General features: G+C 36.7%; 138 protein-coding genes and 1 tRNA gene (1 of these 139 only partly in view). 119 read left to right on the top strand and 20 right to left on the bottom strand.

Going from position 1 to position 115,343, the window contains the following annotated elements; genetic code table 11:
* From A5816_RS08300 to ileS, 3 genes are all read left to right on the top strand, one after another.
* Positions 1–604, top strand: partial view of an RNA-binding protein gene (locus A5816_RS08300; protein ID WP_002375265.1) — the 3' portion only. 179 nt of this gene lie to the left of the window's left edge; the window shows 604 of its 783 coding nt (coding positions 180–783); the start codon falls outside the window, past its left edge; the stop codon is at positions 602–604.
* Positions 605–624: 20 nt separating this feature from the next.
* Positions 625–1,332: a DivIVA domain-containing protein gene (locus A5816_RS08295; RefSeq protein ID WP_002286622.1), complete on the top strand. Its 708-nt coding sequence runs from the start codon at positions 625–627 to the stop codon at positions 1,330–1,332.
* Between the two features lie 260 nt (positions 1,333–1,592).
* Complete coding sequence (gene ileS / locus A5816_RS08290) at positions 1,593–4,391, top strand: isoleucine--tRNA ligase (protein WP_086311111.1); 2,799 nt, start codon at positions 1,593–1,595, stop codon at positions 4,389–4,391.
* Between the two features lie 48 nt (positions 4,392–4,439).
* Here ileS and zwf read toward each other — a convergent pair whose 3' ends face one another.
* From zwf to A5816_RS08275, 3 genes are all read right to left on the bottom strand, one after another.
* Complete coding sequence (zwf, locus tag A5816_RS08285; protein ID WP_002291842.1) at positions 4,440–5,966, bottom strand: glucose-6-phosphate dehydrogenase; 1,527 nt, start codon at positions 5,964–5,966, stop codon at positions 4,440–4,442.
* Positions 5,967–5,980: 14 nt separating this feature from the next.
* Entirely contained in the window at positions 5,981–6,628 is a 648-nt protein-coding gene (locus tag A5816_RS08280; RefSeq protein WP_002286616.1) for a metal-dependent transcriptional regulator, read from the bottom strand.
* A gap of 173 nt (positions 6,629–6,801) precedes the next feature.
* The gene (locus A5816_RS08275; protein ID WP_002375263.1) at positions 6,802–7,131 is read right to left on the bottom strand and encodes a DUF4828 domain-containing protein; all 330 of its coding nucleotides are present in this window, start codon (positions 7,129–7,131) and stop codon (positions 6,802–6,804) included.
* Between the two features lie 176 nt (positions 7,132–7,307).
* Here A5816_RS08275 and sfsA point away from each other — a divergent pair, with 176 nt between their 5' ends.
* The 11 genes from sfsA (at position 7,308) to eis (ending at position 17,714) form a co-directional block, all read left to right on the top strand.
* Positions 7,308–8,036 carry a DNA/RNA nuclease SfsA gene (gene sfsA, locus A5816_RS08270; protein WP_025478575.1) on the top strand — a complete coding sequence of 243 codons (729 nt, stop codon included), beginning with the start codon at positions 7,308–7,310 and terminating at the stop codon, positions 8,034–8,036.
* Positions 8,037–8,051: 15 nt separating this feature from the next.
* A complete protein-coding gene (locus tag A5816_RS08265; protein ID WP_002375260.1) occupies positions 8,052–9,065 on the top strand; it encodes a Gfo/Idh/MocA family protein in 1,014 nt (337 codons plus the stop codon).
* The gene (locus A5816_RS08260) at positions 9,065–10,342 is read left to right on the top strand and encodes a DEAD/DEAH box helicase (RefSeq protein WP_002375258.1); all 1,278 of its coding nucleotides are present in this window, start codon (positions 9,065–9,067) and stop codon (positions 10,340–10,342) included. Before A5816_RS08265 ends, A5816_RS08260 begins: the two co-directional genes overlap by 1 nt.
* A gap of 62 nt (positions 10,343–10,404) precedes the next feature.
* On the top strand, positions 10,405–13,107 hold the full coding sequence (locus A5816_RS08255) for a sigma 54-interacting transcriptional regulator (RefSeq protein WP_010733382.1): 2,703 nt from the start codon (positions 10,405–10,407) through the stop codon (positions 13,105–13,107).
* Between the two features lie 151 nt (positions 13,108–13,258).
* Positions 13,259–13,576, top strand: coding sequence for a PTS sugar transporter subunit IIB (locus A5816_RS08250; protein WP_002286606.1), 318 nt, complete (start codon positions 13,259–13,261; stop codon positions 13,574–13,576).
* A gap of 28 nt (positions 13,577–13,604) precedes the next feature.
* A complete protein-coding gene (locus A5816_RS08245) occupies positions 13,605–13,925 on the top strand; it encodes a PTS lactose/cellobiose transporter subunit IIA (protein WP_002286604.1) in 321 nt (106 codons plus the stop codon).
* Positions 13,926–14,032: 107 nt separating this feature from the next.
* A complete protein-coding gene (locus tag A5816_RS08240; RefSeq protein WP_002375253.1) occupies positions 14,033–15,493 on the top strand; it encodes a PTS sugar transporter subunit IIC in 1,461 nt (486 codons plus the stop codon).
* Between the two features lie 67 nt (positions 15,494–15,560).
* Positions 15,561–15,782, top strand: a complete 222-nt coding sequence (locus A5816_RS08235; RefSeq protein WP_002292901.1) for a hypothetical protein — start codon at positions 15,561–15,563, stop codon at positions 15,780–15,782.
* A gap of 31 nt (positions 15,783–15,813) precedes the next feature.
* The gene (locus A5816_RS08230) at positions 15,814–15,996 is read left to right on the top strand and encodes a DUF3188 domain-containing protein (RefSeq protein WP_002286596.1); all 183 of its coding nucleotides are present in this window, start codon (positions 15,814–15,816) and stop codon (positions 15,994–15,996) included.
* Positions 15,996–16,409, top strand: a complete 414-nt coding sequence (locus tag A5816_RS08225; RefSeq protein ID WP_002315398.1) for a DUF3284 domain-containing protein — start codon at positions 15,996–15,998, stop codon at positions 16,407–16,409. Before A5816_RS08230 ends, A5816_RS08225 begins: the two co-directional genes overlap by 1 nt.
* Positions 16,410–16,532: 123 nt before the next feature.
* Positions 16,533–17,714 carry an enhanced intracellular survival protein Eis gene (eis, locus tag A5816_RS08220; protein ID WP_086311110.1) on the top strand — a complete coding sequence of 394 codons (1,182 nt, stop codon included), beginning with the start codon at positions 16,533–16,535 and terminating at the stop codon, positions 17,712–17,714.
* Positions 17,715–17,785: 71 nt separating this feature from the next.
* On the opposite strand, the gene A5816_RS16285 is transcribed toward eis, so the two are convergent.
* Complete coding sequence (locus A5816_RS16285) at positions 17,786–17,950, bottom strand: hypothetical protein (RefSeq protein ID WP_002286676.1); 165 nt, start codon at positions 17,948–17,950, stop codon at positions 17,786–17,788.
* A gap of 153 nt (positions 17,951–18,103) precedes the next feature.
* On the opposite strand from A5816_RS16285, the gene A5816_RS08215 reads away from it, so the two are divergent.
* Positions 18,104–18,177, top strand: a tRNA-Arg gene (locus A5816_RS08215).
* A 68-nt stretch (positions 18,178–18,245) separates the two neighbouring features.
* Here A5816_RS08215 and A5816_RS08210 read toward each other — a convergent pair.
* The 4 genes from A5816_RS08210 to A5816_RS08195 form a co-directional block, all read right to left on the bottom strand.
* On the bottom strand, positions 18,246–19,385 hold the full coding sequence (locus tag A5816_RS08210) for a tyrosine-type recombinase/integrase (RefSeq protein WP_086311109.1): 1,140 nt from the start codon (positions 19,383–19,385) through the stop codon (positions 18,246–18,248).
* A gap of 108 nt (positions 19,386–19,493) precedes the next feature.
* On the bottom strand, positions 19,494–19,802 hold the full coding sequence (locus A5816_RS08205) for a hypothetical protein (protein WP_002337454.1): 309 nt from the start codon (positions 19,800–19,802) through the stop codon (positions 19,494–19,496).
* 90 nt (positions 19,803–19,892) lie between these two features.
* A complete protein-coding gene (locus A5816_RS08200) occupies positions 19,893–20,321 on the bottom strand; it encodes an ImmA/IrrE family metallo-endopeptidase (protein WP_070676686.1) in 429 nt (142 codons plus the stop codon).
* Between the two features lie 4 nt (positions 20,322–20,325).
* A complete protein-coding gene (locus tag A5816_RS08195; protein WP_002315392.1) occupies positions 20,326–20,700 on the bottom strand; it encodes a helix-turn-helix domain-containing protein in 375 nt (124 codons plus the stop codon).
* Between the two features lie 303 nt (positions 20,701–21,003).
* On the opposite strand from A5816_RS08195, the gene A5816_RS08190 reads away from it, so the two are divergent.
* From A5816_RS08190 to A5816_RS16280, 3 genes are read left to right on the top strand one after another with little or no spacing between them, the layout of a single operon-like run.
* Positions 21,004–21,189, top strand: a complete 186-nt coding sequence (locus A5816_RS08190) for a helix-turn-helix transcriptional regulator (protein WP_002317758.1) — start codon at positions 21,004–21,006, stop codon at positions 21,187–21,189.
* Between the two features lie 12 nt (positions 21,190–21,201).
* On the top strand, positions 21,202–21,522 hold the full coding sequence (locus tag A5816_RS08185; RefSeq protein WP_086311108.1) for a DUF771 domain-containing protein: 321 nt from the start codon (positions 21,202–21,204) through the stop codon (positions 21,520–21,522).
* Between the two features lie 4 nt (positions 21,523–21,526).
* Positions 21,527–21,697 carry a hypothetical protein gene (locus A5816_RS16280; RefSeq protein ID WP_002315386.1) on the top strand — a complete coding sequence of 57 codons (171 nt, stop codon included), beginning with the start codon at positions 21,527–21,529 and terminating at the stop codon, positions 21,695–21,697.
* A 101-nt stretch (positions 21,698–21,798) separates the two neighbouring features.
* On the opposite strand, the gene A5816_RS08180 is transcribed toward A5816_RS16280, so the two are convergent.
* Entirely contained in the window at positions 21,799–22,266 is a 468-nt protein-coding gene (locus tag A5816_RS08180; RefSeq protein ID WP_229205984.1) for a hypothetical protein, read from the bottom strand.
* Between the two features lie 42 nt (positions 22,267–22,308).
* Here A5816_RS08180 and A5816_RS08175 point away from each other — a divergent pair, with 42 nt between their 5' ends.
* Positions 22,309–23,007: a phage regulatory protein gene (locus A5816_RS08175; RefSeq protein WP_002335866.1), complete on the top strand. Its 699-nt coding sequence runs from the start codon at positions 22,309–22,311 to the stop codon at positions 23,005–23,007.
* A 114-nt stretch (positions 23,008–23,121) separates the two neighbouring features.
* Entirely contained in the window at positions 23,122–23,298 is a 177-nt protein-coding gene (locus A5816_RS16275) for a hypothetical protein (RefSeq protein WP_179189704.1), read from the top strand.
* On the opposite strand, the gene A5816_RS08170 is transcribed toward A5816_RS16275, so the two are convergent.
* On the bottom strand, positions 23,295–23,621 hold the full coding sequence (locus A5816_RS08170) for a hypothetical protein (protein ID WP_086311107.1): 327 nt from the start codon (positions 23,619–23,621) through the stop codon (positions 23,295–23,297). The genes A5816_RS16275 and A5816_RS08170 overlap by 4 nt on opposite strands.
* A 165-nt stretch (positions 23,622–23,786) precedes the next feature.
* On the opposite strand from A5816_RS08170, the gene A5816_RS08165 reads away from it, so the two are divergent.
* From A5816_RS08165 to A5816_RS08035, 32 genes are all read left to right on the top strand, one after another.
* Positions 23,787–24,128 (top strand): hypothetical protein, encoded by a 342-nt coding sequence (locus A5816_RS08165; protein WP_081115350.1) that lies wholly within the window; start codon positions 23,787–23,789, stop codon positions 24,126–24,128.
* Positions 24,121–24,792, top strand: a complete 672-nt coding sequence (locus tag A5816_RS08160; RefSeq protein WP_010726205.1) for a DUF1071 domain-containing protein — start codon at positions 24,121–24,123, stop codon at positions 24,790–24,792. Before A5816_RS08165 ends, A5816_RS08160 begins: the two co-directional genes overlap by 8 nt.
* Before the next feature lie 5 nt (positions 24,793–24,797).
* Positions 24,798–25,484: a putative HNHc nuclease gene (locus tag A5816_RS08155; protein ID WP_086311106.1), complete on the top strand. Its 687-nt coding sequence runs from the start codon at positions 24,798–24,800 to the stop codon at positions 25,482–25,484.
* 1 nt (position 25,485) lies between these two features.
* Positions 25,486–25,779: a hypothetical protein gene (locus A5816_RS08150; protein WP_086311105.1), complete on the top strand. Its 294-nt coding sequence runs from the start codon at positions 25,486–25,488 to the stop codon at positions 25,777–25,779.
* The gene (locus A5816_RS08145) at positions 25,772–25,999 is read left to right on the top strand and encodes a hypothetical protein (RefSeq protein WP_086311104.1); all 228 of its coding nucleotides are present in this window, start codon (positions 25,772–25,774) and stop codon (positions 25,997–25,999) included. Before A5816_RS08150 ends, A5816_RS08145 begins: the two co-directional genes overlap by 8 nt.
* Before the next feature lie 2 nt (positions 26,000–26,001).
* Positions 26,002–26,751 (top strand): helix-turn-helix domain-containing protein, encoded by a 750-nt coding sequence (locus tag A5816_RS08140; protein WP_086311103.1) that lies wholly within the window; start codon positions 26,002–26,004, stop codon positions 26,749–26,751.
* Positions 26,752–26,762: 11 nt separating this feature from the next.
* Positions 26,763–27,032, top strand: a complete 270-nt coding sequence (locus A5816_RS08135; RefSeq protein WP_002372698.1) for a hypothetical protein — start codon at positions 26,763–26,765, stop codon at positions 27,030–27,032.
* Between the two features lie 4 nt (positions 27,033–27,036).
* A complete protein-coding gene (locus A5816_RS16270; RefSeq protein ID WP_179189703.1) occupies positions 27,037–27,201 on the top strand; it encodes a hypothetical protein in 165 nt (54 codons plus the stop codon).
* Positions 27,194–27,502, top strand: a complete 309-nt coding sequence (locus A5816_RS08130) for a hypothetical protein (protein ID WP_086311102.1) — start codon at positions 27,194–27,196, stop codon at positions 27,500–27,502. The genes A5816_RS16270 and A5816_RS08130 overlap by 8 nt, the downstream gene beginning before the upstream one ends.
* Positions 27,496–27,786, top strand: a complete 291-nt coding sequence (locus A5816_RS08125) for a hypothetical protein (RefSeq protein ID WP_002311437.1) — start codon at positions 27,496–27,498, stop codon at positions 27,784–27,786. The genes A5816_RS08130 and A5816_RS08125 overlap by 7 nt, the downstream gene beginning before the upstream one ends.
* Positions 27,786–28,103: a DUF1140 family protein gene (locus A5816_RS08120; RefSeq protein WP_086311101.1), complete on the top strand. Its 318-nt coding sequence runs from the start codon at positions 27,786–27,788 to the stop codon at positions 28,101–28,103. The genes A5816_RS08125 and A5816_RS08120 overlap by 1 nt, the downstream gene beginning before the upstream one ends.
* Positions 28,100–28,273 (top strand): hypothetical protein, encoded by a 174-nt coding sequence (locus A5816_RS16265; RefSeq protein WP_179189702.1) that lies wholly within the window; start codon positions 28,100–28,102, stop codon positions 28,271–28,273. The genes A5816_RS08120 and A5816_RS16265 overlap by 4 nt, the downstream gene beginning before the upstream one ends.
* On the top strand, positions 28,270–28,602 hold the full coding sequence (locus tag A5816_RS08115; protein WP_086311100.1) for a DUF5406 family protein: 333 nt from the start codon (positions 28,270–28,272) through the stop codon (positions 28,600–28,602). The genes A5816_RS16265 and A5816_RS08115 overlap by 4 nt, the downstream gene beginning before the upstream one ends.
* Positions 28,599–28,976 (top strand): YopX family protein, encoded by a 378-nt coding sequence (locus A5816_RS08110; RefSeq protein ID WP_086311099.1) that lies wholly within the window; start codon positions 28,599–28,601, stop codon positions 28,974–28,976. The genes A5816_RS08115 and A5816_RS08110 overlap by 4 nt, the downstream gene beginning before the upstream one ends.
* The gene (locus A5816_RS08105; protein WP_086311098.1) at positions 28,973–29,509 is read left to right on the top strand and encodes a DUF1642 domain-containing protein; all 537 of its coding nucleotides are present in this window, start codon (positions 28,973–28,975) and stop codon (positions 29,507–29,509) included. The genes A5816_RS08110 and A5816_RS08105 overlap by 4 nt, the downstream gene beginning before the upstream one ends.
* On the top strand, positions 29,506–29,679 hold the full coding sequence (locus tag A5816_RS16260) for a hypothetical protein (RefSeq protein ID WP_179189701.1): 174 nt from the start codon (positions 29,506–29,508) through the stop codon (positions 29,677–29,679). Before A5816_RS08105 ends, A5816_RS16260 begins: the two co-directional genes overlap by 4 nt.
* Positions 29,676–30,101 carry a hypothetical protein gene (locus A5816_RS08100; protein WP_143354101.1) on the top strand — a complete coding sequence of 142 codons (426 nt, stop codon included), beginning with the start codon at positions 29,676–29,678 and terminating at the stop codon, positions 30,099–30,101. Before A5816_RS16260 ends, A5816_RS08100 begins: the two co-directional genes overlap by 4 nt.
* Positions 30,088–30,321, top strand: a complete 234-nt coding sequence (locus tag A5816_RS08095; protein WP_086311097.1) for a hypothetical protein — start codon at positions 30,088–30,090, stop codon at positions 30,319–30,321. Before A5816_RS08100 ends, A5816_RS08095 begins: the two co-directional genes overlap by 14 nt.
* Complete coding sequence (locus A5816_RS08090; protein WP_086311096.1) at positions 30,318–30,512, top strand: hypothetical protein; 195 nt, start codon at positions 30,318–30,320, stop codon at positions 30,510–30,512. Before A5816_RS08095 ends, A5816_RS08090 begins: the two co-directional genes overlap by 4 nt.
* Positions 30,509–30,697, top strand: coding sequence for a hypothetical protein (locus tag A5816_RS08085; protein WP_086311095.1), 189 nt, complete (start codon positions 30,509–30,511; stop codon positions 30,695–30,697). The genes A5816_RS08090 and A5816_RS08085 overlap by 4 nt, the downstream gene beginning before the upstream one ends.
* A complete protein-coding gene (locus tag A5816_RS08080; protein ID WP_086311094.1) occupies positions 30,694–30,924 on the top strand; it encodes a hypothetical protein in 231 nt (76 codons plus the stop codon). Before A5816_RS08085 ends, A5816_RS08080 begins: the two co-directional genes overlap by 4 nt.
* Before the next feature lie 6 nt (positions 30,925–30,930).
* Entirely contained in the window at positions 30,931–31,134 is a 204-nt protein-coding gene (locus A5816_RS08075; RefSeq protein WP_086311093.1) for a toxin PIN, read from the top strand.
* On the top strand, positions 31,131–31,304 hold the full coding sequence (locus A5816_RS16255; RefSeq protein WP_179189700.1) for a hypothetical protein: 174 nt from the start codon (positions 31,131–31,133) through the stop codon (positions 31,302–31,304). Before A5816_RS08075 ends, A5816_RS16255 begins: the two co-directional genes overlap by 4 nt.
* Positions 31,305–31,471: 167 nt before the next feature.
* Positions 31,472–31,885 (top strand): ArpU family phage packaging/lysis transcriptional regulator, encoded by a 414-nt coding sequence (locus A5816_RS08070; protein ID WP_086311092.1) that lies wholly within the window; start codon positions 31,472–31,474, stop codon positions 31,883–31,885.
* Between the two features lie 12 nt (positions 31,886–31,897).
* Positions 31,898–32,296 carry a hypothetical protein gene (locus tag A5816_RS08065; RefSeq protein ID WP_086311091.1) on the top strand — a complete coding sequence of 133 codons (399 nt, stop codon included), beginning with the start codon at positions 31,898–31,900 and terminating at the stop codon, positions 32,294–32,296.
* A 619-nt stretch (positions 32,297–32,915) separates the two neighbouring features.
* Complete coding sequence (locus A5816_RS16250; protein WP_179189699.1) at positions 32,916–33,080, top strand: hypothetical protein; 165 nt, start codon at positions 32,916–32,918, stop codon at positions 33,078–33,080.
* Between the two features lie 3 nt (positions 33,081–33,083).
* Entirely contained in the window at positions 33,084–33,296 is a 213-nt protein-coding gene (locus A5816_RS08060; RefSeq protein ID WP_024636510.1) for a hypothetical protein, read from the top strand.
* Between the two features lie 6 nt (positions 33,297–33,302).
* Complete coding sequence (locus tag A5816_RS08055; RefSeq protein WP_086311090.1) at positions 33,303–33,530, top strand: hypothetical protein; 228 nt, start codon at positions 33,303–33,305, stop codon at positions 33,528–33,530.
* Positions 33,527–33,811, top strand: coding sequence for a hypothetical protein (locus tag A5816_RS08050; RefSeq protein WP_086311089.1), 285 nt, complete (start codon positions 33,527–33,529; stop codon positions 33,809–33,811). The genes A5816_RS08055 and A5816_RS08050 overlap by 4 nt, the downstream gene beginning before the upstream one ends.
* A gap of 40 nt (positions 33,812–33,851) precedes the next feature.
* Positions 33,852–34,436, top strand: a complete 585-nt coding sequence (locus tag A5816_RS08045; RefSeq protein ID WP_086311088.1) for a hypothetical protein — start codon at positions 33,852–33,854, stop codon at positions 34,434–34,436.
* Positions 34,437–34,751 carry an HNH endonuclease signature motif containing protein gene (locus tag A5816_RS08040; RefSeq protein WP_086311087.1) on the top strand — a complete coding sequence of 105 codons (315 nt, stop codon included), beginning with the start codon at positions 34,437–34,439 and terminating at the stop codon, positions 34,749–34,751.
* Positions 34,735–34,974, top strand: coding sequence for a hypothetical protein (locus A5816_RS08035; protein WP_086311086.1), 240 nt, complete (start codon positions 34,735–34,737; stop codon positions 34,972–34,974). Before A5816_RS08040 ends, A5816_RS08035 begins: the two co-directional genes overlap by 17 nt.
* An 87-nt stretch (positions 34,975–35,061) precedes the next feature.
* Here A5816_RS08035 and A5816_RS08030 read toward each other — a convergent pair whose 3' ends face one another.
* Positions 35,062–35,283: a hypothetical protein gene (locus A5816_RS08030; protein ID WP_086311085.1), complete on the bottom strand. Its 222-nt coding sequence runs from the start codon at positions 35,281–35,283 to the stop codon at positions 35,062–35,064.
* Between the two features lie 50 nt (positions 35,284–35,333).
* On the opposite strand from A5816_RS08030, the gene A5816_RS08025 reads away from it, so the two are divergent.
* The 24 genes from A5816_RS08025 to A5816_RS07910 all read left to right on the top strand — a co-directional run bounded on the left by A5816_RS08025 (position 35,334) and on the right by A5816_RS07910 (position 60,091).
* Positions 35,334–35,789, top strand: coding sequence for a phage terminase small subunit P27 family (locus A5816_RS08025; RefSeq protein WP_086311084.1), 456 nt, complete (start codon positions 35,334–35,336; stop codon positions 35,787–35,789).
* Positions 35,780–37,570 carry a terminase large subunit gene (locus A5816_RS08020; protein ID WP_086311083.1) on the top strand — a complete coding sequence of 597 codons (1,791 nt, stop codon included), beginning with the start codon at positions 35,780–35,782 and terminating at the stop codon, positions 37,568–37,570. Before A5816_RS08025 ends, A5816_RS08020 begins: the two co-directional genes overlap by 10 nt.
* A complete protein-coding gene (locus A5816_RS08015) occupies positions 37,570–38,805 on the top strand; it encodes a phage portal protein (protein ID WP_086311082.1) in 1,236 nt (411 codons plus the stop codon). The genes A5816_RS08020 and A5816_RS08015 overlap by 1 nt, the downstream gene beginning before the upstream one ends.
* Before the next feature lie 34 nt (positions 38,806–38,839).
* A complete protein-coding gene (locus A5816_RS08010; protein WP_002318059.1) occupies positions 38,840–39,565 on the top strand; it encodes a head maturation protease, ClpP-related in 726 nt (241 codons plus the stop codon).
* Positions 39,566–40,702, top strand: a complete 1,137-nt coding sequence (locus A5816_RS08005; protein WP_086311081.1) for a phage major capsid protein — start codon at positions 39,566–39,568, stop codon at positions 40,700–40,702.
* Positions 40,703–40,775: 73 nt separating this feature from the next.
* Positions 40,776–41,138 carry a head-tail connector protein gene (locus A5816_RS08000; RefSeq protein WP_002318060.1) on the top strand — a complete coding sequence of 121 codons (363 nt, stop codon included), beginning with the start codon at positions 40,776–40,778 and terminating at the stop codon, positions 41,136–41,138.
* An 85-nt stretch (positions 41,139–41,223) separates the two neighbouring features.
* Positions 41,224–41,478, top strand: a complete 255-nt coding sequence (locus tag A5816_RS07995; protein WP_256926063.1) for a phage head-tail adapter protein — start codon at positions 41,224–41,226, stop codon at positions 41,476–41,478.
* Positions 41,471–41,875: a hypothetical protein gene (locus tag A5816_RS07990; protein WP_016631243.1), complete on the top strand. Its 405-nt coding sequence runs from the start codon at positions 41,471–41,473 to the stop codon at positions 41,873–41,875. Before A5816_RS07995 ends, A5816_RS07990 begins: the two co-directional genes overlap by 8 nt.
* Complete coding sequence (locus A5816_RS07985; protein WP_086311079.1) at positions 41,872–42,282, top strand: hypothetical protein; 411 nt, start codon at positions 41,872–41,874, stop codon at positions 42,280–42,282. The genes A5816_RS07990 and A5816_RS07985 overlap by 4 nt, the downstream gene beginning before the upstream one ends.
* Before the next feature lie 59 nt (positions 42,283–42,341).
* Positions 42,342–42,929 (top strand): major tail protein, encoded by a 588-nt coding sequence (locus A5816_RS07980; protein ID WP_002315355.1) that lies wholly within the window; start codon positions 42,342–42,344, stop codon positions 42,927–42,929.
* A 72-nt stretch (positions 42,930–43,001) separates the two neighbouring features.
* On the top strand, positions 43,002–43,463 hold the full coding sequence (locus tag A5816_RS07975) for an Ig-like domain-containing protein (protein WP_086311078.1): 462 nt from the start codon (positions 43,002–43,004) through the stop codon (positions 43,461–43,463).
* A 7-nt stretch (positions 43,464–43,470) separates the two neighbouring features.
* Complete coding sequence (locus tag A5816_RS07970) at positions 43,471–43,713, top strand: immunoglobulin-like domain-containing protein (RefSeq protein ID WP_373404612.1); 243 nt, start codon at positions 43,471–43,473, stop codon at positions 43,711–43,713.
* A gap of 62 nt (positions 43,714–43,775) precedes the next feature.
* Entirely contained in the window at positions 43,776–44,084 is a 309-nt protein-coding gene (gpG, locus tag A5816_RS07965; protein ID WP_086311076.1) for a phage tail assembly chaperone G, read from the top strand.
* A gap of 194 nt (positions 44,085–44,278) precedes the next feature.
* Positions 44,279–51,043, top strand: a complete 6,765-nt coding sequence (locus A5816_RS07960; RefSeq protein WP_086311075.1) for a phage tail tape measure protein — start codon at positions 44,279–44,281, stop codon at positions 51,041–51,043.
* A 3-nt stretch (positions 51,044–51,046) separates the two neighbouring features.
* Positions 51,047–51,868, top strand: a complete 822-nt coding sequence (locus tag A5816_RS07955) for a phage tail domain-containing protein (RefSeq protein ID WP_002318069.1) — start codon at positions 51,047–51,049, stop codon at positions 51,866–51,868.
* 8 nt (positions 51,869–51,876) lie between these two features.
* Positions 51,877–52,920 carry a phage tail protein gene (locus tag A5816_RS07950; protein ID WP_086311074.1) on the top strand — a complete coding sequence of 348 codons (1,044 nt, stop codon included), beginning with the start codon at positions 51,877–51,879 and terminating at the stop codon, positions 52,918–52,920.
* Positions 52,920–53,960: a hypothetical protein gene (locus A5816_RS07945; protein WP_086311073.1), complete on the top strand. Its 1,041-nt coding sequence runs from the start codon at positions 52,920–52,922 to the stop codon at positions 53,958–53,960. Before A5816_RS07950 ends, A5816_RS07945 begins: the two co-directional genes overlap by 1 nt.
* Positions 53,960–56,128: a BppU family phage baseplate upper protein gene (locus A5816_RS07940; RefSeq protein WP_086311072.1), complete on the top strand. Its 2,169-nt coding sequence runs from the start codon at positions 53,960–53,962 to the stop codon at positions 56,126–56,128. The genes A5816_RS07945 and A5816_RS07940 overlap by 1 nt, the downstream gene beginning before the upstream one ends.
* Positions 56,129–56,139: 11 nt before the next feature.
* Positions 56,140–56,586 (top strand): hypothetical protein, encoded by a 447-nt coding sequence (locus A5816_RS07935; RefSeq protein ID WP_086311071.1) that lies wholly within the window; start codon positions 56,140–56,142, stop codon positions 56,584–56,586.
* Between the two features lies 1 nt (position 56,587).
* The gene (locus tag A5816_RS07930) at positions 56,588–56,716 is read left to right on the top strand and encodes an XkdX family protein (RefSeq protein ID WP_083314616.1); all 129 of its coding nucleotides are present in this window, start codon (positions 56,588–56,590) and stop codon (positions 56,714–56,716) included.
* Between the two features lie 61 nt (positions 56,717–56,777).
* Positions 56,778–57,191 (top strand): phage holin family protein, encoded by a 414-nt coding sequence (locus tag A5816_RS07925; RefSeq protein ID WP_002333628.1) that lies wholly within the window; start codon positions 56,778–56,780, stop codon positions 57,189–57,191.
* Positions 57,191–58,165, top strand: coding sequence for an N-acetylmuramoyl-L-alanine amidase (locus A5816_RS07920; protein WP_086311070.1), 975 nt, complete (start codon positions 57,191–57,193; stop codon positions 58,163–58,165). Before A5816_RS07925 ends, A5816_RS07920 begins: the two co-directional genes overlap by 1 nt.
* Positions 58,166–58,283: 118 nt before the next feature.
* On the top strand, positions 58,284–58,955 hold the full coding sequence (locus tag A5816_RS07915; RefSeq protein WP_086311069.1) for a hypothetical protein: 672 nt from the start codon (positions 58,284–58,286) through the stop codon (positions 58,953–58,955).
* Positions 58,952–60,091 carry an XRE family transcriptional regulator gene (locus A5816_RS07910; RefSeq protein WP_086311068.1) on the top strand — a complete coding sequence of 380 codons (1,140 nt, stop codon included), beginning with the start codon at positions 58,952–58,954 and terminating at the stop codon, positions 60,089–60,091. Before A5816_RS07915 ends, A5816_RS07910 begins: the two co-directional genes overlap by 4 nt.
* Before the next feature lie 33 nt (positions 60,092–60,124).
* Here A5816_RS07910 and A5816_RS07905 read toward each other — a convergent pair whose 3' ends face one another.
* The 3 genes from A5816_RS07905 to A5816_RS07895 all read right to left on the bottom strand — a co-directional run bounded on the left by A5816_RS07905 (position 60,125) and on the right by A5816_RS07895 (position 61,332).
* Positions 60,125–60,337 (bottom strand): hypothetical protein, encoded by a 213-nt coding sequence (locus A5816_RS07905; protein WP_086311067.1) that lies wholly within the window; start codon positions 60,335–60,337, stop codon positions 60,125–60,127.
* 459 nt (positions 60,338–60,796) lie between these two features.
* The gene (locus A5816_RS07900; protein WP_002318491.1) at positions 60,797–61,096 is read right to left on the bottom strand and encodes a DUF5960 family protein; all 300 of its coding nucleotides are present in this window, start codon (positions 61,094–61,096) and stop codon (positions 60,797–60,799) included.
* A gap of 14 nt (positions 61,097–61,110) precedes the next feature.
* A complete protein-coding gene (locus tag A5816_RS07895) occupies positions 61,111–61,332 on the bottom strand; it encodes a hypothetical protein (RefSeq protein WP_086311066.1) in 222 nt (73 codons plus the stop codon).
* Positions 61,333–61,744: 412 nt separating this feature from the next.
* On the opposite strand from A5816_RS07895, the gene A5816_RS07890 reads away from it, so the two are divergent.
* Both A5816_RS07890 and A5816_RS07885 read left to right on the top strand, forming a co-directional pair.
* Positions 61,745–62,323, top strand: a complete 579-nt coding sequence (locus A5816_RS07890) for a hypothetical protein (RefSeq protein ID WP_086311065.1) — start codon at positions 61,745–61,747, stop codon at positions 62,321–62,323.
* 65 nt (positions 62,324–62,388) lie between these two features.
* Positions 62,389–62,859 carry a hypothetical protein gene (locus tag A5816_RS07885; RefSeq protein WP_256926058.1) on the top strand — a complete coding sequence of 157 codons (471 nt, stop codon included), beginning with the start codon at positions 62,389–62,391 and terminating at the stop codon, positions 62,857–62,859.
* A 679-nt stretch (positions 62,860–63,538) separates the two neighbouring features.
* Here the strand turns inward: A5816_RS07885 and A5816_RS07880 are convergent.
* Complete coding sequence (locus tag A5816_RS07880) at positions 63,539–64,771, bottom strand: aminopeptidase (RefSeq protein ID WP_086311063.1); 1,233 nt, start codon at positions 64,769–64,771, stop codon at positions 63,539–63,541.
* Between the two features lie 255 nt (positions 64,772–65,026).
* On the opposite strand from A5816_RS07880, the gene A5816_RS07875 reads away from it, so the two are divergent.
* Positions 65,027–65,596: a TetR/AcrR family transcriptional regulator gene (locus A5816_RS07875; protein ID WP_002292894.1), complete on the top strand. Its 570-nt coding sequence runs from the start codon at positions 65,027–65,029 to the stop codon at positions 65,594–65,596.
* A 175-nt stretch (positions 65,597–65,771) separates the two neighbouring features.
* Here A5816_RS07875 and A5816_RS07870 read toward each other — a convergent pair whose 3' ends face one another.
* Complete coding sequence (locus tag A5816_RS07870; RefSeq protein ID WP_002292892.1) at positions 65,772–66,212, bottom strand: flavodoxin; 441 nt, start codon at positions 66,210–66,212, stop codon at positions 65,772–65,774.
* Between the two features lie 157 nt (positions 66,213–66,369).
* On the opposite strand from A5816_RS07870, the gene map reads away from it, so the two are divergent.
* The 27 genes from map (at position 66,370) to A5816_RS07735 (ending at position 96,760) form a co-directional block, all read left to right on the top strand.
* Positions 66,370–67,134 (top strand): type I methionyl aminopeptidase, encoded by a 765-nt coding sequence (gene map / locus A5816_RS07865; RefSeq protein ID WP_002292891.1) that lies wholly within the window; start codon positions 66,370–66,372, stop codon positions 67,132–67,134.
* A 31-nt stretch (positions 67,135–67,165) separates the two neighbouring features.
* Positions 67,166–68,089 (top strand): YihY/virulence factor BrkB family protein, encoded by a 924-nt coding sequence (locus A5816_RS07860; protein ID WP_002292890.1) that lies wholly within the window; start codon positions 67,166–67,168, stop codon positions 68,087–68,089.
* Positions 68,090–68,164: 75 nt separating this feature from the next.
* Positions 68,165–69,304: an MraY family glycosyltransferase gene (locus tag A5816_RS07855; RefSeq protein WP_002329034.1), complete on the top strand. Its 1,140-nt coding sequence runs from the start codon at positions 68,165–68,167 to the stop codon at positions 69,302–69,304.
* Entirely contained in the window at positions 69,297–70,097 is an 801-nt protein-coding gene (locus tag A5816_RS07850; protein WP_002375235.1) for a glycosyltransferase, read from the top strand. The genes A5816_RS07855 and A5816_RS07850 overlap by 8 nt, the downstream gene beginning before the upstream one ends.
* Complete coding sequence (locus A5816_RS07845; protein ID WP_086311062.1) at positions 70,097–70,924, top strand: glycosyltransferase; 828 nt, start codon at positions 70,097–70,099, stop codon at positions 70,922–70,924. The genes A5816_RS07850 and A5816_RS07845 overlap by 1 nt, the downstream gene beginning before the upstream one ends.
* A complete protein-coding gene (locus A5816_RS07840) occupies positions 70,902–71,636 on the top strand; it encodes a glycosyltransferase family 2 protein (protein ID WP_086311061.1) in 735 nt (244 codons plus the stop codon). Before A5816_RS07845 ends, A5816_RS07840 begins: the two co-directional genes overlap by 23 nt.
* A 99-nt stretch (positions 71,637–71,735) precedes the next feature.
* The gene (gene rfbA, locus A5816_RS07835; RefSeq protein WP_002292884.1) at positions 71,736–72,602 is read left to right on the top strand and encodes a glucose-1-phosphate thymidylyltransferase RfbA; all 867 of its coding nucleotides are present in this window, start codon (positions 71,736–71,738) and stop codon (positions 72,600–72,602) included.
* Positions 72,603–72,615: 13 nt separating this feature from the next.
* Positions 72,616–73,188: a dTDP-4-dehydrorhamnose 3,5-epimerase gene (rfbC, locus tag A5816_RS07830; protein ID WP_002292883.1), complete on the top strand. Its 573-nt coding sequence runs from the start codon at positions 72,616–72,618 to the stop codon at positions 73,186–73,188.
* Between the two features lie 21 nt (positions 73,189–73,209).
* Entirely contained in the window at positions 73,210–74,238 is a 1,029-nt protein-coding gene (rfbB, locus tag A5816_RS07825) for a dTDP-glucose 4,6-dehydratase (protein ID WP_086311060.1), read from the top strand.
* 97 nt (positions 74,239–74,335) lie between these two features.
* Positions 74,336–75,187, top strand: a complete 852-nt coding sequence (rfbD, locus tag A5816_RS07820; RefSeq protein ID WP_002375230.1) for a dTDP-4-dehydrorhamnose reductase — start codon at positions 74,336–74,338, stop codon at positions 75,185–75,187.
* A gap of 34 nt (positions 75,188–75,221) precedes the next feature.
* Positions 75,222–77,255, top strand: coding sequence for a hypothetical protein (locus A5816_RS07815; RefSeq protein ID WP_038398977.1), 2,034 nt, complete (start codon positions 75,222–75,224; stop codon positions 77,253–77,255).
* Between the two features lie 43 nt (positions 77,256–77,298).
* Positions 77,299–78,579 carry an EpaQ family protein gene (locus tag A5816_RS07810; protein ID WP_002375226.1) on the top strand — a complete coding sequence of 427 codons (1,281 nt, stop codon included), beginning with the start codon at positions 77,299–77,301 and terminating at the stop codon, positions 78,577–78,579.
* Positions 78,580–78,787: 208 nt separating this feature from the next.
* Complete coding sequence (locus tag A5816_RS07805) at positions 78,788–79,594, top strand: ABC transporter permease (RefSeq protein ID WP_002289081.1); 807 nt, start codon at positions 78,788–78,790, stop codon at positions 79,592–79,594.
* Between the two features lie 11 nt (positions 79,595–79,605).
* Complete coding sequence (locus A5816_RS07800) at positions 79,606–80,826, top strand: ABC transporter ATP-binding protein (RefSeq protein WP_002289079.1); 1,221 nt, start codon at positions 79,606–79,608, stop codon at positions 80,824–80,826.
* Entirely contained in the window at positions 80,816–82,402 is a 1,587-nt protein-coding gene (locus A5816_RS07795; RefSeq protein ID WP_086311059.1) for a bifunctional 2-polyprenyl-6-hydroxyphenol methylase/3-demethylubiquinol 3-O-methyltransferase UbiG, read from the top strand. The genes A5816_RS07800 and A5816_RS07795 overlap by 11 nt, the downstream gene beginning before the upstream one ends.
* A gap of 38 nt (positions 82,403–82,440) precedes the next feature.
* Positions 82,441–84,579: a glycosyltransferase family 2 protein gene (locus A5816_RS07790; RefSeq protein ID WP_038398976.1), complete on the top strand. Its 2,139-nt coding sequence runs from the start codon at positions 82,441–82,443 to the stop codon at positions 84,577–84,579.
* 292 nt (positions 84,580–84,871) lie between these two features.
* A complete protein-coding gene (locus A5816_RS07785) occupies positions 84,872–86,263 on the top strand; it encodes a sugar transferase (protein ID WP_086311058.1) in 1,392 nt (463 codons plus the stop codon).
* Between the two features lie 19 nt (positions 86,264–86,282).
* Positions 86,283–87,323 (top strand): glycosyltransferase family A protein, encoded by a 1,041-nt coding sequence (locus tag A5816_RS07780; protein ID WP_086311057.1) that lies wholly within the window; start codon positions 86,283–86,285, stop codon positions 87,321–87,323.
* Between the two features lie 179 nt (positions 87,324–87,502).
* Positions 87,503–88,375, top strand: a complete 873-nt coding sequence (locus tag A5816_RS07775) for a phosphorylcholine transferase LicD (protein WP_086311056.1) — start codon at positions 87,503–87,505, stop codon at positions 88,373–88,375.
* Entirely contained in the window at positions 88,372–89,073 is a 702-nt protein-coding gene (locus A5816_RS07770; protein ID WP_002310302.1) for a 2-C-methyl-D-erythritol 4-phosphate cytidylyltransferase, read from the top strand. Before A5816_RS07775 ends, A5816_RS07770 begins: the two co-directional genes overlap by 4 nt.
* 7 nt (positions 89,074–89,080) lie before the next feature.
* Positions 89,081–90,148 carry an NAD-dependent epimerase/dehydratase family protein gene (locus tag A5816_RS07765; RefSeq protein WP_086311055.1) on the top strand — a complete coding sequence of 356 codons (1,068 nt, stop codon included), beginning with the start codon at positions 89,081–89,083 and terminating at the stop codon, positions 90,146–90,148.
* The gene (locus tag A5816_RS07760) at positions 90,141–91,118 is read left to right on the top strand and encodes a glycosyltransferase family 2 protein (RefSeq protein ID WP_038398972.1); all 978 of its coding nucleotides are present in this window, start codon (positions 90,141–90,143) and stop codon (positions 91,116–91,118) included. Before A5816_RS07765 ends, A5816_RS07760 begins: the two co-directional genes overlap by 8 nt.
* A 15-nt stretch (positions 91,119–91,133) precedes the next feature.
* Entirely contained in the window at positions 91,134–92,516 is a 1,383-nt protein-coding gene (locus A5816_RS07755; RefSeq protein ID WP_038398971.1) for an O-antigen ligase, read from the top strand.
* A gap of 8 nt (positions 92,517–92,524) precedes the next feature.
* Positions 92,525–93,349: a phosphorylcholine transferase LicD gene (locus tag A5816_RS07750; protein ID WP_038398969.1), complete on the top strand. Its 825-nt coding sequence runs from the start codon at positions 92,525–92,527 to the stop codon at positions 93,347–93,349.
* A 12-nt stretch (positions 93,350–93,361) separates the two neighbouring features.
* Complete coding sequence (locus tag A5816_RS07745) at positions 93,362–94,297, top strand: lipopolysaccharide biosynthesis protein (RefSeq protein ID WP_086311054.1); 936 nt, start codon at positions 93,362–93,364, stop codon at positions 94,295–94,297.
* Between the two features lie 33 nt (positions 94,298–94,330).
* Positions 94,331–95,761, top strand: a complete 1,431-nt coding sequence (locus tag A5816_RS07740; protein WP_038398966.1) for a lipopolysaccharide biosynthesis protein — start codon at positions 94,331–94,333, stop codon at positions 95,759–95,761.
* 51 nt (positions 95,762–95,812) lie between these two features.
* Entirely contained in the window at positions 95,813–96,760 is a 948-nt protein-coding gene (locus tag A5816_RS07735; protein ID WP_086311052.1) for an NAD-dependent epimerase/dehydratase family protein, read from the top strand.
* A gap of 38 nt (positions 96,761–96,798) precedes the next feature.
* Here A5816_RS07735 and A5816_RS07730 read toward each other — a convergent pair whose 3' ends face one another.
* Entirely contained in the window at positions 96,799–97,959 is a 1,161-nt protein-coding gene (locus A5816_RS07730) for a serine hydrolase (protein ID WP_038398962.1), read from the bottom strand.
* A 164-nt stretch (positions 97,960–98,123) separates the two neighbouring features.
* On the opposite strand from A5816_RS07730, the gene mltG reads away from it, so the two are divergent.
* The 8 genes from mltG (at position 98,124) to A5816_RS07690 (ending at position 107,026) form a co-directional block, all read left to right on the top strand.
* Entirely contained in the window at positions 98,124–99,299 is a 1,176-nt protein-coding gene (mltG, locus tag A5816_RS07725; RefSeq protein WP_002289159.1) for an endolytic transglycosylase MltG, read from the top strand.
* A gap of 135 nt (positions 99,300–99,434) precedes the next feature.
* Positions 99,435–99,914, top strand: a complete 480-nt coding sequence (gene greA / locus A5816_RS07720; RefSeq protein ID WP_002289156.1) for a transcription elongation factor GreA — start codon at positions 99,435–99,437, stop codon at positions 99,912–99,914.
* A 168-nt stretch (positions 99,915–100,082) separates the two neighbouring features.
* Complete coding sequence (liaF, locus tag A5816_RS07715) at positions 100,083–100,814, top strand: cell wall-active antibiotics response protein LiaF (RefSeq protein ID WP_002327152.1); 732 nt, start codon at positions 100,083–100,085, stop codon at positions 100,812–100,814.
* Complete coding sequence (liaS, locus tag A5816_RS07710) at positions 100,811–101,878, top strand: two-component system sensor histidine kinase LiaS (protein ID WP_010733409.1); 1,068 nt, start codon at positions 100,811–100,813, stop codon at positions 101,876–101,878. Before liaF ends, liaS begins: the two co-directional genes overlap by 4 nt.
* A 6-nt stretch (positions 101,879–101,884) precedes the next feature.
* Complete coding sequence (locus tag A5816_RS07705; RefSeq protein WP_002289153.1) at positions 101,885–102,517, top strand: response regulator transcription factor; 633 nt, start codon at positions 101,885–101,887, stop codon at positions 102,515–102,517.
* Between the two features lie 176 nt (positions 102,518–102,693).
* Positions 102,694–105,807 (top strand): N-acetylmuramoyl-L-alanine amidase, encoded by a 3,114-nt coding sequence (locus A5816_RS07700; protein WP_086311051.1) that lies wholly within the window; start codon positions 102,694–102,696, stop codon positions 105,805–105,807.
* A 243-nt stretch (positions 105,808–106,050) separates the two neighbouring features.
* Entirely contained in the window at positions 106,051–106,716 is a 666-nt protein-coding gene (locus tag A5816_RS07695; RefSeq protein ID WP_002292869.1) for a TrkA family potassium uptake protein, read from the top strand.
* A 16-nt stretch (positions 106,717–106,732) separates the two neighbouring features.
* Positions 106,733–107,026, top strand: a complete 294-nt coding sequence (locus tag A5816_RS07690; RefSeq protein ID WP_002292868.1) for a HesB/YadR/YfhF family protein — start codon at positions 106,733–106,735, stop codon at positions 107,024–107,026.
* 59 nt (positions 107,027–107,085) lie between these two features.
* Here the strand turns inward: A5816_RS07690 and A5816_RS07685 are convergent, their stop codons facing one another.
* Both A5816_RS07685 and A5816_RS07680 read right to left on the bottom strand, forming a co-directional pair.
* Positions 107,086–108,033: a phosphoglycerate dehydrogenase gene (locus tag A5816_RS07685; protein WP_086311050.1), complete on the bottom strand. Its 948-nt coding sequence runs from the start codon at positions 108,031–108,033 to the stop codon at positions 107,086–107,088.
* Positions 108,034–108,251: 218 nt separating this feature from the next.
* Positions 108,252–109,055: a DUF1189 domain-containing protein gene (locus tag A5816_RS07680; RefSeq protein ID WP_086311049.1), complete on the bottom strand. Its 804-nt coding sequence runs from the start codon at positions 109,053–109,055 to the stop codon at positions 108,252–108,254.
* A gap of 145 nt (positions 109,056–109,200) precedes the next feature.
* Here A5816_RS07680 and A5816_RS07675 point away from each other — a divergent pair, with 145 nt between their 5' ends.
* The 4 genes from A5816_RS07675 to A5816_RS07660 all read left to right on the top strand — a co-directional run bounded on the left by A5816_RS07675 (position 109,201) and on the right by A5816_RS07660 (position 111,660).
* Positions 109,201–110,115: a cation diffusion facilitator family transporter gene (locus A5816_RS07675; protein WP_086311177.1), complete on the top strand. Its 915-nt coding sequence runs from the start codon at positions 109,201–109,203 to the stop codon at positions 110,113–110,115.
* A gap of 47 nt (positions 110,116–110,162) precedes the next feature.
* The gene (locus A5816_RS07670) at positions 110,163–110,633 is read left to right on the top strand and encodes a GtrA family protein (protein WP_002310319.1); all 471 of its coding nucleotides are present in this window, start codon (positions 110,163–110,165) and stop codon (positions 110,631–110,633) included.
* An 84-nt stretch (positions 110,634–110,717) separates the two neighbouring features.
* Complete coding sequence (locus tag A5816_RS07665; protein WP_010733414.1) at positions 110,718–111,326, top strand: superoxide dismutase; 609 nt, start codon at positions 110,718–110,720, stop codon at positions 111,324–111,326.
* Positions 111,327–111,459: 133 nt separating this feature from the next.
* Entirely contained in the window at positions 111,460–111,660 is a 201-nt protein-coding gene (locus tag A5816_RS07660; RefSeq protein ID WP_002292860.1) for a cold-shock protein, read from the top strand.
* Positions 111,661–111,709: 49 nt separating this feature from the next.
* On the opposite strand, the gene A5816_RS07655 is transcribed toward A5816_RS07660, so the two are convergent.
* On the bottom strand, positions 111,710–113,158 hold the full coding sequence (locus A5816_RS07655; RefSeq protein ID WP_086311048.1) for a helix-turn-helix domain-containing protein: 1,449 nt from the start codon (positions 113,156–113,158) through the stop codon (positions 111,710–111,712).
* A gap of 536 nt (positions 113,159–113,694) precedes the next feature.
* Here A5816_RS07655 and A5816_RS07650 point away from each other — a divergent pair.
* The coding region (locus tag A5816_RS07650) for an adhesive domain-containing protein (RefSeq protein ID WP_086311047.1) at positions 113,695–115,343 on the top strand (1,649 nt) is incomplete at its 3' end.

Here is a 115,343-nt window from a genome sequence, read left to right as displayed (position 1 = left end):
GTTTTATGGTGGATATGAACAGGCAGAAAGAAAAAGATGTTTGATTTTCCCCGATTATTACGAACCTGTAGAGGAAGATTTTGAAACAGCATTGTATGAAATCCATTATCCTAGCAAATTTGCCAGTCTAAGTCATGGGAAAATCCTTGGGACTTTAGTGGGAACGGGTATCAAACGCTCTTACTTTGGCGATATCATCTCAGATGGCGATCGCTGGCAAGTATTTATTGCAAATGAGGTGGATCATTTTGTTGCTACACAAGTAACAAAGATTGGAAAAGTTGCTGTACGCTTGGAACCAATCAAATACACAGAAATGATTTTGCCGAAAGACAGCTGGACACAAGAAAGAGGAACAGTTAGTTCCATGCGACTGGACAGTGTGATCTCTGAGATTTATAATATTTCCAGACAGCGGTCCAAGCAGCTAATTGAAGCTGGTAAAGTAAAAGTGAATTGGACAGAAAATACAAGACCTGATTTTGTACTTGAACTATTAGATATTATTTCAGTCAGGGGTTACGGCAGAGTCCAGATCCAAGAACTTGAGGGGAAGACGAAAAAAGAAAAGTACAGGGTGTTGTTCGGTGTATTACGTAAATAAAATAAAAAGGTGGTTTACTCATGGCTTTAACTCCATTAGATATCCAAAATAAGACATTCCCAACAAAAATGCGGGGATATAATCAAGACGAAGTAGATGATTTCTTAGATTTAGTTGTTCGTGACTACGAAGAATTGACTCAAAGAAACCGTGAATTAGAAAAAGCAGTCAAACATTCAGAAGAAAAACTTGAGTATTTCAATGAATTGAAAGATGCATTGAACCAATCGATCATCGTAGCTCAAGACACAGCGGATAAAGTAAAAACAAGTGCAAGTAAAGAATCTGAAGTGATCGTTACTTCTGCACAAAACAAAGCAGATGAGTTAGTTGCGAATGCTGAAAAACGTGCACACCAATTAACAACTGATGCAGAAGAAAAAGCAAGAAAAATCTTGACAGATGCAACAGAAAAAGCAAGACAGCTTGCGACAGAAACAGAAGATCTTAAGAAAAAGACACGAGTATTCCATCAACGTATCAGCTTGATGCTTGAATCTCAATTGGAACAAGTGAAAAGCCCAGAATGGGACGAAATTTTACAACCATTCTCTAGCTATGTGACTGACAGCCACGAAGTGATCAAAGAAGTTTTAGCAAAACAGCTTGACAACGAAAATGATACTGATGTAAACTCAGACACAGGAGTCATAGAAGCACCTATGACGGCATTTGATACACAGGCTATCGATATCTCAATCGTACCTGGTGAAAATGAAAACGAGTAGAACAGAAAAGCACTTTGTTATTCTTAAAGCGAGCCGATGAGAGTGGAAGATCGGTAAGACACTGCATCGTGAAAGATCCTCTACTTGAGACTGCTTTTCTGAAACTAGAGTAAGAAGCAGCGGCTGACCTCGTTATTGGTCACAGAGAGTTTGCATTAGATAGATGCAACTAAATTTGGGTGGTACCACGGCATGTTCGTCCCTTGCGGCTGAACATGCCTTTTTGTGTCCGGAAAATAAACGAAGGAGTGAATGGTTGAATGAAAATGAAAGAAACCTTGCAATTAGGAAAAACAAAATTCCCTATGCGTGGTAATTTGCCAAACCGAGAAGGCGAATGGCAAAAAGAATGGGAAAAAAATCAAATCTACCAAAAAAGACAAGAATTGAACGAAGGAAAACCTAGCTTTGTTCTTCATGATGGACCTCCTTATGCCAATGGTAATATCCATTTAGGGCACTCATTGAATAAAATCAGTAAAGACATTATCATTCGTTCAAAATCAATGTCTGGCTATCGCGCACCATATGTTCCAGGCTGGGATACACATGGATTGCCAATCGAACAAGTGTTGGCTAATAAAGGCGTGAAACGTAAAGAAATGTCCATGGCAGAATATTTGGAAAAATGTCGTGAATATGCACTTTCCCAAGTAGATAAGCAACGAGAAGATTTCAAACGCCTAGGGGTTGCAGGAGATTGGGAACATCCCTATGTCACATTAGACCCTTCGTATGAAGCTGCACAAGTACGCGTATTTGGTAAAATGGCTGAAAAAGGCTATATTTACAAAGGATTGAAACCCATTTACTGGTCTCCGTCAAGTGAGTCTTCTTTAGCGGAAGCTGAAATTGAATATAAAGATGTAAAATCCCCATCTATTTTTGTAGCTTTCAATGTCAAAGACGGCAAAGGCATCCTTGATGAAGATACAGCTTTCGTCATTTGGACGACAACGCCATGGACATTGCCAGCAAACCAAGGTATTGCTGTAAATCCCAAATTTACGTATGTACTGGTCGAAGCTGATGGCCGTAAGTTTGTTGTAGCAAAAGATTTGCTAGAAACAGTTCAAACAGAAATCGGTTGGGAAAATGTAACGGTTCTAAAAGAATTTGCTGGCCAAGAAATGGAATATATGACTGCAAGTCATCCATTCTATGACCGTGAATCGCTCGTAATTTTAGGTGACCATGTTACTTTAGACGCTGGTACTGGATTAGTCCATACTGCTCCAGGACACGGGGAAGATGACTATATCGCCGGTAGCAAATATAAACTATCTGTAGTGTCACCTGTAGACTCAAAAGGGTTGTTTACAGAAGAAGCTCCTGGATTTGAAGGAATCTTTTATGATAAAGCAAATCCTATGATTACTGATTTATTAAAGGAAAAAGGAGCTTTGCTGAAACTAGATTTCTTTACCCATAGTTATCCTCATGATTGGCGGACGAAAAAACCTGTGATTTATCGTGCAACTCCACAATGGTTTGCATCTATCGATAAATTCCGTCAGAATATTTTGGATGAAGTAGAAAAAGTAGATTGGGTTATTCCATGGGGAAAAACACGTTTATATAATATGATCCGTGATCGCGGCGACTGGGTCATTTCTCGTCAACGTGCATGGGGAGTGCCGCTTCCGATTTTCTATGCTGAAAATGGTGAAGCAATCATCACGCCAGAAACAATCGAACATGTAGCAAAATTATTCGCTGAACATGGATCAATCATCTGGTTTGAAAAAGAAGCAAAAGAACTTCTTCCTGAAGGATTTACTCACCCAGGTTCTCCTAATGGCGAATTTACAAAAGAAAAAGATATCATGGATGTCTGGTTTGATTCTGGTTCTTCTCATGAAGCTGTTTTACGTCAACGACCAGAATTATCATTCCCAGCAGATATGTACTTAGAAGGATCAGACCAATATCGTGGCTGGTTCAACTCAAGTATCACGACAAGTGTGGCTATCAATGGCGTAGCACCATATAAATCAGTTATTTCGCAAGGATTTGCTTTAGATGGCGAAGGCCGTAAGATGAGTAAATCTTTAGGAAATATCATTGCACCAGAAAAAGTGATCAAACAATTTGGTGCAGATATCCTTCGCTTGTGGGTATCTAGTGTCGATTATGAAGCAGATGTTCGTGTATCTATGGATATCTTAAGTCAAGTGGCAGAGGTATATCGTAAGATCAGAAATACGATGCGTTTCTTATTAGCGAATACAGAAGATTTCGATCCTAAAAAAGATACTGTTTCGTACAATGATTTACGCTCTGTAGACAAATACATGACCGTACGATTGAACCAAGTAATCAAAGAAATCAGAGAAGAAGGATATGACAAATATAATTTCATGCATATTTACCGTACAGTTATGAACTTCTTGACTGTTGATCTATCGTCCTTCTACCTGGATTTTGCTAAAGATGTGGTTTATATTGAAGCAGAAGATGATTATCAACGTCGTTGCATGCAAACTGTTTTCTATCAAACAGCTGTAGCTTTGACGAAACTATTGACGCCTATCATTCCACATACGGCGGAAGAAATCTGGTCATTCCTGAAAGAAGAAGAAGCATATGTTCAGTTAAGCGAGCTTCCTGGCTATGAAGAGTTTGCAAACCAAGAGGAATTGATGGACACTTGGGCTGCTTTCATGGATTTCCGTGACAAGGTCTTAAAATCATTGGAAGAAGCAAGAAATAGCAAATTGATTGGTAAATCATTGGAAGCAAAACTAACTGTTTATCCAAAACAACAAGTTCGTGAAATGTTAAAAGCTTTGGATGCAGATATTGCACAATTGCTGATTGTTTCCCCAGACTACTTTGAAGTAATGGAAGCAGATGTACAAGTGCCAGATAATACTGTGGTATTTGATGATGTTGCTATTACAGTGGAAAAAGCAGACGGAGAAACGTGCGATCGCTGTCGTCAAGTTCGTAAAGATGTAGGAGTAGATGAAAAACTTCCTCATCTATGCGGTCGTTGTGCAAAAATCGTTGAAGACTTCTATCCCGAAGCTGTAGCTGAAGGATTCGAAGAAAAGTAAAATGGAAAAGGGGTTGTGACATGTTTTTTGTCACAACCCCTTTTGTTATCAATCGATTAATTTTCCACGTTCGCGATACCAGTTATCTGGTTGCCAGATCCATTCGAATCCGTCTTTTTCAAGTAGTTCGAAAGCTGCTTTAGGCCCCATTGATCCGGCTTTGTAGTTTGGAAAGTCCGGTTGTGTTTGGTCCCAAGCTTTGCGAATGACATCCACGATATGCCAAGATTGAGCGACTTCTTCCCAATGAGAGAAATTGGTTCCATCACCATTCAACGCATCTAGCAGTAATTTTTCGTAAGCTTCTGGGCTATTTTCAACCATTTCTGCACTATTTCGAAATTCTAATTTGATTGGTTCCGTTTCAAACCCCTGACCTACTTCTTTTCCATTCAGGGATAAAGAAAATCCTTCAGTTGGCTGGATATAGATCGTTAGAACATTCGGTGGGAGTGTCGTATCGTCACATGGTTCATCGACAGATGTTTTGAATACATTAACAGGAACCTGTTTGAACACGATATTGATCCGAGTACCTTTTTCAGTCAAACGTTTGCCTGTACGCACATAGAAGGGAACACCAGACCAACGGAAGTTGTCGATAGTGAATTTTCCTGCGACGAAGGTTTCGGTCTCTGATTGAGCATCCACTTTGTCTTCTTCTCGATAACCTTTGAATTGTACGCCATCTAATTCACCTTGAGCATATTGTCCACGAACGAAGTTTTCTAACACTTCTTCTTCGTTGTAGATGCGGATTGCTTTCAATGCTTTGATTTTTTCTGTACGGATTTCTTTTTCGGAAAATGCTACTGGTGGTTCCATTGCAAGTAATGCTACAACTTGCAGAATATGATTTTGCACCATGTCTTTCAGTGCGCCACTATGATCGTAGTAGCCCCCGCGATCTTCTACACCAAGGTTTTCACCAAAAGTGATTTGGATATTATCGATATAACGATTATTCCATTGAGCCTCAAAAATATTATTGGCAAAACGGATAGCTGAGATATTTTGGATCATTTCTTTCCCTAAATAATGATCGATCCTGAAAATATCTTGCTCTGGGAATACTTCTCTGATTTGCTGATTCAATTCGAAAGCAGATTGGTAATCCGATCCAAATGGTTTTTCTATAATCAAACGATTGAAGCCATTTTTTGTCATAATGTTTTGTGATTTTAAATGAGAAACGATCGTTCCAAAAAATTGAGGTGCCATGGCCAAATAATAGACGCGATTGCCGTTTAACTGATAGTGTCCATCTAATCGGTCAGACAATTCTTTTAATGTTTGATAATGTGTTGAATCATTTACATCATGGGATTGGTAGTAAAAATGACTAGCAAAAGTAGTTGCTTCTTCATCAGAAGGATTCAATGCACGGATCGTTTCTTTGACAACTTCACGGTAGTGTTCATCGCTCCAAGGACGGCGAGCGGTCCCGATCACGGCAAAATGCTCGCCTAAATTTCCTTTTCTGTAAAGGCGGAACAAAGACGGGTACAATTTACGTTGGGCTAGGTCACCTGTGCCGCCGAATATCGTAAACAATACATTTTTTTCATTAGACATGTAGATACACTCCTTTATATTTTATCGACAAAAATCGTGCTGGCCGCCTTGAAGCTGACGGGTATTTTCTTTCTATCATTTTGGATAGTGATTGGTCCTTCATAAGCTGCGATATCAACGATCTCATACTCTTCGTTGATATTCAGGTCAATTGTGACTAAGTAATCCAACAATTCTTTTTCATCAAGCACTCGTGCAATACGCACTTTTGTACCGACAGGATAGGATTCTAGTGTTTGCCGGCGTTCTTCATGGACGACTTCCTCTTTTTTAGGAATCGATCCTCCATGAGGACAATGTTCAGGATGATTCAAATAGTTTTCTAAATGATCTGCAAGATGTTCCGAAGTCACATGTTCCAATACTTCAGCATCATCGTGGACTTCATTCCAGCTATAGTCTAAATGTTCAACTAAAAAAACTTCCCATAAACGATGTTTGCGAATCAAACTGCTAGCTTTTTGCAGTCCGCTTGCAGTCAATTGTACACCTTGATAAGGGGAATGTTCTACAAGCTCTTCTTTCACAAGTTTAGAAATCATTTCACTGACAGATGCAGCTGAGACATCTAGGCTAGATACGATTTGTTTATTGTTGACTTTCGTTGTATCTCCGCCTAGTTCTAAAATGATTTTCAAATAATCTTCTCGATTTGGTGTCATATTCGATCATCCTTTCATGGTAAAAACCATCATTAGTAAGTGTAACAAAAAAAACGTTAATTGACTATTTTTCTAAATAAAAAACAAAGGATTTTTGGACGTTTTTACAACAAAAAACGAAAGATGAGAAAGAAGACTCATACTTTCGTTTATAGATATATATTGGGAGGTGTCTATTTTTCAGATGTCAACTTATACGAGACATCTGCAGATTCATCATAAAGAGTTTGTTCGGGATAAGAAAAGACAAGATAAAAACCGTATTGATCACGTACGACTAAACGCTGTTCATCTATTTCTACCACAGATGTGCCAAGTGACTGACCGTTGATCAAAAACGTGTAATCAGATGTAATCTGTAATTGTTGTTTTTGCTGGCTATCACTGAAGAACCATGTACCTTGATACCTCGAGAGTCTTTCAGATTTTTCTGCTTGTTTTTTCTTTTTCAAGTAAATCCAACTTGAGAGAACGGCAACGAGTGAACCAAGAAAATAGATCATTTTTTTTATCACCAAATCACTCCTTTATGAGAAAATCATCGTATAGAAACATTCTTCCTTCTTTATTCCATTGTACCGAATAAAAACTAAAATTTCTCTAAGACTTTCGACTGGTTTTTTTACTGTTTTTCCACAAATTATGATAGGATACATAGTAGGAAGACAGGTGACAGAATTTGAAGTATCAGCAAGTTGAAACAGCTTTTTTTATTGACCGCCCGAATCGGTTTATTGCACATTGTATGAAAAAAGACGGAGAAATGATTATCGCGCATGTCAAAAATACAGGCAGAGGAAAAGAGGTCCTGATACCGGGCGCTGAAGTGGCTATTGTATTTGCTCCTGGACCTAAAAGGAAAACCGACTATGATTTGATTGCTGTAAAAAAGAAGGGTGATTGGTTCAATATCGATAGTCAATTGCCTAATCAGTTGGCAACTGATGGTATTTTAGACGGCACGATCCTTTTACCAGGATTAACTGGTCCATTTACAGCATACAAGCGTGAAGTAACTTATCTTCACTCCAAATTTGATATTTATTTGGAGACGGCGGCCGGACAAAAAGCATTTGTTGAAGTCAAAGGTATGACGCTTGAAAATAAAGCAATTGGTGCTTTTCCTGATGCGCCTACACTCAGAGGATTGAAACATGTTGGAGAATTAGCGTATGCCGCACAAGATGGTTATGCCGCTTATGTCTTGTTTATTGCTCAATTCGAACATCTTCATTTCGCAACGATCCATGAAGAAATGCAACCAGCGCTAGCTGATATGGTTCGACATGCGCAGCAAAGTGGAGTTCAAATCCTCGCCTATAATTGTCAAGTAACGGCAGATGAGGTAACTGTCAAGCAAGCTATCCCGTTTGATGTAGCTATCCCGTTTGAAGATCCTATACAATAGAAAGAAGGTAAAAAAATGATCAACTTAGGTATTATTGGAACAAATTGGATCACTCATCAATTTGTCCAAGCAGCTTTGAGCACAAAAAAATATGAATTGACAGCGGTATATTCTAGACATTTGGAAAAAGCACAGGAATTTGGTTCTCATTATGAAGGGGATATCGAATTTGCAACAGATTTGAAGACTTTTTTCAATATTGCTCATATGGACACTATTTATATTGCTTCTCCAAATAGTCTTCATTTTAGTCAGACTAAGCAAGCAATTTTGGCAGGTAAAAATGTGATAGTGGAAAAGCCAGCTTTTTCGACGCCAAAAGAAATGGATGAAATCATCCATTTAGCAAATGAACACAATGTGTATTTTTTTGAAGCAGCAAGAAATATCCATGAATCAGGTTTTAAAAAGATTGCCGATTACTTACCATTAAAAGACGAGATAATCGGTGCAAATTTCAGCTATATGAAATATTCTTCGCGTTATGACCAAGTATTAGATGGAGAAGAACCAAATATCTTCTCGACTCATTTCTCAGGTGGTGCATTGATGGATTTAGGTGTTTACCTTGTATATGCAACTGTCGCTTGGTTTGGAATGCCAAAAGAAGTCCATTATTTTCCAAGAAAGATTTCTACTGGTGTGGATGGTCTTGGATGGGGAATCTTGCGTTATGATACTTTTGATGTATCGATCCAACCAGGTAAAATCGGTGATTCTTATCTGCCATCAGAGATCTATTTTGACTCAGGAACACTAGTGATGAATGGCGTCAATGCAATCGAACAAGCAGAGTTTCATGATCGGGTACACGAAGAAATCATTGACTTAGCAGTAACAGCTGCAGAAAATCCAATGGCAGATGAAGCAGAGGATTTTGCCAATGTCATGACTCATCCGAAAGATCCAGCGTGGGGATTATTGTATGAAGAGTGGATCGAGCTGGCTAGAAATGTGAACCAAGTGATTTATGATTTAAGAAAAAATGGTGGCATCAAATTCGATGCAGATAATGAGGAAGATTTTTAATGAACGAATTTGTACAAGTATTTCCCGAAAATTGGCAGAAAAATTATGAGAATAAAGGATTTATTACACCTTCTCTTATTCAACAGGCAGTTTTTCAGCCATTAAGCAATAAACAAAGCATAGTAGCTATCTCTCCAACAGGTTCAGGTAAAACACTGGCTTATCTTTGGCCGTTACTACTAAACGTGAAACCAGGTGAAGCAAGTGCGTTGGTTATCTTTGCATCTTCTCAAGAACTAGCTATTCAAGTAGCAGATGTTGCACGTGAATGGGGAAAAGACAAAGAATTGAAAGTCCAATCTTTGGTGGGCGGAGCAAACGTTAAACGACAAATTGAAGGTTTGAAGAAAAAACCAGAAATCTTGATTGGTACACCAGGAAGAATATTGGAATTGATGAAAGCTAAAAAAATAAAAGCACATCAAGTGAAAACAATGGTATTTGATGAAGCAGACCAGCTATTTGATGCGGGTAACAGCCAAATCATTGATCAGATTCTTCATCAAGCTCCGACAGAATATCAGCTAGCCTTTTTTTCAGCAACAGCAGATCGTTCCCTTGAAAGCATTGAAAAAATCACTGGGAAAACGTTTGAGACGATCGACGTGACAGCAGAAGATGATTCTCGAAAAGGCTTGAGACATTACTTTTTACGAGTGCCAATACGAAAGAAAGATGAATATTTAAGACGTCTCACTCACATAGAAGATTTTCAAGGTCTGATTTTCTTTAATCAACTGACTGAATTAGGTGTGATGGAAGAAAAATTGCTGTATAGAGGGGTACCGGTAGGAAGCCTGGCCTCTGATCAAAACAAGCTGCTCCGAAAAGCGGCGTTGGAACAATTCAAAAAGAAAAAGATCAGCGCACTTTTGACCACAGATGTGGCGGCTAGAGGTTTAGATATTACAGGACTTCCTTATGTCGTGAATGCAGAAGTGCCGTTAAGTGAAGAAGCTTACTTGCATCGTTCTGGAAGAACTGGTCGAATGGGCAATGAAGGAACAGTGATCACACTCGTACAAGATAACAATTTAAGAGATTTGAAACGACTTTTACGTCCGACAAACATAACACTTGAAGAGATTTTTCTGCACGGAGGAAAGTTACAGACGGATCAACCAATCAAAGAAGATGTAGCTACTGCAGCGAATAACAAGTATACGAAATCTTTTCCTGGGAAAGAACAAAATCCAGAGCATAACAAAAACAAATCAAGAAAAAAAGTTAAAAATAAATCAAAAAAAGAGAGAAATAAAGGAGCAAGGCGCAAATAAGCGCCTTTTTATGCTATGATTATGAAAACGGGAACAAAATTGGTTGCCAGAGGAGGGATTATGTGAAAGAACGTCAAGAAGAGATCTTGCATCTATTGACAGAAAACCAACAAGGATTGACAGCAAGCGATGTAGCTGAGCGTTTGAATATTGATCGAAGCAATGCAAGCCGATATTTAAGCGAACTGTATAAGGCTCATCATATTGTAAAAACCGCTGGCCGACCAGTCGTTTACTCCTTGCCAACGGAAAAATCAAAATCTGATGAAGTACATGTCGACTCTTCTACGCAAGTGACTTTTGAAACGCTCGTTGGAGAAAATGATTCTTTAAAAGTCAGCATACAGCAGGCAAAAGCAGCGATTCTTTATCCGCCGCGGGGGCTGCATACCATTATTTTTGGAGAAACTGGTACAGGGAAGTCGATGTTTGCGGAATGTATGTATCATTTTGCAATCGAATCTGAAATGCTTTCAGCCGATGCGCCATTTGTTTCTTTCAATTGTGCGGATTATGCTCAAAATCCGCAACTGCTCTTTGGACACATCTTTGGGATCAAAAAAGGGGCTTACACAGGAGCAGCGCAAGATAGTCCTGGTCTAATCGCCAAAGCAGACGGCGGTATATTGTTTTTAGATGAGATCCACCGTTTACCACCGGAAGGGCAGGAAATGCTGTTTACTTTCATCGATAAAGGTATCTATCGTCCACTTGGAGAAAGTGCACAAGTACATGAAGCATCAGTTCAGATCATTGGGGCAACGACTGAATCTTCAGAAAGCTTCTTGACTACCTTCAACCGACGGATCCCTATGGCTATCACCTTGCCAAACCTTGCTTCTCGATCATTGGATGAGCGTTATGAGATCATCTCTCTTTTCATCAAACAAGAAGCGAACCGTTTGAATCAACGTATCGATATCGAAAAAGAAGCGATTCTTGCCTTCATGCTTTATGATGCGGAAGGGAATATCGGTCAAGTGAAACGAGACCTGAAATTAGTCTGTGCAAAATCTTTTTTACATTACCGAACGCATCATGAGAAAAAGCTGATCATTCGAAAAGAAGAACTTTCCCTTCAAGTACAAAAAGGACTACTGAAAATCAAAGAAATACCAGAACGCCTCGACCGATTCATGGACAGCAAGAGCCAGTATTTGACATTTGAACCAGGATTTGCTGATGTTGTCTGGTCACAAGATCCAGAAAGAAACATGCAAGTCTACAACGATATTGAGGAAAAAGTTACTTCTCTTTCTGAAACCGGTGTGGAGAACATCGATTTGGAGACGCTCATTTCAAAAGATGTGGATGCTTATTTTCAGACATATGTCAAAGAATTGACTAAAAGTTCAATCCCAAAAGATCTTTTGCCAGATGAAATCTGGCGGTTAACCAATCAATTGTATGATGTGGCTGAAAAACGGTTAGACCGTATTTATAATGAAAAAGCGCGTTTTGCTTTTGCTTTGCATCTGCAAAGTACATTGGATCGTGTGAGAGAAGGACATATGATTGTCCATCCAGATTTGAATAACGTACGAAAAAATTTTAAGAGGGAATTCCAGGTAGCAATCGATCTTTCGACAATCATTGAAGAAGAAGAACAAGTCGAGATTCCTTTTGATGAAATTGGCTTTATCAGTATGTTTCTTTCTATCAACTTAGGAGAAAGTGAGCCTGTTAAAGAAAACAAAGTAGATGTTCTCGTACTGATGCACGGCAGACAGACCGCTTCAAGTATGTTGGAGATGGCGCAAGAACTATTAGGAACAAAAGTAGGGAAAGCTTTTAATATGCCACTGGTTATGGAAGTTCAAACAATGTATGAAGAGGTCCTACAATATGTTAAAAATTATCAGGGGCATTTGACGAATGGGCTGCTTTTGTTAACAGATATGGGATCTTTAAACACCTTCAGTGATTTGATTTATGAAGAGACTGGCATTCGGACGAAAGCTATCACAATGACAAGTACGATGATTGTGATAGAAGCGATACGGATGGCAAGTGTTGGAAGAAGCTTAGAAGACATCTATCAAAATATTCAGCTCTCCTTTGAATCAATCGTACGTGATCAGTTCAAAGCGGAAAAATCTGAAACTTTACAGCGTAAAAAAGCCGTCATCGTGACATGTTTTACTGGTGAGGGAGTAGCTGCCAAATTGTATCAACGGATTATGCCGGTGATTAATCAAAACAAAGTAGAACTGATCCAGATGCAGTTTTTAGAACGCGAATCATTCAAAAAACACATTGATGCCTTATTGGAAGAATATGAGATCAAAGCAATTGCAGGAACGGTTGACGTTGATTATCAAAATATCCCATTTTTTTCCGCCTATGACGTTTTTGATGATGAAAAATTGAATGTTTTAAAGCGTATAGCTGATGATGAGGTTCCAACAGCTAAAATTGTTGATTCGCTTTCAGGATCATTAAGTGATGTCTTTTCTATTGATGAATTGATCCGCTCATTGCAAAAAACAGTTCAGCAGATCCAGACAGATTTGTCGATTATCGTAGAACCAGGAGTAGATACCGGGATCGTCATCCATTTAGCCTTCATGCTAGACGGATTGATCAAAAAAGAAACGCATCGGCAATTTGAGAAACTATCTATTTTCTCAAAAATTTACCGTTTGGAAATGGATATCGTTCGAGCAAACTTGATGGCACTGGAACGAAAATATCAGGTAAAAATTTCAGAAGATGATATCGCGTTTCTTACACAAATGTTTCTTGAAAACAAAATAAAAAAATAAACACACTAATCATACTGTTTACACACTGAATACCAGTGTGCGCACTATATAAAAGAGCTAAAAAGCATGAAAACGCTATTTTAGCTCTTTTTTTCTTGGCATGCTTCTTGCATTATATAAAAGTGTAAAAAAAATAAAAGGAGTGTTAAAAATGGCAAAAAAAACAATTATGTTAGTTTGTTCAGCAGGGATGAGTACGAGTTTATTGGTCACAAAAATGCAAAAAGCAGCAGAAGAAAAAGGAATGGAAGCCGATATTTTTGCTGTCTCTGCCTCAGATGCAGATAATAATTTAGAATCTAAGAATGTCGATGTTTTATTATTAGGTCCTCAAGTACGTTTCATGAAAGCTCAATTCGAACAAAAACTTGCGCCTAAAGGTATTCCGTTAGATGTCATCAATATGCAAGACTATGGCATGATGAATGGAGAAAAAGTACTTGCACAAGCAGAAAATCTAATGAAATAAATCAAGTATGCAGTTGGGGGATAACAACGTGGAAGATCAACAAAATCTAGAAGCCATCATGGGACTAATCATGTTTGGCGGTAATGCAAAGAGCGACGCGATGGAAGCGATTGCGGCTGCTAAAATCGGTGATTTCGAGTTAGCGGATAGAAAAATCGCTGATGCAGAAGAATCACTTATACAAGCACATCATGCACAAACAGACATGTTGACACAAGAAGCACAAGGAAATCATATGCAAGTGACGTTATTGACTGTTCATAGTCAAGATCATTTAATGACGTCTATTGCGTTTACTGATTTAGCAAAAGAAATCATCGAACTTTATCGTCGCGTATACAGCGAATAAATACAACTTCTTTTTTGAACGGAAGAAGAAAAATTTTTGAACGGATTTTTTATTTTGTTATAAAGAGAACTCTCTTTATATAAAAAACTTATAGGAGGAAGTAAAAAATGAACGGACTAACAAGTTGGATGGAGAAATACATCCTGCCGGTTGCCGCAAAAATCGGAGCGCAAAAACATCTAGTTGCTTTGCGCGATGCTTTTATCGGCACACTGCCCGCAACAATGGCGGGATCAGTCGCTGTAATGATCAATGCAATTATTCGAGATTTACCGCAACAGTTTAACAGTACCTACGCTGACAGTTTAGCAGCAGACAAAGGAATCTTTGCCGTATTGAATGTCATCATCGGAATCAATGGTTTTGTCTGGAATGGTACACTAGCAATCGCCGGATTGATCTTTGCCTTTTCTTGGGGGTATAATCTTGCCCGAGCTTATGGAGTAAATGATCTAGCTGGGGGGATCGTTGGTCTAGCTACCTTGATCCAAGGTATTTCCTTTGGTCCAGCATTATCAGCAGCATTAGATGTGAATGTCCCTTCAAATGTCGCAGATGCAATCAATAGTTCTGAGATTGGTGCAACGATTGCAGATGGCACACTGTCAGTTGGATTATGGGGGTGGCTAAAACTAGATCATTTGAATGGAAACGCTTATTTTACAGTTATGATCATGGGAGCAATTTCAGTCATTATTTTTTGTAAATTGATGCTTGCTAACATTACGATCAAAATGCCTGATTCAGTACCACCAGCAGTATCTAAAGCATTTGCAGCCATTTTGCCAGCGACGATCGCTTTATACGTCATTGCTATTATCAATTATATCGTAGGTCGTGTAGCTGATGGGCAACTAATCATTGATTTGGTGCAAAAATATATTGCAGAACCATTCCTAGGATTATCCCAAGGGTTGGGAGCAGTATTGATCGTCACAGTGTTTGTTCAAGTATTCTGGTTCTTTGGTATTCATGGACCAAATGTATTGGCACCAGTGCTAGAGGGAATCTGGGGACAAGCACAACTAATCAATATTGATATTTTCCAAAAAGGTTATAACGGAAAAACTGGTACACCAGCCGTGTTAGATGCAATCGAAGATGGAAAAGCTTATATGTGGGTCCGTGGATCGTTCGATGCTTTTGCATGGTTTGGCGGATCAGGTGGAACGATCGTCTTACTGATAGCTATCTTGATTTTCTCTAAACGAGCGGATTATTTAACAGTAGCTAAATTATCCATTGGACCTGGTATTTTCAATATCAACGAGCCAGTGATGTTTGGTCTGCCGATCGTATTGAATGCAATCATGTTTATCCCATTCTTGGTTGCTCCAGTAGTAGCAACAGCAATTGGCTGGGTAGCCACTTATCTTGGTCTAGTCGCTCCAGTATCGCAACAAGTTACATGGGTAGTACCGCCGTTCTTATTGTCATTCTTAGCAACAGGAGCGGACTGGCGAGCACCAATCGTAACGTTGGTATGTATGGTCGTGACTTTCTTGATTTGGGCACCGTTTGTCATTTCTGCAAACAAAATGGACCCTGCTGCAGGCGAACAACAATAAGATGAATCTGAGGAGCGGGACGCTTTAAGTTTCGTTCCTCATAATGAATTTTCGAGGAGGAACTGAAATGATTTCAATTGCCAGTGCAATGCAACAAGATGCAATCAAAGAATTGTTAGAAGGATACAATGAAGAAGGAATGACATTTACGTTTAAAGAAAAACAAGGAATCAAAATGTTCTTTGAAACAAGTGCTGAAGATCCGGAAGCTGCGGCTAAAAAAGCAAAGGAGCTAATCAAAGCACAGCCTTGGGGAACAGTCCTTTATTTTCAGTCAACAGCTGTTTAAGAAAATGGTTCAAAAAGATAGGATGGTTGATATGATAAAAAACGGTTTATTTTTATGTAGTATTGGTTCTTTGATCGTGTTGTATAGTTTGAATCCGCATTCGCAAAGGTATGATTTGTATAGTATGGTCACGGGTCTTTTCCTAACAGGATTAGGGATCTACTTCTTCATGAAGGGGAAAAAAAGAGAAGAAGCAAAGGAGAAAAATAACTAATGGAAATCACAAAAAAATTAAATATTCCAGCGTCGTTTTTTTACGATAAAGTTATGGATTCTGTTCTTTTCGATGTACGTAAAGCGACCGGCAAATCAGTGACCAGAAAACAGCTGAAAAATTTGGAGTACGTCAAACAATTCTCGCAAAATAACCGGGCTCGTATAAAAATCGAAGAAGTCATTGAAAACCAGTCTTATAAGTTTCGTACATCGACAACGAAGAATGAATTCGTTGTTCATTATCAAATCAAACCAGTAGACGATTCGACCTGTGAGGTTCATTACACAGAAAAAATGGAGTCTTATGGCATGCTTCAAAAGTTGAATGATATGCTTTTAGGAACGATCTTGATGTACTTTAAGCGGAGACGTTTCAAAAAAATGTTAGAGATGATCGAAGCAACGTATTAAACCAGTGAAAAAATGGTACTATTTAGTTATTGAAAAATGAAGTAAGCTAGAAGAGATTTTTCAGAGGAAGCGAAGTCTTTCCTGAGATTCCTCACTAGCTTTTTTGTAGGAAGGGGCAGCAAAATGACAAAACAAGTAAGAGAGCTAGGGGGATCTTCGATTGAGGAAATGTTTGCTTTAGCCACATATGCATTTAATGGGGCAGATACACCTGAAAGGAGAGAACGTTTTCGTACACTTGCGGAGAATTCTTGGAATTACGGATTTTTTGATGAGGAAGATCGGCTAACAAGTCAAGTCATGGCGACTCCTTTTCCAGTGAATTTTTACGGACAAGAGTATTTAATGGCCGGTATTGGCTATGTTGCTTCTTATCCTGAAGCAAGGGGACAAGGTGGAATCAATCAGATCATGGAAAAGATTCTTGAAGATTGCCGTGATCGTAAAGTAAGCTTATCTTATCTGGCGCCATTCTCCTATCCCTTCTATCGGCGCTATGGCTATGAACAATCGTTTGATAAAATCAGGTATCAACTAAACAGTCGTGACGTGCCGTTTACCAAAAAAAAATCTGGCAAAATGAAGCGTATGAATTTCGAAGATGCAAAAGCTGCAATCAAACGAATTTATGAACAGATGCCTGAAAACCAACGAGCTGGTCTGAAGCGCGAAGACTGGTGGTATACGTATAAATTCAAGCAAAAAGGTAATTACCAGTTTGCTTTGTATTTTGATGATACTGGGGAAGCAACGGGCTATGTCGTTTACCAGCTTGCAGCGTCTTCCTTTATTATTGTGGAATGGGGATTTTTGAATCATGATGCCTTTTGCAGCCTTGTCCGCTTTGTAAGTTCCCATAACGGTGCTTTTGAAACATTTGAATATTCATGTGGCTACGGTGGCAATGATCAAAATTATCTATTAGCAAATCCATTTGCTTCTGTAACGATCACACCTTATATGATGGCGAGGATCGTAGATATTTCTTTGTTTTTGGAAAAATATCCATTTAGAAAGAAACAAGCTGCCTTTGCCCTTCAGATAGAAGAAGATCAGTATGCAAAATGGAATGAAGGAATCGTGGAAGTAACGATCGAAAATGGAAAAAACCATCTCTCAAAAGTAGAACAAACAGCATTACCGATCGTTCGCGGAAGTATCCAACATATCACACAGCTATTATTAGGATATCGTAAAGTTGAAGAGCTGGTATTCCAAGAGAGGATACAGGTAGCAAAAGAATATGAAGAAACGTTAAGCTCGATCTTGCCACAGCAACAGCCAATCCTTAATGACTATTTTTGATAAAAAATGGGTGATGACAATATTTTTGTCACCACCCTTTTGTTTTTTCGTTTGGCATTTGAAGGAAAATGTTAAAGTAAATCCTCTTTTTTCGTAAATTTGAATTTTTTGTTTTCTTTTGTTTTAGGGTTTTCTTTTTTGTGGTCTTGGATTGCTTCTTTCGTAATCTTTTCCCGATTTTTTTTAGATGAATCTAAGCGTTCGGCATATACTTTTTCTTTTGGCTTATCATTCATTGGAAAGAACCTCCCTGTATTATTTCATTCTACTCCTAGTTTATCATCTGTTAAGAGCTAGTGGAAACGTTTTGCCTAACTTACAAGTTGATTTTTTTAGCAGATAAGCTTGCAAGTAAAAAACAAACAAGCTACAATTGATTTATTGAAATTGTTCCTGTAGCTCAGTAGGATAGAGCAATCGCCTCCTAAGCGATAGGTCGCTGGTTCAATTCCAGTCAGGAACGTACAAATAACCCCTGTATCCTTTGTGGTACAGGGGTTTGTTTTGTGTTTGTGCCAAAAATGTGCCAAACTAGTTATCATTTTTATATAAACTATCGAACACAGCATTGATTTTTTCTTTATCCTGATCTTCAAGCTCTCGAACAATATGAAGATAAGTAGACATTGTAGTTTCTAAACTGCTATGCCCTAAACGTTTCGATACGCTAAGTATATTTACTCCTTGATAAAGTAAAATAGATGCATGTGTATGCCTTAGTCCATGCAAAGTAAATTGCTTTTCAATCCCTAATTCTTTTAATTTTTTGCGCAAATATTTGCTGACGGCGTTTGATGAAACTAATCCATTTTTTAAGTTGAAAAAAACAAAATTATGAGGGTTTTTAATTTCAAAATTCTCGAATAATTCTTTTTGATTGATTTTAAACTTTTTTAAGAGATCAATCGTATGTTTATCAATTGAAATTTTCCGATTTGAAGTCTCGTTTTTTGTTTTTCCCCATTCATTTAATTTATAATTCCATGTTTTATTAATAGTGATGATTTGATCTTCGAAATCGATATCTTTCCATGTTAATCCTAGAAGTTCAGCAAATCGCATTCCAGTAGCACCAGCAACTAACACGAGCATAGGAGAAGAGTACTGTGCAGAAAGGTTTTCTTCTACGAGTTTCATTAAAGATTTAAATTGATCATAATCTAAATATTTATCTTCTTTTGGCTTCAATGAATCTTTTCCTTTGATTACTGCTTTTCTAGTTGGATCAAACGGAATTAATCCTTCTTCTACGGCATCTTTCAACGACGCTCTAATATGGTTATTAAACTTAATAACGGTAGATTTTACATGGTCTTTAGCATACTTATTTAAAAAGCGTTGATATCCAACTCTATCTAAATCAGAAATCAACACTGCTGGCATATATTTCTTTATGTTCATTAACGTATCTTCGTATTTTCTATAAGTGATAGGAGAAACTGTTCCTTCTTTATAAAGTTGCATCCAATCCTCAAAGTAATCTGATAATAATAGATTTTTGCGATCTCCTTTAAGGCCTTTGTTCAAGTTATATTCTAATTCGTTGGCGGCATCTTTTGCTTCGCCTTTTGTCTTAAATCCTGATTTTCTTATCTTCGTGTATTTTCCGTCATCTTTTTTGTATGAAATTTCGTATTGCCAACTATTTCCACGTTTGACTAATCTTGCCATAATTGAATCTACTCTCTTTCTCTGATACAATAGGCACTGTAAAGAAGCCTATTGTGTAGGTTTGTTTTTAACACGTCCACAAACTTTGGCGAGGGAGGGGCGTGTTTTTTATTTAAACATATTCATTATGAACCAAATGCAAAATAAACCCAATGGCAACATAAATATAAAACAACCAATTTGTGAGATGAAACTTCCAGTTTTTTCTATACGTTCACCAGATTTCTGCATCTTTTCTCCGGCTCTGTATAGTTTAGAATTTGCTAATCTTGATTCATAGTTGTAAAAAACTTGATGTACTTCTTCAGGAGAAAATTTTCCTCCACAATTAGGGCATTGGGTTGTGTTGAAAGTTAAAATAAAGTCTTTCTTACAAAAATTACAATTTATTTTTATCCGCTCTTTCTCCAAATCCATTTTTAACTCCTCATTTCTATGGTATGATTTTACTGGAGAATCTTAGAAATAAGGTTTTTAGTCCCGTGTTGCAGCACGGGCTTTTTTACATTATATAAGAAAGCGATAAGCGCTTTCTGGAAGTCCGTAAAGATTCTTTAATTCCTCAATTCGTTTAGGATATTGATCATTGTCTTCTTTGTATAGAGAAACAATGAGATTAGCAGCAAAGCAATTAGCTTCGCTTTCAGATTTGCTTCTAGACGTTCTTGTTGATACATAGTAACTGGATAAGCCACGATGAAAAATAGCGTGACCTAATTCGTGAGCACAAATGTAGAATCTTTCCTCAGAGTCTCTCAGTTCATCATTTAAGAAGATTATTGCACGACCTCTAATTTCTTGAAACTGTCCTTTGGGATTCTCGATAAAAGGAACGTATTGAATTTTAATGCCCATCTTTTCACAAATATAAAAAGGATTAGCGGACTGGTATTTCCGCTTCAACTCCTCGACTAAATTAATCGTATCCATCTCCATAAGCTCACATCTTTTTGCCTTTTTCTTTGTCTTCTTTCACAATATCCCAGAAAGTCGCTATAAGGATATCTTTTACGCGCTGTATTTGTTCGGGTGTCAATGTTTCCCCACCATAAGACATATTAACATTTGAGTCTAGTAGTTTATCAAGTTCAACCACTTCCTCTTTTGTAGCCCATTTGGGAACATTATTATTACCCAATAAATAATCAGTTGTGACACCAAAATAATCAGCAACTTTCTTTAAGTTCTCAGATTTTGGCGAGGCTTTATCCCATCTTCTTATTTGTCCATTAGAGATGCCCACCTGCCTTTCTACTTCTGCTATAGTCACATGCTTTTCGTCTGCTAATTCTTTAATCTTAGTAACTAAACTCATTATTATCAACCTTTCAAAGCTGAAAAGAAAATAAATAGCTTAAAAGTTATATTTTTAGTTGACAATTAGCTTTTAAGCTAGTATATTTAATTCGTAAGCTAAATTGTTAGCTAAATAAGAGCAACAAAAATCTCTACTAATTTAAAACATTCTCTCGGTCGCCAAACTTAGAAATGTTATTTTAGAGGCTTTTTATAAGTCTTATTTAACTATGTATTCATAATAGCTTAAAAGCTAATAGGTGTCAACGATTTAGCTAATTTTTTAGCTTACAAATTATTTGTTTAGAAAGGAGCTATTTTTATGTCTGAGAATTTAGACTTAAAAATTCGAGCGGAGATGAGAAAAAGAAGAATGACTTTCAAAGAACTAGCTGCGCTTGTTGGTATTTCAGGAGCTTATTTATCAGATATTCTAAACGGCAATCGTGATGGTAAAAAAGCTCAAGAGCACATAGAAACTGTAAAAAAAATATTAGGTATTCAATAGGAGGAACAGCTAATGCAATATCTAGAAGCAAAAATCCCAATTCCAGAAGGCTATGTAATTATATCCCAAGTGGATTATGAGAAGTTAAAAAAAGCTGATGATACTGGTAGATGGATGACGTTGCCAGAAGTACTAGAACGGATTAACAGAAAATATGATTGGTTTACTTCTAGAGTTTTAAAGAACCCAAGATATAGAAATATTATCGATATCGAAAAAAATAAAAATGGATTTGTCTATTATCCAGTTGAAGGAAGAGACACATATCTATTTTTAAGAAGTAAAACACTTGAATTTTTAGAAACAAATTTTTCGGAAATCTTAAGGAGGTAAGCGGATGGGTAAATTTAACAGAGCATTAGTATTCAGCGCACCGCTAATCATCTACGCTTTAGGTCTTTGGGGAAGCAGACAAGCGTTGATAGGGACAATCGTTTACATGGTCTGGATTTTTATGGGGCTTGATGAAGCTGAGTACAAAACAAAAAAGCCAGTCGGGAGGGACTGACTAATGAGTAAGGACGATATTGTATTTCTGTTAATTATGTTTTGTGGGATTGGATCAATAATAATTAATTTGTATTTGATTATTAAAGAAAAATTTTTCAATTAAAATGAGTCTTTTAGCTTTAACTTGAATTTTTTTTGATAATTAGCTGTTCTTATGACCATTACAAGTTTTTCGCCAGGTAATATATCTTTCATCTTTAAAACTTCTGAAAAAGCGACTGAGCAGCCAGGAGAGATTTCTTGTGCCAACGGTATAGGAGATAAAAGGCTACTTTTATGAAAGCTTCCCATATCAAAACCATTATCGTGATAATGTGAACAATCAATTTTATTACCGTTGTAAAGATACGTACATTCGATAATTGAGTTTGGCATTTTTGATGGGTTTGCAATTACGCCAGTAAGAATCATTCGATTACTTTTATCATGCTTAACTAAAAAATAGGAGAGCGTAATTTTTCTTTTATCTTTAAATAAGTTATAGAGGGATAAAAAAAATCCTGAAATAGAAATGATTAAAGTAATAGCGACTTGGTAATCGCTCAAAATTTTTATCAAATAATTCACCACCTTTTTACTCAAATTATATCAAAAAGGAGAGAAGAAATAATGCAAGAATTAGTAATTTTGAAAAATAAAGAAGCTGTGACTACGAGTTTGCAAGTTGCAGATAGTTTTGAAAAAGAACACAAAAATGTTTTGAGAGATATTGAAAAGTTAAAAGAAGATGTGCTCAATTTTGAGCAGATGTTTGTGGAAGGTAATGAACCAGATTCATACGGTAGAAATCGGCGAGTTTTCTTCATTAGCAGAGATGGATTTTTCTTGTTGGCTATGGGATTTACAGGAAAGAAAGCTATTTACTTCAAACAGAAGTACATTGAAGCATTCAATGAAATGGAAGATGTTATTCGGAAGAATACTGTTCCTCAAACAATTGAAGATATGATGATCTACCAACTAGAAGAAATGAAAGATGTTAAAAAAGATGTCTCCATGCTTAAAGATACTATGCGAATTAGCGGACAACAAGAGTTTGAAATTAAGCAAAAAGGAAATATGAAAGTTATGGAAGTTCTAGGGGGAAAAGAAAGCCGAGCTTATGAAGAAATCAGCAAAAAAGTATTCTCAAAATTTTGGTCTGAATTTAAACGTACCTTTTCAATCCCAAGATATGGCGAGTTACCTCGTAAGAGATTCGATGATGCTGTTTCATTTATTGAAATGTGGTTACCAGAAACTGCGATCCGCATGGAAATCGATCAACTGAACAGACAACAAAGACTTTTCGGTGATGAAAATGAATAGAGCTGAAGCGCTAAGAATAGGGACGATAATTGCTAATCGCTGGTGGAGACACAATAAACCAATCATTCTAAGTCAGCAACACATCGAAAAGCAAAAAGCATGGAGGCTAAAAAAATGAACAAAAAACTGTTAGAACAAATTTTATTTGAACAAAAGAAAACAAATGAATTGCTCCAAGTTATCGCAAGTAACTCAGAGCAAAACCAATCCAATATTTCGTCGTACAGACCTGTCACTGTAGAAGAAAAATTTGATAATTGGGAATTATATGAAGACGAGTACAAAAATTAAAACGGCAAAGAGTCATCTTCTATATAAATGAGAGTATTTTCAGAATTATTATTGACTGGTGACATGTCTTCCCATCTAGTTTGCTTACGTCTTTTTCGTTCTGCTTCTTGCTCTAGTTTTTTCTGTTTCATAATAGCTAAGTTGTTTTTTTGAAAGGCTGACTCAGAAGCACCAAGAATAACTTGTCCGTATGAATAGTTATCGTGTTCACTATTTTGAACGATAGACAGGATTCGCCAGCCATCTTTTAATAACTCATTTATTACTTTCTTATCTTTGTCATGGGTACTAAAAGTTTCGATATGAAATACATCATCATACATGTAACTTTCCCTCTTTCTCTAAAATTATCAGTTTGTTTACTTCTAAAGTATATCAAAAAAGGGGAAATATATTAATGCGAGAATTGACCATATTAAAAAAAGACACGATCGCCAGCAAGCAAAATCGTGTCCAAAAACAAATCATAACTAAGGAGATTTTAACATATGGAAAATGAACTTTCCACTCTAGATCAATATTTGACTGATCCTAGTTGGGGCAAATCGAATATCAAGGAAACAAATAATCGAAAAATAAGACGAAATCTTTTGACGAACGAAGAACTAGCATGTGATCAAGATGATTTGGGGAATTTTGTGAGTATTTGGGATCATGTCTATCTTATTCATCTATCGAAGCGGTCCAGAAAACCTGAATACATCTATGTCATCGAAGATGGCTTGATTGATGCACTAGAAGAGTACGACAGAGATAACTTGATTGATATCTCTTATTACGGACCAGGTAAGAAATACATTGCTGAAATGGAGGCAGAATTTGATGAGTGAAATCAAAGGGGCAACGAACTTTGAAAAACTTTTTAGTCGCAAGTTAAATAAAATACTCAAGAAAAAAGGAAATTTTGATTATTTATCTTGGGCTCACGCATGGGAGATTATGAAAAAGAATGATCCACAGGCAACGGTAACTATTAATGAGTATAAACACTACAGAGTTGTTTCTGGAACTCATCAAGACTTTCTTGTTGAGGAATACAAACCTTTTCTTATGGACGAAACAGGGACTTATGTATCTGTCTCAGTAACGGTAAAAGGACACACGGAAACCGAGTTATTTCCTGTTTTAGATTATCGAAACCAACCAGTTGTTAAACCAAATGCTATGCAAATCAATAACTCATTGAAGCGATGCTTTGTGAAAGCATTGGCTCTACACGGACTGGGATTATATGTATTTCAAGGGGAAGATATTCCAACACCACCTAGAATCGATACAAAGAAATTAAACATGCTAGAGACGATTCTAGAAGCTTTCAATGAGCAGATGGGTAAAGATATGACCAAAACCTTAATCGAATATGTTAATGAGCAGACAGATAAATTAGGGCTCTTAGCTGATAACGTTGAAACTATTGAACAGTTAAGCTATGAGCAATGTGCCTTGATGGAGCGAGCAATAGCAGCTAAGAGAAAAGAATTAGATAAGAAGTGATATGAGTGTTTAAACCATTAATCGATTCATATTCAGCGGTTCTGAAAAAGTTCAAAGGAAAAGACATAGGGGCAACCATCAATGAAGAAGTGAACATCGAACGTTTGAAGACGATGTACGACGGATATGATGGCGATCGAGTCATTGAAATTCGTTTTATTGATCCTAGACGTTTCACAGTACAGCAACGAAACTTCATCTATGCACTCATAGGCGATATTTTCATCGATACAGGCATGCCAACGGACTTCTGGAAGGAATTCTTCTACTTCCGTTTTGAAGGCGTCACAGGGCGCAAAATAAGCCTGAAAGATGAATCGAATACAACTGTGAGTGATGCTAATGTCTTAGCAAATATTATCCTAGATTTCATCTTTGAACATCATATTCCTTTCAAAGAAGGCTATGAGATTTTACCAGCGAATCAAGAATATTACTTCTACAAATGCATTACAAAAAGAGTTTGTTGCATCTGTGGCAAAACAGGAGCTGATATCGATCACTTTGACAAAGCTTTAGGAAGACGAAAGCGCAAAGAAGTTGATCATTCAGAGTACACATTTGCAGCACTCTGCAGAATCCATCACACGGAGAAGCACAAAATAGGTGTGATCAATTTTAAAAATAAATATCAAATCAAAGGGATTAAGTTAAACCGAGAGACAATCAAAAAACTTAATATAGGTGGCTAAAGTGAGCAGACGTTACGATATTGAATCTCATTTGGAAGAATTAAACAAAACCGAAAGACGATTGCACGAAGAAATCAACGCCCTAGAGAGCGAAATAGATTCTCTGCAAGGCGAGTTAGAAGATTTAGAGTCAAGCTATTGGGATATTCAACAAGAGATAGATGATTTTGAATTTGAATTAAATAGCTTATCAGATGGTGACGATGATGAAGAATATATAGCTGAAAAGTGGTTAAACCAGAAAGAAAGTTTGTTTGATAATTTTGATTTAATCGAGGGAAATAATGATGATTAGTTTAAAAACAGCAGCATTTGAACGAGCATGGCGCACTAAGTATAACAAAATGAGTCCAAGAGACAAATTGTTCTTAGAAATCATGACATTTGCTTTCATCGGTACACAAGCTGAACAAAGCGATATTAGTGTCGAAAAAATTAAGACCAATAGATTAGTTAATGGAATTACAGAGACTTGTTACCAGTACACGATTACTGTCGCGGATGAGGAGGGATAATTTTGACAGAACATCGAAGTTATTACGCCATCATACCTGCAAATGTTAGATATGACGATTCTTTGATACCTAGTGCAAAACTTCTTTATGGGGAAATCACAGCTCTATGTAATGAGAAAGGTTATTGCTGGGCTAGCAATGAGTACTTTGCCAATCAATATAAAGTAAGCAAACCAACCATTCAGAATTGGCTAAAGTCACTTGAAGAAAAGGGCTATATCTATAGAGAAGTTAAGTACAAAGAGGGTAGTAAAGAAATCGAGGCTAGGTATATAAGAATTCTTGGTGGGGGTCACCAAGAAAATTTGGTGGGGGGTCACCAAGAAATCTATCAAGATAATAATACATCTATTAATAATACATTTAATAATACAAAAGAATATATAAGAGAGTTACCGCCTTCGAAAAAATCGAAGGCTAAGCCCATCCGTCATAAATACGGAGAGTATAAAAATGTGCTTTTGTCAGATGAGCAGATGGAGAAACTCAAAACAGAATTCCCTAATGACTACCAAGAGCGAATCGAACGACTGTCAGAGTATTGTGAATCATCTGGTAAGACTTATAAAAACTATTTGGCAACTATTCGAAGTTGGGCAAGGAAAGAAAAAAGTGAACCTAAGAACGCAAGCAGTGGATACAAGCGCACAGGAAGACGAGAGAAGCTTCCTGAATGGGCAATCGACCAAGAAGCCTATCTCAAGAAAAAAGCGCTAGAACGAGCTAATAGACAATCAAAAGCACCATTTTAAGAGGTGGAAAATTGAAAATCGATTATCTAGAACTAATTAATGAAATATCGAACTATAAAAAGGGCGAGGAAATAGACATCCTGAGAGACGTGTATGAACAGCTTGAAGAAGCTGGAATTGAAGGGATTAAGAATGATCGTTCGAGTTGGAGTAAACTCAGATACTATTTCGCACTCTATATCGATACAACACAATTAAGAAATTTAGCATATACCAAATTACTATTTGTTGATTGTGTTAAAGGCTTGCAAAAACATCTTAATGAACTCGAGCAGGTGTAATCAGATGGACCTAAAGACATTTACAGCACAGATCGAATTAATGCATCAAGAAGCTTTAAGACAAAGTGTGTCGTACGAAGACAAGTGGCTCAACACGTTTCATGGCGGACGTGAGAGCGCACTTGATCAAGTACTCAAATTATTGAAAGGAGAATGTCAGGATGGATAAGAAAGCAGCAATGAAACGAATCATCGAACTGACACATTCTGAGAATTGGCAAGAAGACAAAGAAACTGCTTCGGAAGTAAAGAGGCTCGGAAGAGCGATGTGGGCTGACAAAACTAGAGGCGGGAAAAAGCCTCGTCAAATTGCAATTTGGCACGGTGACAAACTTCTAGTGACAGGAACAGCTGAACAGTTAGCAAGTTTAACAGGCTTGCACGAGAAAATCGTGAGGAAAAGAGCTAGGTGTGGATACACAGACGTTAAGAAGAGAACGTTTAGATACGTGGAGGAAGAAATATGCTAGACATGAAAATCGAAGATTATCGAATTACCAGTGATTCTAGAAATATTGTCTTATCGAAGGTAAGACGAGACGAAGAGGGAAACATCCGCTACACAGAAGCAAAAGAAGAATCACGAGCAGATATCGGATACTTCCAAACTGTCTCATCGTGTTTGAAGGCGATACAACGCGATTACGTGTTAAGTGAAGAAAGAACGATAAAAAGTATTATCGAGTACAAAAAAGCGTTAGAAAACATCACTAGACAGTTTGAACAGGCATGTGAGATTGAGGAGGAGAAATAATGGATCTCATTACACAATACAGTGATATCATCCTCAAGAAAATCATGATGAAGATTCAGAAAGACAAAAAATCAAAAGAACGAGCGGAATTAGTTAAGTTGGAAATGGCTGAAACAGGAGCAGGAGTGCGAAGTAGCAGACATTGGAAAGCAGCAGCAAACATTGAATTCTATTACAACGAAATTCAAAAAGGGTTCGATCAGATACGTGAGCTGGATCAGCAAACAGGTTGGAGTCAGAAACTTCATCAAGATCGTTTCAAGTTTGTAGAGAAATATAAAGAGATATTAGACGAATACATGGAGGACAGCGAATGATGATGCCAAAAGAAATCTATTCAGATGCATTAAGAGGTGCTAGAAATCAATTGAAAATGGCAAAAAGAGCTTATAAAATTCGGCCCACAATCGAAAATGAACGCAGAGTAAAAGCAATTCGCCGTAGATGTTCAATTTACGGTGAGTTACAGAAGGAGGACAGCAAATGAAAAATTATGATCCGAATATACGATGGGGCACACATACTATTAAGGTTTCTTTCCAACATTGGGATTACAAAGGCTTTGTTACGTTTAAGAGAGGCGGAAATTGTAAAGGACTAGATGTTTTATCATTAGACGAGGATGATTTATACGATCAAACATTGACTGATAATCCAATTGGATTCAGGGTGATAGATGAAGGTGATGAATGGTTCAAGATGACGCTTAAAAATGACAAAGATGATGTATTAGAAGTTGAAGATGAATGGAGTTACCTTGCCAGCTATATCGTCGGCATTGAGATTATTGATTTTATCGAGGAGGACAGCAAATGATACCGAAGTTTCGAGTGTGGGATAAACAAACAGGAACTATACAAGAGATAGAATCGATATCTTTCAAAGAAAAAAAGCTTGTGATTGAGCAACAATCCATCGCTTGGTTTAACGCTGATTATATTAGAAATTTTGATGATATCGAACTCATGCAATCAAGAGAACGTGTTGATAAAAATAATATTGAAATATTTGAGAGTGATATCGTGAAAAATATTTCTGGTGGCTATCTTGGCATTATCGTTATTGAAGATGGTGCATTTAAAGTTAAAGCGAAACATTCAACATTTGAACTAACTGACAATCGTTGTTCTGGCATGGTTGTTGTCGGAAATATATACGAGAATAGCGAGTTATTGGAGGAACAGCGATGAATAAACAGGAATTGATTGATAAATGGGAAAGTAAAACAGGAGCGCCTTCATATGAAATAAGTGACTTTTCAATTAATCCATCTAAAAATGACATGTACATTGCAGGGTATGGCGTAGCACGTACTGAAATTATAAAGGACTTAAAGCAGTTAGACGAACCGCAGAAGCCAATTGTGCCAAAGTTTGTGGCGGAGTGGTTTGAGGATAATAAGGATAATTTAGAATTTGCCATTTGGGAATTGTGTGTAGATTCTTATAATGCTGAAGCTGAACCGGGAATTATTGATTGGATTCAGTGTCCCGAAAATAAACCAATCGAAACATTTATCCGCATGAAAGACGGCTACGAGTTCGAGAAAGAACCTATGTACAGAGTTAAACTAGGCGAAGGCTATTTCGTTGAATATCAAGGAAGAGGTGCGTTGATTATCCCTGATGGCAATAAAGAGATCAAGATATTCGATTCGAAATCAGATGCCGAGCGTACTGCTTCTACAATTGGCGGAACAGTGGAAGAGGTGGTAGAAGGATGAGCAGACATCTAATGCTCCATATACCAGACGGAACAAAGGCAATTGCAATTAGCATTGTTGCTGAACGAAAAGATGGCGGTTTGGCGTTGACCACAAAAGGTATTGATACCAAACAGATTTTAGAAGGCAGAGATGTCGAGATAGAGATCGACGAGGAGGAAGCGGAATGAGGAAAGCCGTGAAACAACTCATATCTGAGAAAGAAAAGGAACTGCAAAATTTAGAAGATAGCTTAGGTCTAGGATTTCCAATTATTGAACAAGCGAAAACGACTCGTATTTGTCATCTCGAAGCTGAATTAGAAGATTTGAGAGGGTTAGAGGGACAGATTAAACTCAACGACAACCAGAAAATCGTGTTGGAGCAACTGAAAATCAACGCAGGCTCAAATGGATCATTAATAAAAGCAATTCATTCTCTCTATAATTTGCTAACTATTTCATCTAATCGGTTAGAAAAAGATGGAGCGAGGGGGTTATTGAAAGCTAAAAATGCACTTGCAAGATTGACTAGAAAACAAGCGACAGAAGTCCTAGCAGCATTCGCTCAATGGGCTTTAGAACAGGAGGAGAATCCTAATGGAATCAATTGAATTTTTAAAAGGATTACAGCAGAAGTATAAGCGAGGATGGTATAGAAAAGGAAATACTCATAGATTTTTGTTTGCAATAGATCCTAGGGGAATGTTGCTTTATCAAACGAAAACAGCAGTGAAAAAGAACTCTAATCAAATTACAGGAGTTCATCCAGATTTTGATAAGTGGTTTGAAAAAGCTGAGTATGTTGGTTTGGAATTGGAGGAAGCGGAATGATTATAACAGTGAAAGAGTTGCTAGATGTAGTTGGTGTTGGAACGGCTTTTTGGGTTCGTACAGCTAATCAAGGTGAGTGTGTTAATTATTCTCGTGAAGAGGTTTTTGGACGTTTTTCACATAGAAATATTTTTGAAATACGTTGCGAAGATACTGATGAACTAGTTATCGTGCTGGAGGAAGAAGAATGAAAGTAAACGAAGCGTTGGAAATATTAGAAAGTATGCCAGCAGAAGCTATGTTGTATTTTTGGGTAATTTCAAATGGTAAAAAGTGTTTAATGACTCCTAAGGAATTTAAATTGAACCCTGATGGAGATGGGGTAGGGATTGAAAGTGAAATCGTCATTGCGACGGATGCGGAGGAAGAGGAATGAAATATGAAATACCACTAAGCGAAGCAGACATCCAGTCAATTATTAATGGTCGAAAAGTTAATAAAAAACTTTCTGATGATACTGAATTAGTCATCAGACAGAGTTATTCGAGAGATATGGTAGCTCCAGTATTAATTGACCGTTTTAACGTGACTGATTCAGTGATAGAGAACCGCTTAAAAGAATTTCGGTCAAGTATAGGCGATACTTTCAGATTAGGGAGTTGATTGATTATGAACGATAGACATCGTAGAGTAGCGAAACTCAAGAAACAAGAATTGAATGTATTGAAGGCAAAGTTTGAAAAAGAATACGGAGTTTCAGTAGAAGAAGCATATAAAGTGGCAAGTCAATGTGTTGCTGGTGCAAGTGAGGCTATTCGTAAGTTTGGAATTTCGATATTAAATGATAATCGGAAATGGGAGGAAATGAGATGAAGGAATTAATTTTAAATAAAGAAAACATTCTTGACTTATTAGATTGCGTGAATGCTTGGATTATGTTGTATGGCTATGAAAATATGCGTCCTGAAATGAAAGAATTAACTTCTAAATTATTGGAGATGACTGAAGATTTAGATTTAATAGAGGAGGAAACGAAATGTTAGTAAAAATTATTGTAGGAGTTATCTTTTGGATCATGACATTAATGCTAGGTTACTTTATCGGGAAAGAAGAAGGTCGTAAAGAAGGCAAATAAAAAAGCCGGATCGCTCCGACTGTTCTAATAAATTCGACAAGTTTATTATATCACATAAAGGAGCGGTTTGACTTGATGCAATTGTTACGAGAGGTAGATTTCAAACAGACAAGATGTAATGCGAGAGATGTGCTGAAAAACTTTCGGCGTTTGGAGCGGATGGCAGGTCGCTCTTTGATAGATATTAAGTCGCCGATCATTACGGATATGCCGAAGGCACCGAAGCACGGTAATAAGGCAGAAGACGCGATTATTCAGATGATGGATATAGAAGCGGAGAGAGACGCGATTTTAGCGGCTTTGATGGCTCTTAGTCTGATTAGTCGTCAGATACTCTACTACAGCTTCTGTGTGCCAGACAGCTTCTCAAACTACAGAATTAGCCGTGAAATGGGTTATTCAGAAAGAAGCATACAACGGATGAAGTCGGAAGCTCTAATAGAGTTTGCAGAAGCGTATAAACATGGGAAAATAATTGCTTATAAATAAGAGGTGGAATTGATGAAAGTTTATACTAAAAAAGATTATGATTATAGACAAACAGTACTTGAAAATATTAAAAATGTAGAACCTCTATTTCAAACAGATAAAGTAATAGAGTTTAACCAGCCTTTTTCCTACAGAGGCAGAAACTATATGAGTTGTATGCATGATCCTGAAAATGACATTCTTATTGTTGAATCTTTTGAATTAAAGGAAATTCCAGAATATGATTATCAGTATTCGGATGAAATTATGTGTCCGTATTGCGGAGATTTGCAATGTGATTCATGGGAATCAGATGAAACAGGCAAGGAACAATGCGATATATGTGGAGGTACATTTGAGTACTCACGTGAAGTGACGGTTAGCTATTGTTCAACCAAGCTAGAATATCCTCAAATAACTTTAATCGAATAATTTGGCGGTTTTTTGGCGGAATGATGGCGGTTTTTAGCCATTTATCAGTGATATTATGATAGTGTCGAAAGATTAGGAAACAGGATCGACAAAATAAAATGTAAGGGAGGAAATCTCCCTCATCGTTTAATTAAGCTTCGATAGACAGTAGCGGAAATATTAAGAATAAGGATGTGAATTTCAACTCCTTCTAAATTGTTCTTATTATCTATCATCCGTTGCTGTCTATTGTTATTATGTCACTGTGGCGGAAAGGGTAGACGCTACCACGTAGAATAATCGACTTTAGGTTTAGTGTTTATATAGGTCGAAGTAGCAAGAACCTGTAAACATCTAAATATTGCGGTTTAGGATGATCGCAGTACAGTCCCAACGTAAGATAATCTTGCGAACCAGTTGGGCGACACCTTAAACAATATTTGGACATGAACTATGTAATTCTAAAGAGGGATTAAACGGTAAGATTATTCATGCAAGGTTCGATTCCTTGCCAGTGACTTTTAGCAACCGAGGCTGTGGTAGGGAGGAGAAGCAGACGTCGGGCTTGTGTAGGTTGCTATTACATATTAGATCACTCATTGAGTGGTCTTTTTATTTTATTTAAAAGGAGAATAACTATATGAAACAATATACTACTAAAGATTTCGAGGAAATGAAGCAACTAAAGAAGGACTATGAAGAAGTTGGTATGGAGCTAACTGTTGGAGTTATTCAACGAAGACTGCGGGTCGGATTAGAGACAGCAAAGGCTATTTACAATGACTTGTTTTTGGAAGGAGAGTAAAAAATGAATGAAAAACAATTAAGAGAGTTATTTAAAACGAATGAAGCAAACCAAACCATGGAGGCGACATTCTACGAAACTCAAAAAAGCTTAGCGTTAATCGCAAAACAAGCTAAGTATTTCTACGATCAGCTTATTCTACAAGGGTTTAATGAAGGACAGGCTATGGAATTTATGATGCGAACCTTTTCTGCCAATAACCAACAGAAAGAGTGATACATAATGAGAAACTACTGGTATGTATCACTAACGAATAGGTATCCACAACCAAACGCAGATGATCCAGTTAGAGTGGTTCAGTCAGTCCAAATCAAAAAGAAGTACTCCATCATTGAAATGAGGAGAGAAGCTACACCGAAAGAGGTTGATAAGTACAATCTTCGTTACTGTGGCCATGGATATTGGAAAGACGAATATATTCAACAAAACATTGAGAGGTACATCAAATGAATGATAACTATGATTACATCAAGTTGATTGAGAAGATAAGAGCAGAGAAAGATATGGATGAACTAGCTACCTTATTCATGAACATCATTAGTTTGGTGGGGTTAAAGATGGATGAAGTAGCGGCACTAAATTATTTCATCGCTGAGCAAACAATTAGAGCAGAGCACAATGCTAAGTTCTTGAAAGATAGACTAGATCTAGATGTAAAAGAATTAGGCGTTGAAGGGATATTCAAAGTGCAAGAAGCCTTAGTGAATGTTTATGTCGAAAAGATGCAATAGCATTAACAAGTAATTATTGGATGTTTTCAGGAGGGAAACTATGAAATTAAAAGATTATATCAGGGAAGGGTATAACATTGTAACTACACCAAATCTAGCTTATAAAATCCAAGAAGATTATCCCGATGCTTTAGTGTTTACTGATAGAGCTTTAGATGCCATTCCTATAGGGAAGTTATTAGTTGATCGTTATTATAGCAATAATCCAGATGTTCTTAGTGCTAAGCCACTTCAAAACGCTTATGCTATTGAACGCTTTACTTGCGAGTTTACTGGTTATGAGATGGTATTGCCAATGACAGGCGAGACAGGAAAAAAAGTAATGCAACAAATCAAAAAGAGTATTGATGAATTGACGTTAGATGATGGAAGTAACACGAACCTTCTAGAGATCAAACTAAAAGATACTGACTCAGTACCAGAAGTTTATTATAAAGGTCAACGAGTGGATGGACCTGTAATTGATGGTATTGGTCTAGTAGATATACGATATCATTATCATACAACTGGCGATGGTAGTGAAACACCTGATGGGTCTAACGATATTTCTATTGAATATTATGATACCTCTGATGGCAGTAATCATTTAGATAGAAAAATTATTGGACACAAGAGAGATGCTTAAATGAAAGAAGCTAGGCCTAGAGACGAGATAGACAAACTCTATAAGACGAACAAGTGGAGGAAGCTTAGAGAAATAGTTATAGCAAGAGACTTTGGTGTATGCCAAGAGTGTCAACGTCGAGGGATAGTCACAAGAGGGATAGTTGTCCATCACATAATTGAAGCAAGAGAAGATATAACTAAGTTCTGGGACATTAATAACCTAGAGCTTGTTTGTCTTGCATGCCATAACAAAGAACATCCTGAGCGATCAGGAGGAGAAAAGAAAATTAAGACGAGGAGAAAGGTAGTGAAGTTCTATGCCACAAGAGAATAAACAAGTGGATGTTAGCAGCACAACAATTAAAGACGCCGAAATACAACAAGTGGAATGGTTAAAAAAGGTAATAGAGCAGCTGGAAGAGTTTAAAAATAGAGTAAGTAAAGGAACTATCATTTTAGAGGAAGGATATTTTGATAAATCCTTGAATCTACCTGAAATAGATGTATTAAGAACAAACGGATTGAGGTTGAGTATTGATTACACCGAAGTAAAGTAGCCCCCCTACTGAGAAAAGTAGAAATAGGAGGGGGCCAAGACCGGTGAGCTCCCTCCTTCACACAAATACCGCTTTTCAAGTTTTTTATTAGACCAATTGAAAAACATATTCACCAGCTAAGACCTTAGTTTCGTCGCCGATGTAGTCAAAACTGATTTCTTTACTAGCCAGATAAGATAATCCAGAAATATTAGTCTTCAAAACTTGTAAGATGTTATGTTCAATAAGTTTGAAAGAAATAAAACTGCCATTAGAAAAATTCACAGTTTGTATATTCATATCGTGACTATTGACTTTGATAACTTTCATAATTAGCACCTCCAATCTCTATATATTTTACCATGAAAGAAGGTGATGGAATGCCACAACCAGCAAAAAGTGCAAAACTGCAGCTTTTACAAAAAAATCCTAATAAAAAAAATACTAAAGAATTAAAGAAACGTGCAGATGCTGAAGAACGCTTGCAAATGAAAAGTGACAACATCAGAGCTCCTGAATGGCTGAATGAATCTGCAACAAAAGCATTTGATTTCTTGAAAGAAGAGTTGCTTGAGATAGAATTAATTACAAACGGTGATATTTATCCACTGGCTATGTATTGCTACTGGTACTCAGAACATTTAAATCTGCAAAATCAAGCAGCAAGAGTACAAAGGGATGATCTAGAAGGAATTGGCAATCCGCTGATCAAACAATTGGATACTTGTTCAAAAAACATGCGGTCTTTTGGAAGTGATTTGGGGTTATCGCCTTCAGCTAGAGCTAAATTAGCTATAAAAATGGCTAAAAGCGAGGATGATGATGAATGGACTTGATGTCATTATCATATTCAGAACTTGAAAGATGGTGGGCTGAATACAAAGAAGAACAAGCTTCATGGGGAGGAATCTTATTAGAACCATATCCTGAACTGTTGACTACTTGGTACGCTGAACGATTGATTGATGGATCTATACCAGCGAGTAAAGAAAACATCCTTGCTGCTAAACGTCATGTATTAGATTTAGAACGACAAGGAACCGAAGAATTTCCGTGGATTTTTGATGAAGAAGTAGGGCATCGTCCTATTCGTTTTATTGAAGATAATTGCCGTCCGACTGAAGGTGACTTTGGCCGATTTATTTTGCAACCATGGCAACATTTTATCATCGGTTCGATGTTCGGATGGATTCATAAAGACACAGGAATTCGGCGTTTTCGTGAAGCTTTGACATTTGTTGGTCGTAAAAACGGAAAGACATCTCTTATCAGTGGGTTATCTGCTTACATGCTTGGATATGACCATGAACAAGGTGCTAATGTCTATGTTTTGGCCAATGCAAAAGATCAAGCGTCTATTTTGTTCGATAAAACCAAAGAAATGGTGAAACAATCGCCACGTTTGGATAAAAAATATAAGCCACAAAGATCCTTAATTAAAGATGAGGTTACTTTCTCTAAAATGGAAGCTCGAGCGTCTGATAGTAAAAAGCTGGATGGCTTAAACACTCATTTTGCGATTTTTGATGAAATTCATGAATTCATTAATTTCAAATTGATCAATGTAATAAAAAAATCTCGTGGTACACGAAGACAACCGCTGATCGTTTATATAACTACAGCTGGTTATGTTCTTGATGGGCCGCTTATGCAATATTATGACAATGCACTCGATTGTTTAGAACATCTTGAAGATGGGCTAGATGAACGAGTTTTTTATTTTGTAGCAAAGCTAGATGATGTTTCTGAAGCGGATGACCCAAGGAACTGGATCAAAGCTAATCCAAACATCGGGTTGATGTCATTTGTTGATTTGGTAACCGATTGGAAAACAGAACGTAATAGTCCCCAGGAACGAGCGGACTGGATTACTAAGCAGTTCAATCTATTTTCTGACATAGACGAACTATCGTTTCTAGATATGCAGACAATCAATAAGAATAACAAAATAATTGATTGGGAAATCATGGAAGGTGAAGAATGTGTTGGGGGGTATGATTTATCAGAAACACAAGATTTCACGTCGGCTGATTTAGAGTTTCCTATTTACGAAACTGGAGAAATAGCAGTTCTAGAACATAGTTGGATTTCGCAAGAGAGATATAACAACGACAATAATAAACAACGGTTGGATGCTTGGATAAAATCAGGTGATCTAACTTTGACACCAGGCAGTTATGTCGATTACCAGTTTGTTTTTGACTGGTTTGTTGAACAATCAAAAAAATATAAAATACTGAAAATCAGATATGACAGAAGAAACAGTTTGATTTTGAATCGGCAAATGATTGACTACGGGTTTGTGATGGAAGAAGCTATTCAGGGCTTCACTACTCTTGGCGGTCCGATGAAAGATTTGAAAGAACGCTTTTTAGACGGAAAAGTAATTTATAACCAACAGAAAATTTTTAGATGGTATCTTTCTAACGTGAAGCTAGTTCAAGATCGTAACAATAATTGGATGCCGACGAAACAATCGAAGAATAGGAAAATAGATGGTTTTGCCGCTGTATTGAATAGTCATGTCAGCGTAGTTGAAATGTTTGCTACAAAATCTAAACAGAGCGGAACCATTGGTTTTATAAGCGTCAGAGAAATGATGAGGGGAGGTAAATAATGAATAAGTTTCAAAAAGTGGTTAATAGAGTAACTCCAAAATTTATCAAACAGGCAATTATAAAAGATTACTCAACTAGTAGTAATTTCAAGGTTTGGTTTGGTAAAACTTTTTTTGGAATAGAAAATTCAACTCTTGAAACCAATGAAAATATTTTTTCGGTCGTATCTCGTTTAAGTAATACATTGTCTAGTCTACCATTCAAAAAATATCTAAATTACGATCAACAATTTGATGAGTCTATGGACCGATTAATATATTTTCCTAACAAAAATCAAACTTTGGACCAAATAATTAATGTACTTGAAGTTAGCAGGAATACAAATGGAAACGGCTATGCTTTGATTATTAGAGATTTTAGAGGGCAATTTGATACATTGGTCCCTTTCAATCCAAATTATGTTGAACCGGTAATTGAACAGGATAGTAAAGAATTATGGTATCAAGTGAATAACGATGGCAAAACATTCTATTTTCATAATACTGATGTTATTCATGTACGACATATTGCGGGAAATGGTAATTGGAAGGGAATAAGTCCAATCCAAGTATTAAAAAATTCAAATGATTTTGATAAAGCGGTTCGTGAATTTTCTTTAAAAGAAATGCAATCCTTACGAGATTCATTCATTTTAACTTATGCCACTAGCGTTGATGAAGAAAAAAGAAAAGCCGTTGTGGAAGATTTTAGACGTTTCTATGAAGAAAACGGTGGCGTGCTTTTCCAAGAACCGGGTGTAACTATTGAAGAAATGAAACGGAACTTTGTAGCAACTGATATGAAGATCACTGAGGAAATTACTCGAGATCGTATTGCTAATGTTTATAACGTTCCTAGCATTTTCTTGAACTCTGACAGTAGCAGCTTTTCTTCAAATGAACAATTGATGCAACTATTCGTTAATATGACACTTACTCCGATTGTAAAGCAATATGAAAGAGAGTTTAATAAGAAAATACTTCGAACAAACGAAAGAATAAAAGGATATTATTTCAAATTTAATATGATGGGATTGCTTCGCGGAGACAGCGATGCACGTCAAAAGTTTTACCATGGCGGAATACGCGATGGTTGGATGTCTCCTGACGAGGCAAGAATGTTAGAAGAAATGCCTCCACGAGGTGGAAAAGCTGCTGATCTATGGATTTCAGGTGATATGTATCCGCAAGAAATGGATCCAACATTAAGAAAATCGAATAAATCTAGTGAAACAGACGTAACTAAAAATAGTTAGGTCTTTTTTATTTTGCCTTGAAAGGAGGGTTGAAATGAAAAAGTTTTGGGAATGCAAACAGTCTGCTAATCAAAATGAAGCAGATGTTTTTATATTTGGAGAAATTGTCTCATTCAAATGGGACGACACAGACACTACTGCAGCAAGTTTTCAAAAAGATTTGAAGGAGCTTGGAGAAGTTAGCCAGATTAATCTTCACATAAATTCACCAGGTGGTTCTGTCTTTGAAGGAATTGCAATTGGAAATATGTTGCGACAGCACAAAGCACGTGTTGTAGCTCATGTGGATGCTTTAGCGGCATCAATTGCCAGTGTGATTGTAGCAAGCTGTGATGAAGTCATTATGCCTGAGAACAGCATGTTAATGATCCACAATCCTTGGACAATTTCAATGGGAAATGCCAAAGAGCTACGTAAACAAGCAGATGATTTGGACAAAATAGCTGAATCTTCTGTAGTTACGTATTTAGCAAAAGCTGGTGAAAAGTTAACAGAAGAAAAAATAAAACAAATTATGGACGAAGAAACTTGGATGTCTGCTCAAGAAGCATACAATTACGGTCTTTGCGATGTGGTTGAGTCAGCTAATCAAGTTGCAGCTTCAATCAGTCAAAAACTGTTTGAAACGTATCAAAAAGTTCCAGAAAAACTTTTGGACTCTAGACAAGAAGACTCGAGAGACCAAGAAAAAATAGAAAAAATCGTTGAACATGCAAAACAAAACAAAGCCTTGATAGGCACAATTCTAGGAGGATTATAAATGAAAACACTGTATGAATTAAAACAAGATTTAGCTACATTAGGACAGCAAATTCAAAAACAAAACGATACGATTATGCAAAAAGCAACAGATCCAGGGACGAGCGCTGAAGAGTTAGTTCAAATGCAAAAATCAAAAGATGATTTACAGCAACGTTTCGATATTATCAAAACTCAACACGACCAAATGGAAGCAGAACAAAAGGCTAATTTGTCAAAAGGACAATTTACTACTTCTGAAAATCCTAAACAAAAAGTAATTGATGCAAAAGCAGAATTGATTCGCAAAACCATTGCAAAAGAAGCTGTTCCATCAGATGTTTTACAAGTATTAGGCGATGATGATGCATCAAAAGGTGGGAAATTCTTACCTAAAACAGTAGCCACCGACATTATCTCTGAACCGATTGTAAAAAATCCATTAAGAGATGTTTCGGCTATCACAAATATTCCTAATCTGGAAATTCCAAAAGTTTCTTTCACATTGGATGATGATGATTTTATTGCAGATATGGAAACAGCAAAAGAACTGAAAGCAAAAGGGGATATAGTAGCTTTTGGACGTCATAAGTTTAAAGTTTTTACTGGTATTTCTGAAACTATCTTAGCTGGAACAAATACGAATTTAGTTTCAACTGTAGAGCGTAACTTACAGTCTGGTGTAGCTGCAAAAGAGCGTAAAGTTGCGTTTGCTACAACTCCTAAAACTGGCGAAGAACATATGAGTTTTTATGACGAAACGGAAGTAAACATTAAAAAAGTCGAAGGTGAAGATTTATACAAAGCAATTAAAGCTGCTATTGCTGATCTACACGAAGACTATCGTGAAAATGCAAAAATCATGATGAAATATGCCGATTATTTAAATATCATCGAAACCCTAGCTAACGGAAGTACCACTCTTTATACAGCACAACCTGAACAAATTTTAGGTAAACCAGTAATCTTTACTGATGCTGCTGTTACCCCTGTTATCGGCGATTTTTCATACTCACACTTTAACTACGATATCGGTGCGACGTACGAACAAGATAAAGACGTGAAAACAGGTGTTAATTTGTTTGTTGTCACAGCATGGTTCGATCATCAAATCAAACTAGCGTCAGCATTCCGTCTAGCTACGATAAAAAAAGCGTAGCCCCGGCAGTCGTCGGGAAAGTGACCCCGACTGCAGATGGGGCAACTATCGAACTTAGTTAGGCGGTGTATTCATGATTCTAGATCCTAAAAATGAACAAGATTTAGAAGAAATTAAAGAGGCGATTCGTGAAGATTTTTCTGACGATAATACTGGCATTAAACGATCTGCGGCAGCTGCTATTGCATACATCAAAGGAGCTATCGGACAAGATAAGCCTTCTTTTTATGAAACAGATAACGATTCCACAGATCTTTTAAACCTTTCTATCTTGATGCTGACGGATCATTACTATCATGCACGCTCAGCTACCATTGAAACAGCGAATGCAACTGGAGGTTTAAGAGAGTATGATTTAGGCTTCAACTCTCTTATTCTTCAACTCAAAGCGAGTTATAAAGTATTCAAAGAAGGTGAGTCCACTGAAAAGGTCTAGTACAAGAAAATTAAATACGAAAGTTTTCTTTTATCAATATAAACCTTCAAATGGGCCTGAACCCGGTAATGATGAGGAAAAAATATTGTATAAAACAAGAGCTGAAATATACGATCCATCAATGAAGGACCTTGAAGTTTTGAATGGATTAGATAGTAAGTTGGCTGTCACTATGGTGATGCGTGATCCGAGAAAAAAGTATACTCCAGACAATAAAGATTTCGCAGAAATAATTGATTATCGATATTCCGGACTCAGATGGAATATCGTGGAAGTACGACATGATTTAGCCTCAAATGAGTTTGTCACACTTTTATTAGCGGTGATAAACGATGAGTAACGTAAAGTTTGAAGGCGTTCAAGAAACAATCCAAGCTTTAGAGAAAAAGTTTGGAGAAAAGAAAACTAAGACATTAACAAAAAAAGCAATCAATGTTGGCGCTGAAAAAGTAGAAAAACAGTTGCAAACGGACATGACCGTTTTTAAAGACAAAGGTTATACGATCGATGAGGTTGTTCGCAAGAACGCTACGTATAGAGATTACAAGGCAGAAGCTGAAATCGGTTGGAATGGTCCACATCAACGATATAGAATCATTCATTTGAATGAATGGGGCTATACACGAAAAGGCAAACAAATTAGACCGAGAGGATTTGGTGTAATAACAAAATCACTTAAGAATTCCGAGCCGTTGTACTTTGATGCTGTAGGGGAGGAGGTTAAAAAGAGTTTATGAAAGATATGCTTAATATCATTTACGAGGCTCTTTGTTTGAATGAGTATATTCGTTCAATGACCTACAACGAGAATAACGAGCAATATCGTATTAAATTTTATGAGCAACCTGAAACCGCCGATAAAACAGGTCCAATGATCACGATTCGTCCTGTAGATACACCTAACGAAGCATATCACGGGAGTAACAAAGAGCTTTCTGTGGAGCATATGATACAGATCGATGTTGAATCGAAATATAGAGCAACATGCAAGCAGATTCAATATGAGATAAAAAAAGAGATGAAAAAACTAGGCTTTGGCCAAATCTCTGGTCAAGGGTTAGATGAATACTTTTCTGAAACAAAACGCTTTGTAGACGCGCGTCGTTACGAAGGAAATACAAAAATTTACGATACCGAATATTAGAAATTAAGACACGAAAATAACGTGTCTTTTTTATTACCCAAAATTAGGAGGAAAATTTTATGACTTTAGTAGGATTCAAAAAAATGACAATCGGGGTCTTTGACAGCACAGGGAAGATTCCAGCAGCAAATCTATATGTAATTGAAGGTAAACAAGACGAAGGAGCAACTGTATCTGCTGAAATCAGTGGGCTATCAAAAGAACCATCAAAAGTTTACGGATCGAACATCGCTTACTATGTCTCTCAGAAAGGAACAGGCGATGTTTCAGCTACTTTTGGATTGTTAGATTTACCAACAGAAGTAAATGACAAAATTCTTGGTTACAAAACCGATACAAACAAAATCAGCTTCTTGGGAGAAGATACTGAGCCACCATATTGTGCAATTTTGATGGAATCGGAGGATTTGAACGGCGATACAGCAATGCTTGCGATGTTCAAAGGAAAATTCAGTCGGGAATCTATTAATCTTAACACTACGACAAATGAAGCTTTCGAACCAGAAGCAGAAGAATATGTATTTTCAGCGATTGCCAATGATGTTGAAGGTGATGCTAAAGGCCAAACAGTCGCAAAATATGTTGGAGACGAAGAAGCTTCTATTACTGCTTTGAAAGAGATGGTATTTCCTGCAGCGGGGGAGTAACTAGCCCCGTTGTTGGAGCAATCACTCCCACTATTAATGGGGCAACAGTTGAATTAAGTTAGGAGGATAACTATGTCAGATACATTTAAAATCTATAAAAAAAATGGTACTGAATTTACAAAAGTCGCAGAGGGTGAAAGTCCACTTTCTATTACTGGAATTGCAGCAAATACTCAAGTTGCTAAAGGAGATTATCAAGCTACGCGTGTGGTTGGAGGTCAAGAATCAGTAAAAGTAGATATTCCTGCATTTACCACTCTTCCAATTTCAGTTACTGGTGTGACGTTGGATAAAACGACAGCTGAAGTTGAACAAGGCGGAACCTTAAAATTAACTCCTACTGTAACGCCAACAAACGCAACAGATAAAACAGGAAGTTGGAGCAGTTCGAATACAGCTGTAGCTACGGTTAGCGGGGGCAACGTTACAGTAAAAACAGACGCTGAAGTTGGTGGAACTACAGAAGTTTCATTTACTACTACGGATGGCGGTAAAGTAGCAAAATGTACTGTTACAGTAGTGTCTCCCAGTTAAGCCCGGAATGATTCCGGATGAGTATGTTTTTGGTAGCAGACATATGTTTGGAAGCTACACAGGTGATATTAAATTTGCTAGAGCTTATGTCAATGGTGTTGCTCAAGCGATTGGTGGCGAATTTTCTCTAGGAAGATATGATTACTATATTGGTGGTGCTATAAAACAAAAAGATGACATTGTAGAAATTGATGGGCGAGATAAAAATAATGAAGTAATAGTTCCGAAACAACGGATAAAAGTTGAATGAAAGTAATAAGGAAGATTGGTATAGAGCCAATCTTCCTTATTTATATAGTAGGAGGAATATAAATGGCAAAAGTAAGAATCGAATTGAAAGAAGGATCAGCTAAGAAAGTTTACGAAAATCTTGATACAACAGGTAAAGATTATCGAAAAGCTTTAGAGACAATCAAAAAACTAAACGAAGACGGAGTTATGGGTTGGGATCGCTTGGACATTTATTTGGATTTTGCTGTAGGAATCTTCAGGGACAGTAATTTGACAGCTGAACAAATTTTAGATGGATTACCATCTGAGAAGGTAATGAGCACGTTGGATGGCATATTAGGAGAAGTGATGGGGATTGAAAGCAATCCAGACCCAGATGCAAAAAAGTAACGCCTGAAGAAGCAGAAGAAATGTACTTAAACCTATGTAGAGAGTTAGTGAAAGCGGGATGGTCGCTATCTGACATAGAAGATAATTCCTTTGAAATGATGATGAAAATTGCGTGCACTTCGCCTAAAAAAGAGAAACAAAAAGAAGTTGATCTTAAAGACTTCTTGAAATCCATGTAGAGAGGAGGTAAACATATGGCAAACGGAAAACCTTTAGGCAATATGATTATCAAACTAGACTTAGACAGTTCAGCCTTTTCAAAAGGTCTAGCCGGAGCTAAAAACGCTGTTAACCATCAAATGAAAGCAATGAAATCACAAATGCAAGTAATGAACTCTTCAGGGAATTCTCTCGGCGCTTTACAAGCAAAATACAATGGTTTAGGCGGAGTTCTACAAGCAAATGAAAAGCAAGTAGAATTGCTCACTAAAGCTTATAAGGATAGTTTTGACTCTAACGGAAACGCTACTGCTTCGACTGCTAAATACGCTAATCAATTGAATCAAGCAACAGCTAGATCAGCAAGTTACGAATCTCAGATGAAAACAACTGTTGGACAGATTGCTCGGATGAAAGTGGAAACGGAAGGGTTTACGGGGAAACTAAAAGCTAATTCTGATGTATTGATTAATTCTGGGAAAAAAATTGAAGCCTTTGGTAAAGGAGTTTCTGGGATAGGATCTGCCCTAACTGTTGGAGTAACAGCTCCAATAGTGGCAGGTGCAACTGCAGTTACTAGTGCAGCTATTTCATGGGAAAGTGCTTTTGCAGGAGTAAAAAAGACAAATGATGAAGTTGTAGATTCGAATGGGAACGTAGTTTATTCCTATAGCGACTTAGAGAAAGGTCTGCGTAATCTTGCCACTCAATTACCTGGTAGTCATCAAGAAATAGCAAATGTAGCCGAAGCCGCTGGGCAATTAGGTATAAAGACTGAAAACGTAGTTAGCTTCACTAAGACGATGATAGATATGGGTGAATCGACTAATATGTCGGCTGAAACTGCGGCAACTTCTTTAGCACGATTTGCTAATATTACCCAAATGTCTCAAAAAGACTTTGATAAATTAGGATCAGTCATTGTCGATCTAGGTAACAATTTTGCTACAACCGAATCAGAAATCACTGAAATGGGATTGCGGTTAGCGGGTGCTGGTAAACAGATTGGAATGAGCCAAGGCGAAATTCTAGGATTTGCTACTGCTCTATCTTCTGTTGGTGTCGAAGCTGAAGCGGGTGGGTCTGCCTTTTCGAAGGTCATGATCCAGATGCAGCTAGCTGTAGAAAAAGGATTTGGCGCTTTTGATCAGCTGAAACAGATGGCAGAAGAACAAGGTGTTCCGTGGGTTAATTTAGTAAATGCTGTGAGAGACGGTGGAAAATCGTTAAAAGCAGTATCAGAGCAAATGGGATTCACTTCATCTGATTTAAAGAAAATGTATAAAGAAGCGGACAATTCGAAAAGTTCGCTTGAAAATTTTGCGAATGTGGCAGGTGTTACAAGTGAACAATTCCAGAAGTTGTTCAAGAGTGATCCTTCAGAAGCAATCATCAAGTTCATTCAAGGGCTGAAAGATTCAGAAAAACATGGGACTTCAGCAATCAAAGTTCTGGATGACATGGATATAAAAGAAGTTCGACTACGCGACAGTTTATTGAGAGCTGCAAATGCTAGTGACATATTCAAAGGAGCAATTGAAAAAGGAAACGGCGCGTGGAAACAAAATACAGCTTTAACAAATGAAGCTAATAAAAGATACGAAACAACTGAATCAAAGCTAAAGATGTTGAAAAACGAAGTGATTGATACAGCAATCGATCTTGGAGGTCCATTTGTAGACGCGTTGCGTGATGGTCTAAATGTATCGAAACCATTGATAAAAAACTTAGGGAATATGGCGAAAGCTTTCTCGGCTATGAGTGATGATCAACAAAGAAACATTATCAAATGGGTTGGATTAGCAGCAGCAGCTGGTCCAGCGCTGAAGCTTTTAGGAACTGGTACTTCAGTAATAGGTAAAGTTACTTCAACTACTGGAAGATTGACGAAAAGCCTTGTTGATTTAGCAGCGAAAGCAGCAGAAAAGAAGGCTATGGATGCCTTTGCATCGTCGGTAACAACAGCTGGTGCTGCAGCTGCAAAGACAGCAGGAGCTGGAGGTATTGGCGGGTTAGTCCCTATGATGGGAAAAACAGCTAGTGCTGCAAGTACTGCTGCGGGCGCCAGCGGAATAGGCGCAATGACAACATCACTAGGTTTATTAGGTCCTGCTCTGCTTGGTATTGTTGGCGTTGGTGGCGCACTAGCAGTTGGCTATGGGGCATGGAAATTATTTGGTGAAGAAGCATGGAATTCCTCGCAAAGAGTAAAGCAATGGGGAACAGATGTCGGTGAGGAAATAGATAGTACTCTTGACGGAGTACAGAAGAATATTGAAGGTGCAAATGGTCAATTCGGGCTTCTCAAAGAGGGATTTACTGTTGATGATGCGAATAATATGGCGGCTAATTTCGCAACCGCTGGAACATCTTTAGAAACATCTTTAACAGGTAGAATAAAGGCATTAGACGATGCACTAAAAGGGCTACCTCAATCAGTTCAGGATGCCATGAAAGAAGTAGCTGAATCAGAAGAAGAAACCTTAGGGCAATCTCTTTCTAAAATAAAAGACAACAATGAAGAAATAAAAAAAATCAGAGAAAGAGCCGCAAATCAGAACAGAGACTTGACTGTTTCAGAACTACAACAGATACAGGATCTAATGAAAGGAACTTCTCAAGCGTATGTGGATACGCTCGATGTTTCTGCTAAAGACAGAAAAAAGATACTATCAGCCATGAATGGTGATGTTGCACAGGCTACAGAAGAAGAAGCGAAGACGTGGTTACAATCTTTAGCGAAACAAAAAGCTGCAACTACCGAAAATTATAGACAAATGCTTGAAGAAAAAAAGGCGGCTTTAAAGGAAAAGGGAGTAAGCAAAGAATTCATTGATGCATTAGAAGATGAAATGAATGATTACATCAAAACTACAAATCAAGGATTCGATAGCCAAATAGCTGCTATAACAAATAAATATCCACAATTGATTAACGAAGTGAGTTTATCAAATGGTCAATTATTTAGCAAAACGGCAGCTGCTATGGACAATACTGGTCAGTATACAAAAGTTTTTCTCGAAAGTAATGAAAAGATTTTAGCCCAAGCGAAGAAAACATCGGATGAAATAGCAGATAATGCCGAAAAAAATGCAGAACAACTTGGTATGGTAGCTGATGAGGCTACGCATGCTGGATCAACTTGGAATGGATTAGTTTTAGACGAAAAAACAGGAAAAGTAAAAACTAACGTACAAGAAGTAGTGAATGAAGCAACGAAGGATTTCACTAAATGGAATGAACTTAAACCTGTTGTTCATGATGCGAAACTAACAACGAACGCAAAAGATGTCATTTCCATAGCGGCAGTACAAAATGGTTATTGGGATGATATGGAATGGAAAGAAAAAGAAGCATTATTAGAAGATGAGTGTTCTAAAAATGTATACAAGGCTTTAGAAAATGCTGGTAAATGGAATGAGTTAGATATTCCTTCTAAAGAAGCAATCCTAACTTCAAATACTCCTGAAGTTATGGGTGAAACTCTCATGAATTTGGGATTATGGGATACTTACAAACTTCAAGTGAAAGATTTAGATTTGAATGCGTATAAAGTATACGATGCTATCGATGGATCAGAAGAAAAATTAAATAGTTGGGCTCAATTAGATAACCCCACAAAAGAATTGTTATTAGATAACTCAGATTTTTCTACAAAACTTTTTAATTCCGAAGAAATGTTTAAACGTTGGAATCAGTTATCATCTAATGCAAAGTTTCTTTCAGCTAATAATACTAAATTTACAGAGGTTCTTTTATCATCTGACAGAATGTGGAATCAATGGGTAAACCTTCCTGATAATGAGAAAAGATTACTTGCAGATAACGAAGATTTAGCTACCACTGTTTTATCTTCAGAAGAAATATACGGAAGATGGACTCAATTACCAGATAATCAAAAATATATGTTAGCTGACAATACTGACTTAGCAAACAAAATATTCGCTTCAGAAGAATCATGGAATGCATGGAAAGCAATTCCAGACACAGTTAAAAACTTGCTTGGTAATAATATTGATTTACTGGCTAAAGTGAAAGACGGGACTGTAAGTGTAGAAGAATATAACAAAGTTATGCCACTTCTTAAAACTCTATATGGAGATAACGTTAATTTAAAAGAGGCAATCAGTGGGGCTAAAAGCTCTATAGAGAATTACAACAAAAATATTTTTCCTAATGATAAAACTGCAGTAGGACACGATGAGGCTTCACAAGCTGCTAAAGATGCATTTGAAGCGTTCAACATCTTCCAAACAAAAATACCAGATAAAATTACTAAAACTGTATCAGCTGACTTTATAGGTCCTATGCCTAATGCTAAAGGAACGAACTTCCATCCTGGCGGAGCAGCTATGGTAAACGATCAAAAAGGACCTACTTATGAAGAGCTTATAACCTTGCCGAGCGGAGAAGCTTTTATACCTAAAGGACGTAATGTCGTTTTAGACTTACCAAGAGGTTCGAAAGTACTGAACGCCACTAAAACTAAACGTCTAGTGCCTAAATATGCTGATGGTATAGGAAACATAACGACGGTTTCATCTACGCTAAACTTAGATGCTTTAATTTTAGCTATTAACGAGCTAACGACGGTATTGAGAACTCAACTGATGGCAGGAACGACTAATGCTAAAGATACTAAACTATCAGATGAAACAAAAGTTGCCGATCCGATTATTCCGGACAGTCTTTCAGAAAAATCAGATCAGTATCTAGGAATTGGAGCTCAATGGTTAACTAATCTAATGAATGGTTGGAACTCAGCGGTTCCTCAATATATGAATAGTGAAATGGTTTTTATTACAAACTATCTCAATGCGCTAAAACTTCAAAACAATCCTAATTATACGCAAGGAGTAGCATGGAATAAGAACTTACTGAATGGATGGAATAGTTTAACTGGGACATTTATTTCTACGATCAATTCATTTTGTAATCAAGCAATGGTCACGCTTAGAAACTACAACACTCCTATGTACAACAATGGCCGAACGTGGCAGCAAAATAATCTTAATGGTTGGAATTCATTGTATGGATCATTCATAGCCCGTGTAAATCAGCTTGGTAACGATTCGATTAACAACCTTCGTTCTAAAAGTGGTGGTTTTTACAATGCAGGGACATTCTTGTTGCAATCTTTAATAAACGGAATGAATTCGTTAGGTAATTCTCTTTCTACAACAATGAACAATGTCGCTAATACAATGGTTGGTGGTATGGGCAAAGGGGTTAATGGCGTCATATCGGGAGTTAACTATGTGCTTAAGGAAGTCGAGTCAAGTAAGAATATCGGAAACTGGCCAATTCCACAATACGCTAAGGGAACTGATGGACATCCTGGTGGACTTGCTATGATTAATGATCAAAAAGGCCTAGTTCACGAAGAATATGTTCAGATGCCAGATGGACGTGGTTTTATTGCCAAAGGTAGAGACCTTCTTGTTAATTTGCCTAAAGGTGCTCAGGTCTTAAATGCTTCTTTAACAAAGAAATTAAAGGAACGTTTAAATATTCCACACTACAAAAAAGGGATTGGCAATTTAGATATTGTTAATTTGTTAGATGATGAAAAAAGAATGTTAGAATTCTTAACTAGCAAAGTTGACTTTTCAGGCATTAATGAACCATGGCTTGATATGACTAAATCAGGAACGTCATTAATGTCCAAAGCTGCAAATACAATGCTTCAATCAAAATTAAGTGAATTCTTCACTCATGGCAATTTTGATGGTGCAGTAAATGCCAATGGTGTTTATCAATATTTAGTTGATGTGGCACAGAAAGTAATGGGTAAGTTCCCCGGACTTACAGTAACTTCTGGATATCGAGCAGGAGATGCTTACTATCACGGAAAACGGCAAGCTATAGACTTGGCTTATCCAGGTATATCTGGAGACCCGAGATATACAGCAGCAGCAAATTACGCTTTTGAAAAATTCCCTTCAAAAATTGCGTATGTCATTACGAATGGGCGTGTACGTGACCGCATGGGATTATCTGGAACAGGGGCAAGCGGACAATGGACGAATTGGCCAGATGGCGATCACTTCGATCATATTCATTTAAACGGTTCTATGGGTTCTGGTGATATATTCAATGGAGGAGTAGGAGGAATTGGTGTTGCGCGCTGGCGTTCTTACGTGTCTAAAGCATTGAAAATGAATGGATTACCAGCTACAGCAGCTTATATAAATGCCTGGATGTCCCAAATCCAAACGGAATCTGGTGGTAATGAGAAAGCAATTGGTGGCAATGATGGGCTCGCTGAAGGCAATGCAACAGGATTACTTCAAATGAAATCCGGAACTTTTGCAGCTAACGCTTTTCCTGGTCACGGAAATATTATGAACGGATTTGATAACATGTTAGCAGCAATCAATTATGCTAAGAAACGTTACGGAGTTGCAGGTATGTTGCAAGTTATCGGAAAAGGACATGGATATGCCAATGGCGGATTGATTACCAAAGACGGATTATATCGAGCAGGAGAAGGAAATAAACCAGAAATGGTTATTCCATTGACAAGAAAAACAAGAGCTATTGAATTGATGGGTCAAGCATTAGCTTTCCTTTCTGGCGATGACAAGAAACGCTCTAACACTGCAAATACAGCTGATAATTCAGCAGAGCTTGTAACTTTGATTAAACAGCAACAAAAACAGCATAATGAGTTAATGATGATTCTTAGAGCGATTCTTGGAAAAGATTTAAGTCTCAAGTCTTCTGACATTGGGCAAGCTGCTAATCATTATATGGGCTCTGATTTGAATAAACTTCGATATACGAATGGAGGTGTTTGATAATTGTTTTACAAATTACAGTTCAATCAAAATGGGAAGTTGTTTGATCCGCAAAGAAAAGAAAAAATTGTATGTAAAGAAATCAAACGTCAAGCACCAGTGTATGAAGTGAATTACGAAGATTTTGAAGGGACGAACGGTAGCAGAGAAGCTAATGCTAGTTTTCGTCCTTTTGAATTAGTGCTGACTTTTGATATCTTTTACAAAAATAAGCATGATAAAGAACTGCTATTAACAGAGTTCTATGAGCTGATTTTTGTTGGTTATCAATATTACATTTCCTATGATTTAAGTCCAGGAAAAAGATTTAAAGTAAATCCAACAAATTTCGAAATTACTGAGGAAGAGAACGATTATTCTACGATAGAAATAACCTTTAATATTCCATCGGGGAGTGCTGAATCCATCGCAACCACTTTAACGGATTTCAATCTAGAGGAAGAATGGCAATTCTCGCAAGGTCTAGTGGCGGAAGATTACAAGTACACGCATCAGACGAGTCACTTCATTATTTACAATGCTGGAAGCTTTGAAATTGATCCACGTGAACATTATCTGCGGATCGCATTAGAAGGAGAATCAGAAGGAAATGTGACGATTTTCAATAAAACAACTGGCGATCGATTTATTTACTATCCATCACTTTCTACGAATCTCGGACAGACATTAGTCTTGGATGGCGTGATTCCAAAATTGAACGGTGTAAGTTGTGGGATCAATACGAATCATGGCCTAATCAATTTGGTTGAGGGTGTCAATGAAATCGAGATCCAAAATATTACTCGCGTGAAATCTTCATGGGATTTCCGTTTCTTATATAAGTAGGTGATTGAGTGACTGATTTAATTATTCGAAATTATGAACAAACAAAAGAAGAAATCCTTGTCGGCTATGACAAGGGTTCTTTTTATGAAAACTGGCAACAAAATAAAACGTGGGAGATTGGCTTTACCGTTACCAGCAATTCGTTGAATCAGGAAGTATTTGATTTAGTTGAATACGAGTCTTCTGTTTTTTACAACGGACAGGAATTTGTAATCAAAGAAATGACTCGCAAAGCACTTGGACAGTTGTTGACGAAACAAGTGGTTGCGACACATATCTATTACACCGTTCAAGATGGTTATCAGTACAATACAGTAACTGGTGCGAGATCTATTAGCCAGTTGCTTACGCATGTATTTAGTGTAGGTAGTCGCGGCTTTACATGGGAAGTCATTGATCCAAACCATAAATTCCTTACAGTTGAACAAGAAAACTTCGGTAATGCGAATTACTTGAAGCTGATCAATGAGATTCTGTCTGACTATAATGCAGTCGTGATTCCGAATAATAAACATCTAACTTTTTATCCTGCCAGTGAGTACGGCCAGCGGACGGAAGAACAGATTCGCTATAAATACAATACAGATGAAGTGTCATTCGATATTGATACGTACAGTCTAAAGACACAAATCAAAGGATATGGAAAATTGAAGGATGGCGCAAATACTGAGAATCCTAAAGATAGTGACTATATATTTACTCCTATCACTTACACAAGTCCTGAATCACAGAAGTGGGGAATCAGGATACAAGATCCTGTTAAAGACGAACGGTATACCGTATCAGGGAACATGCTCGAGCGGTTAAAGACAGACTTGCAAGACTATCCAAGTATTTCGGGATCTGTAACGTTGAAATGGAAAATAAGTCCCGAAAAAGGCGATCACGTCCCATTCATTTATGAACCTTTGAATATCAATACGTACATTCAAGTGGTAGGAATCAAGACGTATCCAGCGATACCAAATAAGCCGCCAGAAATCACATTGAGCAACACAAAGAAAACAATGACGTCGATACTCGCTGAAATGGCGCAGAAAGGAGTGATTTGATGGGGTTATTAAAATTAATCAGTAACCGTATCTCTACGGAATGGAAAGAGAAATTTAATAAAAACATTGACTACCTCAATGATCTTGAAAAGAAACTATCTGATCAAGACAAAACAACGAACAGTCGTATTGATAATCTCGTAATCAACTCGGGTGGGGATTCACCGAACGAAGTAGTAGATGCTAGAGTTAACAGGGAAGGGGCAACCTTCGAAACATTACAAGGAAGACTTCTTGCGACTGAAACAAAACAAGAATCTGAAATAGCGGCATTGACCGATCGGCAGAACGCAACAGCGGAACAAGTGGATCAGTTGAATACTAGCGTAGAGACAATAATTGGCGGCAGTAATAATAATCTCGATTTATATGTATCAGCAGAAAAAGGTAGTGACCAGGCAGGTGATGGAACAGAAGAGAAACCTTTTGCAACAATACAAACGGCAGTCAATCAAATTCCATTAATCTGCACTCAGGTAGTGACGATTTGGATCGATAATGGCGTTTATCTAGAGGATGTAGTAGTCAAAAATATAAATGCTTCTCAAATCCATATTCGTCCTAAGGACAACGTAGATGATGACGGCTATACAACAGGTGCAGATAGGTCTGTAAAAGTCAGACGTATATCATTTAGTTATTGCTCTGGTTACTTTCGAATTTACGGCTTACAAGGGGTAGATCAAGCAAATACTAGTTCCACTTTTTATATTGAAAATAGTGGCTATTTAGCAGTTGCATGTGTCACCTGTAAAGAAGATACGAAATCAATTAAAGATCACGTAGCAGTAAGAGCAAATGCAGCAAAATGTCATATCTATAATTCATATTTTGAAAATCAAAACACAGTTATTCATTCAGCGCTTTTAGCTGACGTACTTGCTTCTTCTTTAAACAACGGAAAAAACAATAATATTGGCATGGTAGCAAACAATGCTACCATGCGTGATGGCATGTCTAAAACTATGGCCTTCGCTACTACACGTCATCAAATTGTTAATTCAGGTTTGATCATCGCGAAAGGGCAGGTGTTGTCCTAATGATTTATAAAACCAATGAATCCATTATTATTATCCAAGCAGAAGCGATTCAACCTATTTCAACAGGTGTAGTTTTTTGGTCTTATGATCGAGGTACAGCCAAGCTTCGCTTCAAATTGCAGAAAAATGGACTTCCTCAAAGTCTACCAGAAGGAACTATGGTTCCTATTCGCTTGATATTTAAATCTGCAACGGCAGAAGGTGGTTATGGTAAGCATGACTATCTTGCGACAATTGAAGATCGTTTGAATGGCATTGTGTCTATTGTATTAGAAGATAATATTTTAGGATATCAAGGAAGAGTAGATGGAAGTATCTATATTGATTTCCCAAATGATCAGTCGTTAGACACGGCTGGTCGTTTTACTTTTGACATCAAACGCAGTCCAATCGATGATAGTACGCCAGAACTAGAAGACTATTATTTCAATGGTTTTAGCCAGACAATCGATAAAATCGAAAAAATTCTAGCTGATGGAAAGCAAGAGATTGAACAGAAAATTGCGGAATCCGAAACGCAGATTGATGCGAAACTGAAAGACACAAACGACAAAATCACGAAAGCCAATCAAGATGTCGTAACTCTCAATACTAATATTGATAAGGCAAATGATCGTATTGATCAAACCAATCAGCAAATCGGCGATCTCGGCAAGCTGAAAAAGATGTACAGTAACAGCATCGACTTCGGGGACTATGATTATAGTGGGAATCCGAATTTAATGCCATATATTACAGACCCGTGGGTTGGGTCTTTGCTAGCTAATGGAGATACAGTTAAAGATAGTGTTAAAAGGGTTATAACTCATACTAAAACTAGAACAGCTGATGCCGGCGACATATTATCGCTTGGCTTAGGTATTCCGCGCACAGCGGAAGCTAATAATAGGTATCTTATAACTGCTTTACGACCATCTACGCCGTACGCATTAACCGTTACTATGAGTGTTGGTTCAGATTGGACTGGGGAGACCAATACTATAGGGGCTAGGGTTAGATATTTAAATGAATCTGGTGGTACAGAACTACCCATTAATGTATTACTACCAGCAAATGTAGAACGCGATAAAATGATCACTCATACATTTACTGGGACAACAAAAGCTAATTTAACTGGTATGACAAATTGTTATGTTCAAATATTCTCAGTTAACAGTGAAGACAAAGGAACGGTTAGTGTCAGCTATGATGTTAAGTTAGAAATTGGTACAATAGCCACCCCATACCAGCCTAATCTACTCAATGCTCCATATTATTTGAGCAAGGTTCCACTGGGAGAGAATCTAATTAAACCAGAATCACAACAACCAGTTACTAATAGTAACTATCTTATTAAAACCTATAACACCAAACCAATGGTAAAAGGCAAGAAGTATACCATCACACTGGAAGGAACTAAGCCAGCAACACAGGTTTTTAGACCATTCTTTACGCAAGCTACAGGAAGTCCATGGGGATTTGGTGATTTGAAGCCAGTAGAAGGAGTAACTGATACTTGGTCTGCAACATTTACCGCAAGTACTGATTCACACCCTACTAGCCCACAAGTGCAGATTTATCAGGTACCAAACACAAGTGTAGGTCAATGTACAATTAAGTGGTTAAAACTAGAGGAAGGCGACACCCGAACTCCGAATATTAGTCAGTTTAAATACTTCGGTGAAGGCTTGAAAGACAGCAACAATCCCAATGATTACAGTTGGGATGTCACACCTGAATATACTGAAAAAGGCTTGAATAATACGGTTAGTTTGACCGAACCACAGTCAGTTGAAGGTTTAAAAAACTTTGAAGATGGGTTACAGATTGCAGGTAAAGAAGTTGCTACAGTTCCAGAAGATACTGGATGGGTAAATCTAACAGCGATCAACGGCCACTCCTGGAACAAACAGGGACAAATCAGGAGAATTGGAAAACTAGTAATGTTCCGTGGATCATTAAAAGGTAGCACGCTAAGTACACAAGATTTTTGTACGATTCCAGAAGGATTTAGACCAAGTAATCCAACTGATAATTATGAGTATCAATTCTTGTTACCACCACAAAGTAGCAATACTTTAGACAATGGCGGGATGGCTTATATCCGACCGAACGGCGTTTGCGGTCTACCTTCATTTAGGGGAACAGTCAACTTGTTTTTAGCGCCAATTCAATACTATATAGACTAGGAGTGAAATAAATGAAAGATATTTGGAAGTATGGCAAGCCTGGTGGGGAATATGCCGGAAAAGTGTTAGATGATATGGTTATGACTGTCCCGTTTACTGATGTCCCACCATTAGAAGGAATTCGTTCAGATGGGGAGCCGTTAACAATTAATGATCAATTATTTGATCCGCAAGAAAACCGATGGATTGTTTTGACGAATGTATTGGATCACAATAAGCTAAATAATCTTGAAGCAGTGTACGAGGCTCTGGAACACGAGAATGGTAATCTAAAACAGCTCAATGCCAAACTCATGCTAAACGATGTAGCAATTAAACAGGAAAATACTGCATTAAAAGAAAAAGCTGACAGTTTAGCACAAATCAATTCAAAGACAATGCTGGCTTCGCTTCAAAACAGCAAGGATATTGCAGAAATTAAAGAGCAATTAAATCCAGAATCAGAAGGAGGCAAGTAGTATGTTCAGTTTTAGCGATGTGAAAATGATGTTTGACTGGGGCTGTTTTACAGAAGAACAGGTTCGTGAATTTGTTCCATTATGTATTACGGATGAAGAAGCGGATGAGATTATTAATAGCGAAGAATAGAGGCGTACTCAAACGAGTGCGCTTTTTGTATGGGCAAAAATAGAAAGTGAAGGGTGGAAACATGGTGATCATTGATAATTTAGTTTTGTTATCAGAGTTTAAAAATCTAGTAAGCAACGTTTATATTCAAATTTTTGTTTGGATTGTCATTGCGGATATCATTACAGGAGTTTGTAAGGGACTTGCTGGAAAAGAAACAAATAGTACTAAAGGACTGATGGGGGTAGTAAAGCATTTGCTTGTCGTGGCGCTTGTGCTGATTGCGTATCCCTATCTTAAAATCATGAACTTTGAAGGAGTCGCAACAGCTTTTGTGCTTTCATACATTGCTGTTTACGGAATCTCGGTGATCGAGAATTTAGGTCAATTAGGAATCCCAATTCCAGATTTTGTGAAAGATCGATTCAGTAAATTGAAAGATTCATCTGAAGAACAAGGAAAAGACAAAAATAATACTTTAGGAGGAAAACAATAATGGTCAATATTATCAATAATTCAGTATGTCGTGGTGTAGCAGGTAGACGTGTAGGAGATGTGAAGGGTGTAGTCATCCATAATACTTGGACAAACACGACTGCAGAACAAGAAATGAATCGTTTGGCAGGAATGACAGATAAACAGTTAGAAGCAGGATTTGCTCATTATTACTGTGATGAAAACACGATTATTCGGACAGAAGATACTTATAATCGTGCTTGGCACGTCGCTAATTCTGACGGCAATAACAGCTATATCGGATATGAAGTGCGTGGAAATCGGGAAACGCCAAAAGCAGTCTTCTTACAAGCGGAGCAAAATGCTTTCTGGCAAGCAGCGGAGGATCTTCGTTTTTACGGATTGCCAGTTAACCGAGATACAATCAAATGCCATCATCAATTTTCAGCTACTGAATGTCCTAAGCGTTCACTGATGGAACATTGTGGCTATGATTCTACGTTAGCAGTTCCCGCAGCCATCACTGCTCAAATGCAAGAGTACTTTATTTCACAAATCAAGAAATACTATGATAATCCCGCATTGAAACCTGATGGCAGTACAGAAGATCAGAATCATGATGATAAAGTATCAGCAAGTACGCCAACGCATCAAGGGAACGCCTATGGAAAACTAGATATTTTCAAGAAGGTATCAGACAAAAAAGTTCGTGTGGCTGGTTGGTTGGTTCCTGATAAACCACAAGGTGCAATTGGAACATACGCATACGTACTTGTGATGGAACACGGGACACCTAAAGAATTAACACGTATCCAATCTCAAGGGATTGCTCGTCCAGACGTCAAAAAGGCATACGGATATCAAGGTGGCGATGCGCTAGGTTTTGATGTTACTTTTGATTCTAGTTGGATGAAAGGGAAGAAGATTGATATTATTTTGCGCCGATGTAATCAGTCAAACGGTGAAGGCTCAGTGAACGATGTGCGGATTTCTGATATTTATTTAACGTTGTAAATAAAAATAGCCCCTCGTTGCGAGGGGCGTACATAGAGATTTAAATGATGTTTAGTTGCAAAAAATGCGTAAATGTTGTAAAATAGTTGCAATGACAAAAATGTATTGGAGGCAACGTATGGGAGAATATAAGTATATATTTCAAGAAGAGGATCCAGAAGAATTTTTGACAAAAACGTTCGATAAGGAAATGAGAGTATATCTCAATTCATCGGTAAAATTGGGTTATCAATTAGCTATTGATACTCTAAGAAAAGACGAGAGTTGGTTAAATCAACTTCGCGGAAAAGAAATACTTCCTAGGTTAAAAACTTACGCAGTGGAGTATATGATTGTACAATATATAAAAAACGGCTTAATTGATTTAAATTATTCTATAGAATATACTTCTAGAAGAAACAACACTTTCTTATTATTTAACGATCAAGAGATGAAAACAAACCTTATTGTTAACCAAGCGACATCTCCAATTAAACCAAGTAGATATGCTAAATATAGAGCTTACCGTTATAATAATTTTGAAACTTACTTTGATTTTGCTACTAATAGTTATATTGAAGAAAAACCAGTATATGTCGAACTGAATCATGGATACCAAACAGATATACCGATATTCTCTGTACTTGGAATACCTAAAAATAATCAATTATGGTATACTTCGATACCTGTAGATAAAGAATTTGAACTTCTAACAGAAGATAAAAGTAAATTTATAACTACAGAAAATGAAATGTCAGATTTTAATATTGATGATTTTCAAAAACATATTAAAGAGAGTGATGCTCAATGATAAATAATAATTCCTTTGGCTTCCAGGGTAATAAGTTAAAGCTTGCAAGGGAATTAAAATTATGGACAATATCTAAATTGGGCTCCGAATTAGGAGTTAGCCACCAGTTGGTATCTGAATGGGAAAATAATAAAAAGAAGCCCACTTTTGAAAAAATTTTAGATATAGAAACTAAACTAGGGTTTCCAAGACAGTTTTATTATACAAAGAGTGAGAACACTAGAGTAGATAATGGATTATTATATTTTCGAAAGGGTGCAGCAGTTGCTGTAAAGTATCAAAAGCAAGTAGAGCAAAGCGGAATTCTTTTTAGTATTGTTGAGAGAGTGATTGGTAAATATGTGAATTTACCTGAATTTTCATATCCACAGTATTCTTTAAGAAAGAAAGAATTTTCTCAAATAGATTTCGAAGATATTGCAAATATAGCTAGTTCTCTTAGAAACGAATATGGCTTAGGTATTGGTCCTGTATCAAATATGACATTACTTATAGAAAAAATGGGTATAAGAGTTCACTTTGAGGATCTAAGTTCTGCTAAAATAGATGCTTTAACACTATTTATAGATGGCCAGCCGTATATCATCGTTAATAATCAACGTATATCTAGCGTTAGAATTAGATTTAATTTAGCTCATGAATTAGGACATATTCTATTACATTCTTCGTATAATAAAAAAGAAGTTGCTAATAGTTCAAATCATAAGCGAATTGAGATGGAGGCTAATTTTTTTGCAGGTAGTTTATTGTTGCCGGAAGAAGGATTTGTTTTAGATTTAACATCTACCAATTTGAATCATTTAATTCAGCTAAAAAAACATTGGAAAGTTTCTTTGCAAGCGATTATTTATAATGGTGAACAGTTAGGGTTAATAAGTAGTAGACAGGTTTTATTTCTACGTCAACAAATAAGTCGAAATAAATGGCGACTGTTCGAACCTTATGATAATGTAATACCCATCGAATACCCTACTTTATTTAATAAAGCAATTCAATTTGTGAATAGTGAAAAACCTGATTATATGAATGAAATTGCTTTTAGCACTGGACTGACAAAAGAAAAAATTTTAGAAATGTTTAACTACGATAAAGATAGTTATAAACCTGACTCCAAGAATCACCTAAGACTCTTGTAGAGATATTCTTTTGTTATCAAAGACCTCTCTCGGCTAATCCTGAGAGAGGTCTTTTTTTCGTTCTGCGATTAACTTTTCTAACTCTTCTAGGTCTGTAAGAGTAGCCTTAGAGTTTATGAATGATCGCGCATTTCTACGAGCGTTCATGTAGTTTCTATGTGCCTTTTTTTCCTCGTCTTCATTGACACGTTTTCTATACTGTTTACTTGCTTCTATTTGAGAAGCTGGGGTTTTGTTTTCACTCATTACTTAATCACTCCTATCTGAAATAAATGAGCCATGCAAGAATGCCTACAAATACGATCCATCCTAAAAGAGCTTTCCAGTCGAGTTTAATCCGTTCTAATGAAAGTGTCCACTTGCCTTTTTTGACGACCTTTTTATCACCAATCTTCATATTAGTCACGTGATATGATATAATGGACCCATAGAAGCCAGGGGGTTAAGACCCCCAGCTAATTTTGACTGAGAACTTGAATATTAGAAGATTGATTTCGAAGGCAACTTCTAATTTTCTGGTTCTCTTTTTTCTATGCTTCCATTTCATATCTAACTCCTTTCTTAGAATTGTAAGTCATTAACTAACTTACATACTTATTATAACGTATACGTTATGAGCTGTCAACACTTTTCCCATATAAAAACACAGAAAAGCCCGATTTTTCGGGCTTCATAATACATATACGCAAAACTTTGAAATATTTTTTAATCTTTGTATCTTTCTGGATCAACGAAAGTATACTTTATATAGTCATAACGCCGATGGTCGCTCCGTGCGTCTGGCACGTCAGTCACGATATCAAACAAAAAGTATACATCCTTCTTCATTCTCGTTTTCGCAGCAGGAATTTTAAAGTAGTTTTTATTGGAATAGTAGAGATTGATTAATAAGCTATCTTCGATTGCTAAAAAGAAAACTTCTGAATCCCATACTTTATAAAAGTCTTTGATAAATCTATTCGAAGGATCAAATTTAAACCATAATTGCGTCTCATTAAAAAGCATAACCATTACTCCAATCAGTTTTTAAACTTAGTTTCTACCTCTAATATATATCGAGTTTTTATTTTACCTTCAGAGAATACCGTTTCTTTTTTGGCAGTTACAGGTTGGTTATTTTCGGAAAAAGCTAATATAGCTAAGATTGAAACATCCATCTGGAATTTATCTTTTTTGCTGCTTTGCTCATAAAAGTCTGCATATTCGTCACTGATATTTTTTCTAATAAATTCTTCCATCATAAAGATCACCTCGAAAAGAGTATACGAACAAACGTTCTTTTTGTAAAGGTGGAATTTATTATACTAAATAAATAGGTGAACAAGTACTTGTGCCAAATTATGTGCCAAAAAAAATCGAATTTAATAAAACACAAACAAAAAGGAATCCTATTATGATAACATTTCTTATAATAACAAACACAACAGAAGACGTGTAATAGTTAGTCAGGAACGTATAAATAACCCCTGTATCCTTTGTGGTACAGGTTTTTTTATTTTAAAACAACAAAAATTAAATTTTTTATAATTAAAGAAACTTCATTATGCATTGATATAAAGGTATAATTATTATGAAAGGAGGAAATTAAAAAAACTTTTTAATGGAAACAAAAAGTATAAAATATAAAAAATAAAAACGAAAGAAGAGATAAAAATGAAAAATTTAACAAAATGGATTCTTAGTGCTACATTGATAGCTTCACTTGCCGCATTTACAGGAGGAACACCCACAGATGCAAGGGAAATAGAACCAGGAGATTTTAATGGCAGAAGCGTATCTTTCCGAAGTATACTTGATCCTTCCAAAGTGCTAGCGGTAGAACACTCTCAGCGTACAGAAGTATTTTTGACTTCCTTCACTAATCGAGATAGCCAGATATGGAGACTTATGTATAGCGGCCCATTTCAATCATATATGATATATCCTTATGACATTCGAGGAGGTTTTTTTGCAGAACTACCTGATCAAGGAGAAGGAATCGTTGGAATGATTACTGGATTGAATGGAAATGAACAATGGCATTTAGTATTAGCAGGGAAGTACAACAATGAACAGGCGTATTACTTAGAGAATCGTGAAAGTGGAAGAGTACTAAGTATAGCTGATCCAAACAGCTCTGCGCTATTTACTTCGCGTTTAGAAGAAATGGAAAGTCAGAAGTTTTTTGTTCGACGCGAAACATCTACCGGACCTGAACAAATACATAAAAACTCACCTTATCTTAGCTATTGAAAAAATTGATACTTAGCACAATCGTCTTGACATCTTTAAGTAGTGGGTTTTTAGGGACTGGGACGGTGGATGCTAGCGAACATGCTAGAAATACTTATAATAATAAAGTTGTTTCACTTCTTGCTGCTAGTGACCCAACGCTTGCTATTACACATACAGAACCAGATTCTTATTTATGGAATGAATTGTTTATGGAAACGTATGCCCCATCGAATACAGCACAACGTTGGGTGATGGAGTATGATGCAAATTCGGGTGGTTATTATATACGGGAAGATACACCGTTACTTACGTCGAATCCTTTTTATCTTGTATATAGTGGGGGATGGTTTATAGACCCGCATTTGTCAAAGGGGGACGTAGGGTCGCTGTGGCAATTGATTCCAGTAGGTAATGCGTATTTTGTGAGAAATATGGCACGTGACGAATATCTAACTTGGCACTTGAGAAGAAGTGGATTATTAGATGTAGATGTAACTGCTTTCAATTGGGATCGTGAGCAAAGATTCATTGTGCAAGTTGTAGGGGAAGTTTAAAAGAGAAAAATGGAAGTACACTAATACGTTCAATCTTTTTGACTTATATCTAAAAAACAATGTCCTTTATTTTAAGGACATTGTTTTTTTAGATTAAAAGAAAATTTCTATGAATACATGAAAAAGCAGACCTAGTAAAAAGAGACAGAGAAAAAGGAGCGACAAACGTTTACCAATCTCAGTACTAAGATTATGGGGATATTTTCTGCATAAATAAATGGACACAAATAATGAGCAAATCAACAAGATCGTTACGAATGTTTGGAAAGGTGAAGGTAGCAATGAAACGAGTCTTTGACCTTTACAATAAACGAGTAAAGATACAATAAACAAGAAATTGATCACTAAAGAAAAATTTCCTAGCCCCAAGGATCGTTTGATTTTCATGATTCATCAGACTCCTATTAAATGATTATGATGGACTCTTACTGTTTTTGTGAATGTAGCATGTTCCAACAATAGATACAAATTGCTAGTGAGATATTATTTACAACTTTACTTGTTAAGATACCACGCAAAGAAATCGATCGCAAAGCATTTCAATGAAATTCATTTTTATATGTTGTTATTTTATTTAAAATAGACAGTTTGTTTGCAAAAAAAATAGGATCTAAGTTGTTAACTTAGATCCGTTTATCTATATTTTGTATTATTTTATACGCCCTTAGCAAGATTTCACTCAAGCCCAATCTCCATTACGGAAAATCGGTACTGTAGAACCATCTTCGCGGATTCCATCGATATCCATCTTGTCAGATCCTACCATGAAATCTACGTGGGTTTGACTTCTATTCAAACCAGCTTCTGCTAATTCTTCGTCGGACATTTCTGTACCGCCTTTCACACTGAAGGCATAAGCAGACCCTAAGGCTAAATGGTTCGATGCGTTCTCATCAAATAATGTATTGAAGAAAATGATACCAGATTGTGAAATAGGTGAAGGGTCAGGAACAAGTGCCACTTCTCCTAGACGACGCGCACCTTCATCGGTATCAAGCAGTTTTGCTAAGACATCTTCGCCTTGTTCGGCAGAAAAGTCAACTACTTTTCCATCTTTGAAAGTAAATTTCATACCAGAGATGATCGTACCAGCATAACTCAGTGGTTTTGTACTTGAAATATACCCATCTACTCGATGACTGTCAGGTGCGGTGAACACTTCTTCTGTTGGCATATTTGCCATGAATTTTTCCCCTCGAGCATTGTAGCTTCCAGCACCTTCCCAAAGGTGGTTTTTAGGCAATCCAATGATGATATCCGTACCAGGAGCAGTGTAGTGCAGGGCAGAAAATTGTTCTTGATTCAATTCTTCTGCTTTTTTTGCTAATTTCTCATCGTGTTTTTTCCATGCTAAAACAGGGTCTTCTTCGTAGACACGAGTTGTTTTGAAAATTTGATCCCATAATGCATCAACTTGTTCTTCTTCTGGCAGATCTGGAAAAACTTTTGCTGCCCATTGTTTACCAGCAGCAGCTACAACAGTCCAACTGACTTTATTTGCCTGAGTTGCCTTGCGCAAATTCATTAGTGCTTTACCGGCAGCTGCTTGATAAGTTGCTACTCGGTGGCTGTCTACACCGGCAAACGCATCAGGGTCGGCAGAAACGACACTGATCCTGCTTGCTCCTTTTTCAAGCCATTCATCCGCTTGATCGATTTTAGATTGTGGTACATTCTCAATACGATCTGTTGCTGCATGTAAAAGAAATTCTCTTTGAATCTGATCATCTGTCCATTGAACGATGACTTCAGCAGCTCCTAATTTGTAAGCTTCTTGTGTGATCAAGCGAGCAAGGGGTGCTTGGTCCACACTGATCTGTAAAACGACTGTGTGACCTTTTTCTGTGGCCACGCCAGTTTCTGCAATTAAGCGTGCATATTTTTTTAGAAGTTCATTAAAATCGGATAACATAATAAAAATTCCTCCTCACCATTTTTTCTGGTAACTATTAGCATGATACCATTTAATCATGATTCAAACAATGTAGCTTTAAATAAAAAAAGGAGGTTATTTTTTTATGGTTGCGTTTCACGTTCTATGACACGACTTGCTATTTTAGCTTGTGAAGAAAATCGAAAACTAATTTTGCATATCAAAAAAAACATGTTACAATGAAATTAATCAATGGTGGAAGCGTTATAAAAAAATTGAGGAGATTAAAAAAATATGGCAAGAAAAAAGACGATTACTAAAGAACAGATTTTGGCAGCTGCTTATGAAGTAGCTGCCACCGAGGGATTTACACGATTTACTGCGAGAAACATTGCGAACAAAATGAATTGTTCCACGCAGCCGATCTATCTTGAGTTCAAAAATATGGATGACTTGAGACAAGCTCTTTTTGAGCAAATCTATGATTATTTGCAATACGAAGTGTTTCCAGTTGAGCATACAGGGAATACGATTATCGATCTTGCTTTTAATTATATCCATTTTGCAAGAAGAGAGAAGAAGTTGTATCGTTCACTGTACTTAGAAGAATATGGTGGAGGAAAAGAGATGCAAAATTTCTCTTATACTTACTTTGTGAATACAGTGAAACGGGACCCAGCCTACGCGGATCTTTCAGAAGAACAGATCGAATCCTTGCATAACGGTACATGGATCATAGCTACCGGGATTGCAGCTTTGATGTCTTCAAGCATTATCCATCCAACTGATGAGCAGATTGAAAAAATGATCCAAGACAGCATTGATGCAATCTTGAATCTCAAAGAACCGATCGAAATCGATTGAATATACTCAAGAGTTTCACCAATCAGTAGATAACAAGAGATGTGTCAACATAAGGAAAATTTCGTTTTTCTTACAGCGTATACATTTTTAACTCCCGAAGAACTCTTCCATGAATACAATAAAAGAGCCGTCTAGATTGATTCAATCTGGACGGCTCTTTTATATCTCAAGCATATTAAAGTTTTGCGACTAATTCTTTAGCGAAAGCTTCTAGATTTTCGATATCTTCTTCCTCAGCATTTAAATCTACTTTTACATTTTCTGCGCCTTTTGATGCGCCTGTTTTTCCAAAAGCAGCATCGAAGTCATCCACTGATTTACAGAATTCATCGTAAAAAGTATCACCAGATCCGCAGACGCCGTAGATTTTCCCTGATAGATCCAACTCTTGCAAGTCTTCATAAAAATCTACAATCTCATCAGGAAGATCGCCATCATCGTATGTATAAGTAGCTACGACGCAAATATCTGCCTCCTCGAATTCATCTGCATCTACTTGGGTACATTCGTTGATTTCGACTTCGATATCCATATTTTCAAATGCTTCTGCAACAATATCGGCGATTTCTTCAGTATTTCCTGTCATGCTAGCATATACGATTTTTGCTAAAGCCATGATGTGCCTCCTTGTTTAAAATTATTTAACAATTATGAATTATACCAAAACATCGTTGAAAAGAAAATAAAACCTAGAGACACATGGGAAATGTCATTTGGCTAAATGTATGCCGCTATGTTAAAATGAGAGAGATTTGTAAAAAGGAGACGAAAATATGATTACTTTAAAATCAGCACGTGAAATTGAAATGATGGCAGAATCTGGCGCTTTATTGGCAGATGTACATAAAAATCTGCGTGATTTTATCAAACCAGGCATAACAAGTTGGGATATTGAGGTATTTGTCAGAAACTATATCGAGAGTCATGGAGGAATCGCTGCGCAAATTGGCTTCGAAGGGTATGAATATGCAACTTGTATCAGTATCAATGACGAAATTTGTCATGGATTTCCTCGGAAAAAACCTTTGAAAAGCGGCGATTTGGTAAAAGTCGATATGTGTATCGATTTGAAAGGCGGCATTTCCGATTCTTGTTGGGCTTATGTAGTAGGAGAATCTACACCTGAGATCGACCGATTGATGGAAGTAACGAAGAAAGCATTGTACATCGGTATTGAGCAAGCACAAGTAGGAAATCGAATCGGCGACATCGGTCATGCTATCCAAACGTATGTAGAAGGCGAAAATCTAGCAATCGTCCGTGACTTTATTGGTCATGGCGTTGGTCCTACGATCCATGAAGAACCAGCCGTTCCTCATTACGGAGAAGCTGGAAAAGGTTTGCGATTGAAAGAAGGTATGGTCATCACGATCGAGCCTATGGTCAATACCGGAACTTGGAAAATGAAAATGGATCCTAATGGCTGGACTGCTTATACAAGAGACGGCGGATTATCTTGCCAATATGAACATACATTGGCTATTACTAAAGATGGCCCTAGAATCTTGACATCACAAGGAGAAGAAGGTACCTATTGAACCAGCCAATCAATAGGTACGGGAGAGGTACATGAAAGTTTGGAACAAAATAAAACAAAATGAAAACCTGATGCGCTTTATTGAGACGACTCAAAAGCGCATCACTGATTCAGAAATGAGTACGACCTCGGTTGTCGTTGCTTATTATTTACTCTTGTCTTTATTTCCATTGATTATTGCTTTTGGTAATATTTTGCCGTTTCTCCACATCGATCAAGAGACTGTACTGACCTATTTACGAGAAGTGATTCCTGAGACCGTTTACCAGTTTATTGGCCCTGCAATCAAGGACCTTTTGACACAAAGTTCAGGCGGTTTGCTATCCGTTTCTGCTTTGGCGGCCTTATGGTCTGCCAGTCAAAGTATCAACGCTTTACAAATTGCGATGAATAAAGCGTATGGCGTAGAAAATAGAAAAAATTTTTTGATTGTCCGCTTCTTCTCGCTGATTGTGATCGTCTTGTTCATGATTGCCATTAGTGGAGTAACTATCGTTCTTGGTTTAGGACAGCTGATTTTAGATGCGATCCAACCGATTGTACAAATACCTGTGAACTTTATTGATCAGTTCCAAACGTTGAAATGGCCAATCACATTGGTGGCTTTATTTGTCATCATGTTCTTGATTTATTTAATTGTCCCTAATGCTCAGTTGAAGTTGAAGACGATTATTCCAGGTACGATCTTCGCTACTGTCGGCTGGATGCTGTTATCACAAGTGTTTAGTATCTATGCCAGATATTTTGCAACGAGGATCAGCGGTTATCAGATCATAGGAAGTTTTATTGTCCTCATGCTTTGGCTTAATTTTGCTGCTACGATCATCATTTTGGGCGGAATCATCAATGCAGTTGTTCAAGAATACGTGACGGGACATCAAATCAAAAAACGTCGAGATCCAAGCCGAAAATGGTTCAATAAATTGAAAGCTAAATTTTCTCATAAAAAAAAGTAGAAACAAGAGTTCTTATTGTAAATTTATATCAGTAATTTATAATAATTATGACTCTTAATTAAAGTAGGTGCCCATATGCTTGTTTCTTTTAGTATGGTTATAAGATTTTTTCTGACAATTTTATTATCACTGATATTAACACCTGTATTTAAAATCATTTCAGTACAAACGGGTATGGTCGACAAACCAAATGAAAGAAGGATAAACAAAGTTCCAATGCCTTCCGCAGGCGGACTGCCCATTTTTATTTCATTTGTTATATCGACTTTATTCTTATTCCGTAAAATCATTCCACAATCGTATATTGTGCCGATCTTGCTCGCTTCTTTGGTGATCATCGTCACAGGAGTACTCGATGATAAATTTGAGCTGACGCCTAAACAAAAGAGTGTAGGGATCTTGCTTGCCTCTCTTATTATTTATTTTGTAGCAGATATACGCATTGATTCCTTTACGCTTCCTTTTATTGGCTATATCCAATTAGGGTGGCTTAGTTTCCCTGTAACGATTTTTTGGATCTTCGGTATCACGAACGCAATCAATCTGATTGACGGTTTAGATGGGCTAGCGGCAGGGATTTCATTGATTGGTTTAATCACGATAGGCATCATTGGGTATTTTTTCCTTCATGCTTCCACAGTGTACATCCCGGTTGTTATTTTCTGTCTTGTAGCAAGCATTATCGGATTTTTCCCGTACAATTTTTATCCGGCAAAGATTTATTTAGGCGATACAGGAGCGTTATTCTTAGGGTTCATGATGGCCGTCCTTTCACTACAAGGGCTGAAGAACGTAACTTTTGTTTCGTCAATTTCTCTACTGATCGTCATGGGCGTTCCGGTAACAGACACGTTTTTTGCTATCATTAGAAGAAAAGCAAACCGTGTTTCTTTTTCTACAGCAGATAAAAAACATCTTCATCACCGACTAATCAGTTTAGGATTTACTCATAAAGGTGCCGTCTTGACGATTTATGCGATGGCTTTGATGTTTTCTTTCACAGCTATGGTCATGAATTATACTGGAAGAATCGGAACGATTGTATTGATTATTGCTATGCTATTTGCTGCAATTTTATTATTTGAATTGATTGGTCTGATTAACGAGAAACATCAGTTTATTTTAAAAACATTGCGATTTTTAGGGAATAAAGAGTATCGTACGCAAGTAAAACAGAAATATTTGAAGAAATGGAACCGTCATATAGATGAATAACAAATTAAACCAGCCAATTCTTATTAGTATTGTAACGGCGAACAGTGATAAGATTTTTCGGACACTAGATAATTTTATTTCAACTGTAAAAGATGAAACAGCGATAAAAATTCGGATTTTTGACAACAACTCCCTTCCGGAATATAAAAGCAGACTAAAAGAATATGTGACATATCCGTATATCGAAATCTATTTTCATGATGAAAATTCCGGTTTCGGTTATGGACATAATCACAATCTGCTGAACAGCAATTGCCACTATGGTATTATTTGTAATCCAGATATTTTAGTGGATGAAGAAACAGTTACAGCATTGGTGTTGTTACTGAAAGAACATCCCGAATGCGCGATGTTAGCACCTAAGATTCTTAATGAAGATGGGACCACTCAGCACCTCATCCGTGAGCGGCTGGCTGTTTTTGATTATGTTTTGCGCTTTGTGCCTTTCAAATGGGTCAAAAAAAGGTTTGATAAACGGCTAGCTGTCTTTGAATGCCGTGGCTTGCCCACTGATGTTGATAGTTATGTGCGAATGATCTCGGGCAGTTTTATGGTAGCTGATATTGATAAATTTAAAGAGATAAGGGGATTTGATGAGCGTTTCTTCATGTACTTTGAAGATAATGACTTGTGTTTGAGTTTTGAAAAAGCAGGTTACAAATTATTGTACACACCCTTTTATGCAGTCGTCCATTTTTATGGAAAGGGTGCACATCGAAATGCAAAACTTTTTCGTGTGTTTTTGACTTCTATGATGAAATTTTTCAATAAGTGGGGGTGGCGTTTTTTCTGATGAAACCAGAAATAGTAGTAGTAGTCGTGCTCTATCAGCAACTATTCAGCCAATCTCCTACTTATGAACCATTAAGCAAAGCACTTAGCGAAAAGCATATTCAGCTTGTTATTTACGATAATAGTCCTCAAAGACAGCAAAATGAGCTGTTTGAAAAAGAAAATACCATTTACTATCATGATCCGCAAAACCCTGGATTAGCGGCAGCTTATAATTATGCGTTGTCTCAAGCAAATGAAAGAACACGTTGTATCGTTACATTGGATCAGGATACGAGGCTAGTCGACAACTATTTTGAAATCTTGCGTAAAGTAGCTTTTACAGATGAATGTGTTGCTGCAGTTCCGATGATTTTTTCTGGGGGACGGCAAGTTTCTCCCGTCTATTCAAATCATTATATCAATCGTACAGCACAAGCAGTAGAAGTAGACGGTACGACAGCTGAAAGAATCATGGCAATCAATTCAGGTGTGGCATGGTCTGTCAAATTTCTAAAAAAGATTGGCGGGTTTAATCCTGCTTTTTCTTTAGATTTTTTGGATCATTGGCTGTTTTGGAAAGTGAATCAGTTGGAAAAAACGGTGGAGATACTACCAGTACGACTGGAACATGATCTTTCGGTATTAGACTATGAAAAAGTTTCAAGCAATAGATACCGTTCTATTTTACAAGCAGAAAATCGATTTTATCATGAATATGATCAAAGACATTTATCCAGTCACCGACAACAATTATTGTTAAGAACAGTTAAACAGTTTTTGACCGTCAAAAACCGGCATATCTGGCGGATGACTTTGCGCTCATATGTTAAGAATTGGAAGGTGTGAATTCGTGCGTTCGGTTTGTATAGCTACCTTTAATGGGGGCAGATATTTAAGAGAGCAGTTGGATAGTATTTTATCTCAGCTTTCAGCAGAAGATGAAGTGATTATTTCTGATGATGGGTCAGTAGATGATACATGGGATATATTGACTGAATACGCAGAAAAAGATAGACGGATAAAGCTTTTTTCAGGACCTCGTCAAGGGTTGATCGCTAATTTTGGCTATGCGATCCAGCAGACGAAAGGAGAGCTAATCTTTTTGGCAGATCAAGATGATGTTTGGTTAGAGACAAAAGTGAAAAAAATCACTGACTATTTTGAACAGCATCCGGATCAGTTAGTAGTCGTTTCAGATTTGATCATTGTGAACAGTAAGCTGCAAGAGATCCATGCCTCCTATTTTTCATTCCGAAATTCCAAAGAAGGATGGGTCAATAATGTGATACGAAGTCATTATATTGGTGCAGGTATGGCTTTTCGCTCTTCGTTGAAATCCGATATTTTGCCGATTCCGTCAGAAGTGCCTATGCATGACATGTGGATCGGTTTGTTGGGAGGAAGGAAGACTGGGTTTCTGAGAGAACCTTTGACACTGTATCGAAGACATGATTTAAATGCGAGTGAGATTGAAACGCATTCTAGATTACGCCAAAAAATTTCCTGGCGTGTTCATCTGATTACGGCGTTGATCAAACGAAAATGGTTTAAACGTTGATAAAAGATGTTTAAATCCTTAATATTTCCATGACAAATATAACGATTGATGAGATAATAGCAAAGTGAAATTTGAAATCAAAAAGGAGAGCATATATCCATGAAGGGAATCATTCTTGCTGGGGGCAGCGGAACACGTCTGTACCCTTTAACAAAGGCAACATCGAAACAATTGATGCCGATTTATGACAAACCAATGATTTATTATCCAATGTCTACTCTGATGTTGGCGGGAATCAAAGAAATTCTGATTATTTCAACGCCACAAGATACACCACGTTTCAAGGAATTATTTGGAAACGGAAATGATTTAGGACTGCAGATCGAATATGCAGTACAAGAAAGTCCAGATGGATTGGCACAAGCGTTTATCATTGGAGAAGAATTTATTGGAGATGACAGTGTCTGTTTGGTATTAGGGGACAATATTTACTATGGTGGCGGTCTGTCTAAAATGTTGCAACGAGCAGCTTCAAAAGATGCAGGCGCGACAGTATTTGGCTATCATGTCAATGATCCAGAACGCTTTGGTGTAGTAGAATTTGATGAGAATATGCAAGCTTTGTCGATTGAAGAAAAGCCTGCTCAGCCAAAATCAAATTACGCAGTAACTGGCCTTTATTTTTATGACAATGAGGTGATTTCTATTGCTAAAGGAATCAAACCGTCAGAACGTGGAGAACTAGAAATCACAGATGTCAATAAAGCATATTTGGATAAAGGAAAACTATCTGTAGAACTTATGGGACGCGGATTTGCTTGGCTTGATACAGGAACACATGAATCATTGCTTGAAGCATCTACCTTTATCGAAACGATTGAAAAACGTCAGAACTTAAAAGTGGCTTGTTTGGAAGAAATTGCTTACCGTATGGGCTACATTGATAAAGAACAACTGCTAGCCCTTGCACAGCCTTTGAAAAAAAATCAATACGGTCAATATTTATTGAATTTGGCCGCTGAATAAGGAGTTCTTACAGATGAAAGTAACAGATACAAAATTAACAGATGTAAAAATCGTAGAAATGGATGTCTTTGGCGACCATCGCGGTTTTTTTACAGAAAGCTATTCAAAAGCAAAATTTGCAGAACATGGATTAGATTATGACTTTGTTCAAGACAATCATTCATTATCTGCTGAAGCTGGTGTTCTTCGGGGACTCCATTTCCAAAAAGGAGAAGCTGCACAGACAAAATTGATTCGTGTGGTTACTGGAGCAGTTTTAGACGTAGTAGTGGACATCCGCAAAGGCAGCCCGACTTATGGTCAATGGGACGGATTTATCTTATCTGAACATAATCATCGTCAGTTGCTTGTACCTAAAGGATATGCACATGGATTCGTTACTTTGACACCAAACGTGAACTTCCTTTACAAGTGTGATAATTACTATAATGCAGAAGCAGATGGAGGCATCGCATTTGATGATCCAGATTTAGCGATTGATTGGCCAATTGATCCATCAAGAGCGATTATGTCTGAAAAAGATCACCGTCATCCGACATTAAAAGAATTTGAAGCAGAAAATCCATTTGTTTACGGAGAAATCTAAGAATTAAGGAGAAATTTTCTTATGAAAAACATCATTGTTACCGGAGGTGCCGGATTCATCGGCTCTAATTTCGTTCATTACGTGGTAAACAATCATCCAGAAGTGCATGTCACTGTTTTGGATAAACTGACTTATGCAGGAAACAAAGAGAACTTGGCTGGACTTCCTAGCAATCGCGTAGAATTGGTCGTAGGAGATGTTGCAGATGCAGAATTAGTGGATCGTCTAGTAAAAGAAGCGGACGCAGTTGTTCATTACGCGGCAGAATCCCATAACGATAATTCATTAAAAGATCCTTTCCCATTTGTACAAACGAATATCATTGGTACGTATACACTTTTAGAAGCTTGCCGCAAGTATGATGTACGCTATCATCACGTATCTACTGACGAGGTTTACGGAGATCTTCCATTACGTGAAGACCTACCGGGACATGGAGAAGGCGAAGGAGAAAAATTCACTGCCGAAACACCATATAATCCTTCAAGCCCATATTCTTCTACAAAAGCTGGTTCAGATCTGTTAGTAAAAGCGTGGGTACGTTCTTTTGGCTTACGTGCAACTATTTCAAATTGTTCAAACAACTATGGTCCTTACCAGCATATTGAAAAATTTATACCTCGCCAAGTAACGAATATTTTAAGCGGTATTCGTCCAAAATTATATGGTGAAGGGAAAAATGTTCGTGACTGGATCCATACAAATGATCATTCTTCAGCAGTGTGGTTGATCTTGACAAAAGGCAGAATTGGCGAAACCTATCTGATCGGTGCGGACGGCGAAGAAGATAATAAGACCGTGATGGAATTGATCTTAGAAATGATGGGTCAACCAAAAGACGCATACGACCATGTAAACGACCGTGCAGGGCACGATTTGCGTTATGCAATCGATTCGACAAAATTGCGAGAAGAGCTAGGTTGGCAGCCTGAGTTTACGAACTTCCGTGATGGGTTGGCTGACACGATCAAATGGTACGAAGAACATGAAGACTGGTGGAAAAAAGAAAAAGAGGCCGTTGAAGCAGCATATGCCAAAAATGGACAATAATACAGAGGAAATTTCACTGTATTAATGGAAAAACACATGTGAGGCAGGCGCTCGCCTGTCTCTTTTTTAAAATAAAAATCAAGGAGCGGATAACCATATGTTTTTATTAACTGGAGGAAATGGACAATTAGGTACAGAATTGCGCCATTTATTAGATGAAAAAAATCTGCCATATGTTTCAACAGATGCAAAAGACTTGGATATCACAGATGCTGAGAAAACAATGGCTTATATTACAGAATTAAAACCGGATGTTATTTTCCATTGTGCAGCTTACACAGCAGTAGATAAAGCAGAAGAAGAAGCAAAAGAATTAGATGAGAAAATCAATGTCGATGGCACAAGAAATGTAGCACTTGCAGCAAAAGCTGTGAATGCTCAATTCGTCTATATCAGTACAGACTATGTCTTCGATGGAAAAAACAAAAATGTAGAGTACGAAGTAGATGACCAAACGAATCCGCTAAATGAATATGGTCGTACGAAATTATTAGGTGAAAAAGCAGTAGAAGAGATTTTAGAAGACTATTATATCATTCGAACTTCTTGGGTTTTCGGGATTTATGGACACAATTTCGTCTTCACGATGCAACGCCTAGCGGAAACCCGCGACAAACTGACTGTAGTAAATGACCAGTTCGGGCGGCCAACTTGGACACGTACTTTGGCAGAATTTATGGTATATGTTATCGAAGAAAAAGCACCATTCGGTATTTATCATTTGTCGAACAAAAATAGCTGTTCTTGGTATGAATTTGCAAAAGAAATATTGAAAGATACAGATGTGGAAGTAGCGCCTGTTACATCAGAAGAATTTCCACAAAAAGCAACGCGTCCGCAGTATTCAGTCATGAGCCTGAAAAAGACAGAAGCGTTAGGATTTGCCATACCAACTTGGCAAGAAGCACTTGCGCAAATGCTGGAAGCTGCCAAAAAAATGAATAAGTAATTTCCTTTTTATCAAATAGAATTTGGAGCATGATATGGAAAAACAAACAAGAAGTGCACGACGAAAAGAAAAACCAAAAGCGAATCAGGCAGATTCGAATTTGGTGCTTGACCTGTTTCTAAAACTCCGATACCTTATTGGTGTTTTAGTCATCGTGGTCATTGTTACTTTTAATTTAAACGGAAGTTCACTTGGTGTTTGGGATAAATATGTGTCGCAAAGAGACGATGGGAAAAAAACTGATGTGATTTTTGGACAGAATCGGGAAGTGCGGTCAGATGAATGGCTGGTGCAGACACCTTTTTACCTCTCACAAGCTGAAGAGGACTTTCCGTTGGTGAACGAAGATTATTCATTGAACGGACAAAATATGATCATTGCGTATAATTCTCCTGTAAAGGATATTACGGTTATCGGAAAACCATTCAACTGGGGATTCTTTTTCCTCGGAAGAGATCGAGGCCTTTCCTTTTATTGGGCGATGAAATTAGTCGTCATGGTCTTGCTTGGATTCGAAGTACTGATGATATTAACGAAGAGAAAAAAAGCTCTATCGCTGATCGGTGCATTTGCGCTGACGTTTTCTCCAGCAGTCCAGTGGTGGTTCATGCAGCATGTGGGCGATTTGATTTTCTTTACTTTGGGACTGATGACTGCTTTTTATCATTATTTCTACAATCATGATAAAAAATGGCTGCGAACGTTGATGATGTTTTTGGTGGTTATTTTCGGTATTGGGTTTATTTTAGTGATTTACCCAGCCCATCAAGTGATGCTGGCGTACTTGCTGATTTTTTATTTTGTTGGCTTGCTTATTTACTACAGCAAGAAAATTTCTTGGGATCTGTTGGATGTAGTGTTGATTGGAGGGGCAGTTTTATTTATTGGCGGAGTCATGGTTCATTTCTGGCTGACGTCAAAAGACGCATTGTTAGCTTCTTTGGATACCTTATATCCAGGAAAACGAGTCAGCACCGGTGGAAAGTGGACGATTGGCGAATTTTTTTCTTTCCTGACAAACTGGAAAATCCCTTTTGAAGACATCAACTATTCGAATAACTCTGAAGTGGCTTTGTTCTATCACTTCTTTCCAACTGTATTCCTAGCCAGTCCATTTGTGTTATTTGGCAAAAAAGATAGTGAACAAAAGTTATTGGGACGTATTTTGATGATTTTTTGTCTGTTTTCTATCTTTTGGATTACCGTTGGATTGCCAAAATGGCTAGCAGAAATTACTCTGCTGTCTTATGTTCCTCCTTTAAGAGCCATCCTTACTTTTAGTTTTGCGGCTTGCCTATTATCAATTTGGTTCATCGCTTATATTTGGAGAGAAGATGTTATTCCTATTTGGTATAAATTCATTTTACTGGCAGTAAACGCATGGTCTTATTTCTATGCAATTACTCATTCGAAGATGGATAATTATTTTTCAGATTTCGAAACCATCGCAGTTGCTGTGTTGGGAACAGTGATTTTAGCTTTTGCATTATTTGGCTGGAGACGCTTGTTTTATCTTGCTTTTGCCGGCGTGATCATCGCATCTGGTTTTTTTGTCAATCCAGTCGTAGAAGGTACTGGAGCGATTTTTGAAAAAACACTGGCAAAAGAAATCCGAAAAATCGATCAACAAGACCCTGGCAAAGTCTGGTTGACTGAAGATGAACTGTATAACTTCACCCCAACTTTGGGTGTAAAATCTTTCAATACAGTCCGCTTTTATCCAGATATGGCTGCATGGAAGAAAATCGATCCAAAAGAAGAATATGAGAAGTATTATAATCGGTATGCTCACACAAGAGCTTTTATCGCTAAGGAAGATACAAAGTTCATTTTAGATCGTCCAGATATGTTCTCGGTCACGTTGAATTTTGAAGACGCAGAAAAATTAGGGATCAACTATGTAATCAGTAAACGACCGTTAACTGATTACAATCAGTTATACGAAGCTCAATTCACACAACTATATGGACCGGATAAAGATGGTTATATGATTTTTAAAGTAGAATATCCGGATTATCCAGATGTACCACAAACACAAACTCAGGAAAATCAGCTAGTCTTACAGTAATGGGCTAGCTGAGATTAACCCTGAAGTATTATTAGAAAGGAGAGTGGAGATAATTCAAGCAATCGTACAAAAATTTGTCAACAAAATGAGTGCTGGTTTCTTGCTTTTGCTGCTGACGCTGGTCTTTTTTGTTTGGACAGCAGGATTAAGCTTCCCAGCCACTTTATTTATATATAACAACAGTTCGCTACTTATCACTTTTAGTGTGGCTATTTTGCTCATTTTAAATGTTTATAAAGCAAAAGGCGTCGATTTTCTTTATCTAGGTGTTGCGCTTGCACTTTTCATTTTCTTTTCTTACTTTCGGGAATTAAGAAATGAGTCTTTATTTGGAGATTTACTGTTTCCTTTGATTATTTTATTTTGTTTAGTAATTAAATGGATTGAGTGGACAAAATGGGATCGCGGGATTTATCTGCTTGTCTTTACGGTCTTCCTCGGAATCACGTTATATCGTGTATTTACAGAGATCCAAGTACCAGAAGGACAAAGCATCTGGACGCCAGGCAATTCGCTTTCTGATATTTGGATCAATACGAATACAATCGGAAGTTCTTTGATGACTCTTGCTTTATTGATCAGCGGATTTGCCAGTTCTTTTGAACGATGGTATGTTCGAATCATCGGTGGGATAGCAGTCGTTGCTGCCTTTTTAGGTATTTGGGTCTGCCAATCAAGAGGCGCATTAGTTGCATTGATTGTTTTTGCAATATTGGATCTTTTACCTAAATCATTGATGCGTGTCATTCGTGCACCGTTTATTGCCTATACGGTTACGATTCTTTTGGCTTTACCGATTTCTTATCTAGCCGCTGTTTCCGAAAAAGTCAATTTGTTTACCGGTCGAGAAGATATTTGGCATAAATTCTATCAGACGCTAGGAGAAAAATCTGAGCAAGTTTTACTAGGGATGAAAACATTCATCTTCCAACGAGGAAACCAATTTTTAGGAAACCACAATAGTTATAATTCTATTTTGAATATCTATGGGTTAATAGGGTTTGGAGTTGCTGCTTTACTGCTTATCCTTTTTATTGGTCGCTTAACGTTGAAAGCAGATTTATCCAACGGGCAGATGACTTTTATCTGGGCCTTTTTTGCGGTGATGATGCAGTCATTTATGGAGGATACATTGACTTCATACCCATGGGTTCCGATTATTTATATCCTGTTGGCTATGTCCGTTCATCGCTATGATGAAACGAAAGTTGTGGAAGAATACTATGACATAGAAGAGCCATATGACGACATGAATGCTGGGGATCCAAGTTATGAGGAACAACCAGATAGCGCTCATTCTTCTAGGATCCAACGCTATCATTGATAGGCGCAAAATACGAGAGAGGCTGTGACAACCGTCGCAGCCTTTTTTGGTTTATTGCAATTGTCTAGCATCTTCTGTAAAATAGAAACGTTAGAGAAAATCTTGTATCATAGAAAATTAAGAAATAAATAAGAACGCAGCTCGGTACCAAAAATATGGTAAAATGGCACTTGACTGTAATTCACTGAAATCGCTTGGAGGAACACAAATGTTTAAAGATTTGTATTTATTTATGAAGGACATTTATCAGAACAGAAAATTACTGCTACAGTTTTCGATCAATGACTTCAAATCAAGATATGCAGGATCGTTTTTAGGGATCTTATGGGCGTTTATCAATCCGTTATTTACTGTATTGATTTATTGGTTAGTATTTGGCGTTGGATTGAAAGCACAAATGATCGATGCAAAATACCCATTTATCGTATATTTAGTTACAGGGATGATTCCTTGGTTCTTCTTCTCTGATGCCTTTGCATCAACTACGGTTGTTTTTCGGGAATATACTTATTTAGTAAAGAAAGTCGTATTCAATATTCGTATCTTGCCCACGACGAAAATCCTATCCAATCTGTACACCCATTTATTCTTCATTCTGATTGGCATAGCTGTTGCGCTTATAAATGGTATATATCCTTCAGCCATGTCTTTACAGCTGATTTACTATCTATTTTGTATGTGTGCTTTCTTGACAGGATTGACTTGGCTGACAGCATCCATCCAACCATTTTTACCAGACATCATGCAATTGATTACGATTGTCCTGCAGTTGATCATGTGGACATTGCCGATATTATGGAGCCCGAACCAGTTTGACTCAGGTCTTGTAAGCATATTGAAATTAAATCCGCTGTACTATGTTGTTCAAGGCTATCGTGAGTCGTTTTTAAGTGAAGCTTGGTTCTGGGAGCATGGAACATATACTTTGTATTTCTGGGTGTTCACATTAGTAATGTTCGTAATCGGCTCTGCAGTGTTCCGTAGATTGAAACCACATTTTTCAGATGTGCTGTAAGGAGAATAGCTATGACAGAATATGCAATTAGACTAAAAGATATCACAAAATCTTATAATATGTACGCAAAACCGTCGGATCGATTTCGTGAAGCACTTAATCCTTTTAAGAAATCCTATCATGATGTGTTTTATGCGTTGAAAAACGTGAATGTAGAAATAAAAAAAGGTGAGATGATCGGTTTCGTTGGAGAAAACGGATCCGGAAAATCTACGATGTTGAAAATCATTACAGGAGTACTGACACCAACATCCGGTACGATGGAAATCGAAGGGAAAATCTCTGCTTTGCTAGAACTAGGTTCAGGATTCAATCCTGAGTATTCTGGCTATGAAAATATCTATTTAAATGGAATGGTACTAGGCTTCTCAAGAGAAGAAGTCGATGAAATGGTCGATGATATCATTGAATTTGCTGACATCGGCGACCATATTTATCAACCTGTAAAAACTTATTCAAGTGGGATGTTCGTTCGTCTAGCTTTTGCTGTAGCAATCAATGTGAATCCTGATATTTTGATTGTAGATGAAGCATTGGCAGTAGGAGACCTTGAATTTCAACTAAAATGTATGGAAAAATTTACAGAAATCAAGAACTCGGGAAAGACGATTTTATTCGTTTCTCATGATATCAGTTCGATTCGCCGTTTTTGTGATCGTTCCTATTGGTTGAAAAATGGAGAAGTCGTCGAATATGGCGATACGATGGAAGTAACGACGAATTATGAAAACTTTTTAAAGAAAAAATCAGTTAAAACAGTGGATCGGAATAAAAACCAAGTAGAACGGTTCGCCGCTCCAGATATCGTCGACGTGACGAAAGCGGAATTGTTGGATAAAGACAAAAATCCGGTGGATATGCTGGAACAAGGAGAAAAACTATACGTTAAAGTAACTTATGAAGTAAAAGATGATACAATCAAAAATCCGGTTTTAGGAATTGCGCTACGAACAGTCGACAATTTTTATGTGTGCGGACTTAATACTCTACTAGATGGTATCAAGATTCCTTGGAAAAAAGGAGAGAATATCTTTTATCTGGAGTATGAAAAGTTAGGTTTGTTAGCTGGTGAATATTATTTTGACGTTGCGGTCTTTGAAGAAAATGCAACGGTTCCTTTGGTATATAAGACAAAGTACATGAACTTGTTTGTCAGCGGTTCTTATATCGGAGAAGGCATCGTGGTCTTAGACCATAAATGGGAAGAAGGGACTCATAGCAATGAAATATGATTTTGAAATGGACCTAGATGAACAAAGCAGTGTGGGGAAAATTGCCGCACAGATCAAACCAGGAAGTAAAGTTTTAGAGTTTGGTCCCGGAAACGGCCGATTAACGAAACATTTAATCGGAGCAAAACAATGTGAAGTGAGCATTGTTGAGTTAGATAAGGAATTGTTCGATTTTGTCAGCGAATTTGCTCAAGATGGATTTTATGGTGATATCGAAAGTTTTGAGTGGGCAAACTATTATGCTGGACAGACATTTGATTACGTCTTGTTTGCGGATGTTTTAGAACATTTGGTAGATCCTGGAAAAACATTGAAGAAAGTCAGAGAATTTTTGAATGAAGAAGGAGAAATCCTGATTACATTCCCTAACTTGGCGCATAATTCTGTCATGATCGATTTGTTCAATAACCAATTGCCGTGGGCTTCTTATGGTCTCTTAGATGAAACCCATAATTCTTTTTATACTCATGATGGCTTCCAAAAAGTTTTTGAAAAAGCGGGATTATTCATTAATATTGAAGATTATTTGTACTTAGCTGTAGGTGATACAGAATTAAAATCAACTTATGAAGAATTGCCGGAAGCTGTACGCTATGATTTCAAAATGCGACCATTTGGTGAAGTCTACCAATACTTTTTCTCATTGATGAAACATCCAGTAGCACAAAGTTCCATTGCACAGCCACAAAATTCTAATTATGTAAAAGTGTTAGAAGTAACCCAGCAAACGAAACAAGATGAAACAATCCAACAAATACCATTCAATAATTTCACAGGGGAAAATGAGACACTAAGTTTCCCCATAACAGAAGCAACAGAAAGAATGGTATTTCGCTTCGCGCAACAACCTAGCTTTATCGAATTCAGCGCAGAAGCTGCTGGAGAAAAACTCACATTTATTGATTCAAATGCTGTAGTCAAAACAGTAAATGATTGTTATTTGTTTGATGGGAAAGAATTACCAGAGTTCGTTCTAACGGATATTTCTGGAAAAGAAGTGACGATCCATTGTCACTATCGCTTTATCGGGGAATTGACACCAACAATGAAAGAATTGTTGGAAACGATTCGTCCCATGGCTGAAGTCACAAAGCAGCTTTCTGAGAAAAATGATGAATTAGAAAGAGAAAATCATCATCTTCTTGAGGAAAATACAAGACTAAACCATACGTTAAAAACAACCACAAATCGCTATTGCACATTGTTGGAAAGTGATGAATGGACAATCAAACATAGACTAGGACGACGTAAGAAAGAAACATCGAAAAAAATCCAAGAAAAAGAGCTTTCTATATGTATTGACGAGAAAATCTGGGATGCAGAAACAAAAATATTAAAAATCATCGGATGGGGAATCGCTAATTCGGATCGCCAGCCATTGTCCTATAAGTTATCAGCTGACCAATCGCCATTTTTCGAAGCAATTCCTGTTTCACGAGAAGAAGTCAATCAAGCAGAACAGCTCGCAAAAGGAACAGAAGCGGGATTTGAATTACGAATCCTTTGCGAGCAAGAACGTTCATTCTTAGTGGAAGCAGTAGCTCAAAATGGCCAATCATGGATCATTGAAATGTAAATAATGATTAACTTATAAAGATAAGGAGTAAACGAATCGTGCAAAAAAAAGAAATTGCCGTATTTATCGATCAAATCACTCGTGAACGGGCCACTGGCGATTTGCTTATTGTGGGCTGGGCAATTGATGAAGTGACCAAAGAAATCCCTACGATAAAGGTAGAAAAAGAAAATGTGATTGCTGAAGCGACACATGTCGTAAGATTGGATATCAATCATTTATATAATCTTGATGTTAAGACCCAAAGCGGTTTTAAGGTACGTTTATCAGGGAAAATGAGAGGAAAAGCAATCTTAGACTTCCAAACAGCGAGACATCAAAATGGCATAGCTGTGAAATTAAACGGTAAATACCCTTATGATGACGGCATTGAATCTTCATGGGAAAGAAAAAAAAGATTACTGAAAAAAGGGATAAATTATGCAAGGACTCATGGCGTAAAAAAAGCGATCCGCCGAGTCAAATTGGAATTGAAGCCAGGATCGATCGACTATGCAGAATGGATCAGTCGTCATGAGAAACCAGATCTGAAAGAGCAAAGGAAAGAAGCACAAGGATTTGCGTACCGTCCATTGATTTCCATACTTATGCCTGTCTATAACGTTGAAATCAAATGGCTCGAAAAATGCATTGATTCGGTACTGGATCAAACGTATGATCATTGGGAACTATGTATCAGTGATGATGCTTCTACTGATCCAGCTATCCGAAAGTGTCTGGAATCCTATCAAGCAAAAGATGATAGAATCAAAGTCGTTTTCCGACAAGAAAATGGACACATCAGTCTGGCAACTAATTCTGCATTGGAAATGGCAGAAGGAGAGTTTATAGCACTCTTAGATAATGATGATGAATTACCGCCATTTGCATTATATGAAGTGGCAAAAGTGCTAAACGTACATCCAGAACTGGATTTGATCTACAGTGACGAAGATAAAATCGATGCAGATGGCAATCGCTTTGATCCGCACTTCAAAGCAGACTGGTCTCCTGATACATTGATGGGAAATAATTATATCTCTCACTTAGGCGTATATCGAACAAGCATTGTTAAAGAACTTGGCGGTTTCCGTAAAGGCTATGAAGGTTCTCAAGATTATGATTTGGTCCTTCGTGTGACAGAACAAATCCCTGCAGATCATATTTACCACATTGACCGAGTCTTGTATCATTGGCGGACGATCCCAGGGTCAACTGCAAGTAATGGTGAAGCCAAAAGTTATATCTATGATTCCGGAGTGAAAGCATTGACAGATGCCCTGTTTAGAAGGAACATCAAAGGAAGCGTACGTCCTGGCAGAATTTCTGGATTTTATGAGATTACTTATGACGTCTTGCAAGAGGATTTGGTCAGTGTGATCATTCCAACGAAGAATGGCTATGAAGATCTAAAAACTTGTGTGGATTCGATCATCGAAAAAACGTCTTATTCAAATTATGAAATCATTATTGCGGATAATGGAAGTACAGATCCAAAAATGCAAGAATTATTTGCAGAATACAAGCATCAGCTGAAAGATCGCTTTATCGTAGAATTGATTGACATTCCATTCAATTATTCTCGAATCAACAATTTAGCAGCAGAAAAAGCAAACGGCAAATACTTTTTATTCTTGAATAACGATACAGAAGTGATTGAGCCAGATTGGATGACGGCGATGGTTTCTTATGCACAGTTTGATCGAATCGGCTGTGTAGGAGCAAAACTGTTTTATCCAGATGATACAACGCAGCATGCAGGAGTATTATTAGGAATCGGTGGTGTTGCAGGGCATGCATTGAATAACTATGATCGAACACATTGTGGTTATTTCGGCCGATTGGTCATTGACGTCAATTACTTAGCAGTCACTGCAGCTTGTATGATGGTCAAGGCAGCTGACTTCAATGCTGTCAATGGATTTGATGAAACATTAGAAGTAGCATTCAACGATGTTGATTTGTGCTTGAAAGTTTATGAACTGGGTCGTTACAATGTCTATGCACATCAAGCAGAATTGTACCATTTCGAATCTAAATCAAGAGGTTATGAAGATACACCAGAAAAACAAAGACGTTTTGCTGGGGAAATCAAAAAAATGCAAGATAAGTGGCCTTCTTATATTGCTCATGACCCATTTTATAACGATAATCTAACTAAAGAAGGAATCGGCGATTTTTCGTTGAGACCTGATTGATCAAAGAACTGTATTTTCATTTTTATTGATGAAAATACAGTTCTTTTAATTTAATTATATGAATATTGTAACTTGTGACCGAAGAGATGATAGGAAGAACACCCATTCAGTAGGAAGCGTGGGATACGGTTTTTGTACAACTCTCTGTTAGGCAGAAATACACATATAAGCCTACAATAGTTGCCTTTTCTAGTTTCTTTTAATTTCCTTTACAATTTGGTTATTCACTAGGTTTTTAAACTTTGCTATGGTAAGATGATAGAGGCATTATTTTATGGTTAGGAGTGTATATATGAATAAAAATGGGGAGTGGAATGCGGCACGCAGGATATTCATTATCATCATGGATGTACTTGTATTGAATGTGTCGATCTATCTTAGCTTTTTGCTGAAGTTCCAAGGAGAAGTCCCAGCAAGAAACTTAGAGACCTTTCAGCATTCAGCAGTTTTTATTTCCATTATCTTTATTGCGTTGAATATTTTGTTAGGAGCTTATGTATTCTATAACCGAATGATCAGTGATATCGTCTTCATTACTGTTATTGGACAGGTGCTGATAGCATTGGGGATCATGGTGGTTACTTTTGCTGGACGTTGGTTTGCATTTCCGCGTGGCGTCATCGTGCTCTCGTTTATACTTGGCACGATATTACTTAGCGTTTATCGGATAGTCGTTTACAAACTATACTTAAGAGTCAGTCGTGATAAGAAAGTACTTATCGTAGGTTTGGAGAAAGCTGTCGCACCAGCGATCCAAAACTTTCAATCTAAGAAAAACAACAAACATAAGGTTGAAGCAGTAGTCATCGACAATTATTACGAAAACACAAAAAAATTGATTGATGACATCGATATTGTCTACTTGGCTTCAAAAATCCCAGAAGATGAAAAAATCAATATTTATCAATTAGTGACTAAAAAAGAGAAGAAGCTATTTTTAAATACAACTTTTGAAAATTTAACGATGATCAATCCGAACATCATGAATTTCGAAGATGAAAGTATCATTGAAGCTTCCGGTTTCAAAATTCAGCCGGAATATGAATTATTCAAACGTCTCTTTGATATCATCGTTTCGCTTATTTTACTGATCCTCGCTTCACCCTTTATGCTAATCACAGCGATTTTGGTAAAAACAACTTCTCCTGGACCAATTATTTATAAACAAGTACGTATTACGAAAAATCAAAAGGAATTTTCAATCTATAAATTTCGTTCCATGAGTGCAACAGCTGAAGCAAAATCAGGACCAGTCTTGGCAAAGAGCAATGATGCCCGTGTGACACCAGTAGGCAAATTTATCCGTGCCGTACGTTTTGACGAATTACCTCAAATCTTTAATGTATTGAAAGGCGATATGTCGATCGTCGGACCACGTCCAGAAAGACCATTTTTCGTTGATCAGTTCAATGAAGAAAATCCTTATTATTATTTAAGACACAATGTACGTGCAGGGATTACCGGATATGCACAAGTATACGGAAAATATGTATCAGATTATAATAGTAAACTACGTTTTGATTTGTTGTATATCAAAAAGTATTCCTTACTATTAGATTTGAAGATTTTACTTCAAACAATCAAAATCTTATTTGATAAGATGTCCTCACAAGGACTAGATGAAGATGAAAATATCAGTTCATTAGCAGAAATCGACTTTTCACAAGAGAAAATTTATCGCTAAGCTGGAGGAAAGAAATGAAATGAGCCATCCGATATTTAGTATAATTGTTCCAGTTTATAATGCCGAAGACACGATCGTTCATACAATAGAAGTTTTAAAAAATCTGGCATTTGAAGAATATGAAGTGATTTTGGTCAATGATGGGTCAACTGACAAAACAGAGCAGCTGATTCAGTCAGCTATCCAAGGTGATAGTCATTTTCAACTTTTTACAACCGAAAATCAAGGACCTGGACTTGCTCGAAATGAAGGCATCAAGCAATCTATAGGGAAATATGTATTATTTTTCGATGCAGACGATGAGCCAGTCAAGGAAATTTTGGCAGATTATCAGCAGTTGTTTGAACAGTATCCTGAAGCAGATTTGCTTATCAGTTCTTTTACATTCCGCACGCTAAGCGGGGAAGAAATCATTTCGGAAAAGGACTATCTTGTTCCAGAATACCAATATACAAATCATGAACAGTTCGTGGATGATATGTATCATCTGATGAATCAGCAACTGATGTATGTGGTTTGGAACAAATGTTACAAGAGGGAACTCTTGATGGAAAAACAGATTCTATTCAAAAATTACAGCAGTTGTGAAGACCGTATCTTCAATTTGAACTATTATGAACATTGTCAGCAAGTAATATTGAATCCAAGAATCGAGTATATCTATCATTTTGAAGGTGGAAAAGGGATAACCAACCAATACAAACCGAATAAATTTGAAACCTTTAAAGAATTTTATGAATTAGCAAATGTCGTGACAAGTGATAAAGACAAACCAGGTATGGCTTCTCTTCTTTTAAAAGGAACAACCTCTGTCATTTTTTCTATTTATGAGAATTCTGAGCGAACTGCCAAAGAAAAAAGAGAAGAAGCTATGCATATCTTGAATGATCCAGCCATCCAAGAAGCTAAAAAGGTTGCATTGACTGATTCCAGCGCGAAAAAAGTAACAAAATGGCTGTATAATTTGCCAGCTCCTCTCTTATTATCTGCGGTGAAAGCCGGCAGCTTTGTGGAAGTGAAAATGCCAAGCATCATGGCATTGTTGAAGAGAGTTTATTAAAAAAGTCGGAATAAGGGGTTGTGACTGTCTTTTGTCACAACCCTTTTAAAAACAAAAAATAGCTGTTTATCTATCCGTTTTCAGTCAGTAAAGAAAGAACCACTTGCATAAGATTGAAAACCGCCTCTATTTATGAGAAAATAGGGAAGATTAATAAAAGAATGGTTGAGGCAACTATAATGTACAGTACAGATCCTGAATTAAAAAAAATTCAAAAAGTAAATCTCGAAATGGCACAATACTTTGTAGATTTTTGTAAAAGTCACGATTTGTTGTGTTATTTTTGTGGTGGCGGCGCAATCGGAGCAATTCGACATAAAGGTTTTATCCCATGGGATGATGATTTAGATTTTTTCATGCCTAGAAGGGATTATGATCGCTTAGCTGAATTATGGGAAACCGGCCCACAAAAAGATAAATTTGTTTTATTAAGACCAACTCTGACGAATCACGATCGGAACTCCTTTACAACTATCCGTAACGTCCAAACGACCTTTATCAAAACGTATCAGGAAGATTTAGATATCCCTCATGGTATCCAATTAGATATTTTTCCGTTAGATACTGCACCTGAAAAGCAAGCAGAACGGAAAAAGCAAAAGATATGGGCAATGATCTATGCGATTTATCGAAGTCAGCAAGTACCCCAAAATCATGGGAAAGCAATGGAATTAGCTGGAAAGTTATTGTTAAATAGCGTACCCGCAAAAACGAAGTATAAAATATGGAGATATGCTGAAAATCAGATGACCAAATACAATGATAACCCGACGAATTTCGTTACAGAACTTTGTGTCGGTCCACGATATATGGGAAATGTTTATCCTGCAAAAGACTTTGAATCTGCTGTGTGGGTACCATTCGAAGATACAGAGATGCCAGTACCAATTGGCTATGATCATTATTTAAGTCAAGTTTTTGGAGACTATATGCAGCTTCCACCTGAAAAAGATCGGGTTTCTCACCATGAAGCAGTTTATATTGACCCAGAACATTCATACAAAATGTACAAAGGAAAATATTATTTAACTAAAGGAGCAGAAAAAAAATGATTACAGCTATTATTATTGCCGGCGGTGTCGGTAAACGTATGGGACAAGATATCCCAAAACAGTTCATTACAATTGAAGGTAAACCTATTATTATCTATACTTTAGAATCATTTCAAAAACATCCACAGGTCGATCGGATTTTAGTCGTTTGTAAATCTGGCTGGGAAGAAACGATGTGGGCGTATATCAAAGAATTCAACATTAGCAAAGTCCAATGGGTCATTACAGGGGGATCAAAAGGACAAGAGTCGATCAATAATGGTGTCCAGTTTTTGAAAGATTACTCTGAAGACGATGATACGATCATCATCCATGATGGTATCCGTCCACTAGTAGACGAACTAGTATTGTCAGATGTAATCGTTAAATGTAAAGAATTTGGTAATGGCGTAACCTCTCTACCTTACAATGAACAAATTTTTATCAAGAAAACAGAAGAAACGACGGAACAGTATGTCGATCGTAACACATTGCGGCGTGTCTCAACTCCACAAGCTTATCAATACGGAAAACTACGGGCAGCATATGACCGAGCAGTGAAAGAAGACATTGGTATGACTGATTCTTCCTATACGAATACCATGATGGTAGATTTAGGAGAAACTTTATATTTTGCTGCTGGTTCTGATAAAAATATCAAATTGACAACAACAGATGATCTAGAATTGTTCAAAGCATATTTAAAAATGAAAGACTAGGAGAAAGATGATGACGTTGATTAAACAACCAATGTACCAAAAAGATTTGGCAAAAGTGATCAATCATACACCAAAAATAAAACAGCTACATGGCAAATCCGTTCTGATGATTGGCGCTTCGGGAATGATCGGTTCTTTTTTGATTGATACGTTGATGGCTGCTAATGAACAACTAGACATCAAAATCAAAGTATATGCTATGGGCAGAAACCGTCAGAAGCTTGAAAAAAGGTTTGCCAGTTATCTTTCCTTAGATACTTTCGAAATTGTTGAAGGTGACGTCACAGAACCCTTACCAAAAGAAATTCAAGCTGACTATTTGATACACGGTGCAAGTAACACACATCCTAAGGCTTACGCAACTGATCCAATCGGTACGATCATGACTAATCTTGCAGGTACAGAGCAAGTATTGAAACATGCAGTAGCAACCCAGCCTGAGAGAGTATTATTTTTATCAACGGTAGAAATTTATGGCGAAAATCGAGGCGATATAGAAAAATTCACAGAAGATTACTGCGGGTATATCGATTGTAATACACTGAGAGCAGGCTATCCTGAAGGAAAAAGAGTCAGTGAATCATTATGCCAAGCCTACATCGCAAAACACGACCTCGACATCGTGATTCCAAGGCTTTGCCGTACGTTTGGTCCGACGATGCTTTTATCTGATACGAAAGCATCCTCACAATTTATTTTAAATGCAGTCGAACAAAAGGATATTGTTTTAAAAAGTGAAGGAAATCAGTATTTTTCGTATGTTTATGTTGGAGATGCTGTTTCTGCTATTCTTCATTTACTGCTTGAAGGAGAAAAAGGAGAGGCGTACAATGTTTCTTCAGAAAACTTTGATTTACGACTAAAAGAATTAGCACAACAGCTAGCTGATATCAGCGGCAAACAAGTAATTTTTGAATTGCCGGATGAGATTGAACAAAAAGGTTTTTCAAAAGCTAGCACAGCGATACTTGATAACAAGAAAATCAAAGAAAATGGTTGGTATCCAATATTTGAATTGAAAGAATCATTGATACACACAGTAGAATTAGTTAAAGGTGAGAAGCAAAATGTGTGAGATTAGTATTATTGTTCCTGTTTATAAAGTAGAACCCTATTTAAGAAAATGTGTAGATTCAATCTTAGCACAAACATTTACTGATTTCGAAGTGATATTAGTAGATGACGGTTCTCCCGACAACAGTGGTAAAATATGTGATGAATATGCATCAAAAGACAGTCGTGTCCGTGTCATCCATAAAGAAAACGGAGGATTAAGTAGCGCAAGAAATGCCGGGATTGATGTGGCACGAGGAAAGTATTTAGGTTTTGTTGACAGTGATGATTATATCGAAAAAGATATGTATGAACTTTTGTATGACAACATTGTCAAAGAACAAGCAGATCTTTCTATTTGTGGGATTTACGATATATATGCTGGTAAAAAAGTAAGAGTTCTTCCAGAAGAATATAAAGTATTAGACAAAGTTTCGGCGATGAAGATTGTATTAGAAGCACAATCATTCTCAGTACATGCAGTAAACAAGTTGTATAAAAAAGAATTGTTTAATAAAATTAGATATCCAGAAAATATAATCACAGAAGATGCAGCTGTGATTTTAGATATACTAGAACAAACGAACAAAGTTGTAGCAGATAGTCGACAAAAATATTATTACTTTCATAGAGAGAATAGCATATCTACAAATTATTTTAGTGAAAAAAATATTGATACTATTAATGTATGGAAAAACAATGAAAAATGGATTCTAAGTAAGTATCCTAGCTTATCACAAATTGTTCATACGAGAGTCTGTTGGGCTCATTATATTGTCTTAGATAAAATTTTAGTCAGCAATTCTGAAAACAAATATGAAGGCACTAAAGACATAGTAACCTATTTAAAGAGAAACTATATTTTTGTGTTACGTAATCCCTACTTCACTAAAAACAGAAAAATAGCTGCAACTGTATTGCAGTTGAATGTGAGATTGTATAAGAAACTTGCAATTTTGGAAGATGAGAAATACAAAAGTAAAAATAGTTAGGTGAGTGTGTAAAAAATGGATTCTGTTAAGTTTCATAAATACTCAGAATATAGTAAAAAAGGGTTTATTTTAATATTTGGGATAGCACTGATTATTCGTATCATCAATTACTACAGTCTGATTCCCTCAAAATATGATACCTTGCTGTTTACACTGATTACGGTATGGGCAGCATTAATTACTGCAGTAGATATATTTACTAAGAATTTTAGCTTGAAAAAAGCAGATTACCTGCTTCTAGCTTTCATACTAGCCATACTATTATCCACATTTTTAAACGGTCCTGCCGGAATCGTCGATAATATCAAGTTAGTAATTTGGCAGTTTATTTATCTCTTTGTGGTTTTTCGTATAGGTAGGGAGGACCATTTCAAACAAATCATTCCTATGTTTGAAAAAATATTGCTTGCTTGTTGGAATCTCTTAGCTCTTATCTCTTTAGGAATGTTTGCGTTAAATTATTCCTACGTACAGGAGTTAGATAAATTCTATAATGGGTTTAGAGCAGGATTTGTCGAGAACCGTTTGTATGGTGTTTTTTCTGACCCTAATTTTGCCGGTGCAACTTCTGTAGCAGTTATTTTTCTTGCTGTAAAGCTATTAATGACGAATAAAAACAAAATGGCAAAAATATATAGCATAGTTACGATCCTTCTTCAATTTGCTTACATCATTTTGTCTGGATCAAGAACAGCAGAGATTGCTTTGGTATTGTGTGCTTATTTTGCTATCTTCTTTATTGTCTATAACCGATTTGGGAAGACGATTGCTTCTAAATTATTATTGGCAGTAATCTGTGGGATTATTGGAACTGGAGCTGTTTTAGGAATTGCTGAAGCAGGGAAATATGCTGCCCCTAAATTGATCAATATAACAGCAAGATATGTTCCTAGAAAGTCTGAAAGTCCGGATAAAGATCAGAATTCTATCAGTTTAAAACGGGATGATGTTGTAAATAAGGACGATGTATCTAATAATCGTTTTGCTTTATGGAAAAGTTCGTTTGAGATTTTTCAAAGTAGTCCGCTTGTCGGGAGTTCACCTCGTAATTTGGTTAATTATGCTCAAAAAGAATTACCGAATACGTTCATTGCAACAAAAAAACAAACTTCCCATAATTTTATCTTCTATTTATTAGCAACAACAGGTCTGTTAGGGACTATACCGCTATTTGTATTTCTTGGAATTAAGATTTGGAATACATTGCGACAACTATTTATGCGTACTATAAAAGACTACGATTCGTATGTATTAAATACCATGGCAGTACTTGCAATTTTGATTTCAGCTATGTTTTTAACAGAACTCGTTTTAGTAAATAAAATAGGAAGTTTTATTTTCTGGTTGTATTTAGGCGGAATTTCTGCATTTGAATACACTAAAGTAAAAGGTGAGTGAATAATAAAATGGAAAAACTAACGAATGAAGATATCCAGCGTATAAGCGTAGATATCTTAGTATATATTGACAAATTATGTAGAGAACACAATATTGATTATTCTATCTTTTACGGGAGTCTGATTGGTGTTGAACGACATAAGGGATATATTCCGTGGGATGATGATTTAGACATCGTCTTAACAAGGCCCAACTATGAACGACTACTTGAGTTGCTTAAAAAACAAGAAGACTATCTTCTTTTAAGCCCGGAAAATACTGATAATTATCGCTATACTTTTGCTAAGTTAATAGATAAACGCACAAAAGCAGTAAGTAAACAATATTATAGTAGTGAAGACAAAAATATGGGGGTTTTTGTTGATATCTTCCCCATTGATGGGTTCCCAACAGATTTGAATGAGCGTAAAAAATTTGGTGAACTTTGTGAATTATATCGAGCGAATATGGTTTTTTCTTTGAATCACTCTTATGCTATTTCACGTTCTTGGCTGAAAGCTAAAGCTAAAAGAATTTTATACTACCCAAAATATCGTAAATTACTTCGCCAAGGGGATTATAACTACTGGAAAAATAAATATGAATCTCTAGTAACAAAATATCCGTTTGAAGAAGCAGAATTTTGTGGATATATGGAATTCATTAATGAAAAATGGGGAGTATTTCCAACGGATTGGTTCAAAGAATATGAAGATGTAGAATTTGAAGGACATAAATTTAGGGCAATTAAAGATAGAAAAAAATTCTTAACTTTAAGATATAACAACTATATGGAACTTCCACCAGAAGATGAACAAGTTACACATCATCCATATCAATTTTACAAAATATAGGAATGATAAAAAATGATTAATTACAAGAATATCATGATTGTTACGTTAGACAAAAAATCTGTTCTTTATTCTACGGAAGCAATGGATTTAGGAATTGATGTTAATAGTTATTTTAAAAAGAGGAATTTTTTTATTAAATGTTTAAATCATATTGATAAATCCTTAAATACAACATATTCTAGTGTTGCTTACGGTGATTGGAAAAAAAGATTAGGCGACGTAGAATTATTAATACTAAATTCACATTTTTTTTCAAAATCAGTTATCAAGTATGTAAATAAACATTATCCACATGTTCGTATTATTATTTGGTATAGTAATCCTGTTTCAGTAGATACACCTATTGACTTCTTTGATGGACTAAATTGCGAAATCTGGTCATTTGATAAAAAAGATGTTGAAGAATTCTCTTTAAACTATAATAATCAATTTATCGATACTAGCAAACTAAAAATTACTTCACACGAAAAAAAATATGTAAAAGATATTTGTTTTATTGGAGTTGATAAAGGACGTTTGTCATATCTACAAGAACTAAAAGTTTTTTTTGAAAAATTAGAGTTAAATTCAATGATTTATGTGGTGGATTCCAATCGTAATTCTTCAACTACGTATAATTATGAAACTCCTTTAAGTTATGAGAAGCTAATAAACTATGAAGGAAATTCGAAAGCGATATTAGATATTGTTCAAGAAAATCAAACAGGACTGTCTCTTAGACCTATTGAGTCGATTTTTTTGGAAGTAAAATTAATAACCAATAATAATATGGTAAAATATCAGGATTTCTATAATGAGCAGAATTGTTTTTTACTAACAGAACGACCTTTATCTGAACTAAAACAATTTTTAAATACCCCATATATTCCGGTACCAGATAAAATATTAGAAAAATACACTCTAAAGAATTGGATCAACAACTTTATACGATTTGATTCAGATAAATGATTATAGTTTTTTAGAAAGATGATGTGATAAAACTTGAACACGAAGGCAAAAATGGTTTTTCGTAACTTATATTATACGGTTGGAGCAAATTTCATAACTTTAGCAATTTCCGTACTATTGAATTTATTTGTGCCTAAATTGCTTGGAGTAAGGGAATATAGTTACTGGCAACTGTATGTGTTTTATTCTTCTTATGTTGGTTTTTTGCATTTAGGATGGATAGATGGTATCTATTTAAAAATTGGCGGTGAAGAATATGAAAATCTAGATAAAGATAATCTAGGCTCGCAGTTTTGGTATTTATGCCTTTTTGAGACCCTATTATCTGTAGGTGTTATTATCTTTAGTCAGTTCTTCATGCCTCCATCGTATAAGAAAATGATTTTGACTTTAACAGCAGTAGTTTCTGTTATTACGATAATGAAAACATTTATATTATATGTATTACAATCAACAAACAGAATAAAAGAGTATGCTCAATTATCTCGTGGCGACAGATATTTATATGTAATAATGATAGGAATTTATTTTTTTATAGGCGGACGAAACTTTTTTTGGCTGATTATATTAGATATCATTTCAAAACTAATCATCACTTTATGGGGAATGATGCAAATTTCTGATATGGTTTGGCAAAGAAATATACTTAAATTTAAATCTGTTTTAAGAGAAATTGTTGATAATATCAATATTGGTAGTAAATTGATGTTATCAAGTATTGCAGGTATGCTTATTATTGGTTCAATTCGTTTTTTTGTAGAACAAAGATGGACAATTGAAATTTTCGGTAAACTATCTTTTACTTTGAGTATCTCTAATATGTTTTTGACGTTTATTAATGCAATAGGTATAGTAATGTTTCCACTGCTACGTCGTTCGAATAAAGAGAAACTTCCATGGTTATTTAAAACAATAAGAGATTTGTTTGTACCAATTACGTATAGTTTTTTAATTTTTTATGTTCCAGCTAGATATATTTTAAGCATGTGGTTACCAGAATATGCTGATAGTCTTCAATATATGGGAATTCTATTTCCTATTGTTATTTACGAGGGAAGAATGTCTTTATTGATAAATACCTATTTAAAAACAATACGTAAGGAAAAAACAATTTTGTTTGTAAATATACTTACTTTATCATTAACATTGTTGTTTGCTATAGTTATTATTTTCTTAGTTGGAAATATAATGCTTGCAGTAGGACTAATTTTATTTAGTTTAGCATTAAGATGTAATCTTGCAGAATTTTTCTTATGCAAATACTTAGATGTAAAAGTAGGAAGTAAAATTATATTAGAAACCGTATTAACAATCTTGTTTATTATTGGTAACATAGTATTCAACGGTGGGTTCTTAAGTATGGTTGTTTATTTAATTAGTTTCTTAGTATATATATTTATTATTAGAAAAAATTTGGTAAAAAGTGCCAAAGAATTTTGGCATCTAATGAAAGCCGATAATTAGTTTGATATTTAAGTTAATAGAAAATAAATATGTGCAATTGGAGTGAAACTTGTGGATACTATATTGATTACTGGCGGAGCTGGTTTTATCGGTTCAACGCTAGCGAATTATTTGGGAAAAGAAAACAAAATCGTAGTAGTCGACGATTTATCAATGGGAAAAAAAGAAAACTTGGATATGGATAAACAAGTGACTTTCATTGAGGGGGATGTATCAGATCCTCAATTGATGGAAAGAATCATGAAAGAATATCAGTTTGCCTATATTTTTCATCTAGCTGCTGTAGCTAGTGTGGCAGATTCTGTAGAACGGCCTGTAGAAACACATCGTGTAAATTTTGACAGTGCGCTTTTATTGCTTGAATTAGCACGGAAATATCAATCTGATTTAAAACGATTAGTATTTAGTTCATCAGCTGCAGTTTATGGTGATGAACCAACACTGCCAAAAAAAGAAGAATCGGTCATCCGTCCTTTAACACCATATGCTATCGATAAATTTGCAGCAGAGCAGTATTTTTTAGATTATCATCATTTGTATGATGTTCCAACAAGTGCTGTCCGATTTTTTAACGTTTATGGTCCAAATCAAAATCCGAACTCTCCATATAGCGGAGTCATTTCGATTCTAGTGGACCGATACAAAAAACAATTGGCAGGAGAAAAAGCAGAATTTACTTTATTTGGTGATGGGAGCCAATCTAGAGACTTCGTTTATATAGAAGATGTTATACAAGCACTTTTACTTGTTGCCAAGGAAGAAAAAGCTTTAGGACAGCAATTCAATGTCGGTACAGGAAAAAGCACTACGCTACTTGAATTGATTCATTCAATTGATCAAATCTTAGGAACAGAGCTAGCGCTTAAATATGAAGCGGAGCGTTCAGGGGATATACGTGATTCTTTAGCGGATATTTCAAAGATCCGTTCTTTAGGCTATCAGCCTAAATTTGATATATTGAGCGGAATGGAACGGTATTTAAAGTCAGAAATCAACTAAAACAAAAACCAGCAAGATGCTGGTTTTTTTGTTTCGACTTAGCTTTTTAAATTAACACCTTCCATCAGTTCATAAATCTGATTTCTTAAATCAGTGGCCGGCAATTTGATGTTCTTATCCGATTGGATATTACTTTCCATGACGATTGCATCTTTAGTGTCTTTTTTCATCGCTACTACTGCATGGAATCGATTGATATTTCCCTGAGCAAGGATATAATCATTTCCACTGTAAACACCGCCGCTGTAAGGATGTTTATCACCATTATTTTGCCACAAGGAGAAAAGTAGTTCTTTTGGTATGATACCGCCAGAAAGAATACTGGTAAAGAATTTGTTCAAGTCATAAACAGACATACTTATGTTTCCTGTGCCTAATTCATTTCGGATGTCGGTTTCAGGTTCGATCAATGCTTTTGAATAATCGTCAGTTGCAGACATCTGGTAAGATACAGCATGTTGAGGCGAATTTTTTACATTGTCATAAAAATCTGTATGTTCTAGATGGAGAGGACGAATGATTTCTTTCTTTAGAAGAGTTTCATAAGGCTGATTCGTTAGTTTGATCAATATCCCTGTAAGCAATGTATAATTCAATGGTTCATAATGATACGTATCATAATCAGTAAGTTTCAAATGATGTAGGGCGAACTGAATGATTTCACTATCCGACATAGGTTTGTCGGGAGAAGCAGTTCGATGAAGACCAGAGCGCATATAAAGCATATTTTTGATTGTGATTTGCTGACTTCCAGGAACCTGAGGATAAAATTCAGCTAACTTTGTGTCAAAAGTTAACTTACCAGCTTGGATTTGTTTTAATATCAGTAAAGCAGTCATTGCTTTTTGAATCGAACCGATTTGATAGTAAATAGAAGGTGAATTCGGTTCTTTTATGCGCAGATTTGCGTATCCATATCCTTTTTCTAATAGTACGCGATTATTTTTGCGTACATAAATCGAACCGATATAATCTGATTTTTGCAGTAATTGATCAATTTTGCTAGCAAGCATCTGCTCATCGGGCGTTAAATTGGAAGTAAGTTGTGCTGGCCCCGTTTCATAAGTTTGGGACTGAGGTATTTTTGTTAATTGACCTCCTATAATGATGCCTGTTGAAAAGAAGCTGACAGACAATAATAAAATTACAAGAAAAGAAATAGAAATTTTTTGTTTTTTTCGATGTTTTCCTTTTGACATGTTAATTCCTTTCTATCCATTTTTAACTATTTTTCATTGTAATCCTCAAAAAGAGTATTTGCCACTTACAATTTTGACATAATATTTGGTAAAATAATTCACGGCAGTAGAAATTTCATGTATAATAAACAGAGTTACGAAGATGATAGTAAGGAGGAGTTGTTTTGTCAGGAAACAAACAACACCCAAGTAAAGATAAAAAAGAAGCCAGTAAGGCAGCTACAGCAGATATAATCGACAAGCGGAGAAATCTGCGTAAAAAAGAAGATAAGATTGTGAGGAAGATCATTTTAGTGATCGCTCTTACATTATTGATTATTGGCGGATTTCTTGGATTTACCGTGTATCGCTATGTAGATAGCGGGTTGAAGCCTTTAGATAAATCAGATGACCAATTAGTCCAAGTGGAGATCCCAAGTGGCTCTTCTAACAAGCAGATTGGTGAGATTTTGGAGAAGGACAATATTATTAAAAGCGGGATTGTTTTCAATTACTATACAAAATTTAAAAATTTAACTGGCTTTCAAGCTGGCTATTATCAGTTAGCGCCTAATATGACTCTTGACGAGATTGGCAAACAGCTGCAAGAAGGCGGCACTTCTGAGCCAACAAAAGTTGCAGATGGGAAAATTGCCATTCCAGAAGGTTACGATATCGATCAGATTGCTGAACGGGTAGCGAAGGTAACTGGTAAAGACAAGAAAGAATTTTTAGATTTAGTGAATGATGAGACTTTCTTTAACGAGTTGCACCAAAAATTCCCAGAACTGTTGGAAAGTGCATCTAAAGCTGAGAACACAAAATACCGTTTGGAAGGTTACTTATTCCCAGCCACATATGATTATTACACGAGTACTTCGCTTAAGGATCTAGTGATTGAAATGGTGAACAAGACGAATACGGTCATGCAAAACTATTATTCAGCTATCAAGCAGAAAAATTTGACTGTACAAGAAGTTTTAACTCTAGCTTCTCTAGTTGAAAAAGAAGGCGTAAAAGAAAATGATCGTAAAAACATTGCACAAGTCTTCTTTAACCGAATCAAGGCAAATATGCCACTTCAGTCAGATATCTCTGTTTTATACGCATTAGGTGAACACAAAGAATTAGTGACGTATGAAGATACAGCTGTAGATTCACCATATAATTTGTATACCAATACCGGCTATGGACCTGGACCTTTTGACAATCCAAGCGAAGAGGCAATCAAGGCAGTATTAGAACCAGCGGAAAATGACTATTATTATTTCGTAGCAGATACGAGCACTGGAAATGTTTATTTCGCTAAAACATATGAAGAACATATGGAATTAGTGGAAAAATATGTAAATAATTCTTAGAAAAACAGGCTCTAGACATTGATCATTTTTAGAAAAACATTTACATTTGAAGAAAAGCGTGGTAATCTTTTTTGGACTATATTCCTCAAAAGATTACCTTTTGCGGTATTTTATCGAAAAAAGGAGACGTTACACATGGTAGAGAAAGTTTATCCAATGACTCTAGAAGGTAAAGAAAAATTAGAAAAAGAATTAGAAGAACTAAAAACAGTCAAACGCGGAGAAATCATTGAACGAATCAAAATTGCCCGCGGTTTCGGAGATCTTTCCGAAAACTCCGAATATGAATCAGCGAAAGATGAACAAGCATTTGTTGAAGGAAGAATCACAACAATTGAAAATATGATTCGTTTTGCTCAAATCATCGATAACGACGGTGTAGATGCAGATGAGGTATCAATTGGTAAAACAGTTACATTCATCGAATTACCAGATGGAGAAGAAGAAGAGTACACGATTGTCGGAAGCGCTGAAGCAGATCCGTTTTCTGGCAAAATTTCCAATGATTCTCCTATTGCGCAAGCATTGATTGGCAAACGTAAAAATGATGAAGTAACTATTGCTACTCCAGGTGGCGATATGTTAGTTAAAATCGTCAAAGTAGAACAAGCGTAGTCTGACTGAAAGATCTAGAGAGTTCATCTTACTGATGATACACTCTAGATCTTTTTCTCTTTGTATATTTCAGATTTCAACAAACGATCTTACATCTAAAGTCCTATAGCCAACAGTTAAAAAAATAGGTATGATGAAATGAGAATGTGTCAGGAGGGAGAAAGAGCGATGAATAGTTCTTGGCGTTTTTTTGTGGTAGTTGAAGCACTACTGCTGTTATTTGCTGTTTGGCAAATCGTAAACAATACTGGACTTTTACTTTTAGTGATATTCGGTATTTTTAATATATATCTAGCTATGCGCAAACATCCTCGTACTAAATTTCAAAATTTTCAATTGATATTAGGAAGTTTGGTCATTTTTTTTAGCTTAGTCAACAGTCCTGCTTTATGGATGATGGCTGTATTTGCCGTTTTATTTATTGGACTAAAAGGTGTAGAGATTTCAGGGATAGATTTAACCAAAAATGCTTTTTGGCGAAAGAAACAGATCATGATGGTCCAAACAGAGCAATTAAAAACACATAATAATGAGCGGAAAAGACAGCAATTATTCGGTAACCAACGTATTGGAAACGACGTCTATGAATGGGACGATATCAACATCGCCGTCATTTCTGGTGATACTATCATAGATTTGGGCAATACGCTTTTGCCAAAAGATGATAATATTGTGATTGTAAGAAAAGGGATAGGCAGAACACGGATCTTAGTACCTTTGGGCGTAGCCATCCGATTAGAGCATGCGACATTAGTAGGAAATGTCTTGTTTGAAGAAGAGCAATTTTCTTTGAAAAATGAACAAATCAAAATCTACAGCAGTGATTATGATGAAAACCCTCGTAGATTGAAGATTATTACCAATACCTTGATTGGAGATGTCGAGGTGATACGAATATGATGGGGAAAATATCCAGAGCGATGCTAGCTGTTTATTCGGGGATTGCGGCTTTCCTTATTATTCTATTTTCACTTTTCACTTATTTTTATGCCAGTAATCAAAGTCATTGGTGGGGAGAATTACTGCGTGCACGTTTATTATATGTTCCGCTTATCTTCCATTTGTTAGCCATTTCCTTAGGTGTAGGATTAATCGTCTTTCTATTATTATCACTTATTCAAAAGACAAAATACGGAAAAATTGAAGAAAAGCTGCGTGCACTCTCTTCTGGCAATTATGAATCCAAATTGTTGCTTCTTCCGATCCCAAGTGCATCGGACGATTTATACATCAAAGATATTGATATGGAAATCACTAAAATAAAAGAAAAAATGATTGAAGTATCTAGTGAATTACAAATTGTAACTAGCCGACCCCAATATGTAGATGGACAAACCAAAGAAGAAATTTTAGAATTAGAAAGACATCGATTAGCCCGTGAACTGCATGATTCAGTTTCACAACAATTGTTTGCAGCAATGATGATGATGTCGGCATTGACGGAGCAAGCAGAAAAAAGCGAGACACCAGAAATGTTCCGCAAGCAGTTGAAAATGGTAGCAGAGATCATCAACGCTTCCCAGTCTGAGATGCGTGCGCTGCTTCTTCATCTGCGTCCAGTCAATTTAGAAGAGAAAAGTTTAAAGCAAGGTATCGAGCAGTTATTGAAGGAATTGCAAAATAAAATCCAGATTTCGCTGAAATGGGATGTAGAAGATGTAAAACTATCTAGTTCCATTGAGGATCACTTGTTCCGAATCGTTCAAGAATTGTTATCAAATACATTAAGACATGCCAAAGCCAATGAATTAGAGGTATATTTGCATAAAATAGACAATAATCTTTTATTACGTATTATTGACGACGGAACAGGGTTTAATATGAATGAAACGAAAACGGGAAGTTATGGATTGAACAATATCAAAGAACGAGTAGCTGGTATTGGTGGAACAGTAAAAATCATTAGTTTTAAAGGGCAAGGTACAAGTGTAGAAATCAAGGTCCCTTTGATGAAGGAGGCATAGATAAGGATGATAAAAGTTTTATTAGTAGATGACCATGAAATGGTGCGCTTAGGCGTCTCTTCTTATTTATCTATCCAAGAAGACATTGAAGTAATTGGAGAAGCTGAAAATGGACGACAAGGCTATGAGAAGGCGATGACACTTCGACCGGACGTCATTTTAATGGACTTAGTCATGGAAGAAATGGATGGTATCGAATCAACAAAAGCAATCTTAAAAGATTGGCCAGAAGCTAAAATCATTATCGTAACCAGTTTTATTGATGACGAAAAAGTTTATCCTGCCATTGAAGCAGGCGCAGCAGGGTATTTGTTGAAGACTTCTACCGCACATGAAATTGCTGATGCTATAAGGGCAACGCAACGCGGCGAGCGAGTACTAGAACCAGAAGTGACAACAAAAATGATGGAAAAAATGAGTCGGCGAAATGAGCCTGTATTACATGAAGAACTAACGAATCGGGAAAATGAAATTTTAATGCTGATTTCTGAAGGGAAAAGTAATCAGGAAATAGCGGACGAATTGTTTATTACACTGAAAACAGTAAAAACACATGTTTCCAATATATTGGCTAAGCTAGAAGTGGAAGACCGTACACAAGCCGCTATCTATGCATTCAAACATGGTTTGGTGAAATAATGATTTTTTGAGGGAAAGATTTAGCTAATCTACCCTCTTTTTTTACATAAAATAAAGGATTCATCCTGTTTTTAATCTCTTTTTCTGTTCACCAACTGTTCATTTTTCTTTTTTTATAGTTTAATAGTAATAGGAGAAAACTTTATCCGAAAAGCGAAAGAACGAGGGAGAAAATTATGAAGAAAAAGTGGATAGGACTATTCTTAAGCCTGTTGTTATTGACAGGATCAATTGCGCCAAATGCTTATGCTGTTACTCAAAGCAGCATTTCTGATGAGATAAAAACGGAACATACAACAGAGACTTCCACACAACCAATGAGTGAGTCGACAACCCATGAAAGTACAGACGACTCCTTGCCACAGGACTCAGCCAAGGAAGAAGATTCTGGAGAATATTCAGAAAATAATGAAATAACAGAAAAAATAGAAATCAATAAAAGCAATTTTCCTGATGATCATTTTCGAAATTGGTTGTTGGAAATGATTGATACAGATAAAGATGGTTACTTATCAAATGAATTATTGGAAGTAACACAGTTAAACTTGGAAGGGTTACAGATACAGACACTAGAGGGAGTCAATTTCTTTAAACATTTAACGAAGATCGAAGTACAAAACAATGAGCTGAAAGAGTTAGATGTACACGAGTTAAAGAAATTAGCGTATTTAGATGTTTCATCTAACCAACTTTCAAAAATTGATCTTTCCCAAAATAGCGAATTAACGTATTTTAAGGGAGAAAATCAAACGGTTACAAGTATTGCAAATAAAATGGATAATAAATGGGAAATAAATGATGACACGCTGAAACCAGAGAAAGAACAAACGATTTTAGAAACAGAAAAATGGCAGTATGATGGAAGTCACTTTTATTCAAGCGAACAGACTCCATTAAGCTATATTTATGAAGTAGATTTTTCAGACGACGCAGTATTAGAAGAGGCAGCAGAAAAAACATTGACAGTAAAAGTGATGATCGAATATATGGAACCAGAACAAAAAGAGGCTGATTCTATCGTACCTGATTCATCATCTATAGTATTGAAGAAAGGAGAAACAAAACAACTTGCGTACACGAATGTCCCCGATGGAAGTATTATATCGGATCCGTTATGGGAATCTTCTAACCCATCAGTAGTAGAAGTAGATGAGAACGGTAAAGTAACAGCAAAAGAAGCTGGGGAAGCCAAGGTAGAGTTGAAGAACGCTGAAAAAGTCCTCGGTGAATTCACGATCATTGTAAAAGCTGAAAAAAATGAATCTCAGACAAAAGAAACAGCACAAACTTCTGACGAAACCACAGATCGTTCACCAATTTATAGACGAAGTGCGTTAGCTGCGACGCCTACGATCACCTATCAAACACATGTACAAGATATTGGTTGGCAAACACCAACTGCTAATGGAGAAGTTGCTGGAACAACTGGACAGAAAAAAAGGATAGAAGCTATCAGAATTCAAGTGAACAACAGTTCATTAAATGGTGACATTGAATATAGCAGTCATATTCAAGAACAAGGATGGCAATCATATGTTAGAAATGGTGGTAACTCTGGTACAACGGGTAATTCACTTCGTATGGAAGCCATACGTATTCGTTTAACAGGTCAGTTAAGTCAATATTATGATATTTACTATAGAGTACATTCAGCAGAGTTTGGATGGCTAGGGTGGGCAAAGAACGGAAAAGATGCAGGAACTTCAGGTTTTAGTTATCGCATGGAAGCCATACAAATTCAGTTAGTAGAAAAGGGGAAGAAAGGGCCTTTGGAAAGCACAGCTTACTACCAAAGAAATTCTTTAATTCCTCCAAATATCAATTATCAAACATACATCCAAAATATAGGGTGGCAGAATCCACAATCAAATGGGTTAACAGCTGGAACTGTAGGAGAAAAACTTAGGTTAGAAGCTATTCGTATGAATGTAACCGATTCTGAATTTTCTGGTACAGTTAAATACAGTAGCCACATTCAAGACGTTGGTTGGCAAAAAGAGCAAGAAAATAATGATATCTCTGGTACTAATGGTCAAAACAAAAGAATTGAAGCAGTAAAAATACGGTTAACAGATGATTTAAATAAATTTTTTGATGTATATTACAGAGTACACTCAGCGGAATTCGGATGGTTAGGCTGGACAAAGAATGGAAGTGAAGCTGGTAGCTCTGGTTTTTCATTTCAAATGGAAGCAATCCAAGTTCAGTTAGTAGTAAAGGGGCAGAATGGACCAACTACCTCTATTCCTTATTATGAAAAAAATAAACTAACGGTACCAACCATAAACTACCAAGCACATTTACGAAATATTGGCTGGCAATCTGTTCAAAGTAATGGAAACAATGCGGGGCTGACAGGGCAAAGTGCTAGGATAGAAGCTTTAAGAATCAATGTAGCAAACACGCCACTTCCTGGTGCAGTGGAGTATACAAGTCATGTACAAAATATAGGTTGGCAAAATTATAGTAGAAATAACGAGATTTCGGGAACAACTGGAAGAGCTCTTCATACAGAGGCAGTTCGAATACGTTTGACTGGACAATTAAATCGTTTCTATGACATTTATTACCGAGTCCATTCAGCACGTCTTGGCTGGTTAGATTGGGCAAAAAATGATCAATATGCTGGAACATCTAGATTGAATTTACCAATGGAAGCAATCCAGATCATAATTGTCAAAAAAGGTGCAGCGGCCCCTGGACCAACGACGAATCCTTATCAGACATCTATTAATCATCTATTTGTGATGGGACATGGAGTCAATGATCCTGGAGCTTCTTATAATGGTGTCAATGAGCGTGATTTTACTAGAGGAGAATTGATGCCTCATTTACAAAGATGGGCTGCTCGCTTAACGAGGAATCGGATCACTTTTTATAATACAGCTGCAGATATGTATCAGGATTCTCAACGTATGCAAGGTGCATATACGATTAGCAGTTCATTTTCTTCTGTATCAGAATTTCATTTAGACAGTGGCGTCATTGGGGTTAGCACTGGCGGTCATGTAATCGCTCATCGTAATGGGAACTCATTGACTGCACAAAATTATGCAATCGCCAATGTCATACGAAATTATGTAGGTCTTTGGGGATCGGTACAAAACACAGGAGGGATCAATCTGCGAGCTGACTTACTAAACATGAATGTATTACAATCAAGAGGGATACCTTACCGTTTAGCTGAGTTAGGCTTCATAACGAATACAAATGATGTAGCAAATATCCGAAATAATATCGATATGATCGCCAAAGGAATTGTAGAGAGTGTGACTGGCGAAAATTTATAGTGAAACAAACTATACAAGAAAGATAGTGGGGAAAGTTTGGGACTGTGACAAAAGTCGTGTCGCAGTCCCTTTTTCCGAATAAACAGTATTCAAGAGACTGCTATCGGTAATAAGGCGCGATTTTGTCGTCGCCCAATGTTGAACGTCTCTTTTACAACCTCTTTTTCCGCAAAAGAATGCTTGCTTTTGTTTTTGTAAAGGCTTTGTTATACTGAGAAAAGAAGATACTAAAGGAGGAAAACGGTGAAACAAAATTTTGCAATTGTAGGTCTTGGACGATTTGGCGGAAGTATCTGCCGAACACTGATCGAAGCTGGTCAAGAAGTACTGGCTATTGATAGTAATGAAGACCGGGTCAATGAATATATGAATATAGCCACTCATGCTGTTGTGGCAAATGCACAGGACGAAATGACACTTCGATCATTAGGCATAAGAAATTTCGATCATGTAATTGTCGCTATTGGGGAAGATATTCAAGCCAGTATCTTAGTTACTCTGATGGTAAAGGAAATGGGCGTACCAAATATTTTAGCAAAAGCCCAAAATGAGTATCATGCCAGAGTACTTGAAAAGATCGGAGCTGATCGCGTCGTCCATCCTGAGCGAGACATGGGAATAAGGATTGCACATAATTTAGTATCAAAGAATATTTTAGATTACCTAGAGTTGTCAGATAAATATTCTTTAGCAGAAATCCGAGTATCCAATCCTAAATTTTTCAATAAAACATTATCTGAATTAAATTTCAGACAACGTTTTGACTTAACAGTAGTTGCAATTCGCAGAGTAGATCAAACGGTGATTGCTTCACCTGCAGCAGATGAATATGTTCGTGAAAACGATAATCTGCTAGTGATTGGTGAGACAGGCGATGTGGATATTTTAGACGATAAGATGAATCAATAGAAAGCAGGTTGTTAGGATGGAATTAACAGTAACGCCAAAAGCACAAAAATGGTTTGAATCAGAAATCGATCTGCCAGAAACTTACGGAATACGTTTTTTTGGAAAAGTCTACGGCAAAACAGAAGTTCATGATGGTTTTTCGATTGGGATGTCAGTGGAACAGCCTGAACATCCTGTCAAGAAAGTGGAAATAGATGGAACACTGTTTTTTATTGAGGATGCAGATGAATGGTTCTTCAAAGGGTATGATTTACTTGTTGATTATGATCCAAAACTAGAAGAACCAACCTATCACTTTAAAAAACAATAGAAACAAGAGGGTGTGACAACTTGTCACACCCTCTTGTTTAAAATAGGCTGATTCAGCTATCAATATCCTGCAGACAATTTGACTTGATTGGTTTGAAGGTCATGAGTAGCAAGGTAGCTTTTTAGATTAGTTAAAAAAATAGACATTAATTTCTTTTGAAAATCAGGTGTCAAACCTGCAATATGGGACGTGATCAGTACATTGTCCATTTTCCAAAGAGGGTGATCTTGTGGGAGAGGCTCCTCCTCAAAAACGTCTAATGCCGCAAAGGAAAGTTGTTGCTTGTTTAATGCTTGTATCAAATCTTGCGTTTTAACAGAAGCGCCACGACCGACATTGATAAATACAGCTTTTGAATCAAAGTGTTCAAATAGGTGTTGATCAAAGAGTCCAGTTGTTTCCTCCGTTAGAGGTAAGATATTGACGACGAAATCTACTTCTGGAAGGACTTCCTGAAGTTGCTTTAAAGAAAAAGTTTTTTCCATTCCTTCTGCTGGATGACCGGATGTATTGATTCCATAGCATATCATATCCAATGCTTTGACTTTCTTTGCAATCATTTTTCCAATATGGCCAGTTCCAATGATCAATATTTTTTTCCCTTGGATAGGTTGGTAATGGATTGAGGAACCTAACCATTTCATTTCACTCTGTGCCCTTTGTGCTTGGAAAAGACCGCGAGAATAACCTAGAATGATTCCTAATACGTGCTCGGAGATCGATTCACTGTGGATACCACTTCCATTTGAAAGTAAGATATGTTTTTTTGAAAATGCTTCAAGGGGGAGTTGATCAACTCCCGCTGAGATAGACTGTACCCATTTCAAATTAGAAGAGGCTAATAGTTTTTCTTGATAGTTTGAGTTCCAACCCAAACTGATCTCTACATTTGGTAGATCCTCTGGTTGTAATTCTGTCTTGAAGACATAACCAGGCGCTATAGTATGGATTTCTTCAATAAATTCGTCACGAAATGGACGATCTGCGTAAATGATTCTTTCTGACATAGTTAATTACCCGCCTTTCTTTACTTTAAGTGTAGCGCATATAAGAAGAACTTTGAAGTGCCATGCTTTTTTAGAAATTAATATTGTATAAATAAAAAAGAGTTGTGACAAAAGATGTGTCACAACTCTTTTTCCGAATAAACGGTGTTCCAGAAGTAGCTTCTGCCACAACCTCTAAAAGAGTTTATTGAAGTTGAAATAATAAGTTGTCTGTATTTCTAACTGATCGATATTTTTGACCATCCTTTGACAGCTTGAGCAAAAATAAAGATACCTGCAAAAGCAATAAATGCACTAGTGTCAAAAGAAGGGAGAAAGATCATCAAGAGTGTTGCAATGATAGTCGGCAACGAGATTGAATAGATCAATGTCTTCAAGCAATCAAGGAAAGTAGCTTTTGTTAGTCGAAAGCGTGCATAGAGAAAAGCAGCGATATTGGCAAATAGTAAAGTGATCAGCAGATTCAAGAAACTAGGATAAATCGAAAATAGAAAGGTCAGGGCTTTTACCCACATCGGTATAGATGCTTCACTTAAGAAGGATCGGAGCTGCTTACCTGTTAAATTTTTTAAAGATTCATTGGTGTAGGGAAGTTCTAACTGATTATTGTTCAATAAAGCAGAGGTAGTGCCTGTATTGGGAAGAGCAATGACAAGTTTGTCTTTTAACATCCCGACACTAACGAAATTTCCCATCAAATCAGTAGAGATGTCTTGTTCTGTACGTTTTCCCTCTGGATCAAATGTAAAGATAATGGAGTTTGTTTGATAAATGAAACCTTCTTTTTCTTTTGTTTGAAGCTGTCCGCTTTGGATTGTAAAATCAGGAATGCGGGTAGCAATCTTTTGTCCGTCCAATTGAATGTTATTTAAGACTTGAAAAACTTGAAAAGAGATTGGCAGAGCCATAATTACACTCAAAACCAGAAGATAGACAATAGCTTTCCAAAATGGAACGTTTCTCGCCTCCTTAAGGTCTTTGAATCGTATAAAGGAACTGATAATTAATTGTTTTGTTGTCATAAGTACTCCTCATCTAGTAGTGTCATCACTTGCAATTCTAGCGAAGTATCAAGTGAAATACAAGTGCTTTAAGGAAACATCTGAATGATTGGTGAAATATCAAAAAAATGTTATTCTTGATTTAAGATTAACCAATACAAATAAAATGGAGGAACGAATCGTGCATACACAGCCACAGAAATCATCAAAAAAGCTATTTGGGGTAGTGGTGCTGAATGCGGTGATCACTTTATCAGAATTTATTGGAGGGATTGCGTCGGGAAGTTTGTCTCTTGTTTCAGATGCTTTTCATAACCTTAGTGATACATTAGCAATCATTTTTTCTTATGGAGCACAAAAAATGGCCCAAAAAGAAGCAAATGAAAAGCATACGTATGGCTACCAACGTTTAGAAATATTGAGTGCGTTCATCAACTCATTCATACTGATCATATTATCCTTGTTTTTAGCTGCTGAAGCATTCAAACGGTTCAATTCCCCTGAAAAGATAAATAGTCATTTGATGCTGATAGTAGCAGTTATCGGATTGCTCGCGAATTTGTTTTCGACGTTATTGTTGAGACAAGAAGCAGACGAAAGTTTGAATATAAAATCTAGTTATCTGCATTTGTTAAGCGACACACTGTCTTCGATAAGTGTGATTATCGGAGCAGTTTTGATTCGATTTTTCGGTATCTATTGGATTGATCCAGTTATTACATTGGTCATTTCGATATATATATTGTTAGAAGCGATAATAGTGATTAAAAAAGCTGCGGCTATTTTGATACAAAGTGCACCTACAATCGACTATGAAAAAATGGAGCAAGAAATCAAAGCAATCGAAGGGGTAAAAGATGTTCATCATGTCCATATTTGGCAGTATAGCGAAAAGATTATTATTTTCGACGGACATATTGATTTTGAAGATCAGTTGCTAAGCGAGATTGAAAAGGCATATCCGCGTATAACTTCTTTGTTAAAATTAAAGTATGGGATTACACATGTAACGATCCAAGCAGAGACACATGTAAAAGACCAAAAAAAATTAATTTTTTTAAATAAAGATGAAAGTTACTGAAAAATAGAGTATGATAAATAAGAATTTCTAATAAGGTAGGTTGGCTCATGAAGCAGTATCGACAAATAAAAGGATATTTAGAAGCAAAGGGATATTGGGAGATACTGGTTTATCTCTTTTTTGGTGGTTTGGCTACGATTGTGAACTTTGTTAGTTTTGCCCTCGCACGCCAATATTTTGATTTAAGTATGGCTCTGTCCAATTCTATTTCATGGTTTTGTTCTGTATTGTTTGCTTTTGTGACGAACAAACTTTGGGTATTCCATTCAAAATCACCGAATTTTACACATGCACTTATTGAATGTGGTAAGTTCTTCTTTTACCGCATCCTTTCTTACGGGTTGGACATGGGAGCAATGGTGTTATTAATCAACGTCATGAACAGCAATGAATATGTGGCAAAAATTATCACTCAAATTATTGTTATCCTAGCTAATTACATTTTCAGCAAGTTGTTCATTTTCAAAGAAACTGAGGTTTTTGAAGAAGAAGTAGGCCAAGGAGAAAAAGACGACTAGGCATAACTATTGAAGAATTTCCTTCTCTTTGTTACTCTTTGTAATGTAGACATTATAAAGAAAACATTGAGGAGGAATTTTTTTATGACTTACACATTACCAGATTTACCTTATGCATATGACGCATTGGAACCTTACATTGATGAAGAAACGATGCACCTGCATCATGACAAGCATCACAATACTTACGTAACGAATTTAAATGCAGCAATCGAAAAATATCCAGAATTAGGCGAAAAAACAGTAGAAGAATTATTATCTGATATGGATGCTGTTCCAACAGATATCAAAACAGCTGTACGCAACAATGGTGGTGGACATGCTAACCATTCATTTTTCTGGGAAATCATGGCACCGAATGCGGGTGGCGAACCTACTGGGGCAATAAAAGAAGCAATTAACGAAGCTTTTGGTGATTTTTCTTCTTTTAAAGAAGAATTCAAAAAAGCAGCAGCTGGACGTTTTGGTTCTGGTTGGGCTTGGCTTGTACTGGAAAATGGGAAATTAGCTATTACCTCTACTGCAAATCAAGATTCTCCATTGATGGAAGGTAAGACACCAATTCTAGGTTTAGATGTTTGGGAACATGCTTACTATTTGAAATATAAAAATGTACGTCCAGACTACATTGCAGCATTCTGGAATGTTATTAATTGGGACGAAGTAAACAAACGTTTCGAAGCAGCAAAATAACTATTTTCTCCATCATATCAGTCTTAAAAATAATTTGGAAAATAAACGAGCGAAAGCTTGCGAGCGTTTTCTAAATTGGGTATAATGTTCTTGCAAGGTTACTTGCAAGAACTTTTTTGGAGGCTATACATTTATGGAACACGGAACAGTTAAATGGTTCAACAATGAAAAAGGATTTGGGTTTATTACAGTAGATGGCGGAGATGACGTATTTGTTCATTTCTCAGCAATTCAAGGAGACGGCTTCAAGAGCCTAGAAGAAGGCCAAGAAGTAGAATTTACGATTGTTGAAGGTGCGCGCGGTCCTCAAGCTGCTGAAGTGACTAAATTATAATAATTTGTTGGATAAAGACACGACTTCTTAGGGAGTCGTGTCTTTTTGTCTATTCAAGAAGTTTTTTGATTTCTTGACTAAGTAAATAGATTTGTTCACTAGACATTTCATAACTAATTGTCAAGCAAGGTACATCTTCTTCATAAGTAACGGTTTTTAAAGAAGTATCAGTTGTTCGGATGATCAATTCCGGCTTGAATAAAAGGTCATTAGTAAACACAACATTTAAATACATACTCAGCTGTTCTTGAAGAATTTCCATATATGCTAACTCCAAACCAATCGGAAGGTCACTCTCAAATTTGATTTTGATTTCTTTATTAAAGTAAGTAGGAGAAATGATCAACATGAACGCTTCTGCTAAATTCCAAGAATGCAACCAATCAAGTTCCTCAGATTCGTTTTTTAATTGTTCCGTTAATCGATTGATTTCTCGGTGGAATGCCGGATAACTCATCTCGATAAAAGAGGTAATTTCATGTTTGACGATCGAAAATTGAGGAAATAGCAATCCATGCATCCCATTTGCGAGCAGTGTACTGTTCAACAGCGACTTTTTTGAATGGATTTGGGCAGACTTGAATCGATTGGAGTAAATATAAGAATAAAAACTAGTCTGCAGTTGTTTTACAGGGGTCGCAATTTTTGTATGGATACGTAAAGCAGTTTGCAGATAGTCCTCTTTCAAATAAAAAGCAGCCCGAGATTGCATCCAAAGAAACAAGAACATGCTATCTGTCAGATTGAAACGCATACGTTTATAATTCGTTGTTAAGTCTTCAGCCATTTTTTCAAAGCCATTCCAAAGGTCAAGTGAAAAATCAGGCAATTCTTTTGTGGGGATAACGTGTCCCTGTTGAGAACGAAGATAAGTAACAGCTAGTATAAAGGACCATTCGATCATTTTTATCTTATTTGGTTTTTGATGAACGATAGCAAAAGAATCTTCCACTTCTGAAAATAATTGATGGAACTCTATTGAAGCAAAAGGCCATTCAACACTGCGATAGGATGGCCATAGTATCAAATAAATCAAATAACGAATTTGCATCTCACTTCCTTTGAAATACATCTCGCCTTTTTTTGTTTTGATCTGCAGTTGATATTTTTTTAGTATCTGATTGATGCGAGTAATGTGCCGCCGAAGGATGGATTCACTGATGTTATTATCCTCAGAGAATTCCGCAATCGTTACTTTCGAGTCAAGGCATAAATTTTTCAATAGATGAAAAATAGGCGAGCGCTTCAAAATGGACAGAATCAATTCTTGAAAATCCGAATTGGTACCTAAAAATAAATAATTACGCCCTTCCTTTCTGAACTGATCGCTAATGGAGAGGGTACGTACTTGTTCACAATAATTTTGTACAGAACGTTTGTCACAAGCAGTGAATTCAGCTAATTGTTCGATAGACCAAATTTTATTGGAATGATAGATGGTATCAAGAATAGTAATCTGTAAACGTGTGGTCTTTTCCAATAATGAATAAAAATCCATGAATTTTAGTTCCTCCAATCAATAGTTAGTACTTAAGTTATCTTGATATTAAAAAACAATGTTATTTTTATCAAAAAATGTATGCAGAAAAAACAATTTATAATAAAAAAAGTTTGTTATATGAAAAGCTATACCTTTAGTTTGATAAACAAAAGATTAATTTTAGTGTTATTTTATTTATTTGTGAATAAATTTACTTCAAAAAAGATAAAAATATTTTTTATTCTTTTATGCTTAATTTCATTATAATTCATCTCATAAAAAAAGCATAATTTTATACTAAAAATAGAAAATCGATTATTTTGTACTTTATTTTCGTGAAAACTGGATGGTTATTTAAAAAAAGATTAAAACTTAATAATAGATTTATCATTGAGAAGTTGTTAAACTTCCTCTGACTTAAGTTGAAAACAAAATCTGCACAAAAAGATATCTTTTTGATTAAAAAATGTTAGCTAAGGGGTGTTGTAATCTTTTCTTTTTTATAACGATCAAAAATTTGGGGATGAACGATAGAAGGGTGACAGGAGGACAAAATGAAAAAGGATTATAAAAAAAGTATGAACCAGAAGGCACGGGCAAAAAGTAGATCGAAAAAAATCTTGCTTGCCGGTACATCCATTGCAGCTGGTGTGATGTTAGGGATCACACCAATCTCAATGGCTACGCCATTATTTACTATTGGTTCCCAACAAGTACATGCAGATGTAATCAGTGGGCAACTGTTTAACAATCTAAGTACGGAAAATACCAGTGAGACTACAGCTGATGCACCATTTCCTCTTCAGGGGGCAACTCGGAATGTTGATTTTGTTATATCAGCGAATAGTGGTCTTGATGTTAGCGTGATTAATGGAACGCGTCGTGCTGTCTTAGCTATTCCAGAAGAAATGCAAGGATTGGTCACTCCGAATGGAACTGGTACTTTCTACACAGATATCTTGCTTCCAGGAAATAGTTTAGCACCTCTATTAAATATTGTAGATGGAGCGGTGACTACTTTGGTAGGAGCAGTAGAAGGTTTGATTAATTTGAATCCTTTAGCTACAGTGAACCTTTCGGAAGTTTATGAACAACTTGCTTTATTGAATAATCTAAGTACACTGACTTCTGCTGAAGTAGAATTGCAGCTTCAAATGCAAGGGGATGAATACATCTACGGAGAGCTAGACGGTGCATTGGAAACCGTGATACGAGAAAATTTAAGTAATATATTGAACGGAATCAATAATGCAGTTCAAGCAATCGAAGCAACTTCAACCGGAGGGCTGCTTGGAGATGTAGCGGCCGGAACGATCAATACTGCTTTAGCAGTTACAGTCAAACCAGCGTTCAATCTTACGTTTAATACCGCTTTAGCATTGGTGAATGTCGGTTCTTCTTTCCTTGGTAATCTTGCTGATGCAAGTATTTTGGGTGAAACGACTGTTACTATACCGACAACAATCCAAGATCCTACTTATGCAGACTTAACAAATGCAGGTGTCGACATGACTGTTCCTTATGAAGCAGGATTTATCGGTACCATTCTTAAATCAGACATTCTATCGATCTCTATTGCTTCGAATGTTGATGGCTATTCTCCAGTGTTTTATGCAGCTGAAGAAGTCACTGCTCCTTATAACGTAGAAGTTACAGGTAATTCTACTGATGGTTATGAGGTGACTGGGATGGCAGATCCAAATGCCACAGTTCGTATTTATGATGACGAAGGAAATATGATTGCAGAAGGTCAAGCAGATGAAAATGGTAATTTTGCTATTCCAGTCTCGGCAGAAGATGTTGTTCCTTTAGAACAGATCCAATTGATTGCTTATGATGAAAATGGTGTAGCAAGTGCGCCAACAGCAGCAATTATTCCAGATGATGATGAAGGAGATGCGGATGCCGACGCGGATGCCGACGCCGATGCGGATGCTGACGCCGATGCGGATGCTGACGCTGATGCTGACGCGGATGCCGACGCCGACGCAGATGCCGACGCTGACGCCGATGCGGATGCTGATGCTGATGCCGACGCAGATGCCGACGCTGACGCAGACGCTGATGCTGACGCCGACGCCGATGCGGATGCTGATGCCGATGCTGACGCCGACGCCGATGCTGATGCCGATGCTGACGCGGATGCTGATGCCGATGCGGATGCTGACGCCGATGCGGATGCCGACGCAGATGCCGACGCTGA

This window comes from Enterococcus sp. 3G1_DIV0629, from assembly GCF_002141285.1.
Lineage (GTDB): Bacteria > Bacillota > Bacilli > Lactobacillales > Enterococcaceae > Enterococcus_B > Enterococcus_B lactis.
This window is presented reverse-complemented; position numbering and strand designations above follow the sequence as displayed.

Bases quoted from the DNA above. Each gene is read 5' to 3' on its own strand.
- rfbC (WP_002292883.1), top strand. From the start codon at position 72,616: ATGAAAGTAACAGATACAAAATTAACAGATGTAAAAATCGTAGAAATG.
- A5816_RS07770 (WP_002310302.1), top strand. From the start codon at position 88,372: ATGATTACAGCTATTATTATTGCCGGCGGTGTCGGTAAACGTATGGGA.
- A5816_RS07970 (WP_373404612.1), top strand. From the start codon at position 43,471: ATGATTCCGGATGAGTATGTTTTTGGTAGCAGACATATGTTTGGAAGC.
- A5816_RS07850 (WP_002375235.1), top strand. From the start codon at position 69,297: ATGAATAACAAATTAAACCAGCCAATTCTTATTAGTATTGTAACGGCG.
- liaS (WP_010733409.1), top strand. From the start codon at position 100,811: ATGATGGGGAAAATATCCAGAGCGATGCTAGCTGTTTATTCGGGGATT.
- A5816_RS07755 (WP_038398971.1), top strand. From the start codon at position 91,134: ATGGATTCTGTTAAGTTTCATAAATACTCAGAATATAGTAAAAAAGGG.
- liaF (WP_002327152.1), top strand. From the start codon at position 100,083: ATGAATAGTTCTTGGCGTTTTTTTGTGGTAGTTGAAGCACTACTGCTG.
- A5816_RS08030 (WP_086311085.1), bottom strand. From the start codon at position 35,283: ATGAAAGTTATCAAAGTCAATAGTCACGATATGAATATACAAACTGTG.
- A5816_RS07785 (WP_086311058.1), top strand. From the start codon at position 84,872: ATGAATAAAAATGGGGAGTGGAATGCGGCACGCAGGATATTCATTATC.
- greA (WP_002289156.1), top strand. From the start codon at position 99,435: ATGGTAGAGAAAGTTTATCCAATGACTCTAGAAGGTAAAGAAAAATTA.
- A5816_RS07840 (WP_086311061.1), top strand. From the start codon at position 70,902: ATGTTAAGAATTGGAAGGTGTGAATTCGTGCGTTCGGTTTGTATAGCT.
- A5816_RS08045 (WP_086311088.1), top strand. From the start codon at position 33,852: ATGAAATTAAAAGATTATATCAGGGAAGGGTATAACATTGTAACTACA.
- A5816_RS07700 (WP_086311051.1), top strand. From the start codon at position 102,694: ATGAAGAAAAAGTGGATAGGACTATTCTTAAGCCTGTTGTTATTGACA.
- A5816_RS08105 (WP_086311098.1), top strand. From the start codon at position 28,973: ATGAATAAACAGGAATTGATTGATAAATGGGAAAGTAAAACAGGAGCG.
- A5816_RS07765 (WP_086311055.1), top strand. From the start codon at position 89,081: ATGATGACGTTGATTAAACAACCAATGTACCAAAAAGATTTGGCAAAA.
- A5816_RS07895 (WP_086311066.1), bottom strand. From the start codon at position 61,332: ATGATGGAAGAATTTATTAGAAAAAATATCAGTGACGAATATGCAGAC.
- A5816_RS08070 (WP_086311092.1), top strand. From the start codon at position 31,472: ATGCAATTGTTACGAGAGGTAGATTTCAAACAGACAAGATGTAATGCG.
- A5816_RS07690 (WP_002292868.1), top strand. From the start codon at position 106,733: ATGGAATTAACAGTAACGCCAAAAGCACAAAAATGGTTTGAATCAGAA.
- A5816_RS07780 (WP_086311057.1), top strand. From the start codon at position 86,283: ATGAGCCATCCGATATTTAGTATAATTGTTCCAGTTTATAATGCCGAA.
- A5816_RS08280 (WP_002286616.1), bottom strand. From the start codon at position 6,628: ATGACACCAAATCGAGAAGATTATTTGAAAATCATTTTAGAACTAGGC.
- A5816_RS08025 (WP_086311084.1), top strand. From the start codon at position 35,334: ATGCCACAACCAGCAAAAAGTGCAAAACTGCAGCTTTTACAAAAAAAT.
- A5816_RS08085 (WP_086311095.1), top strand. From the start codon at position 30,509: ATGAAAGTAAACGAAGCGTTGGAAATATTAGAAAGTATGCCAGCAGAA.
- rfbA (WP_002292884.1), top strand. From the start codon at position 71,736: ATGAAGGGAATCATTCTTGCTGGGGGCAGCGGAACACGTCTGTACCCT.
- A5816_RS08195 (WP_002315392.1), bottom strand. From the start codon at position 20,700: ATGAGTTTAGTTACTAAGATTAAAGAATTAGCAGACGAAAAGCATGTG.
- A5816_RS08005 (WP_086311081.1), top strand. From the start codon at position 39,566: ATGAAAACACTGTATGAATTAAAACAAGATTTAGCTACATTAGGACAG.
- A5816_RS07745 (WP_086311054.1), top strand. From the start codon at position 93,362: ATGATTAATTACAAGAATATCATGATTGTTACGTTAGACAAAAAATCT.
- map (WP_002292891.1), top strand. From the start codon at position 66,370: ATGATTACTTTAAAATCAGCACGTGAAATTGAAATGATGGCAGAATCT.
- A5816_RS07910 (WP_086311068.1), top strand. From the start codon at position 58,952: ATGATAAATAATAATTCCTTTGGCTTCCAGGGTAATAAGTTAAAGCTT.
- A5816_RS07805 (WP_002289081.1), top strand. From the start codon at position 78,788: ATGTTTAAAGATTTGTATTTATTTATGAAGGACATTTATCAGAACAGA.
- A5816_RS08100 (WP_143354101.1), top strand. From the start codon at position 29,676: ATGAGGAAAGCCGTGAAACAACTCATATCTGAGAAAGAAAAGGAACTG.
- A5816_RS08225 (WP_002315398.1), top strand. From the start codon at position 15,996: ATGGAAATCACAAAAAAATTAAATATTCCAGCGTCGTTTTTTTACGAT.
- A5816_RS08120 (WP_086311101.1), top strand. From the start codon at position 27,786: ATGGATCTCATTACACAATACAGTGATATCATCCTCAAGAAAATCATG.
- A5816_RS07985 (WP_086311079.1), top strand. From the start codon at position 41,872: ATGAAAGATATGCTTAATATCATTTACGAGGCTCTTTGTTTGAATGAG.
- A5816_RS07665 (WP_010733414.1), top strand. From the start codon at position 110,718: ATGACTTACACATTACCAGATTTACCTTATGCATATGACGCATTGGAA.
- A5816_RS08210 (WP_086311109.1), bottom strand. From the start codon at position 19,385: ATGGCAAGATTAGTCAAACGTGGAAATAGTTGGCAATACGAAATTTCA.
- A5816_RS07940 (WP_086311072.1), top strand. From the start codon at position 53,960: ATGATTTATAAAACCAATGAATCCATTATTATTATCCAAGCAGAAGCG.
- A5816_RS07750 (WP_038398969.1), top strand. From the start codon at position 92,525: ATGGAAAAACTAACGAATGAAGATATCCAGCGTATAAGCGTAGATATC.
- A5816_RS07800 (WP_002289079.1), top strand. From the start codon at position 79,606: ATGACAGAATATGCAATTAGACTAAAAGATATCACAAAATCTTATAAT.
- A5816_RS07890 (WP_086311065.1), top strand. From the start codon at position 61,745: ATGAAAAATTTAACAAAATGGATTCTTAGTGCTACATTGATAGCTTCA.
- A5816_RS07760 (WP_038398972.1), top strand. From the start codon at position 90,141: ATGTGTGAGATTAGTATTATTGTTCCTGTTTATAAAGTAGAACCCTAT.
- A5816_RS08185 (WP_086311108.1), top strand. From the start codon at position 21,202: ATGCAATATCTAGAAGCAAAAATCCCAATTCCAGAAGGCTATGTAATT.
- A5816_RS08055 (WP_086311090.1), top strand. From the start codon at position 33,303: ATGAGAAACTACTGGTATGTATCACTAACGAATAGGTATCCACAACCA.
- A5816_RS07920 (WP_086311070.1), top strand. From the start codon at position 57,191: ATGGTCAATATTATCAATAATTCAGTATGTCGTGGTGTAGCAGGTAGA.
- A5816_RS08060 (WP_024636510.1), top strand. From the start codon at position 33,084: ATGAATGAAAAACAATTAAGAGAGTTATTTAAAACGAATGAAGCAAAC.
- rfbB (WP_086311060.1), top strand. From the start codon at position 73,210: ATGAAAAACATCATTGTTACCGGAGGTGCCGGATTCATCGGCTCTAAT.
- A5816_RS08095 (WP_086311097.1), top strand. From the start codon at position 30,088: ATGGAATCAATTGAATTTTTAAAAGGATTACAGCAGAAGTATAAGCGA.
- A5816_RS07660 (WP_002292860.1), top strand. From the start codon at position 111,460: ATGGAACACGGAACAGTTAAATGGTTCAACAATGAAAAAGGATTTGGG.
- A5816_RS16270 (WP_179189703.1), top strand. From the start codon at position 27,037: ATGGACCTAAAGACATTTACAGCACAGATCGAATTAATGCATCAAGAA.
- A5816_RS07880 (WP_086311063.1), bottom strand. From the start codon at position 64,771: ATGTTATCCGATTTTAATGAACTTCTAAAAAAATATGCACGCTTAATT.
- A5816_RS07930 (WP_083314616.1), top strand. From the start codon at position 56,588: ATGTTCAGTTTTAGCGATGTGAAAATGATGTTTGACTGGGGCTGTTTT.
- A5816_RS08205 (WP_002337454.1), bottom strand. From the start codon at position 19,802: ATGGATTTGGAGAAAGAGCGGATAAAAATAAATTGTAATTTTTGTAAG.
- A5816_RS16285 (WP_002286676.1), bottom strand. From the start codon at position 17,950: ATGAATGATAAGCCAAAAGAAAAAGTATATGCCGAACGCTTAGATTCA.
- gpG (WP_086311076.1), top strand. From the start codon at position 43,776: ATGGCAAAAGTAAGAATCGAATTGAAAGAAGGATCAGCTAAGAAAGTT.
- A5816_RS08020 (WP_086311083.1), top strand. From the start codon at position 35,780: ATGGACTTGATGTCATTATCATATTCAGAACTTGAAAGATGGTGGGCT.
- A5816_RS07815 (WP_038398977.1), top strand. From the start codon at position 75,222: ATGGAAAAACAAACAAGAAGTGCACGACGAAAAGAAAAACCAAAAGCG.
- A5816_RS08110 (WP_086311099.1), top strand. From the start codon at position 28,599: ATGATACCGAAGTTTCGAGTGTGGGATAAACAAACAGGAACTATACAA.
- A5816_RS07685 (WP_086311050.1), bottom strand. From the start codon at position 108,033: ATGTCAGAAAGAATCATTTACGCAGATCGTCCATTTCGTGACGAATTT.
- A5816_RS08145 (WP_086311104.1), top strand. From the start codon at position 25,772: ATGATTAGTTTAAAAACAGCAGCATTTGAACGAGCATGGCGCACTAAG.
- A5816_RS08075 (WP_086311093.1), top strand. From the start codon at position 30,931: ATGAACGATAGACATCGTAGAGTAGCGAAACTCAAGAAACAAGAATTG.
- A5816_RS07900 (WP_002318491.1), bottom strand. From the start codon at position 61,096: ATGCTTTTTAATGAGACGCAATTATGGTTTAAATTTGATCCTTCGAAT.
- A5816_RS08040 (WP_086311087.1), top strand. From the start codon at position 34,437: ATGAAAGAAGCTAGGCCTAGAGACGAGATAGACAAACTCTATAAGACG.
- A5816_RS08295 (WP_002286622.1), top strand. From the start codon at position 625: ATGGCTTTAACTCCATTAGATATCCAAAATAAGACATTCCCAACAAAA.
- A5816_RS07875 (WP_002292894.1), top strand. From the start codon at position 65,027: ATGGCAAGAAAAAAGACGATTACTAAAGAACAGATTTTGGCAGCTGCT.
- A5816_RS08250 (WP_002286606.1), top strand. From the start codon at position 13,259: ATGGCAAAAAAAACAATTATGTTAGTTTGTTCAGCAGGGATGAGTACG.
- A5816_RS08170 (WP_086311107.1), bottom strand. From the start codon at position 23,621: ATGTATGATGATGTATTTCATATCGAAACTTTTAGTACCCATGACAAA.
- A5816_RS16280 (WP_002315386.1), top strand. From the start codon at position 21,527: ATGGGTAAATTTAACAGAGCATTAGTATTCAGCGCACCGCTAATCATC.
- A5816_RS08230 (WP_002286596.1), top strand. From the start codon at position 15,814: ATGATAAAAAACGGTTTATTTTTATGTAGTATTGGTTCTTTGATCGTG.
- A5816_RS07915 (WP_086311069.1), top strand. From the start codon at position 58,284: ATGGGAGAATATAAGTATATATTTCAAGAAGAGGATCCAGAAGAATTT.
- A5816_RS08015 (WP_086311082.1), top strand. From the start codon at position 37,570: ATGAATAAGTTTCAAAAAGTGGTTAATAGAGTAACTCCAAAATTTATC.
- A5816_RS08010 (WP_002318059.1), top strand. From the start codon at position 38,840: ATGAAAAAGTTTTGGGAATGCAAACAGTCTGCTAATCAAAATGAAGCA.
- A5816_RS08065 (WP_086311091.1), top strand. From the start codon at position 31,898: ATGAAAGTTTATACTAAAAAAGATTATGATTATAGACAAACAGTACTT.
- A5816_RS07860 (WP_002292890.1), top strand. From the start codon at position 67,166: ATGAAAGTTTGGAACAAAATAAAACAAAATGAAAACCTGATGCGCTTT.
- A5816_RS07705 (WP_002289153.1), top strand. From the start codon at position 101,885: ATGATAAAAGTTTTATTAGTAGATGACCATGAAATGGTGCGCTTAGGC.
- A5816_RS07795 (WP_086311059.1), top strand. From the start codon at position 80,816: ATGAAATATGATTTTGAAATGGACCTAGATGAACAAAGCAGTGTGGGG.
- A5816_RS07935 (WP_086311071.1), top strand. From the start codon at position 56,140: ATGAAAGATATTTGGAAGTATGGCAAGCCTGGTGGGGAATATGCCGGA.
- A5816_RS07870 (WP_002292892.1), bottom strand. From the start codon at position 66,212: ATGGCTTTAGCAAAAATCGTATATGCTAGCATGACAGGAAATACTGAA.
- A5816_RS08000 (WP_002318060.1), top strand. From the start codon at position 40,776: ATGATTCTAGATCCTAAAAATGAACAAGATTTAGAAGAAATTAAAGAG.
- A5816_RS08235 (WP_002292901.1), top strand. From the start codon at position 15,561: ATGATTTCAATTGCCAGTGCAATGCAACAAGATGCAATCAAAGAATTG.
- A5816_RS08050 (WP_086311089.1), top strand. From the start codon at position 33,527: ATGAATGATAACTATGATTACATCAAGTTGATTGAGAAGATAAGAGCA.
- A5816_RS07925 (WP_002333628.1), top strand. From the start codon at position 56,778: ATGGTGATCATTGATAATTTAGTTTTGTTATCAGAGTTTAAAAATCTA.
- A5816_RS07730 (WP_038398962.1), bottom strand. From the start codon at position 97,959: ATGTCAAAAGGAAAACATCGAAAAAAACAAAAAATTTCTATTTCTTTT.
- A5816_RS07945 (WP_086311073.1), top strand. From the start codon at position 52,920: ATGGGGTTATTAAAATTAATCAGTAACCGTATCTCTACGGAATGGAAA.
- A5816_RS16255 (WP_179189700.1), top strand. From the start codon at position 31,131: ATGAAGGAATTAATTTTAAATAAAGAAAACATTCTTGACTTATTAGAT.
- A5816_RS07975 (WP_086311078.1), top strand. From the start codon at position 43,002: ATGTCAGATACATTTAAAATCTATAAAAAAAATGGTACTGAATTTACA.
- A5816_RS07775 (WP_086311056.1), top strand. From the start codon at position 87,503: ATGTACAGTACAGATCCTGAATTAAAAAAAATTCAAAAAGTAAATCTC.
- A5816_RS16260 (WP_179189701.1), top strand. From the start codon at position 29,506: ATGAGCAGACATCTAATGCTCCATATACCAGACGGAACAAAGGCAATT.
- ileS (WP_086311111.1), top strand. From the start codon at position 1,593: ATGAAAATGAAAGAAACCTTGCAATTAGGAAAAACAAAATTCCCTATG.
- A5816_RS16265 (WP_179189702.1), top strand. From the start codon at position 28,100: ATGATGATGCCAAAAGAAATCTATTCAGATGCATTAAGAGGTGCTAGA.
- rfbD (WP_002375230.1), top strand. From the start codon at position 74,336: ATGTTTTTATTAACTGGAGGAAATGGACAATTAGGTACAGAATTGCGC.
- A5816_RS07675 (WP_086311177.1), top strand. From the start codon at position 109,201: ATGGAGGAACGAATCGTGCATACACAGCCACAGAAATCATCAAAAAAG.
- A5816_RS16250 (WP_179189699.1), top strand. From the start codon at position 32,916: ATGAAACAATATACTACTAAAGATTTCGAGGAAATGAAGCAACTAAAG.
- A5816_RS07845 (WP_086311062.1), top strand. From the start codon at position 70,097: ATGAAACCAGAAATAGTAGTAGTAGTCGTGCTCTATCAGCAACTATTC.
- A5816_RS08080 (WP_086311094.1), top strand. From the start codon at position 30,694: ATGAAATATGAAATACCACTAAGCGAAGCAGACATCCAGTCAATTATT.
- A5816_RS07990 (WP_016631243.1), top strand. From the start codon at position 41,471: ATGAGTAACGTAAAGTTTGAAGGCGTTCAAGAAACAATCCAAGCTTTA.
- A5816_RS08260 (WP_002375258.1), top strand. From the start codon at position 9,065: ATGAACGAATTTGTACAAGTATTTCCCGAAAATTGGCAGAAAAATTAT.
- A5816_RS08175 (WP_002335866.1), top strand. From the start codon at position 22,309: ATGCAAGAATTAGTAATTTTGAAAAATAAAGAAGCTGTGACTACGAGT.
- A5816_RS08240 (WP_002375253.1), top strand. From the start codon at position 14,033: ATGAACGGACTAACAAGTTGGATGGAGAAATACATCCTGCCGGTTGCC.
- A5816_RS07905 (WP_086311067.1), bottom strand. From the start codon at position 60,337: ATGAGTGAAAACAAAACCCCAGCTTCTCAAATAGAAGCAAGTAAACAG.
- A5816_RS07670 (WP_002310319.1), top strand. From the start codon at position 110,163: ATGAAGCAGTATCGACAAATAAAAGGATATTTAGAAGCAAAGGGATAT.
- A5816_RS07855 (WP_002329034.1), top strand. From the start codon at position 68,165: ATGCTTGTTTCTTTTAGTATGGTTATAAGATTTTTTCTGACAATTTTA.
- A5816_RS08200 (WP_070676686.1), bottom strand. From the start codon at position 20,321: ATGGAGATGGATACGATTAATTTAGTCGAGGAGTTGAAGCGGAAATAC.
- zwf (WP_002291842.1), bottom strand. From the start codon at position 5,966: ATGTCTAATGAAAAAAATGTATTGTTTACGATATTCGGCGGCACAGGT.
- A5816_RS16275 (WP_179189704.1), top strand. From the start codon at position 23,122: ATGAACAAAAAACTGTTAGAACAAATTTTATTTGAACAAAAGAAAACA.
- A5816_RS08130 (WP_086311102.1), top strand. From the start codon at position 27,194: ATGGATAAGAAAGCAGCAATGAAACGAATCATCGAACTGACACATTCT.
- A5816_RS08125 (WP_002311437.1), top strand. From the start codon at position 27,496: ATGCTAGACATGAAAATCGAAGATTATCGAATTACCAGTGATTCTAGA.
- A5816_RS08160 (WP_010726205.1), top strand. From the start codon at position 24,121: ATGAGTGAAATCAAAGGGGCAACGAACTTTGAAAAACTTTTTAGTCGC.
- A5816_RS08115 (WP_086311100.1), top strand. From the start codon at position 28,270: ATGAAAAATTATGATCCGAATATACGATGGGGCACACATACTATTAAG.
- A5816_RS07655 (WP_086311048.1), bottom strand. From the start codon at position 113,158: ATGGATTTTTATTCATTATTGGAAAAGACCACACGTTTACAGATTACT.
- eis (WP_086311110.1), top strand. From the start codon at position 16,533: ATGACAAAACAAGTAAGAGAGCTAGGGGGATCTTCGATTGAGGAAATG.
- A5816_RS07680 (WP_086311049.1), bottom strand. From the start codon at position 109,055: ATGACAACAAAACAATTAATTATCAGTTCCTTTATACGATTCAAAGAC.
- A5816_RS08275 (WP_002375263.1), bottom strand. From the start codon at position 7,131: ATGATCTATTTTCTTGGTTCACTCGTTGCCGTTCTCTCAAGTTGGATT.
- A5816_RS08265 (WP_002375260.1), top strand. From the start codon at position 8,052: ATGATCAACTTAGGTATTATTGGAACAAATTGGATCACTCATCAATTT.
- A5816_RS07960 (WP_086311075.1), top strand. From the start codon at position 44,279: ATGGCAAACGGAAAACCTTTAGGCAATATGATTATCAAACTAGACTTA.
- A5816_RS08090 (WP_086311096.1), top strand. From the start codon at position 30,318: ATGATTATAACAGTGAAAGAGTTGCTAGATGTAGTTGGTGTTGGAACG.
- A5816_RS07980 (WP_002315355.1), top strand. From the start codon at position 42,342: ATGACTTTAGTAGGATTCAAAAAAATGACAATCGGGGTCTTTGACAGC.
- A5816_RS08035 (WP_086311086.1), top strand. From the start codon at position 34,735: ATGCCACAAGAGAATAAACAAGTGGATGTTAGCAGCACAACAATTAAA.
- A5816_RS08190 (WP_002317758.1), top strand. From the start codon at position 21,004: ATGTCTGAGAATTTAGACTTAAAAATTCGAGCGGAGATGAGAAAAAGA.
- A5816_RS08165 (WP_081115350.1), top strand. From the start codon at position 23,787: ATGGAAAATGAACTTTCCACTCTAGATCAATATTTGACTGATCCTAGT.